This is a genomic window from Sphingomonas sp. NPDC092440, from assembly GCF_044754985.1.
In the GTDB taxonomy this organism is placed as follows: Bacteria; Pseudomonadota; Alphaproteobacteria; order Sphingomonadales; family Sphingomonadaceae; genus Sphingomonas.
This window is the reverse complement of record NZ_JBIVQA010000012.1, coordinates 1,225-110,683: the sequence shown is the minus strand read 5'-3', so window position 1 is coordinate 110,683 and position 109,459 is coordinate 1,225. Positions and strand designations below refer to the sequence as shown.

The 109,459-nt window shown below is 63.7% G+C and carries 118 protein-coding genes and 4 pseudogenes (1 of these 122 cut by a window edge); 57 read left to right on the top strand and 65 right to left on the bottom strand.

What is annotated here, in order from left to right; all coding sequences use genetic code 11:
• The 10 genes from ACIQCS_RS18770 to ACIQCS_RS18725 all read left to right on the top strand — a co-directional run.
• Nucleotides 1-189, top strand: the final stretch of a protein-coding gene (locus tag ACIQCS_RS18770; protein ID WP_070936336.1) for a PRTRC system protein E. 246 nt of this gene lie to the left of the window's left edge; the window shows 189 of its 435 coding nt (coding positions 247-435); its start codon lies beyond the left edge, outside the window; the stop codon is at nt 187-189.
• Nucleotides 190-234: 45 nt separating this feature from the next.
• Nucleotides 235-441, top strand: coding sequence for a PRTRC system protein C (locus ACIQCS_RS18765; protein ID WP_030090566.1), 207 nt, complete (start codon nt 235-237; stop codon nt 439-441).
• 266 nt (nt 442-707) lie between these two features.
• The gene (locus ACIQCS_RS18760) at nt 708-1,604 is read left to right on the top strand and encodes a hypothetical protein (RefSeq protein ID WP_237241404.1); all 897 of its coding nucleotides are present in this window, start codon (nt 708-710) and stop codon (nt 1,602-1,604) included.
• 10 nt (nt 1,605-1,614) lie between these two features.
• Nucleotides 1,615-2,445: a PRTRC system protein B gene (locus ACIQCS_RS18755; protein WP_070936332.1), complete on the top strand. Its 831-nt coding sequence runs from the start codon at nt 1,615-1,617 to the stop codon at nt 2,443-2,445.
• Nucleotides 2,442-3,101 carry a PRTRC system protein A gene (locus ACIQCS_RS18750; RefSeq protein ID WP_070936330.1) on the top strand — a complete coding sequence of 220 codons (660 nt, stop codon included), beginning with the start codon at nt 2,442-2,444 and terminating at the stop codon, nt 3,099-3,101. The genes ACIQCS_RS18755 and ACIQCS_RS18750 overlap by 4 nt, the downstream gene beginning before the upstream one ends.
• A complete protein-coding gene (locus tag ACIQCS_RS18745; RefSeq protein WP_070936328.1) occupies nt 3,091-3,849 on the top strand; it encodes a PRTRC system ThiF family protein in 759 nt (252 codons plus the stop codon). Before ACIQCS_RS18750 ends, ACIQCS_RS18745 begins: the two co-directional genes overlap by 11 nt.
• Nucleotides 3,850-3,941: 92 nt before the next feature.
• Nucleotides 3,942-4,586 carry a hypothetical protein gene (locus tag ACIQCS_RS18740; RefSeq protein ID WP_070936326.1) on the top strand — a complete coding sequence of 215 codons (645 nt, stop codon included), beginning with the start codon at nt 3,942-3,944 and terminating at the stop codon, nt 4,584-4,586.
• A 20-nt stretch (nt 4,587-4,606) separates the two neighbouring features.
• The gene (locus tag ACIQCS_RS18735) at nt 4,607-5,890 is read left to right on the top strand and encodes a hypothetical protein (protein ID WP_280280053.1); all 1,284 of its coding nucleotides are present in this window, start codon (nt 4,607-4,609) and stop codon (nt 5,888-5,890) included.
• Nucleotides 5,891-6,031: 141 nt separating this feature from the next.
• Nucleotides 6,032-6,484: a hypothetical protein gene (locus ACIQCS_RS18730; RefSeq protein WP_070936322.1), complete on the top strand. Its 453-nt coding sequence runs from the start codon at nt 6,032-6,034 to the stop codon at nt 6,482-6,484.
• Nucleotides 6,485-6,664: 180 nt separating this feature from the next.
• Complete coding sequence (locus ACIQCS_RS18725) at nt 6,665-6,904, top strand: hypothetical protein (protein ID WP_070936319.1); 240 nt, start codon at nt 6,665-6,667, stop codon at nt 6,902-6,904.
• Between the two features lie 231 nt (nt 6,905-7,135).
• Here ACIQCS_RS18725 and ACIQCS_RS18720 read toward each other — a convergent pair whose 3' ends face one another.
• The 5 genes from ACIQCS_RS18720 to ACIQCS_RS18700 form a co-directional block, all read right to left on the bottom strand.
• A complete protein-coding gene (locus ACIQCS_RS18720) occupies nt 7,136-10,369 on the bottom strand; it encodes an efflux RND transporter permease subunit (RefSeq protein WP_070936317.1) in 3,234 nt (1,077 codons plus the stop codon).
• Complete coding sequence (locus ACIQCS_RS18715; RefSeq protein ID WP_070936315.1) at nt 10,366-11,526, bottom strand: efflux RND transporter periplasmic adaptor subunit; 1,161 nt, start codon at nt 11,524-11,526, stop codon at nt 10,366-10,368. The genes ACIQCS_RS18720 and ACIQCS_RS18715 overlap by 4 nt, the downstream gene beginning before the upstream one ends.
• Entirely contained in the window at nt 11,523-12,791 is a 1,269-nt protein-coding gene (locus ACIQCS_RS18710) for a TolC family protein (RefSeq protein ID WP_070936313.1), read from the bottom strand. The genes ACIQCS_RS18715 and ACIQCS_RS18710 overlap by 4 nt, the downstream gene beginning before the upstream one ends.
• A 54-nt stretch (nt 12,792-12,845) precedes the next feature.
• Nucleotides 12,846-13,148: a hypothetical protein gene (locus ACIQCS_RS18705; RefSeq protein ID WP_137864399.1), complete on the bottom strand. Its 303-nt coding sequence runs from the start codon at nt 13,146-13,148 to the stop codon at nt 12,846-12,848.
• Between the two features lie 110 nt (nt 13,149-13,258).
• Nucleotides 13,259-14,596, bottom strand: coding sequence for an MFS transporter (locus ACIQCS_RS18700; protein WP_070936309.1), 1,338 nt, complete (start codon nt 14,594-14,596; stop codon nt 13,259-13,261).
• 98 nt (nt 14,597-14,694) lie between these two features.
• On the opposite strand from ACIQCS_RS18700, the gene ACIQCS_RS18695 reads away from it, so the two are divergent.
• The 4 genes and pseudogenes from ACIQCS_RS18695 to ACIQCS_RS18680 all read left to right on the top strand — a co-directional run bounded on the left by ACIQCS_RS18695 (nt 14,695) and on the right by ACIQCS_RS18680 (nt 16,902).
• The gene (locus ACIQCS_RS18695) at nt 14,695-14,964 is read left to right on the top strand and encodes a metal-sensing transcriptional repressor (protein WP_070936307.1); all 270 of its coding nucleotides are present in this window, start codon (nt 14,695-14,697) and stop codon (nt 14,962-14,964) included.
• A 222-nt stretch (nt 14,965-15,186) separates the two neighbouring features.
• Nucleotides 15,187-15,561 (top strand): annotated as a pseudogene (locus ACIQCS_RS18690) (hypothetical protein); the annotation flags it as partial.
• 239 nt (nt 15,562-15,800) lie between these two features.
• Nucleotides 15,801-16,298 (top strand): TIR domain-containing protein, encoded by a 498-nt coding sequence (locus ACIQCS_RS18685; RefSeq protein ID WP_048939410.1) that lies wholly within the window; start codon nt 15,801-15,803, stop codon nt 16,296-16,298.
• Nucleotides 16,299-16,347: 49 nt separating this feature from the next.
• Nucleotides 16,348-16,902 (top strand): toll/interleukin-1 receptor domain-containing protein, encoded by a 555-nt coding sequence (locus ACIQCS_RS18680; RefSeq protein ID WP_048939385.1) that lies wholly within the window; start codon nt 16,348-16,350, stop codon nt 16,900-16,902.
• Nucleotides 16,903-16,918: 16 nt separating this feature from the next.
• Here the strand turns inward: ACIQCS_RS18680 and ACIQCS_RS18675 are convergent, their stop codons facing one another.
• The 3 genes from ACIQCS_RS18675 to ACIQCS_RS18665 are packed head-to-tail and all read right to left on the bottom strand — an operon-like array spanning nt 16,919 to nt 19,232.
• Entirely contained in the window at nt 16,919-17,575 is a 657-nt protein-coding gene (locus ACIQCS_RS18675; protein ID WP_048939386.1) for a hypothetical protein, read from the bottom strand.
• Between the two features lie 2 nt (nt 17,576-17,577).
• Nucleotides 17,578-18,738, bottom strand: a complete 1,161-nt coding sequence (locus tag ACIQCS_RS18670) for a toll/interleukin-1 receptor domain-containing protein (protein WP_048939387.1) — start codon at nt 18,736-18,738, stop codon at nt 17,578-17,580.
• A gap of 5 nt (nt 18,739-18,743) precedes the next feature.
• Nucleotides 18,744-19,232 (bottom strand): TIR domain-containing protein, encoded by a 489-nt coding sequence (locus ACIQCS_RS18665; RefSeq protein WP_020819452.1) that lies wholly within the window; start codon nt 19,230-19,232, stop codon nt 18,744-18,746.
• Between the two features lie 203 nt (nt 19,233-19,435).
• Here ACIQCS_RS18665 and ACIQCS_RS18660 point away from each other — a divergent pair, with 203 nt between their 5' ends.
• From ACIQCS_RS18660 to ACIQCS_RS18595, 14 genes and pseudogenes are all read left to right on the top strand, one after another.
• On the top strand, nt 19,436-20,578 hold the full coding sequence (locus tag ACIQCS_RS18660; protein WP_048939388.1) for a tyrosine-type recombinase/integrase: 1,143 nt from the start codon (nt 19,436-19,438) through the stop codon (nt 20,576-20,578).
• Nucleotides 20,571-22,388, top strand: a complete 1,818-nt coding sequence (locus ACIQCS_RS18655; RefSeq protein ID WP_048939389.1) for a site-specific integrase — start codon at nt 20,571-20,573, stop codon at nt 22,386-22,388. Before ACIQCS_RS18660 ends, ACIQCS_RS18655 begins: the two co-directional genes overlap by 8 nt.
• A 4-nt stretch (nt 22,389-22,392) precedes the next feature.
• Nucleotides 22,393-24,195, top strand: a complete 1,803-nt coding sequence (locus ACIQCS_RS18650) for an integrase (protein ID WP_048939390.1) — start codon at nt 22,393-22,395, stop codon at nt 24,193-24,195.
• Complete coding sequence (locus tag ACIQCS_RS18645; RefSeq protein ID WP_048939391.1) at nt 24,179-24,643, top strand: hypothetical protein; 465 nt, start codon at nt 24,179-24,181, stop codon at nt 24,641-24,643. Before ACIQCS_RS18650 ends, ACIQCS_RS18645 begins: the two co-directional genes overlap by 17 nt.
• Before the next feature lie 103 nt (nt 24,644-24,746).
• Nucleotides 24,747-25,349, top strand: a pseudogene (locus ACIQCS_RS18640) (hypothetical protein); the annotation flags it as partial.
• Nucleotides 25,346-25,696, top strand: a complete 351-nt coding sequence (locus ACIQCS_RS18635) for a DUF3768 domain-containing protein (protein ID WP_030090586.1) — start codon at nt 25,346-25,348, stop codon at nt 25,694-25,696. The pseudogene ACIQCS_RS18640 and the gene ACIQCS_RS18635, both read left to right, overlap by 4 nt.
• A gap of 45 nt (nt 25,697-25,741) precedes the next feature.
• The gene (locus ACIQCS_RS18630) at nt 25,742-25,936 is read left to right on the top strand and encodes a hypothetical protein (protein ID WP_083216155.1); all 195 of its coding nucleotides are present in this window, start codon (nt 25,742-25,744) and stop codon (nt 25,934-25,936) included.
• Nucleotides 25,933-26,262, top strand: a complete 330-nt coding sequence (locus tag ACIQCS_RS18625; RefSeq protein WP_062787874.1) for a hypothetical protein — start codon at nt 25,933-25,935, stop codon at nt 26,260-26,262. The genes ACIQCS_RS18630 and ACIQCS_RS18625 overlap by 4 nt, the downstream gene beginning before the upstream one ends.
• Before the next feature lie 73 nt (nt 26,263-26,335).
• Entirely contained in the window at nt 26,336-26,656 is a 321-nt protein-coding gene (locus ACIQCS_RS18620) for a hypothetical protein (RefSeq protein WP_030090587.1), read from the top strand.
• A 163-nt stretch (nt 26,657-26,819) separates the two neighbouring features.
• On the top strand, nt 26,820-27,332 hold the full coding sequence (locus ACIQCS_RS18615; protein ID WP_062787872.1) for a DUF736 domain-containing protein: 513 nt from the start codon (nt 26,820-26,822) through the stop codon (nt 27,330-27,332).
• 190 nt (nt 27,333-27,522) lie between these two features.
• Nucleotides 27,523-27,783 (top strand): type II toxin-antitoxin system Phd/YefM family antitoxin, encoded by a 261-nt coding sequence (locus ACIQCS_RS18610; RefSeq protein WP_037505398.1) that lies wholly within the window; start codon nt 27,523-27,525, stop codon nt 27,781-27,783.
• Nucleotides 27,784-27,786: 3 nt separating this feature from the next.
• Entirely contained in the window at nt 27,787-28,224 is a 438-nt protein-coding gene (locus tag ACIQCS_RS18605; RefSeq protein ID WP_030090590.1) for a hypothetical protein, read from the top strand.
• A 65-nt stretch (nt 28,225-28,289) separates the two neighbouring features.
• Complete coding sequence (locus ACIQCS_RS18600; RefSeq protein ID WP_062787870.1) at nt 28,290-28,481, top strand: hypothetical protein; 192 nt, start codon at nt 28,290-28,292, stop codon at nt 28,479-28,481.
• A gap of 399 nt (nt 28,482-28,880) precedes the next feature.
• Nucleotides 28,881-29,201, top strand: a complete 321-nt coding sequence (locus tag ACIQCS_RS18595) for a single-stranded DNA-binding protein (RefSeq protein WP_062787869.1) — start codon at nt 28,881-28,883, stop codon at nt 29,199-29,201.
• A 32-nt stretch (nt 29,202-29,233) separates the two neighbouring features.
• On the opposite strand, the gene ACIQCS_RS18590 is transcribed toward ACIQCS_RS18595, so the two are convergent.
• Nucleotides 29,234-29,590, bottom strand: coding sequence for a hypothetical protein (locus ACIQCS_RS18590; RefSeq protein ID WP_066703409.1), 357 nt, complete (start codon nt 29,588-29,590; stop codon nt 29,234-29,236).
• 512 nt (nt 29,591-30,102) lie between these two features.
• Between ACIQCS_RS18590 and ACIQCS_RS18585 the strand changes: the two genes are divergently transcribed.
• A complete protein-coding gene (locus ACIQCS_RS18585) occupies nt 30,103-31,077 on the top strand; it encodes a DUF2493 domain-containing protein (RefSeq protein WP_030090592.1) in 975 nt (324 codons plus the stop codon).
• A gap of 184 nt (nt 31,078-31,261) precedes the next feature.
• Nucleotides 31,262-31,867, top strand: coding sequence for a hypothetical protein (locus ACIQCS_RS18580; RefSeq protein WP_349290417.1), 606 nt, complete (start codon nt 31,262-31,264; stop codon nt 31,865-31,867).
• Nucleotides 31,868-31,939: 72 nt separating this feature from the next.
• On the opposite strand, the gene ACIQCS_RS18575 is transcribed toward ACIQCS_RS18580, so the two are convergent.
• Entirely contained in the window at nt 31,940-32,104 is a 165-nt protein-coding gene (locus tag ACIQCS_RS18575; RefSeq protein ID WP_157077779.1) for a hypothetical protein, read from the bottom strand.
• Between the two features lie 731 nt (nt 32,105-32,835).
• Here ACIQCS_RS18575 and ACIQCS_RS18570 point away from each other — a divergent pair.
• Nucleotides 32,836-33,063 (top strand): hypothetical protein, encoded by a 228-nt coding sequence (locus tag ACIQCS_RS18570; protein WP_062787863.1) that lies wholly within the window; start codon nt 32,836-32,838, stop codon nt 33,061-33,063.
• 113 nt (nt 33,064-33,176) lie between these two features.
• On the opposite strand, the gene ACIQCS_RS18565 is transcribed toward ACIQCS_RS18570, so the two are convergent.
• Nucleotides 33,177-33,395 (bottom strand): hypothetical protein, encoded by a 219-nt coding sequence (locus ACIQCS_RS18565; protein ID WP_030090596.1) that lies wholly within the window; start codon nt 33,393-33,395, stop codon nt 33,177-33,179.
• Nucleotides 33,396-34,053: 658 nt separating this feature from the next.
• On the opposite strand from ACIQCS_RS18565, the gene ACIQCS_RS18560 reads away from it, so the two are divergent.
• The 8 genes from ACIQCS_RS18560 (at nt 34,054) to ACIQCS_RS18525 (ending at nt 44,820) form a co-directional block, all read left to right on the top strand.
• Entirely contained in the window at nt 34,054-34,344 is a 291-nt protein-coding gene (locus ACIQCS_RS18560; protein WP_030090597.1) for a hypothetical protein, read from the top strand.
• Nucleotides 34,334-36,628, top strand: coding sequence for a type IV secretion system DNA-binding domain-containing protein (locus ACIQCS_RS18555; protein ID WP_345846417.1), 2,295 nt, complete (start codon nt 34,334-34,336; stop codon nt 36,626-36,628). Before ACIQCS_RS18560 ends, ACIQCS_RS18555 begins: the two co-directional genes overlap by 11 nt.
• Nucleotides 36,629-36,631: 3 nt before the next feature.
• Nucleotides 36,632-39,691 carry a MobF family relaxase gene (gene mobF, locus ACIQCS_RS18550; RefSeq protein WP_030090599.1) on the top strand — a complete coding sequence of 1,020 codons (3,060 nt, stop codon included), beginning with the start codon at nt 36,632-36,634 and terminating at the stop codon, nt 39,689-39,691.
• A 46-nt stretch (nt 39,692-39,737) separates the two neighbouring features.
• Nucleotides 39,738-39,938: a hypothetical protein gene (locus ACIQCS_RS18545; RefSeq protein WP_030090600.1), complete on the top strand. Its 201-nt coding sequence runs from the start codon at nt 39,738-39,740 to the stop codon at nt 39,936-39,938.
• 45 nt (nt 39,939-39,983) lie between these two features.
• Entirely contained in the window at nt 39,984-40,622 is a 639-nt protein-coding gene (locus ACIQCS_RS18540) for a hypothetical protein (protein ID WP_280280052.1), read from the top strand.
• Nucleotides 40,623-40,670: 48 nt separating this feature from the next.
• On the top strand, nt 40,671-41,351 hold the full coding sequence (locus ACIQCS_RS18535) for a sigma factor-like helix-turn-helix DNA-binding protein (RefSeq protein ID WP_280280051.1): 681 nt from the start codon (nt 40,671-40,673) through the stop codon (nt 41,349-41,351).
• 174 nt (nt 41,352-41,525) lie between these two features.
• Entirely contained in the window at nt 41,526-43,184 is a 1,659-nt protein-coding gene (locus tag ACIQCS_RS18530) for a hypothetical protein (protein WP_345846420.1), read from the top strand.
• Between the two features lie 13 nt (nt 43,185-43,197).
• Nucleotides 43,198-44,820 (top strand): hypothetical protein, encoded by a 1,623-nt coding sequence (locus ACIQCS_RS18525; protein WP_280280049.1) that lies wholly within the window; start codon nt 43,198-43,200, stop codon nt 44,818-44,820.
• A gap of 62 nt (nt 44,821-44,882) precedes the next feature.
• Here the strand turns inward: ACIQCS_RS18525 and ACIQCS_RS18520 are convergent, their stop codons facing one another.
• The gene (locus ACIQCS_RS18520) at nt 44,883-45,659 is read right to left on the bottom strand and encodes a hypothetical protein (protein ID WP_245652746.1); all 777 of its coding nucleotides are present in this window, start codon (nt 45,657-45,659) and stop codon (nt 44,883-44,885) included.
• A gap of 52 nt (nt 45,660-45,711) precedes the next feature.
• Nucleotides 45,712-46,626 carry a hypothetical protein gene (locus tag ACIQCS_RS18515; RefSeq protein WP_062787847.1) on the bottom strand — a complete coding sequence of 305 codons (915 nt, stop codon included), beginning with the start codon at nt 46,624-46,626 and terminating at the stop codon, nt 45,712-45,714.
• Between the two features lie 127 nt (nt 46,627-46,753).
• Between ACIQCS_RS18515 and ACIQCS_RS18510 the strand changes: the two genes are divergently transcribed.
• Together ACIQCS_RS18510 and ACIQCS_RS18505 are read left to right on the top strand one after the other, a co-directional pair.
• Nucleotides 46,754-47,290 (top strand): hypothetical protein, encoded by a 537-nt coding sequence (locus ACIQCS_RS18510; protein ID WP_062787845.1) that lies wholly within the window; start codon nt 46,754-46,756, stop codon nt 47,288-47,290.
• The gene (locus tag ACIQCS_RS18505; protein WP_280280048.1) at nt 47,287-48,690 is read left to right on the top strand and encodes a HEPN domain-containing protein; all 1,404 of its coding nucleotides are present in this window, start codon (nt 47,287-47,289) and stop codon (nt 48,688-48,690) included. The genes ACIQCS_RS18510 and ACIQCS_RS18505 overlap by 4 nt, the downstream gene beginning before the upstream one ends.
• Nucleotides 48,691-48,736: 46 nt before the next feature.
• On the opposite strand, the gene ACIQCS_RS18500 is transcribed toward ACIQCS_RS18505, so the two are convergent.
• Nucleotides 48,737-49,834 carry a DUF4238 domain-containing protein gene (locus tag ACIQCS_RS18500; protein WP_062787841.1) on the bottom strand — a complete coding sequence of 366 codons (1,098 nt, stop codon included), beginning with the start codon at nt 49,832-49,834 and terminating at the stop codon, nt 48,737-48,739.
• Nucleotides 49,835-49,950: 116 nt separating this feature from the next.
• Here ACIQCS_RS18500 and ACIQCS_RS18495 point away from each other — a divergent pair, with 116 nt between their 5' ends.
• Complete coding sequence (locus ACIQCS_RS18495) at nt 49,951-50,484, top strand: hypothetical protein (protein ID WP_062787839.1); 534 nt, start codon at nt 49,951-49,953, stop codon at nt 50,482-50,484.
• Between the two features lie 230 nt (nt 50,485-50,714).
• Here the strand turns inward: ACIQCS_RS18495 and ACIQCS_RS18490 are convergent.
• The 4 genes and pseudogenes from ACIQCS_RS18490 to ACIQCS_RS18475 form a co-directional block, all read right to left on the bottom strand.
• Nucleotides 50,715-50,987: pseudogene (locus tag ACIQCS_RS18490) on the bottom strand (HU family DNA-binding protein); the annotation flags it as partial.
• 84 nt (nt 50,988-51,071) lie between these two features.
• The gene (locus ACIQCS_RS18485; protein ID WP_245652744.1) at nt 51,072-51,932 is read right to left on the bottom strand and encodes a restriction endonuclease; all 861 of its coding nucleotides are present in this window, start codon (nt 51,930-51,932) and stop codon (nt 51,072-51,074) included.
• The gene (locus ACIQCS_RS18480) at nt 51,929-52,318 is read right to left on the bottom strand and encodes a type II toxin-antitoxin system VapC family toxin (RefSeq protein ID WP_062787837.1); all 390 of its coding nucleotides are present in this window, start codon (nt 52,316-52,318) and stop codon (nt 51,929-51,931) included. The genes ACIQCS_RS18485 and ACIQCS_RS18480 overlap by 4 nt, the downstream gene beginning before the upstream one ends.
• The gene (locus ACIQCS_RS18475) at nt 52,315-52,560 is read right to left on the bottom strand and encodes an AbrB/MazE/SpoVT family DNA-binding domain-containing protein (protein ID WP_062787835.1); all 246 of its coding nucleotides are present in this window, start codon (nt 52,558-52,560) and stop codon (nt 52,315-52,317) included. The genes ACIQCS_RS18480 and ACIQCS_RS18475 overlap by 4 nt, the downstream gene beginning before the upstream one ends.
• A gap of 156 nt (nt 52,561-52,716) precedes the next feature.
• Here ACIQCS_RS18475 and ACIQCS_RS18470 point away from each other — a divergent pair, with 156 nt between their 5' ends.
• The 3 genes from ACIQCS_RS18470 (at nt 52,717) to tnpA (ending at nt 54,985) form a co-directional block, all read left to right on the top strand.
• On the top strand, nt 52,717-53,718 hold the full coding sequence (locus tag ACIQCS_RS18470; protein ID WP_280280047.1) for a site-specific integrase: 1,002 nt from the start codon (nt 52,717-52,719) through the stop codon (nt 53,716-53,718).
• The gene (locus tag ACIQCS_RS18465; protein WP_245652742.1) at nt 53,715-54,398 is read left to right on the top strand and encodes a Fic family protein; all 684 of its coding nucleotides are present in this window, start codon (nt 53,715-53,717) and stop codon (nt 54,396-54,398) included. Before ACIQCS_RS18470 ends, ACIQCS_RS18465 begins: the two co-directional genes overlap by 4 nt.
• A 134-nt stretch (nt 54,399-54,532) precedes the next feature.
• Nucleotides 54,533-54,985 carry an IS200/IS605 family transposase gene (gene tnpA / locus ACIQCS_RS18460; protein ID WP_401531466.1) on the top strand — a complete coding sequence of 151 codons (453 nt, stop codon included), beginning with the start codon at nt 54,533-54,535 and terminating at the stop codon, nt 54,983-54,985.
• A gap of 27 nt (nt 54,986-55,012) precedes the next feature.
• Here tnpA and ACIQCS_RS18455 read toward each other — a convergent pair whose 3' ends face one another.
• The 6 genes from ACIQCS_RS18455 to ACIQCS_RS18430 form a co-directional block, all read right to left on the bottom strand.
• Nucleotides 55,013-55,576, bottom strand: a complete 564-nt coding sequence (locus tag ACIQCS_RS18455; protein ID WP_245652749.1) for an RES family NAD+ phosphorylase — start codon at nt 55,574-55,576, stop codon at nt 55,013-55,015.
• A 30-nt stretch (nt 55,577-55,606) separates the two neighbouring features.
• The gene (locus ACIQCS_RS18450) at nt 55,607-56,188 is read right to left on the bottom strand and encodes a hypothetical protein (protein WP_062787906.1); all 582 of its coding nucleotides are present in this window, start codon (nt 56,186-56,188) and stop codon (nt 55,607-55,609) included.
• A gap of 132 nt (nt 56,189-56,320) precedes the next feature.
• The gene (locus tag ACIQCS_RS18445; protein ID WP_062787908.1) at nt 56,321-57,247 is read right to left on the bottom strand and encodes a nucleotidyl transferase AbiEii/AbiGii toxin family protein; all 927 of its coding nucleotides are present in this window, start codon (nt 57,245-57,247) and stop codon (nt 56,321-56,323) included.
• Nucleotides 57,237-58,010 carry a type IV toxin-antitoxin system AbiEi family antitoxin gene (locus ACIQCS_RS18440; protein ID WP_062787909.1) on the bottom strand — a complete coding sequence of 258 codons (774 nt, stop codon included), beginning with the start codon at nt 58,008-58,010 and terminating at the stop codon, nt 57,237-57,239. Before ACIQCS_RS18440 ends, ACIQCS_RS18445 begins: the two co-directional genes overlap by 11 nt.
• 200 nt (nt 58,011-58,210) lie before the next feature.
• The gene (locus ACIQCS_RS18435; protein ID WP_062787910.1) at nt 58,211-58,612 is read right to left on the bottom strand and encodes a type II TA system antitoxin MqsA family protein; all 402 of its coding nucleotides are present in this window, start codon (nt 58,610-58,612) and stop codon (nt 58,211-58,213) included.
• Nucleotides 58,605-58,928, bottom strand: coding sequence for a type II toxin-antitoxin system MqsR family toxin (locus tag ACIQCS_RS18430; RefSeq protein WP_062787912.1), 324 nt, complete (start codon nt 58,926-58,928; stop codon nt 58,605-58,607). Before ACIQCS_RS18430 ends, ACIQCS_RS18435 begins: the two co-directional genes overlap by 8 nt.
• Nucleotides 58,929-59,088: 160 nt before the next feature.
• On the opposite strand from ACIQCS_RS18430, the gene ACIQCS_RS18425 reads away from it, so the two are divergent.
• Complete coding sequence (locus ACIQCS_RS18425) at nt 59,089-59,298, top strand: hypothetical protein (RefSeq protein WP_062787913.1); 210 nt, start codon at nt 59,089-59,091, stop codon at nt 59,296-59,298.
• A gap of 1 nt (nt 59,299) precedes the next feature.
• Here ACIQCS_RS18425 and ACIQCS_RS18420 read toward each other — a convergent pair whose 3' ends face one another.
• The 19 genes from ACIQCS_RS18420 to ACIQCS_RS18330 form a co-directional block, all read right to left on the bottom strand.
• A complete protein-coding gene (locus ACIQCS_RS18420; RefSeq protein ID WP_280280046.1) occupies nt 59,300-62,110 on the bottom strand; it encodes a conjugal transfer protein TraG N-terminal domain-containing protein in 2,811 nt (936 codons plus the stop codon).
• Between the two features lie 18 nt (nt 62,111-62,128).
• Nucleotides 62,129-63,529, bottom strand: coding sequence for a conjugal transfer protein TraH (locus ACIQCS_RS18415; protein ID WP_401531486.1), 1,401 nt, complete (start codon nt 63,527-63,529; stop codon nt 62,129-62,131).
• 53 nt (nt 63,530-63,582) lie between these two features.
• A complete protein-coding gene (locus ACIQCS_RS18410; RefSeq protein WP_280280044.1) occupies nt 63,583-64,413 on the bottom strand; it encodes a conjugal transfer protein TraF in 831 nt (276 codons plus the stop codon).
• A gap of 287 nt (nt 64,414-64,700) precedes the next feature.
• Entirely contained in the window at nt 64,701-66,536 is a 1,836-nt protein-coding gene (locus tag ACIQCS_RS18405) for a conjugal transfer protein TraN (protein ID WP_062787917.1), read from the bottom strand.
• Nucleotides 66,533-67,276 carry a type-F conjugative transfer system pilin assembly protein TrbC gene (trbC, locus tag ACIQCS_RS18400; RefSeq protein WP_280280043.1) on the bottom strand — a complete coding sequence of 248 codons (744 nt, stop codon included), beginning with the start codon at nt 67,274-67,276 and terminating at the stop codon, nt 66,533-66,535. Before trbC ends, ACIQCS_RS18405 begins: the two co-directional genes overlap by 4 nt.
• 10 nt (nt 67,277-67,286) lie before the next feature.
• Nucleotides 67,287-68,306 carry a conjugal transfer pilus assembly protein TraU gene (gene traU / locus ACIQCS_RS18395; RefSeq protein ID WP_062787920.1) on the bottom strand — a complete coding sequence of 340 codons (1,020 nt, stop codon included), beginning with the start codon at nt 68,304-68,306 and terminating at the stop codon, nt 67,287-67,289.
• A complete protein-coding gene (locus ACIQCS_RS18390; RefSeq protein ID WP_062787922.1) occupies nt 68,303-68,572 on the bottom strand; it encodes a hypothetical protein in 270 nt (89 codons plus the stop codon). The genes traU and ACIQCS_RS18390 overlap by 4 nt, the downstream gene beginning before the upstream one ends.
• Entirely contained in the window at nt 68,572-69,228 is a 657-nt protein-coding gene (traW, locus tag ACIQCS_RS18385; protein ID WP_280280042.1) for a type-F conjugative transfer system protein TraW, read from the bottom strand. The genes ACIQCS_RS18390 and traW overlap by 1 nt, the downstream gene beginning before the upstream one ends.
• On the bottom strand, nt 69,225-69,761 hold the full coding sequence (locus ACIQCS_RS18380) for a S26 family signal peptidase (RefSeq protein ID WP_062787926.1): 537 nt from the start codon (nt 69,759-69,761) through the stop codon (nt 69,225-69,227). Before ACIQCS_RS18380 ends, traW begins: the two co-directional genes overlap by 4 nt.
• On the bottom strand, nt 69,742-70,419 hold the full coding sequence (locus tag ACIQCS_RS18375; protein WP_280280041.1) for a type-F conjugative transfer system protein TrbI: 678 nt from the start codon (nt 70,417-70,419) through the stop codon (nt 69,742-69,744). The genes ACIQCS_RS18380 and ACIQCS_RS18375 overlap by 20 nt, the downstream gene beginning before the upstream one ends.
• The gene (locus ACIQCS_RS18370; protein ID WP_062787930.1) at nt 70,412-70,771 is read right to left on the bottom strand and encodes a hypothetical protein; all 360 of its coding nucleotides are present in this window, start codon (nt 70,769-70,771) and stop codon (nt 70,412-70,414) included. The genes ACIQCS_RS18375 and ACIQCS_RS18370 overlap by 8 nt, the downstream gene beginning before the upstream one ends.
• A gap of 5 nt (nt 70,772-70,776) precedes the next feature.
• Complete coding sequence (traC, locus tag ACIQCS_RS18365; RefSeq protein ID WP_062787932.1) at nt 70,777-73,368, bottom strand: type IV secretion system protein TraC; 2,592 nt, start codon at nt 73,366-73,368, stop codon at nt 70,777-70,779.
• A 1-nt stretch (nt 73,369) separates the two neighbouring features.
• Nucleotides 73,370-74,371, bottom strand: a complete 1,002-nt coding sequence (locus tag ACIQCS_RS18360) for a TraV family lipoprotein (RefSeq protein ID WP_245652755.1) — start codon at nt 74,369-74,371, stop codon at nt 73,370-73,372.
• Nucleotides 74,368-75,246 carry a DsbC family protein gene (locus tag ACIQCS_RS18355; RefSeq protein ID WP_237364600.1) on the bottom strand — a complete coding sequence of 293 codons (879 nt, stop codon included), beginning with the start codon at nt 75,244-75,246 and terminating at the stop codon, nt 74,368-74,370. The genes ACIQCS_RS18360 and ACIQCS_RS18355 overlap by 4 nt, the downstream gene beginning before the upstream one ends.
• On the bottom strand, nt 75,233-76,573 hold the full coding sequence (locus tag ACIQCS_RS18350; RefSeq protein ID WP_062787937.1) for a TrbI/VirB10 family protein: 1,341 nt from the start codon (nt 76,571-76,573) through the stop codon (nt 75,233-75,235). The genes ACIQCS_RS18355 and ACIQCS_RS18350 overlap by 14 nt, the downstream gene beginning before the upstream one ends.
• A 1-nt stretch (nt 76,574) precedes the next feature.
• Nucleotides 76,575-77,384 carry a type-F conjugative transfer system secretin TraK gene (locus tag ACIQCS_RS18345; RefSeq protein ID WP_062787939.1) on the bottom strand — a complete coding sequence of 270 codons (810 nt, stop codon included), beginning with the start codon at nt 77,382-77,384 and terminating at the stop codon, nt 76,575-76,577.
• Nucleotides 77,384-77,950, bottom strand: a complete 567-nt coding sequence (locus ACIQCS_RS18340; protein WP_062787940.1) for a type IV conjugative transfer system protein TraE — start codon at nt 77,948-77,950, stop codon at nt 77,384-77,386. The genes ACIQCS_RS18345 and ACIQCS_RS18340 overlap by 1 nt, the downstream gene beginning before the upstream one ends.
• 1 nt (nt 77,951) lies before the next feature.
• Nucleotides 77,952-78,242 (bottom strand): type IV conjugative transfer system protein TraL, encoded by a 291-nt coding sequence (traL, locus tag ACIQCS_RS18335; protein WP_062787941.1) that lies wholly within the window; start codon nt 78,240-78,242, stop codon nt 77,952-77,954.
• Between the two features lie 59 nt (nt 78,243-78,301).
• Entirely contained in the window at nt 78,302-78,622 is a 321-nt protein-coding gene (locus ACIQCS_RS18330) for a TrbC/VirB2 family protein (protein ID WP_062787943.1), read from the bottom strand.
• 381 nt (nt 78,623-79,003) lie between these two features.
• Between ACIQCS_RS18330 and ACIQCS_RS18325 the strand changes: the two genes are divergently transcribed.
• Together ACIQCS_RS18325 and ACIQCS_RS18320 are read left to right on the top strand one after the other, a co-directional pair.
• A complete protein-coding gene (locus ACIQCS_RS18325) occupies nt 79,004-79,468 on the top strand; it encodes a hypothetical protein (protein WP_174544808.1) in 465 nt (154 codons plus the stop codon).
• Nucleotides 79,469-79,570: 102 nt separating this feature from the next.
• A complete protein-coding gene (locus ACIQCS_RS18320; RefSeq protein WP_174544809.1) occupies nt 79,571-80,158 on the top strand; it encodes an XRE family transcriptional regulator in 588 nt (195 codons plus the stop codon).
• Here ACIQCS_RS18320 and ACIQCS_RS18315 read toward each other — a convergent pair.
• The gene (locus tag ACIQCS_RS18315; protein WP_280280040.1) at nt 80,145-81,125 is read right to left on the bottom strand and encodes a lytic transglycosylase domain-containing protein; all 981 of its coding nucleotides are present in this window, start codon (nt 81,123-81,125) and stop codon (nt 80,145-80,147) included. The genes ACIQCS_RS18320 and ACIQCS_RS18315 overlap by 14 nt on opposite strands.
• A 108-nt stretch (nt 81,126-81,233) precedes the next feature.
• Between ACIQCS_RS18315 and ACIQCS_RS18310 the strand changes: the two genes are divergently transcribed.
• Complete coding sequence (locus ACIQCS_RS18310) at nt 81,234-82,529, top strand: hypothetical protein (protein WP_062787946.1); 1,296 nt, start codon at nt 81,234-81,236, stop codon at nt 82,527-82,529.
• An 11-nt stretch (nt 82,530-82,540) separates the two neighbouring features.
• Here ACIQCS_RS18310 and ACIQCS_RS18305 read toward each other — a convergent pair whose 3' ends face one another.
• Nucleotides 82,541-82,879, bottom strand: a complete 339-nt coding sequence (locus tag ACIQCS_RS18305) for a hypothetical protein (protein ID WP_024270007.1) — start codon at nt 82,877-82,879, stop codon at nt 82,541-82,543.
• Nucleotides 82,880-83,382: 503 nt separating this feature from the next.
• On the opposite strand from ACIQCS_RS18305, the gene ACIQCS_RS18300 reads away from it, so the two are divergent.
• Nucleotides 83,383-83,793, top strand: coding sequence for a hypothetical protein (locus tag ACIQCS_RS18300; RefSeq protein WP_062787950.1), 411 nt, complete (start codon nt 83,383-83,385; stop codon nt 83,791-83,793).
• Nucleotides 83,794-83,860: 67 nt separating this feature from the next.
• Here the strand turns inward: ACIQCS_RS18300 and ACIQCS_RS18295 are convergent, their stop codons facing one another.
• From ACIQCS_RS18295 to ACIQCS_RS18285, 3 genes are all read right to left on the bottom strand, one after another.
• The gene (locus ACIQCS_RS18295; RefSeq protein WP_401531457.1) at nt 83,861-84,208 is read right to left on the bottom strand and encodes a helix-turn-helix domain-containing protein; all 348 of its coding nucleotides are present in this window, start codon (nt 84,206-84,208) and stop codon (nt 83,861-83,863) included.
• Between the two features lie 401 nt (nt 84,209-84,609).
• Nucleotides 84,610-85,353, bottom strand: a complete 744-nt coding sequence (locus tag ACIQCS_RS18290; RefSeq protein WP_084391110.1) for an isoprenylcysteine carboxylmethyltransferase family protein — start codon at nt 85,351-85,353, stop codon at nt 84,610-84,612.
• Nucleotides 85,350-85,613, bottom strand: a complete 264-nt coding sequence (locus ACIQCS_RS18285; protein WP_013039078.1) for a DUF2933 domain-containing protein — start codon at nt 85,611-85,613, stop codon at nt 85,350-85,352. The genes ACIQCS_RS18290 and ACIQCS_RS18285 overlap by 4 nt, the downstream gene beginning before the upstream one ends.
• Nucleotides 85,614-85,865: 252 nt before the next feature.
• On the opposite strand from ACIQCS_RS18285, the gene ACIQCS_RS18280 reads away from it, so the two are divergent.
• The 6 genes and pseudogenes from ACIQCS_RS18280 to ACIQCS_RS18255 all read left to right on the top strand — a co-directional run bounded on the left by ACIQCS_RS18280 (nt 85,866) and on the right by ACIQCS_RS18255 (nt 91,321).
• A complete protein-coding gene (locus ACIQCS_RS18280) occupies nt 85,866-87,326 on the top strand; it encodes an MBL fold metallo-hydrolase RNA specificity domain-containing protein (RefSeq protein ID WP_021245239.1) in 1,461 nt (486 codons plus the stop codon).
• Nucleotides 87,323-88,861, top strand: coding sequence for a thymidine phosphorylase family protein (locus ACIQCS_RS18275; protein ID WP_021245238.1), 1,539 nt, complete (start codon nt 87,323-87,325; stop codon nt 88,859-88,861). Before ACIQCS_RS18280 ends, ACIQCS_RS18275 begins: the two co-directional genes overlap by 4 nt.
• Entirely contained in the window at nt 88,858-89,742 is an 885-nt protein-coding gene (locus ACIQCS_RS18270) for a ribose-phosphate pyrophosphokinase (protein ID WP_021245237.1), read from the top strand. Before ACIQCS_RS18275 ends, ACIQCS_RS18270 begins: the two co-directional genes overlap by 4 nt.
• A 169-nt stretch (nt 89,743-89,911) precedes the next feature.
• Nucleotides 89,912-90,107, top strand: a pseudogene (locus tag ACIQCS_RS18265) (hypothetical protein); the annotation flags it as partial.
• A complete protein-coding gene (locus tag ACIQCS_RS18260) occupies nt 90,081-90,356 on the top strand; it encodes a hypothetical protein (RefSeq protein WP_140159542.1) in 276 nt (91 codons plus the stop codon). The pseudogene ACIQCS_RS18265 and the gene ACIQCS_RS18260, both read left to right, overlap by 27 nt.
• Nucleotides 90,357-90,700: 344 nt before the next feature.
• Complete coding sequence (locus ACIQCS_RS18255) at nt 90,701-91,321, top strand: response regulator transcription factor (RefSeq protein ID WP_021245235.1); 621 nt, start codon at nt 90,701-90,703, stop codon at nt 91,319-91,321.
• A gap of 143 nt (nt 91,322-91,464) precedes the next feature.
• On the opposite strand, the gene ACIQCS_RS18250 is transcribed toward ACIQCS_RS18255, so the two are convergent.
• The 10 genes from ACIQCS_RS18250 to atpD form a co-directional block, all read right to left on the bottom strand.
• Nucleotides 91,465-93,231, bottom strand: a complete 1,767-nt coding sequence (locus ACIQCS_RS18250) for an oleate hydratase (RefSeq protein WP_021245234.1) — start codon at nt 93,229-93,231, stop codon at nt 91,465-91,467.
• A 79-nt stretch (nt 93,232-93,310) separates the two neighbouring features.
• Nucleotides 93,311-94,159: a F0F1 ATP synthase subunit gamma gene (locus tag ACIQCS_RS18245; protein ID WP_021245233.1), complete on the bottom strand. Its 849-nt coding sequence runs from the start codon at nt 94,157-94,159 to the stop codon at nt 93,311-93,313.
• Complete coding sequence (locus tag ACIQCS_RS18240) at nt 94,156-95,676, bottom strand: F0F1 ATP synthase subunit alpha (RefSeq protein ID WP_047169222.1); 1,521 nt, start codon at nt 95,674-95,676, stop codon at nt 94,156-94,158. The genes ACIQCS_RS18245 and ACIQCS_RS18240 overlap by 4 nt, the downstream gene beginning before the upstream one ends.
• The gene (locus ACIQCS_RS18235; protein ID WP_047169223.1) at nt 95,660-96,409 is read right to left on the bottom strand and encodes a hypothetical protein; all 750 of its coding nucleotides are present in this window, start codon (nt 96,407-96,409) and stop codon (nt 95,660-95,662) included. The genes ACIQCS_RS18240 and ACIQCS_RS18235 overlap by 17 nt, the downstream gene beginning before the upstream one ends.
• A 1-nt stretch (nt 96,410) precedes the next feature.
• Nucleotides 96,411-96,653, bottom strand: coding sequence for a F0F1 ATP synthase subunit C (locus ACIQCS_RS18230; RefSeq protein ID WP_017501321.1), 243 nt, complete (start codon nt 96,651-96,653; stop codon nt 96,411-96,413).
• The gene (locus ACIQCS_RS18225) at nt 96,650-97,351 is read right to left on the bottom strand and encodes a F0F1 ATP synthase subunit A (RefSeq protein ID WP_047169224.1); all 702 of its coding nucleotides are present in this window, start codon (nt 97,349-97,351) and stop codon (nt 96,650-96,652) included. Before ACIQCS_RS18225 ends, ACIQCS_RS18230 begins: the two co-directional genes overlap by 4 nt.
• Complete coding sequence (locus ACIQCS_RS18220) at nt 97,348-97,614, bottom strand: ATP synthase subunit I (RefSeq protein ID WP_017501319.1); 267 nt, start codon at nt 97,612-97,614, stop codon at nt 97,348-97,350. The genes ACIQCS_RS18225 and ACIQCS_RS18220 overlap by 4 nt, the downstream gene beginning before the upstream one ends.
• A complete protein-coding gene (locus ACIQCS_RS18215) occupies nt 97,611-97,886 on the bottom strand; it encodes an AtpZ/AtpI family protein (RefSeq protein WP_021245229.1) in 276 nt (91 codons plus the stop codon). Before ACIQCS_RS18215 ends, ACIQCS_RS18220 begins: the two co-directional genes overlap by 4 nt.
• The gene (locus tag ACIQCS_RS18210; protein ID WP_017501317.1) at nt 97,883-98,293 is read right to left on the bottom strand and encodes a F0F1 ATP synthase subunit epsilon; all 411 of its coding nucleotides are present in this window, start codon (nt 98,291-98,293) and stop codon (nt 97,883-97,885) included. The genes ACIQCS_RS18215 and ACIQCS_RS18210 overlap by 4 nt, the downstream gene beginning before the upstream one ends.
• Complete coding sequence (gene atpD / locus ACIQCS_RS18205; protein ID WP_185706815.1) at nt 98,290-99,702, bottom strand: F0F1 ATP synthase subunit beta; 1,413 nt, start codon at nt 99,700-99,702, stop codon at nt 98,290-98,292. The genes ACIQCS_RS18210 and atpD overlap by 4 nt, the downstream gene beginning before the upstream one ends.
• A 329-nt stretch (nt 99,703-100,031) precedes the next feature.
• Between atpD and ACIQCS_RS18200 the strand changes: the two genes are divergently transcribed.
• Nucleotides 100,032-100,397 carry a hypothetical protein gene (locus ACIQCS_RS18200; RefSeq protein WP_125964309.1) on the top strand — a complete coding sequence of 122 codons (366 nt, stop codon included), beginning with the start codon at nt 100,032-100,034 and terminating at the stop codon, nt 100,395-100,397.
• Nucleotides 100,398-100,424: 27 nt separating this feature from the next.
• Here the strand turns inward: ACIQCS_RS18200 and fabI are convergent, their stop codons facing one another.
• The 7 genes from fabI to ACIQCS_RS18165 form a co-directional block, all read right to left on the bottom strand.
• The gene (gene fabI / locus ACIQCS_RS18195; protein WP_280280039.1) at nt 100,425-101,198 is read right to left on the bottom strand and encodes an enoyl-ACP reductase FabI; all 774 of its coding nucleotides are present in this window, start codon (nt 101,196-101,198) and stop codon (nt 100,425-100,427) included.
• A complete protein-coding gene (locus ACIQCS_RS18190) occupies nt 101,195-102,385 on the bottom strand; it encodes an acetate/propionate family kinase (RefSeq protein WP_125964307.1) in 1,191 nt (396 codons plus the stop codon). The genes fabI and ACIQCS_RS18190 overlap by 4 nt, the downstream gene beginning before the upstream one ends.
• Complete coding sequence (locus ACIQCS_RS18185) at nt 102,378-103,805, bottom strand: bifunctional enoyl-CoA hydratase/phosphate acetyltransferase (protein ID WP_125964306.1); 1,428 nt, start codon at nt 103,803-103,805, stop codon at nt 102,378-102,380. Before ACIQCS_RS18185 ends, ACIQCS_RS18190 begins: the two co-directional genes overlap by 8 nt.
• A gap of 3 nt (nt 103,806-103,808) precedes the next feature.
• Complete coding sequence (locus tag ACIQCS_RS18180) at nt 103,809-105,530, bottom strand: alpha/beta hydrolase (RefSeq protein WP_047169229.1); 1,722 nt, start codon at nt 105,528-105,530, stop codon at nt 103,809-103,811.
• 362 nt (nt 105,531-105,892) lie between these two features.
• Nucleotides 105,893-106,291 carry a Cu(I)-responsive transcriptional regulator gene (gene cueR, locus ACIQCS_RS18175; protein ID WP_047169230.1) on the bottom strand — a complete coding sequence of 133 codons (399 nt, stop codon included), beginning with the start codon at nt 106,289-106,291 and terminating at the stop codon, nt 105,893-105,895.
• Nucleotides 106,288-108,645 (bottom strand): heavy metal translocating P-type ATPase, encoded by a 2,358-nt coding sequence (locus tag ACIQCS_RS18170; RefSeq protein WP_047169231.1) that lies wholly within the window; start codon nt 108,643-108,645, stop codon nt 106,288-106,290. The genes cueR and ACIQCS_RS18170 overlap by 4 nt, the downstream gene beginning before the upstream one ends.
• Nucleotides 108,646-108,752: 107 nt before the next feature.
• Nucleotides 108,753-109,459: class I SAM-dependent methyltransferase (locus ACIQCS_RS18165; protein WP_401531448.1), on the bottom strand; the 707-nt coding region annotated here is incomplete at its 5' end.

Here is a 109,459-nt window from a genome sequence, read left to right as displayed (position 1 = left end):
GCTGACCAGATCGCCACCCAGCGGGGCGCGGCCGAGGCCGCCCGCGCAGCGTCCGCCGAGGCGGCGAAGGCAAAGGCGGCATCGACGCCTCCCAAGTCGGCAGGCCCCACGACCATCGCGCCGGCTGCGCCAGCACCGGGCGCCCTTCCGGCCGATGCCAAATCGGAGGAACCCGCCAGTCTTTGGTGACGGGATGAACCGGCGCCCCTTTGCCATTCCAACGAGGACATTACGATGCAGATCGATCACCTTGCCCGGGTCTACCGCTATGACGGTATCGACCTCCCGCAGCCGCCGCACCTTGCCAACGACCCGCAAGGGCTGCGCGCCTATCACGCCACCCTCTACCCGGCGATCCTCAATGCCGACCTGGTGGATGCCGGGGTTACCGGCGGTGTCCATGTCACCGAATATCGCCGCGCGGTCGGCACGAAGGGCTGAGGTGGCACGCCCGCGAACAGCGGCCATCCCCGCAGCACCGCGCAACACGCTCCTCGAATGGATCGAGAACGACCATGGCGACACTTCCGGACTTTCCCGGCCAACCTGCAGCAAACAGGCCCAAGCCCTCCATGCGCAGATCGTCCTTTGCGCGGGCACGCAAGAGGACGGTCCCGCCGATCCCATCGCTCCACCCATCGGCCTGCCCCTCCCACCGCTCGGCTGACCTCGCCGGACGGTCCGTCCGCTTCTCGCCCGATATTCCCGTGATCTTCGATCGCTCGCTCGTAGCCCATCACAAGCTGGTGGGCAGCTGGGTGGTGTCGAAGGAGGGGGCGACAGCGCGTCTGACGCGCCCCGAGGCACGGCGGCGCATCGAGCAGGTCTTCACGGCGAAGGTCCTGGACATCCTGCGAAGCTGTACGATCGCGGACTTGCGCGTCGTCCTCCTCAACGGGGAATCCTGCGGCGCGCCGGCGATCGCCATCGTCTGCGATAGCGTCGGACAGTTGGATCTTGGATGGATCGAGGACAGCAATCGGCCGATCCCGTGGCGCGCGGCGGCCTACCGGGCGCTCGAGCGCACGCTCGGAAGCGCTCTCCCGGTGTTCTGCTATGACGATCTCTTCGACAATATCTCGATGTACTATTGGGATGGCGAGACCGAAGATGGGGCCGCCCGCGAAGCCCTGATCGCCTACCACGGGGCTGATCCCAGCGAAATCGACGCCCAAATCATGCCGTCCGCCATGAATGCCAAGCGGCCGGAATGGATGTTCGCAGCAAAGGCGGCGCCTCAGTCGAAGCTACCGATTGTCCTTCGCCGGGCCTTGCGCGAATTACGCGATGCTCACGCGGCACTCACCGATCTGCCCGACGAGCATCATGCCTGGCGCGTAGAGATGGACGTTCTCTACGAATATGTCCCCGGCATCGAGGAATGCTCGCCACTGCCGCCGCTGACCCTCGTTCCCGTCGAGCAGTTCGCGGTCGAGGTCGACGATGTCGGGCGCCACGGCATGGAGTATGGCTTCATGGACGTGACGGGTCTCTGCCCGATGACACAAATCGCAGCAATCGATGCATGGCTTGCCTCGCTCGCGGTTGGCGCCCGGCTTCTGCGCGCTGCCAGACACCTAATCGAACTCTATCCCCCCGAATAGCGAGGCCGACATGACCGACCATTGCGTGCAGTTCGAGCGAACTGCCGGCGGATTGGTGCTGACCAACGCCATCCTGCTTTACAGAAGCAACGGGGCCCGCGGCCTCGGTTCCCATCTTACCCCCGACGAGGATGCCGACGCTTTCGCCAGCATCCACCAGATCGACCATGACGCCGCCGGCGCACCGACTATCGCCGCCGGGACGCCTTTGACACGAGCACATTTGCGGCATTGGTCGCAGGCGCTCGGCCGCGTCGCCGCGCCCCAAATTCTCCCCGAGACGGTGCTCGTTGCGCATCCCGATCTGCTCGTCTGGTGGGTGCCCGCGCAGGTGCGGCCAGCATATTTCAACCTGTCGACCCCGCCGGCGGGCCTTCGTGCGCTTGCTGGCCGTACCGTTGTCCCGGTCGCATATCCCGCGCACGTCCTTGTCGCCACTCGGCGTAGGCTTGGTGTCTATGCCCTTGGCCGCAGCGAGCGGCCCACGGCCGAGACCATCCTGCTTCATTCGCCCATCCTCAACGTCTTCCTCAATGGCTCGCTGTGTTGGGGCAACATTCCGAGGCCGACATCGCTGGAGGTGGCGGCCATTCCCGAATTCGAACGTGCGCTTTTTGACTCCTGGTCGACGCACCCCAATCCGGGCCAGGAGCTGACCGTCACGGGAAAGGGCGGTCTCGTGCGGCTCTGGGACAATCTCGCGGCGACCCGCGCGACACGCTTCCCGGTCAAACGCCTGAAGGCGTTCGTTGGCGATCGTCGTCAAGCCGTCCCACGAGGGGGCACCAAGGCCGAGCCGATGACGCTTGGTGACTTGATCTACGGAAAGTCCCGCCGATGATAGCCCTTGCCGAAGACCCGACCTCCGCTGCCGTCCTGGCGGCCGCGCCATGTTATCCGGTGCCGCCCAGTGGGCAATCCCCTGCCATCGACGCGGTTCGCGAAGCCCGTGTCGGTCAATGCCTCGTCGTCGGCCGCGACGGTGTCTGCTTGATCCTGCGCCGGGCCTGGCTCGCTCTGGACCTGCCCGTCACACCGCCTATTCCAGCTTATCTCCCGTATGGAAGCATTGGCGCCGGGCGCGCGGATCTGCGCTGCGGACTGATACCGGCAGAGCTGTTGGCACAAGTCCTCAAGCACTTTCGGGCCGCTCTGCCGAACGAGGCCGCGGCGTTCATCGTCTGGGATGAGAACGATCGGCAATTCACGCTCGATCTCCCCCAGATCGACCACGCGACGCCGTCGCACCTCACCTACCGTCCACCCGTGCAGCCGCCGCACCGGCATATCGTCTGTGACATCCACAGCCATGGCCATGCTCCCGCCTTCTTCAGCGCAACCGACGACGCCGACGACGCACACGCGACCAAGATTTCCATGGTGGTCGGACGTCTCGGTCACGCGGATGGCCCGACAATCGCCTCCCGGCTGTGCGCCGGCGGGATGTTCCTGCCGCTTCCGCGCAGCCCATTTTCTGGAGACTATCATGAGCTCTGATCCGCCTGCCCGCCACTATCTGCCCGCGGCCCTTGGCAGCGGGGCGATCAAGGTCGTGCTCGTGGGTTGCGGCGGCAACGGAGCGCAGATGCTGATGGGCCTCGCCTCGCTGGACACCGCACTGCGCGCCATTTCCTCTCGCTCGCTCGACGTGACCGTCGTCGACGATGACATCGTCAGCGAAGCCAATCTCGGCCGACAGCCCTTCTATCGATGCGACATCGGCAACTCCAAGGCCCGGACCCTGACCGAGCGGGTCAATCTCGCTCACGGCCTTGCCTGGACGGCGGTACACGGACGGGCGCCCGAGGCCGCCAAGCTCGACGGCGCTGATATTCTCATCACCTGCGTCGATACCGCCTCCGCGCGCCGGGCCATAGGAGCAGCACTGGTGGCCGGGCGGAGCCCGCCGACCTACTGGATGGACCTCGGCAATCGCGCGGGCGATGGACAATTCATTCTCGGCTGCCCGAACCACGAGGCCGAGGCCGACCATCAACTACCTCCCACGGTCCTCGAATATTTTCCGGAGATCGCGGACGAGACCCTACCGGATGACGATGCGCCGTCATGCTCGATGGCCGAGGCCCTGGAGCGTCAATCGCTCTTCGTGAACAGAGTCGTGGCGAGCCATGCCCTGGCGCTGCTCTTTGACCTCATTGGTCGAGGATCGATCGGGCATGCGGGGGCCTTCATCAACATTGCCACGGGGCAGAGCGTTCCCATTCCGCTGCCGATCGCCGCCTGAGAGTCAGCGCTCCCCGAGGCCGCCCACGGGAGAAAGGGGAGGGGGAGAGGGCCGTTTGAGCGGATTTTCGCTCAAGACCGGAGGGCCTCCCCATGACTTACGACGTCGCCATGCGCCATCAGCAAGCGCTCGATCCCAGCTCGCTGATCACGGTCTTCACCACCCTCCACGCCATCGGCGCCGCAATCAAGGATTGCCGCAACGCCGGCAAGGATGCGGAAACCGATCCTGCCGTGATCCTGCTCGTCCGCCATCTGAGCGCAGTGTGCGAGGATCGGCCGTCCAGCCTGGAGCTTCGGCGCACCTGCATGGACCAGATTGCCGAAATCCGCCGCACCCCGGTGCTGCGAAATCTGGCCTATCGCGGCGTCAGCTATGACGAGGCCGCCAAGCGGCTCTTCCATTCCGAGGGCCGCTCCGCGATGCGGCGCCTGGCCGACGCCCTCGGCCTCTGCGACGGGACCTACGACATTCGCTCCAACAAGGGCGGCCCCGCGGTCTCCGGCGAAATCACGCTCCATGGCGAGGAGGCGTGGGTGCAGCTCTCGCTCGGCTGTTCGGGCCCGGGCCGGGAAGTCCTCTATCGCCGCGTTCGCGGCCGTGACGACCACTGCGGCGATCGCAATCACTGGGCATCGGTCAACGACCTCATGGCGCCCGACCGTTTCGCCGCCCGCCTGCAGCGCGACCTGCGCCTGCCCCCGCCGGTCGCACAGCCCATGCGCCTCTTTGCCTGATGTCGACGGAGGCCGAGCACATGACACGTGCCGAGAATATCCCGCCCTTCGATCCCTGCTCGGCCGCCACCTGGCTTGCCCGAGGCCGCGCACCGGATCAAGCCGAGGCGATTGCGAAAGCCTGGCGCGACTATCCCGACCTGCCGCCAACATCGACGGCGGCAGACCGCATGGCGCGTACCCGCGAACGTGTCGTCGCGATGAAGCCGGTCAACGACGCCATCGCCGCAGCTGCCGAGGCCGAGCGCCAGGCACGCAATTTCAGCTTCACCGAGGACCGAGCCGCCTCGGTACGCGGCGACGAGCGCGATGCGGCGATCCTGCGCGGCAGAGAGCGCTACGGCTATGACTGGAATCAGGCGATCCGCTATGCCGATGGCTGGTATGCGGCCCACGTTGGTTGGAATCACCGTCCACCGTCCAAAACCGCAGAACGCTCGGCCTATGATCGCGGGTTTGCCGATGGTGGCGGTGACGTCGATGATCTCTTCGATACGGCCCGCCGCGCCAATCTTGCCGCGGCAAGAACAGGCGCGCCGTCGCGACCGTTCGTCGCGGCACGATGTCTGCCCTCGGATTGGTTGAAGCCGAGCGATCGACCACGGCCGACACCGTGGCCACGGCGGGTCATCATCCTCGGTGATCACCCAGCAGCCGCACTCGGCCGCGGCGACATCTTCGAGCGCTTTCAGGAGACGGGCGGTCGCTGCGGCGGTCGCGCCATCGTCCTCACGGCCGCCAGGGGCTTCGCTTCGTCAGCGTCGGCATTGTCTGAGGCCGAGGAATTGACGGCGGCTCGCGCCGATGAACTCATTGCCAGTCCCGAGCAGGGAGACCGCCTTCGCGCCCTCCTGGCGGACAGCGATGTTGAGGACATTCTTGTCGCATTGCATGGCGACTATTTGCGGGTTCTCGACGCCCATTCGGCAGCCCTGCCGACCTGTCGAAATCGTGAGCGCACGCGCAACACGCCGCCGCAGGTCAAAGCGCACCTGAAGCTCTGGATGGACCGAGGCCGCGAGGCCGGAAGCAATGTCGGCGCCGGCCACATCCGTTGGTCCAAGGCGACCAAAGGCCTCACCGCCAAGCTGGGCGAGCTGACGGCCCGCTATCAGGGGCCCGGCCCCGACAGGGGGCATATGGTTTCGATCGAGCAGGGCGGTGCGCCCGCGTATGGCTTCATCGATCCTGACGGCGAACTCCTCGATCCCACGGTTGTCGTCGGTAGCAAGGCCCGGCTGCGCGAGGAGATGGCACGGGCGCTTCGCCTGTTCGGCGGGGCGACGAGATTCGGCGCTCGCTAATCCCTGGGGTGAAATACCCGCAGCCAGCGCTGGCGCGGACGCCGTTGCTCTGTGGACCGCGATCTCACGGTCATCGATCCCGCCGCCTAGGCCTTCGAGGTCATCGAACACCCGCACCGCAGCCCATCGCAGGAGACCACCATGTCCCGCACCGATGGACGCGCCTATGCGCGTCACCTGATCGACGCGGCCCAACATTTCCTGCAGTCAGCAGTTGCCGACTATGCGCCCATGACCACCGAGCACCGCTACTACTGGACCGCCATCTCGATCGAACTGGCGCTCAAAGCGTGGCTTAGCCTTGTCGGCTTCACCGACGACCAAATGCGCCGCACCGTTGGGCATGACCTCGCTATCGCGCGTAGCCTGGCGGAAATCGAGGGGCTTTCGTTCCCCGACGCCGCCGAACCGGTGCTGACGCTGGTCCATCCCTTCTACATGCAAGGCGGTTTTCGGCGACCTAACGATGTTGAATGGCCTGCGGCGCTTCTTGCCCAGACCCTGCCGTTCCTCACGGCCTTCTACGCCGCGATCTCCGATACGATCGCCGCGGTGCCACCCGAATCCGTTTCAGCGCCCGCCACGCCAACCTGACGGCGGCCGTCGCCGAAATCCTCGCTTCGCGCATCGCCGTACCATCGCGGTGACCTTACATGCCACTCGGCGGCGTGTCCGGTGCAGGGGAAGGCTTCGCAGGCCCGACTGTGTCACCCTCGATGCCGGGATCGAGATCTGTTGGGCGTATTTCGCAACTCCCGATCAGGAGCCCCCGTCATGTTGAACCAGTTCCAACGCGCCTGCGCGGATGTCTATGGCGGGAGCGACTTCGCCCATGTCGAAAGCCTGAGCGACGCCCGTGAGGCCGGAGACACGCTCTTCACCTTCCTGATGATCGAGCTCTCCTCGAGCGAGGGCTGCGACGGTCGCGATGAAGCGGTGCGAAGGCTCGATATGGCAGTCGCCGAAATCCAGGGTGTCGCCGAGGCCGTCCAGCGCGGCGGGCCCGCGCGCTGACGGAGCAGGGGGGCTGGCGGGGTGGTGATCTGAGACCATTCACGCTCGACGCCTCCCGATGTCATCCCGCCAAGCATCGGCCTTGGGCGGCACCGCAGCAGCTCTTTGGTCTACCCGCTGTCGACCTCTTGTTGGCAGGCGCTCTCCTTGATCGAGCAGGCCTGGTGACACGCCAATCCTAATAGCTTGTGCCCCGGCCTGCTCGATCATTTCCTCGCCGTTCGGTAGTGGTCAGCTAGCAGCAGACGGGGCGATAGCTTGCCCCGCCTGCCTTCGCCGCGAGCGACGACCCACAAACACGGTGATTGCCGGTAACACCAGCAGCGTCAACGCGGTCGAAGTGATCAGCCCGCCAATGACGACGGTCGCCAGTGGCCGCTGGACCTCGGCGCCAGTACCGGTCGCGAGCGCCATCGGCACGAACCCGAGGCTGGCCACCAGCGCGGTCATCAGTACGGGACGTACACGCTCCATCGCTCCGCCGATGATCGCCTCGTCCTCGGTCACACCATCCTCACGGCGCTTGCGTATCGCGCTCATCATCACGAGGCCGTTGAGCACCGCCACGCCGGATAAGGCGATGAACCCGACCGCGGCCGTGATCGAGAACGGGATACCGCGCAGCAGTAGCGCGAACACGCCGCCCGCCAGCGCCATGGGCACCGCGCTGAACACGATCGCTGCCGGCACCAGGCCCCCGAGCGCCATGTAGAGCAGCGCGTAGATCGCCAAGAAGCAGATCGGCACGACGATCAGCAGTCGTAGCCGCGCCGATTGCAGGCTCTCGAATGTGCCGCCCCACGCCGTGTACATTCCGGCCGGGAGTTGGAGTTGGCCGATCTTCGCCTGCGCCTCCTCAACGAATCCGCCGAGGTCGCGCCCGCGCACATTGACCTGAACGACCACCATGCGCTTGCCGTTCTCGCGGCTTATCTGGTTCAGCCCCTGGGTGTAGCTGAACCGGGCCACCTCCCGGAGCGGGATCGACCGCGCGACCTGTCCCTCGGCCGCCGGCAGCATGACCGGGATAGCGCCGAGCGTTTCCAGATCGTCGCGCTGGGCGTCGGGCAGCCGAACGACTACGGCGAAACGCCGGTCGCCCTCGAACAGGAGCCCGGCTTCCCGTCCGCCAAGTGCTGCGGCGACGGTGTTCGCCACCTCTTCGACCGACAGGCCGTAGCGTCCCGCTGCCTGGCGATCGATCTTTACGTCGAAAGTTGGGGCGCCGTCCGTCTGCTCGACGCTGACATCGCCTGCGCCGGGAATCGCGCGGAGGATGCCGGCAATGCGCTGGGCTTGCTGGCTCATCTGATCCAGATCGTCGCCGTAGAGCTTGACTGCAACGTCGGCGCGGACGCCCGCGATCAGCTCGTTGAAGCGCATCTGGATCGGCTGCTGGATCTCGGTCCGGTTGCCGATCAGCGGCTTCATCTTCTCCTCGATGCGGCGCAGGATATCCTCCTTGGACTTCACCTCTGCCGGCCATTCCTTCTCCGGCTTGGGGATGAAATAGGTGTCCGAGGCGTTGGGCGGCATCGGGTCAGTACCGAGATCGGCATTGCCGTTCTTCGAGAAGACCAGCGCCGCTTCTGGCAGCGACTTCAGCGCATTTTCGATCTGGAGCTGCATCTGCGTCGATTGGTCGATCGAGGCCGAGGGCACGCGGAAGTTCGTAACGGTGATGTCCTTCTCGTCGAGCTGCGGCATGAATTCCTCGCCGAGCAGGCCGAAGCAGAGGATCGCCGCCGCAAAGATGCCGACGCCGCCTGCAATGAACGGCAGCGGTCGGGCGACTGCTTGTCGCAGCATGGGTGCATATTTCTCCTTGAACCAGCGGATTGCTTTCACTTCGGTCTCGCTGACCTTTCCCTTGATAAGGATTGCGAGCATCGCCGGCACGAAAGTCAGCGACAGCACGAAAGCGCTGGCGAGCGCCACCATCAGCGTGATCGCCATCGGCGAGAAGGTCTTGCCCTCGACGCCCTGGAAGGTGAGCAAGGGCACGAACACGAGGAAGATGATGAGCTGGCCATAGACGGTCGGCCGCACCATCTCCTGCGATGCCTCGATCGTTTCGCCCAGGCGTTCGCGCAGGGTCAGCAGCCTCCCCTCATGCTCCTGGCGTTGGGCGAGGCGCCGCAGCGCATTCTCGACGATGATGACCGCGCCATCGACAATGAGACCGAAATCGAGCGCGCCCAGGCTCATCAGATTGCCCGAGACGCCGAGCCCATTCATGCCCGCTGCCGTCATCAGCATGGTGATCGGGATCACCGCGGCGGTGATGAGCGCCGCGCGAATATTGCCGAGTAGCAGGAACAAGACGACGATGACGAGCAGCGCGCCTTCGACCAGATTCTTCTCGACCGTCGCGATGGTCGCATTGACCAGCTTGGAGCGGTTATAGACCGGCTCGGCGAACACGTCGGGCGGCAGCGCCTTGTTGACCTGGTCGAGTTTCTCGGCCGCACTGTTTGCGACAATGCGGCTGTTTTGGCCAACCAGCATCAGCACGGTCGAGATCACCGCCTCCGAGCCCATACGGCTGCCCGATCCGGTACGGACTGCACCGCCGATCACGACCTGGCCGACATCCTTCACCCGCACGGGCACGCCGGCGCGGGTGGCGACCACAGCTTCCTGAATGTCTTCGATCGACTTGAGCCGTGCATCGGCACGGACAAGGAAGCTTTCCCCTGCACGCCGGACATAGTTGGAGCCCGCCGACAGGTTTGCGCGCTCCAGCGCGTCTGCAAGCTCGGTGATCGACAGACCATAGCTGGCAAGCGCGTTCAGATTGGGCTCGATCAGATATTGCTTCACATAGCCGCCGTTGGAATCGACCCCGGCGACACCCTGCACGTTGCGCATTTGCGGCCGGATGATCCAGTCCTGCACGGTGCGCAGGTAGGCGGCCTTGGCCAATTCGGTCGTCAGCCGCTCGCCTTCGGGGGTGAGATAGCTGCCGTCGGACTGCCAGCCCGGCTTGCCGTCCACGACCTTGACGCCCTTGCCGTCGGGATGCCGGAACGCGACAGAATAGAAGAAAATCTCGCCGAGGCCGGTGCTGAGCGGCGCGAGGTTGGGTTGGATGCCGGCGGGCAAGCTGTCCTTGGCCTGAGTGAGCCGCTCCGTGACCTGCTGGCGCGCGAAATAGATATTAGTGTCGTCGGTGAAAACCGCCGTCACCTGGCTGAACCCGTTGCGCGAGAAGGAGCGCGTCATCTCCAGGCCGGGAATACCTGCGAGTGCCGTCTCCACCGGGAAGGTGACTTGCTTCTCGATGTCGACCGGACCCAACGTCGGGGCAAAGGTGCTGATCTGCACCTGGCGGTTGGTGACGTCCGGCACCGCGTCGATCGGCAGTTTGGTGATCTGCCAGGCACCGAAGCCGACTACGATGAGCGTCAGGAACGCGACGAGCCATCGCATCCTGACGGAGAGCGCGAGGATACCGGCGATCATTCCTCACCTCCTTCATTCTTCTCGATCTCAGCCTTCAGGAGAAAGGCATTGGAGGTCGCGATCGGGATACCGGCGACGAGGCCGGAGATGATCGCGACCAGCCCGCCGGAGCGGCTCCCGACCTGCACGTTCGTGGCCTTGAAGCCGGTCGCGGTGCGAACGAAGACGACGGTGCGGTCGCCGAGTGTCTGCACGGCATCTTGCGGTACACTCACGCCGCCCTTGGCCGCGCCTCCGCTTGCGAAGATACGCGCCTGGACGAGCTGGCCAGGGACAAGCGTGCTGCCGCCCGAACTCGGCACGATGATGACGGTCGCGGCGCGCGTCGTCGGATCGACCACGCCGGTCTCGGAGCGGACCTGCCCCTCGATCCTGCGCCCGTCAGTGGTGGTCAATTCTACGTGATCGCCGGCCCGCACGCGGGGCGCATCGGCCGGCGGCAGACTTGCCGCGATTTGCAGGCGTGTCGGATCGGCGACGCGGAACAGCTCCGTCTCGGCCGACACGAAGGTGCCGAGGGTTCCGGTTGCCGAGGTGATGCGCCCGGTGATCGGGCTGACCACCGCCACCGAGCGGCCATCAGACGCCACCCGTGCAGCACCGGCGGCGGCGGCGGCGCGACGGGCATCGGCCTGCGCCACGGCAAGATTAGCCTGCGCGGTCTCATAGTCGGCGCGCGGGCTCACGCCTTGATCGAGCAGCGATTTCTCACGGGCAAGCTGTCGCTCTGCGAGCGTGACGCGCGCGGCCGCGGCGCCGCGGTCGGCGGCGATTGCCGAGGCGTCGCGACTTTCGAGCAAAGCGATCGTTTCTCCGGCACGCACCGGATCGCCGATCCGCTTGAAGATGCGCGTGACCGTCCCCGCCGCGCGCGCCGTCAGCACCGCTTCGGCGTCGGGCGTCGAATCAACGGTGGCGCTTGCGCTGATCGCCGCATCCAGTCCGCCTGCGGCGGCCGGCGCAATGCCGATCTTCGAGATGCGGATGCCTTCGGCGGTGATGACGACACTATCCTTCGGTGTGTCGGCCTTGGCGGAAGCGGCCTCGGGAGCGGGCAGAACGGGTTGGGTTAGGCGAGCGATGCCGAATCCGATTCCGGCTGCAATGGCAAGCGCAATAGCGGCTCCGGCATAGAGCCGGTTCTTCTCGGAGGTCATTGGATCGGGTCTCCGGTGATGGTGCGGCCCTGAAGGCGGGCCAGGATGGCGTAAGTGGTGAAACGGCCGGCCTGGGCGTCGAGCACGACGCCTCGGGCCAGCCCAAGGTTGCGGCGCGCGGTCAGCAGTTCGATCAGCGGCGCCTTGCCGCCTTCGTAGGCGATGCGGGCAAGGCGATAGCCTTCCTGCGCGGTCGCGAGCGACGCTTGCGCGGCTCTAACACGCGCTTCGGATGCCTCTGCCTGCGCGATGGCGCCACGAAGCTCTGCTTCCGCTTCGGTCCGGGCGACTTCTGCGCGTGCCTCGGCGCCGGCTACTTCGGCGCGCGCAGCGGCGATATTCCCCCGGTTGCTGTCGAACAGCGGCAGCGGCACCGAGACGCCGACGACAAGCGCGTTCGCCCCCTCGCGTTCGAGCCGCCGGACGCCGAGCGAGCCGGTGACGTCGGGTATCGCACGCTTGCGCTCATAAGCGAGCCGCTGGTTTGCCGCCTCCCGTTCGGCGAGGGCGGTTCGATAGATCGTCGAACGGCCCGGATCGACAGGACCGACCGCCGGAGACGTATCGAAAAGCGCCAGCACGGACCCGGAAACGCCGGTATAGGGCTGCGCAACGCCAGAGAGCGCTGACAGGCGGGCAAGGGCTCCAGTGTAGTTGGCCCTCGCGAGGTCCAGATCGGCCCGCAACGCCTGCAAAACGGTTTCCGCCTGAAGGCTGCGCAGCCGTGCTTCCTTGCCAGCGCCGACCTGGGCATTGGCGACTCTCAGGTCGGCCTCGGCGTTCCCAACTTCATCCTGGGCAAGCTCGATCCGGCGCTGCGCGATCTCCGCGGCGGCATAGCCGGTCGCAAGATCATAGGCATAGGCGACCCGCGCATTGAGCCCACGCGCCTTTGCCGCACCCACACCTGCCTCACCAGCAGCGATGCGGGCAAAACGTTTGCCACCCAGCTCGAAAGGCTGGTTGATCTGAAGCGTCGTCTCCGCCGCGTCGAATCTGCTATAAGGTGCACTGCCGGCAATGTTTTCGGCCTGCACGCTCACGCTCGGATTGGGCCTTGCGCGCGCTTGTTCGGCGAGTCCCTCCGCCTGCGCGACATCGGCGGCGATAGCGGCTGCACGAGGTGCCCCTTCGCTTTGCTTGAGCAATGTGGGGAACGGCGGCGCCTCCTGGGCATAGGCCGTCCTTCCCAAGGCCGCGCCCCATAGCACGACCGTCATGCCGACCATCGCGCAACGCGCCAGCCGGCGTTTTACGCCATTCATGATTATTCCCTTCGAGCTGACTGGTTCCCGCTGCGACGATGCCGCGTCGGACCGTCAGTCCCGTGGGGGGCGCAGGATCGATATCGGCGGGAGAGAATCGACCGCGGCTGGCCCCGCCATCGTCCACACGACCGCGAGAGCGGGCGCGGTTGCGATGACTGCCGGCTCGGCCGGAATGGCGAGCCCTTGCAGGACGACATGCGCTGCGAGGTGCAGCGGATCGCTTGGCTGCGGCAGGTCGCCGGGATGATGATCGCTAAGCTCGATCACATGCTCGGCACTCGCGATGTCATGAACGTGGGGTTTCGAATCGTGCCAGCTCGCAATGCCGACCATCCCCACCAGGGCGAGCAGCATCAGGAGCAACGCCAAAGGGCGGCCCCGAACAAGCTTGGTGCGGAAAGGTGTCGCGATCACCGCTCTTTGGTAACGCGAGAGTAATCGCCCTGGCAATGCGCGAGTGTTGCTCATGTCGTCGGCCAACGCGGGTGGAGGTCATCGATCACGAAGGCGTGCTTGGCATCGCCGTCGGCGTGAGCGTCACGCTGATGGGGATGATCGGCCGGAAGATCATCGTGACGGTGCGACACCGAGTCCGGGTCGTTCGCCGGCCACAGCAGCAGCGCCGCGACCGCACCAACCGCCGCCAGCGCGGCCATACCGCCGAATGCGGCGGTCATGCTCACCCGCGCGCCAAGCTGGCCGACCAGCGGATAGGCGATCAGCCAGCAGACATGGCTGAGTGCGAACTGCGCCGCGAACAATGCAGGCCGGTCTTCCGAACTGGCTGAACGCCGCAGCAGCCGGCCGCCCGGCGTGACGCTCATCGAATAAGCGACGCCGAGTAGTAGCCAGCCACCGAGCAGAATGTGCCAATAAGCCTGCCCCGGCGGAATCATGGCGCTGATCGCAGTCAACGCGGCCAAGCCGAGGACCAGCAAGAACGAGGCGCCGATCATGATCGCGCGGTCGGCGACGCGATCGAGGATGCGGGGCAGCGCGAAAGCGGCGCACATCGAGCCGCCGCCAAAGGCGGCCAGGGTCAGCGCCACGTCCCGCTGGCCGAGCCCGAGCCCGCGCACGATCACGACGGTATTGACGATCACCATCGCGCTCGCCGCCGCCGCGGCCAGCGTCACGGCGAGCAGGCCGCGCATCCGCGGCGTCTTGAGGTAGATGCGAATGCCGCGCGTCGTCTTGTCGTAGATGCCCATCCTGCGGGTCGCTGCGGCCACCGTTTTAGCCAGGCCCGAGGTCACGACCAGCGCGGCCGAAGCGACAAAGCCGATCGCGGTGCCCGAGAACAGCCAGTGGAAGTTGATGACCGTCAGCAGTGCGGCCGCGAGCATCGGGCTGGTCAGACTCTCCATGTCATAGGCGAGCCGGGACAGCGACAGCGCGCGGGTATAATCGGCTTCCTCCGGCAGAACGTCGGGAATGGTCGCCTGAAAGGTCGGGGTAAACCCCGCCGAGGCCGATTGCAGCACGAAGATCAGCATATAGACCTGCCAGACCTCGGTGACGAACGGCAAGCAGATGGCGACGGCGGCGCGGACCAGGTCGAGCGAGACGAGCAGCGCCTTGCGCGGCACCCGGTCGGCGAAGGCGCCCGCCATCGGCGCAACGCCGATATAAGCGATCATCTTGATCGCCAGCGCCGTTCCCAGCACCGCGCCCGCATCGCCGCCGGCAATGTCATAGGCGAGCAGTCCAAGCGCGACCGTCGCCAGGCCCGTCCCGACGAGCGCGATCATCTGCGCCAGAAACAGGTGGCGATAGGTGCGGTTGGCGAGCACATGAAGCATGGTCTCTCCCTATCCCCCTGGGGGGATGTGTGCAACATCCCCTTGGGGGGGATGTATGAATTCCTCGACAAGCGTTTTGGGTGGTGAAAGATAGACCGATGAGCAACCACAAGCACGCCAGCCACCCGGCGATCATCAAGCGGCTCAATCGCGCCACGGGGCATCTCCGCAGCATCGTCACCATGATCGAGGAGGGGCGGACCTGCGTCGACGTCGCGCAGCAGCTCGATGCGGTCGAGAAGGCCGTGGCGAGCGCGAAGCGCGCCCTCATCAACGATCATATCGACCATTGCCTAAGCCATGCCGCGGACGAAGGCGGCGCGGCCAGGGCGATTGAGGATTTCAAGGCGATCTCGCGCTACCTGTAACTCTCTGTCTCGGTACTGGCTCAAAGGTGAAGGCCGCGCTGCAGGAGGCCCTCTCCAAGCAATAGGCGCCGCCGCCCAGGCCGCATGAGCGGATCATCCGCGTAATGACCATCGTGCTTCCGTCCGATTGCGGATCGGACGATGCCTGCTCCGATTCCAGCAGAGAGGGGAGGGGGGCCGGGCGGGGCGGCAATTTTGCCGCCCTCAAGGACTCGAAGCCCCATGCTTCCACATCCAACTGTCGAGTCCGCTGGGGCTCGCGCGCCGGTCGACTACATCCTTGTTGCCGCGCCCCCGCCGGTCGTTCTTGCTTATGGGATCGGCGTCGATTCAACCGCTCTCCTCGTCGAACTCGAATCGCGCGGCGAGCCGCCCGACCTGGTCCTGACGGCCGATCCCGGTGCCGAAAAGCCGGAAACCTACGAGTATCAGAGAGTGATCTCGCTCTGGATGGCGGCGCGCGGCATTCCCTACGAGGTGGTCCGCTATGTGCCCACGCGTTTCAAGCATTGGCCGCCTTACTATTCGATCCTCGCCAATGTCCTCACGAACGCGACACTGCCGAGCATCAGCCTTGGACGGCACAGCTGCAGCTTAGGTCTACCCATTGAAACTGTCTCCTTTGCGCGCGATGAGGGACGGGCCGACTGCCGCGCTAACCCAAAGAGCTGGCGGTGGTCGGCCCGTCCCTCGCGTCGCGCAGCGACGCTTAAGCGTCGCATGAGGCGCCGCACAAAAATGCCGCGCTTGTTATTCAAGCCATTCGTTTCCGAATCGATTTCTCTAGCGGAACGATGGCCGCCTCTGTAGAAGGTCGGAGAACAAAAGGGGGCCTTATGGCGCGGCGCGTTTTCTTCAGTTTTCACTTCGCGAACGATTTTTGGCGTACTCAGCAGGTGCGTAACATCGGAGCCCTCGAAGGGCAGACTCTTTGCACTGCGAATGCTTGGGAGGAGGTCAAGCGGAAGGGCAAAGCCTCCATCGAAAAATGGATCGATGACAACATGTACGGCAAGAGTTGCGTGGTGGTGCTCGTCGGTTCGGAAACAGCGAACCGGCCATGGGTGATCCGCGAGATCGTCAAAGGTTGGGACGCAGGCAAAGGCGTGGTGGGTATCCGGATAAACAAACTTCTTGGTCACGATGGGAACTCGTGCGTGGCAGGCAGCAATCCATTTGATGAAATAGGCTACGCCAATACAGGGAAGAAGCTTTCGTCCATAGTGAAGCTCGTCTCTCCTTCCGGAGCAGATAGCAAAGCCGCCTATGACTCGATTAAGAATGGGATCGAGACTTGGATTGAAGAGGCCATTGCGATCCGAGCAAATAACTGAAGTGCAGAGAATCGGAGATTTTGCGCGGAATTAAGAGCGGGCGGCAAGAATGATAGAATATATTACCAAATCCGAGCTTCGTAATTTCGCTGGCAAATTGAACATCAACGAGCAGGTAAACCTCAGGAAATCTGCTTCTTCTCGGGCGCTGTCGGGTGCTACATTTCTTTCGCACTCAAGCAAGGACGATGATCTCGTCGTTGGCGCCATTCGTGTATTAGAAGGGCACGGCGCCAAGGTTTATGTCGATGAAATCGACCCGGAAATGCCCCCATACACGACGGAGGAAACGGCAGGGCTGTTAAAGAGCCGTATTCGTCAGACCAAGCGCTTTGTCCTTCTTGCAAGCAAGAACAGCAAGGACAGTCGTTGGGTGCCCTGGGAGTTGGGCGTCGCGGATGGGTATAAAGGGTTGACGAAGATCGCGCTGTTCCCGGCATCCGACAGCGCGCATGAGCAGGCATGGGCGTCGTGGGAGTATCTGGGATTATACCGCCGCATCGTCTGGGGGGATCTACAGGGTCATCAAAAGCGCGTCTGGATGGTCCTCGACGAGAAAAGGAACACAGCTACCGAGCTTAGCGAGTGGCTGGCTGGTGAATAACGAGTTCCCGTCCCGTTTAAGCAGTGGCAGGGGGTTGCCAAAATCGCTTCTCAACGACATCCGGTTGGAGAGTTGGACTTTCGAAGCGCTCCTCTCGGACGGAAACGTCAAGGTGGCGGTGAAATAACGCAACATAGTCCCGGTCTTCCGCTAGGTCGGGCGATAGAGATTCAACCTGCGCCCCAACTTCAAGCGTCGCGCCGCCCGTGGAGACTACTGGAATCACTGCAGCGTCCGGTTGCAGGCGTCGAAACATTTCATATTCCTGTACAATCCCGCCCATACCCCCAATGAAAACTGCCGCTTTGAACTTGTGTTCGGAAAACATACGCTCGCGCATGGCCAGCAAGCTCTTCTCCCGATCCTTCTCAATCTCGTCCGTATAAACCACGTTGTTGAACCGCTCATTATCCTCGGGATACTCGTCCTTGAAATGGCGAGACTGGTAGAGCCGGACCCAGTGTCCGTAATTTATTCCTATGTCTTGCGAGACCACCCAGATCATTGGTGTTATTGCGGGTTGACCACCCCAAACAAGCAGCCTGCGTCCTAGCGTGACGTGCACCAAAGCGGAGACTGCGGCTGTAATCGCGACACTGTCAGCGGTCGCCGCATATTGTGGGCCTCGCTTCGGATCCGGCACGCCTGCCGAAAGAAAAATGGCCTCAGTCATGGTCAGTTCTCCCATGCCGCAAGAGCCCATCCGGCTTCGGAAACTTTAATCGTGCGGACCGCGCGAATATGCTCCCCAAGCCATCGGAGATGAGCATTCCATGCATCACGGATGCCGATATGATCGTAGACCAGTACCGGTATCTCCTGCTGTTCCGCTCGTCGCGCCTTATCGGCCACATCGTTCAAAATTTCAGCCGTGGGGATTCCGACGATCGGATATGCCCAGATCTTTTCGCCGTCCAGCAACCGCACGGCGACGGCCCGATGTGCGCCGACGCCTTCCACTGACGCACCAATTTTCTCGACGTCAGCGCGGAGTTTGCCGGTAATCGACATATATCGAGATGCGATGCTCCGGCTTCGTAGCCGCTCGACCTCCAGGACGATTGTATCCGCCGTTTTGGCTACTATTGGGCCATCTGGCCCCTCGAGTTCCTCTGGATCAAGATATATAGTCTCTGCAAGATCGGTCAGCTTGTTTGGCGTATGCTCAGGCCAAATTACACGAAGGACCTGGATCTCTTTCGCGCGCGCCCTTCCTATTTCCTGTCGAGTCCAGCGGCTATCGAAATAGGTAGGCGTGTCGAGCATAACCATAACATCAGAATCGACGAGCCTATGCCAAAGCACATCTTGGAACGGATCGCCGGGCCTAATGTCGTGCGTGTCCAAGAATACGTCGAATCCGCGGGACGCAAGGAGATCGTGAAGTTGCAACGCTGCTGCTCGGGATTCCACGCGCCGATAGCTCACAAAAACCCGTCGCTGTCGACGAAGTAAGCCCACGCATTCCAGCATTGCTGACGCGAGTTCAGTCATATTTGGATCGTCAGCGCGCCGCGTTAGCCCATTGATGGGCTGGAGAAGCGGGGGGATGTGAGCATTGAAGTCTGCGCCAGCGGCAATCGTTGGAATGATGGGCGCACTGGCCCGGATCAGGTCTTGGGCCGCTTCGAGATCTTGCTGGGCATTTCCTCCAAAATACGCACACGCGAATGCTGCTGGCTTGTGCCGCTCACCCAGCGTTGCCGCATTATGCACAACTACATCGTCCCCCAACGTCAATCCGAAGTCGGAAACGATATCCGTGAGCGTCGCTGTCAGTGTTGCACGCTCCTCTGGCGTTGCCGCACCAAGTATGGCCAGTTCATAGATACTCATTGGTGTCAGCGACCGGCCGCTTTTGCCGCAGTTTCGATCCAAGCCGGCATGTTGGCATAGCCGTTATCCCGGACCCAATCATATGTCCCGTATAGGTTCGACAGCGGAATATCTCGGCCATTCTGCTTTATTGTAAAATAACTGAGAGGGTTGGTCCCCTGTCGATCAGTTCCAAGTTGCGGATCTTTTACGCTATGGATGTCGATGGCCAATAGGCCTTTCCCAAGCTCGTAACTTCTCTTGATCTCGTGCCGGACCCATTCGCGATCATACGTCTCTGCGCCGAACAGCACCACAGTCACGGACGTGCCTTTGAGCTGCTCTTCGATCCATTTTTCTATGCCGCCCGCGCGTCTTTTTGCCTCTTCGAACTCTGCCTTGTCATAGAAAGGCTGCGCTTCGCCACCTGGACGAACCACCCAGGAATTGCGGACTTGCACGACCCGTCGAACGTCACGGTCATAGTGAAAGCTAAAGAATACCCGACGCGCCACCGCTTCCCCCCTCGATCATCGTCCACTCATATCAAGGCGGACGCCAGGTGTCAGCAGGCGCGGTGAGTGCTTGGGGTAGGCTGGTCGAAGCGACACCCTTCGGCATGGCGAGGAAAGCGCCCATTCCATCGAAATGCGTCGGCCAAATCGAGCATGTTGCGCTACTTTCGAAATCGCACCTGTGCGGGCGAGGGAGATGGCCCGTGGTATCAGTGATTCGGGCTGCCTCTGGCGTGCCCAATGTCCCCGCTGGCTTCCCGATTCTGTTCGACGCCGACATGGCGATCATCGAGCCGGCCTTCGTCTGGCTCATGGAGCATGCAGAGCTAAGCGGCCGTGCCCACGCCTCCGAAACCGTGCGGACCTACGGCGAGCATCTCCACGACTGGTTCGACTCGCTCGAACAATCGGGGATCGAATGGCGCGAAGCCGACGAACGCGTCATCGCCGCCTATCGCAACCGGATGCTGGAGAATCCCAGCACGCATACCGGGCGGCCCTATGCCCGGACCACGATCAATGCGCGTGTCTCGACCGTCTGCCGCTTCTATGGCTGGGCGCTCGATAAGGGGCTGATCGACCACTGCCCGTTCCGGTTGACCGAGAAGATGACGCTGATGCTCGACGGCGCCTATCGCCCAGGCTTGCAGCGGCGCCAGGTCAATGAGCTGATCGTCTCACGCCCGGAAAAACTGCCGCGACCGCTGCGTGCCGACGAACTGGCACGGCTGTTCGCGCATCTGAGGCCTACCGCCCGACTTGCCGCGCAATGGGCGCTTGGGGCGGGTCTGCGTCGCAAGGAGCTTTGCGCGCTCGCCCTCGACCAGATCCCGGATAGCTGGCCACTCTACCTCGACAGCGATCCACTTGTCGGCGTGCCGCTCCATATCACCAAGGGCGACCGGCCAAGGACGGTCTATCCGCCGCTTCGGCTGCTTGATCATACACACTGGTATGCGGGCGAGGATCGCGCCCGGATCGTCCGCGGTATCCGCCGTTCCGACCGGGGCTATCGCGCGCCGCCTAATCTCCTGCTGAACGAGCATGGCCGCGCCATGACGCGAAAACTCCTGACGGCGCAGCTCGCGGAAGCGTTCGCGGCCGCGGGACTTCAGGGCACGCTGCACTGGCTGCGGCACACCTTCGCGATGGCGATGCTGGCCCGCCTTCAGATCCAGGCCCGCACCAATCCCGATCTCAACCCGCTCAAGGTCGTGCAGGTGCTGCTCGGCCATGCTTCGATCACAACCACCGCGATTTATCTGCGCTGCGTCGAGCTGCACGAGCGCGACCTGAGCGAAAGCCTCGCCTATCTTTATGGCGAGCTGATCCCCGCCGATGGCTAGGGGCCGCCTCGATCGCACGCTGAGACTCGATCCGGCACCGGCGAACCATCCGGCGGAGGTCGTCGAGATCCAGTTCCGCGACGAATGGGGCAAGATCGTCCAACGCTTCGACCCGGCGCTGTTCGGGTTGCCGGACGATATCAGCGCCGCCATCGCCCGGGCTTTCCGCGATCATGATATGGCATCCAGCGTCGCGACCCGCACCGCGCGCTGGTTCGCGATGCGCGTGTTCGGTAGGTTCCTGCGCGAAGACGCGCGTGTCAGGCGCGCGGCAGACCTCGACACGGCAACGATCCGCCGGTTCATCACCTGGCTGGCGATGCCCACTGACGGGCGCAGGCGTGGCGTCCGCTCACAATCCGGTCAGTTCGGTATGATCCGGCCCGTCCTCAAGCGCGCGATCGCGGACAATCCAGGCTTGTTCGCACCGGGCTTCGCCGTTCCCAACAATCCGATCCCGCTCGCCGGCGTCCAGCGGTTACCGCAAGACCGGCTGACACCAGCCGCAATGCGCGCCCTGCTGGCAGTCTGCTATGCCGAGATCGACACGGCATGGGCCAAGTTCCAGCACGGGCAAACCATCGTCAATCTTCCGAACGTGCCGCTCCATAGTGGGCGGACCGCCGAACGGGATCGCTGGATCTGGAAGCTCCATCGCCGCGGCCACGGCATCATGCCGATCGACCGAGGCTTGGACCTTAACAAGCCCGATCGGCAGAGGATCGCCGAGGTAGGCGGGTTCCGCGAGCTCGAGGGTTATCTCCACCTCACGACCGACACGCTGGTTGCGTTCTATATCGTGCTGCTGATCCAGACGGCGGCCAACGCCGGTCCGCTGCGCCAGATCAAGCGGGACTGCCTCGTGCCGCATCCGCTCGAGCGGCATCGCGTCATGGTCGAGTGGGTGAAACCTCGTGCCGGCGGCAAGGTGAAGCGCATGCAACGGCGCTCGTTCGACAATCGCCGACCCTATGCGGCGCCGCGCCTGATCGAAAAGCTCCTTGCGATGACGGCGCCCCTATTACCGCATGTGGAGCCGTCCAAACGCGACCGGCTGTTCCTCCACCGCTTCCTCATGACGACAGGACGCCTCGAGCGCGAGCATCACGCCGGTCATATCGTGCAGGCCACGTTGCGATCGGCAATGTTGCGCTTCTACGAACGGCATAATGGCGCGATCGCCTCCTGGAACGATGCGCATCCGGGCAAGTCCCGTTCCTTGCTTCCCGACTTCTCGCCCAAGCTGTTCCGCAGCAGCATGGCAAGCGCCCACTACACAGCGTCGCAGGGCGATATCATGGCGGCCAAGGCGGTCCTCAATCATGCGAATGTCGCCACCACCGACATCTATGTCGATGGCGAGGCCGTCCGCCGCCTCGAACGCGATACGATCGCTCGGCTCCAGTCGCTGATGATCACATGGGTCACCGGCGAGACGCCCGCCCATGACTCGCAACATCAAGGGCCGGATACCAGCGCGCGGGTGACGGCGCTGTTCGGCCACGACTGCCTTCGACCGGTCGACGGCGGGCAGGCACAGCCTGGCCGCGTGTGCCCGAAACTGGGAGGCTGCCTTGCCTGTCCAGGCCTAATCGTCCCGATCGACCCGGGTCATCTGGCGCGCATTGTCCAGGCCACCATGCATCTTGAAGCGGCGCGGGAACGCATCGACCCGATCCGGTTCAGCCTCTTCTATGCCCCCAGCCTTCGGGCGCTGACACAAGACCTGCTGCCGGCGTTCCCGCCCGAAATGATGCCGGACGCGGAACGGCACATACCCGCCTTGCCGCCGCTGCCGGACCTGGAATAGCCTCATGGCCTCCGTCCCGACATCCACGCCTACCCAACTTCCGGCGCCATTGCTCGGAAACGAAGGCGTCCCCGCCGCCACGACGTTCAACTGGGGCTTCGAAATGCCGGACGGGAGCCGGTTCACGGACGATCAGTGGACGCCGCTCCGGCACGCCGCCGAACTGTTCCTGTTCTCGCTGCGGGCCGATCCGCCCGAAGGGCGGATGCCACTTCGCAAGGAAACGGTCGATGGTCACTTCAGCCACATCCGCTTCCTCGTTCGATGGATGGCAGCCGAGAACGTCCGATGCTTCAAGGATCTCGATCAAGACGCCGTCGACCGGTTCGTGGCCATGTTGCGCGCCCGTCCCGGCAGGAACGCTTCACGGCTCTCCCTCAGCACCGCCGAAGGCTATCTCGGCACGATCCGCACGTTCCACATGCAGCGCGACAAGCTGGACGACGCGCCGCTGATGGCGCCGCCTCGCGCCGGTTCGGTTGGGAAGCGGCACTGGAAACCTTATGGCGGCCATCCCTATACGCCCGACGAGATCGCCGTGCCTCTCATCAGCGGCGCTATGGAACTGCTCGGTGACCCAGCGGACCAGATACTCGCGCTGCGCGATCGCCTCGAAGATCTGTATGAGAAGTTTCGACAACAGCATCAGGGGCGAAGGCTCCACTGGCATATCAGACGCGCCATGTTGGCTGAGCCATGCCCCCACGCGGATCTGTATCCGAATCCGGAATGGCCGCTGCGCCGCCTGACGTTCATGCTCGATCGCCTTGGCGACGCCTGCTTCGTCGTCATCGCCTATCTCGTTGGCGCGAGAGCCTCCGAAATACTCAGGCTTGAGGAGGGTTGCCTCGAACGGCGCGCGGCCGACGGAGACGGCGAGGAACACGTCTATCTGGTCGGCACGATCACGAAGACGTCGCTGACGGAACATGGGGACGTCCATCGCTGGCTCGCGCCCGAGCCGGTCCAGCGGGCGATCCACATCCTCGAACGTCTCTCCGCTCCGCTTCGCGAACTTAGCGGGAAGAGGAACCTCTGGCTCCACCAGCTCGGCCGGGGACGCTCGCCGCTTCCGACGATGATGCCCGTCGCTCGACTGCGATCACCCATGGTCAATATCCGCTTGAACGAACGACTTGCGCCGTTCCTTGCCTTGCCGGAACACCAAGGCGGAACCTGGCACCTGACCACCTATCAGGGTCGCAAGACGTTCTCACGGTTCATCGGGCGGCGCGACCGCACCGGCCTGACGGCGCTGCAACGCCATCTCGGCCATGTCCACCGCGCGATGACCGACCGGGCCTATGTGGGCACCGACTTCGAGCTTGCCCAGCTGATCGACGACCAAGCCGCCGAAGAAACCCGCAAGGCGCTGGAAGACCTGCTCCTGGCGCCGAACGTCGCCGGGAAGGCGGGCGTCATGCTCTCCGAGCGATCGCCGTTCCGCGGGCGCACGCTATCGAGCGACGTCGATGGATATATCACCGAGATCCTCGCCGGCACGGATATGCGCCTCGGCGTATGCGACTGGGGCTACTGCCTCTACCGCCGGGAGACCTCCGCTTGCCTCGGCGGCGAGCGCGAGCCGAACCCGGTGCTTCGCACACAAAGCACCTGCTCGACTTGCGCCAACTTCGCCGTGACCGACCGGCATAGGCCGGTCTGGGAAGCGCGGCTTGAACGAAACACCGCATTGATCCAGCGCGATGACCTCGATCGCGAGAGCCGAGCACTTGCCGAAGCCCGCATCCAGGAATCTCGCCGTATCCTCGACCAGCTCGACGAAGGAAATGCCGGTGACGTCTGAATCTGACCTATCCACCCCGCAGGCCCGTCGCCGGGCGAACACCAATGCACGTCTGCGCGAAGCCCTTGGCGTCCTTGCCAAAGACCCGTCCGCCGCGCCAACGGTCGCCGCTCTTGCACGAGCAGCCGGGGTCGGCCGCAACATCATCTATACGCACCATGCCGACGTTCTTGACGCCCTGCGCGAGCTTCAATCGCAACGTGAGGGCGCCACTGAAATGGCCGCCGGCGATGCCGATCGCACACGCTCTGCTCTTCGGCACGTGGAAGCCAAGAACATCGCCCTCGCAACACATAATGCCAGCCTGCTGAAGCGCGCCCTCGAGGCCGAACAGCGCGCGGAGCGCCTTGAACGCCGCAACGCGCAACTCGTGCAGGAACTCGATCGGATACGCCTGCCCGTCCCTATCCGCATCAACGCCGAAGCGCCCGATCCCTCCACTGCCTGAAGGCGGTCACGCCCTAATCGGGCGTCTTGGAAGGGGAGGAGGACTGGGGATGTCGGAAATGCGGGCTTTGCGCAGCCAATACGACAGGTCGATGCAGACCTAATGCAGCCTCAAATGGAAGGTGGCGCCGCAAGACGCTTTCCTGAAGCAATGGGCACCGGCTCGCGCCGCATGGGCGAATGGGCAGAAGGTCGAGCGGCTGATCGGCTACGACACGTCGCCCTCCGATTCCCGGCGTCATGCCCATGCTGCCGGGCTGGACGATCCGCTGTTCCAGTGCCGCTATCCGCTGCGCGAATGGAACTGGACGCGCGATCGCTGCATCGCCCGGATCGAGGCCGCCGGTCTCCCGGTGCCGCCCAAGTCGAGCTGCTTCTTCTGCGGCGCCATCCGGCCCGATGAAGTACGCGCCCTGCCGGCGTGGTGCCTTCGCTTGATTGTCCTGATTGAGGCCCGCGCCGAACCGCGCCTGCGCACCGTCGAGGGATTGTGGCGCCGATCGACCAGGACCCGGCCCGGCAGGATCACCGATTTCATCCGCGCCGAGCGGCTGCTCCCCGAGGCCGAGATCGACGCGATCCGTCGCGATGCGCCGACCGATCTCATCCGTTTCCAGGACGCCGCCAGCATCGTGCCGATCGCCGAGCGGCCGACGATGGAAGAATGGATCGCGAGTTTCAACGCCGGCTTGATGGAGGCAGCATGACCAGCACCATATCCCGGATCGCCGAGCTCAATGACCGCGTGCGGCTCGGCCTCGATCGAAACGCGCGGATCGTGATGACGGCGACCTGTCTCGCCACATTGGCAGGCGGCGACCGCATCGTCAGCGAAGCCGTCGCCCAGGCCGCGGTACTCGCGGCCGTCCGGCGCTACGAATTCAAGCCTGATGACGGCCCGGAACGCAACTACGGGCAGTTCGAGCTCGAGGGTCACATCGTCTGCTTTCGCATCGATTATTACGATCCCTCGCTCGAATGGGGCTCGGAAGATCCTGCCGACGCCGCGGTGACCGTCCGTGTCCTGACGATCATGCTCCCCTGCGACGATTGAGCCGATCAGTCGCCTCGCCAATTTCCAACCAAAATGGAGGTAATCTTGCGCCGCATCACACCCGCGACGTCCGAGGACGGACAAGCCATTGCGATTGCCGTTGAACGCCTGCGCGAAGCCCGTAACCTGCTGCGCAGGGCGGGCGCGCGCCGCGCGGCATCGGCAGCAGGTCAGGCCATCAACAGCGCCGAAGGCGCCGCGCGGCACGTCGCGCACAGAATGCGGAGGACACACGCATGAGCAGGCACATTCTCCCGCCCAAGGCCGGCCATCCCGACGTCATCTGCGCGGCGGTAGGCTGGGACCGACCGCTCCAGACCTATTATGCTCAGGTGTGCTTTCGCACCGATGATGAGCCCGATGAAGGGGAAGCGCTGATCTGGCGGGGCACGGAACCGGGCGAGCTTCCCACGCCCGAGGCCGCGATCGCCGTTATCACGCCCTATGCGGAAATCCCGCCGAGGCTTGCCGAACAGCTCCTCGCCGACATGACCGCGACGATCGGCGAGAAGGATGGCCGGCACCAGGCCGAGGTCAAGCGGCGGCTGTTCGGCTCGATTCATTAGGATCGGGCCGTTCGAGGCAGAAACGCTTGCGCCCGGGTGTCGCCTCGATACCCTCTGCGCGCGGAGAAAACCGATGACGTCCGTACCGACAGATTATGATTCCGCCCGTGCGGCGCTGACACGGCTTATCCCGCTCGCCATGGGCGACACCGGGCAGGCGCGCCGCGTCGCGAACTTTCTGATGGCCTGGTGGAATGGCCCGGAGCTTGGTCATTTCGAGATCGCCGACATGTTCGGCCTCGACATCGACGTGGCAAACGACATCACGAGCGTGATCGGCTTTCTCGGCCAGAACGACCGCGGCGCCGTCTATATCGACGGTCTCGGTTTCGCCGAAGAGATGCAGGATGTCATTGCCCTGTGGCGGCCATCGGCAAGCGCTCCCCAGACTTGACACGCATCGCGTGATTGCGAGGCCCTGAAGTACCCGACGGCGCCGAAGTGGCGCGTCGGAGCGGCGCTGGCGCGCCTTACTCGGCCGAACGGCCGAGGAGAGGAGCGGGTGAGAGAAGGTGTTCGGACAAGGGGTTCGAGCGCACTTTCTCAGGAGACTTCCCATGAACATCGGCACCATCACCCAGAACGCCAGCGGCACCTACACCGGCAAAATCTCGACGCTCACGGTCGCGATCGTCATCGCCCTTCGCACCGTCCATTCCGCCAATCCGCGTGCGCCCAAGTTCGAGATCCTCGCGCTCTCGGCGGCACGCCAGTGGGTCCAGGTCGGCTCACTGTTCGAGCTGGCGTCCAATGCGACCGGCGAAATGTTCCTCAACGGCAAGATCGAGGATCCCAGCCTCGACAAGCCGCTCTACATCTCGGCGTTCCGTCAGGACGACGGCTCGTACAACATCGTCTGGTCGCGTCCCAACCGCCGCCGCGATGCGCCGACCGACACCGCCCCGGCCGACGACAGCCTGCCGCCGCTGCCCGGTGCGGACGAGCCGGCCAAGCCGAACGGCCTCGCCGGTACGGATGGCCTGGGTGAATCCTCGGCCGAGGGCGCGTTCGGCGGCGAGCCCGCGCAGGGCAATGGCCGCCGTCGCCGCACGCCCGAGATGGCCGACTGACGATCCTCTCTCCCTGCCGCGCGCGTCCCTCCGGCGCGCGGCAACCCCGCAGGGCTCGTTTGCCTCACGGCAAGCGGGCCCTGCCTTCGTTTCCCTGTGACCGTGTCCTCAGCTATCGTCCTCGCGCGCGCGACAGAGAGGACTTGAAATTTATCCGGAAACTCCGTACTTTCCGGACAGGAGAATCACCATGCCCCAGACTGTCAGTTCCGTTGAGGCGTCAAAGGCCTTCGGCCGCATCAGCCGCCAGGCGCTGGTTGCGCCCCTTACCATCACGCATCATGGCCACGATAGCCTCGTGTTGATGTCGGCCGCCGAATATCAGCGGCTCAAGCGGCGCGATCGCGAGGTCTTCACGTTGACTGACGTGCCGGAGGAAATCGTGGAGGGGGTTCGAGCGGCGCGAGCGCCGGCAGAAGCCGCTGCCTTCGATCACGAGGTCGAGTCCTGACGAGTGCAAATTCCCGATCCAGTTCCCGGCCTCGTAATTCGCTACTCGTATCTCTGGAGCCATGAAGCAAAGGCAGGTCACGAAGAAGGCAGCAAAGACCGTCCCTGCGCCGTGCTGCTCGCGACGACAAATAAGGCAGGCGCCAAGATGGTCACCATCCTGCCAGTGACCCATACGCCGCCGTCCGACACGAGCCTTGCCGTTGAAATTCCGCACGCGACGAAGGTTCGTCTCGGGCTCGATGATGATCGCTCGTGGGTCGTCCTCACGGAGCTCAACTATTTTCAATGGCCCGGGCCCGATCTTCGGACGGTGCCCGGCGATCCATTGGGCGAGGTTGCATACGGTCAGCTTCCAACCGCCTTCTACGAAACCATCCGCACCCGCTGGCTCGCCGCCTACGACGCCGGCAAGGTCACGCAGGTCAAGCGTACCTCCTGACCAGTATCGGCCGCGCCCGCATTTGCCACGCGGCGCGGATCATCGCGACTTCGGAGTGAGAACACATGGGAACGAACCAGCGGCACGGCAATCGGGCGGTGAGCACGGCCGAGACCTTGAGCGACAAGCAGCGGGCCGATCTCGCGGGCGCGCGACCTACGGACGAAGAGATCGCCGCCGACCGATGGGCTGATGAGCATGATACCGCGCGCGAAAGGTCCCGCCGCGCGAAACTCCGTCTGCCATTTCGCGCCTGAGGCCGCCGAGGCCGAGCAATACGAGGCTCTGCCCTCAATCCCGATCGCTGCGTCTAGCGGGCCTCGCCGAACGGGCTTGCCCGTGACCGATTGCTGAGCACGAACTCCTGAGGGCGCTCCGCCGCCGGCGCCGGGGTCAAGAGCAGCGCGCCGCGCGATCGTCCATCGGGTAGAGCCCCGCCGCGGCCAGCAGCCTTCTTTCGCCTGTTCCTGACACCTGCGGCGAGACGAAGACGTCCCGCAACCCCATCCGGTCGCCCGTGTTGCCGCTTCGCGGCTGCCCGCGCCAACTCCCTCCAGGGGTTCCCCTCCGCTGACGCTACGGTGCGGACCCTCTCCGCACGCCGCTCTTCGGTGTCACCGGCGGGAAGGCCGCTGGACCCAACGAGGAGCACTACCATGAACAACGTCAATCTCGCCGGCCGCGTCGCCAAGGACCCCGAGACCCGCGGCGCCGTCACCACCCTCATTGTCGCGACCGATCGCGTGAAGCTCAGGGACGGCAAGACCTATGTCGACGACGCCACCGGCTACACCGCCAAAGAGACAGAGTTCCACAAGGTCACCTGCTTCAACGGCCTCGGCAAGGCCGGCGCCTCGCGCAAGAAGGGCGATGTCGTCGCCATCACCGGCCGGCTGCACTATTCGAGTTGGGAGGATCGCGACGGAGTCACCCGGTACGGCTGCGAGATCATCGCCGACAAGATCGACTTCTTCTGACCCGGTAGAGCGGCGCCTGCGGGCGCCGCCCTTCAGCTCAACTGGCCCGGGAAGTTCGCGCGTCGCCCCGTCTCGAGGTTGTGGACCATGTTCTCGACGCCGATCGCGTAGAACTCGCCGACATGGAAGCTCGCCCCATCCCGGAGCTTCCACTCCTGATCGGTGACGACCTTGATCACGCTGTTCACCAGCGCGATCACGTCCTGCTCCGCCAGCGGATAGAGGATCGGCTCGATCTGCCACAGGCGGTCGCCATGAATATCACGTTGCCGCAGGAGCTGCTGATAGACGGCGAGTTTCGCCACCAGCCCCGGTGGCTCATTGCCATGCAACAGTGCAGCATATCGCGATAGACGCTCCTCATAGTTCGCCTGAATCTGGGCCTTCACTCTTCATTCCTTCAACATTGCCTGCGGCGTCGGTGCTCGATCATTTGGCGCATCCCGGCCCTTCGACAGGCTCAGGCCGGGACCGGCGCTCTACTCGCCTGCGGCTCCCGGAGCCACGGCCTTGCCGCGTCTCCGCCCTGCCGGGTTACGATCACCTTGCGGGGGTGATGGGGAGGGGGTTTCTCCTGGGACAGTATGGAGCGATTTGCTGTTAACCCGGCCGCCGCGCGGCCGGGGCAAATCCAATTCTCTCTCTAACATCTCGGTATCAGACAAGCTTCATCGCCGTAGTGTGATGTGCCTTGGGGGGCTTTCTCAAGGATGCGCGGTCCCCCCAATTTTCCCGGGACCGTCGCTGCGCTCTGGCCCCAAGAAAATCGGTTCCCCCACGCCCCGCCGAGGCGGCGCGGGGACTTGTCCCCGCGTCCCTGACAAAGCCCCGTCGGCCCATCCGATGAGATTTCATCTTTCATCCAATCCCGGATGAGAGATCGACTTGTTCGGAGGCTTTTATGACTTCTTTCAACAATTTCGCCGACCTTGCCAGCTTCGTCGCCGCGTCGCGTGAAAATGACGGACTGACCCAGACCTACGAGGGCGCGTTCATCGAACATAGCGAGATGGCCAAGCTCAGCATCGTCGAAGCGCCCGAAGCACTTGACATGCCCGATCCCGAGCAGGTGCGGGCCGCCACCGAGATGATGATGCAGACCATGTTCGACGTGCTGCGCGACACCCGCATGGAGCCGTTTGCGGCCGATCTGGCGTGGGGTTTCGCCAACAGCTTCCATGTCGTGGCGAAGCGTATCGAGGGCCGCGAGGATGACGCCGCCAAGAAGCTCGGCGATCTCGCACGCAGCTATGATCCGTCCGAGATCTACGCGACCGAACTCGAAGACACCCAGCTCCTCTGCCAGACCCTCCAGGGTTGCCGCGAGGCGATGGAATGCATGCGCGACCATGCCGCCGAGGTCTATCGGGTCGAAACCGGCAAGCCCTTCTCGCCGGTGCGGGGAAGCCGGGTTTCCAGCGCGCTTACCGCATCGATGATCGAGGCCCGCGACTATCTTGCCTCGAAAGCCCGGGAGCGCCGCGAGCAGTTCGCCCCCGAAGGCCCGGTCGTGGCGTTCTCCGGTGGTCAGGTGTGGGAGGACGTGGACCTGCTCTGGAACGGTCTCGACAGCATCAAGGCACGCATCCCGGAGATGATCCTCGCGACCACCGCGCAAGCGAAGGGCTGCGATGCCGTGGCGCACGCATGGGCGGCATCGCGCGGCGTCAAGGTCATCCAGTTCCGCCTCGATCGCAGTCAGGGCAACCGCGCCGCCTTCGTCCGCAATGACCGCATTCTCGGTCTCAAGCCGGTGGAAGCCGTCATCTGCGAAGGCTCGGGCATCCAGCAGAACCTCGCCCAGAAGCTGCGGCAGGCGGGGGTGCCGCTGCACATCGTCCGCCTCGCGCACCAGCGCACCCAGCGCAGCGCGTGAGTGCTCGCTTGGAGGGGCTCCGGCTTCGGCCGGGGCCTCTCCATCTTTTTCTGCGTGGACATGCGGCGCTCAGGGGCATCGAGCCCCTTCGCGCCGCGGGGGACTGAGCGCTGGCGCGCTCGCGCAATGGCCACCATTCGCACCGACTTCGCCCCGCCAGGCGGCCAGAGGGGAGAAGGGACGGGTGCTGCGTTCAGCAAGGGAGGACGAGATGTCCATTGTGTTTCGCATCACCACATCGGCCGACCATCAGGAACGCCAGACCGCCGTCATCAACGCCCGCCAGCTCGCCGCCTTCCGGGAATTTCTGCGCGGCCAAGGCGAGCGTCTCGACATGACCCTGCTGGATCCGGATTTCGCGGAGGACGACTATCTCTCCTATCGGTTCGAGGCGCGTGTCTGCCCGCTGGCGCTCGCCAGCATCGCACGCATCTTCGACTATCAGACCGATGTCATCACGGTGCTGGATGAGGCCCAGTTTCGCGGCCGCCGGGTCAGCGTCTATCGCGAGGGCGACACTGGCCCGATCACCCTGTCGGTCGGGCTGACCTCCGATCTCGGCCTCGAACTCGATCTGGCCTATCAGAATGCGTTCGCGCTGCTCGAAGGGCTTGGACTGCGACCGGAGAGCGTCGGCGAAATCCCGGTCGACAATGTCCGTGCCCGCCTCGCTGATCCCGCGATCCGGCGCAGCGTCGAAGCGCAGGGTGCAGCCCCATACCTGTCCCGGCTCGACCGCCTGATCGCGACCGGAGATCTTGACGACAGTTCCCGTCTGGAATGGGCATAGCCTCCGCCCGGACCAGACGTCGCGAAGGGGCGCGTCGCCGCGCGCGGCGCGCCCCGCAATGCCGCTGCGAGCCTATGCCGCGACCGGCGTTCGCGGTGTCAGCAGGGTATCGATCGCGCGCTGCAATTGGTCGGCGGCATCGACATCGTTTGTCGCCGCCAGATACTCTTTGGCCTGCCGCATCAATGCCAGCGCAAGCGCCCGTGTCACCGTCGGGTCCGTCTCCGAGAGGTCCATATCGCTACCTCGAGCGCGGTCCATCCTCGCGAGCTTCCGGGCCGTCGCTCCTCCCCGGAGAGCTCCCGCGCCGTGCGCGGGAGCCGGGGCTGGTAACACGTCGAGACATGCGCCTACGCTTTTAGTGCCAAGGCACCTGGACATGTGCGCAGGCACCCCGGCGTGAGATCACACCGAGCTGCCTTTCTCGACGGGATTACCAGTCCCGGCGCCGCAGCCTTCGCAGCGCAATCCGGCGCCTAACACAGACCTCCTGTGACACCAAGGCGAAGTCGTTTCGGCCCTGTCCAGCACCCTCCCGGATCAGTGGATTGTCCATCCGCTCCGCCCGCTGGCCGAGATCGGTGAAGGGTCCGTGCACGCCGTTCTCATAATTCGCAAAAGCCATGATGGGGCGGCGTTTCATCGTGACGACACCGGCTCGCTCGCGTGCCGCACGGACCCGTCGGTCCGCGCGCCGCTACGCCTTGCCGGAGGCGCTTCCCCGAGAGGAAAAATCTCTCACAGTCTTCCCATTCTGTCGGGCGGACGAGACCGTCTCAAGCCCGGCGGGGCCCCACCATTTTCTTCGGCGGATCGGGCGCTGCGCATCAATCTCGAACGACGGTGGCCGCCGAAGAAAATCGTGACCCCCACCGCCGCTTTGCGGTCGCCGGCAAGCCGGCGAGGCCTGACACGGTCCCGCCCGCCCGACGCCATTCCCCTGTCATTCAAGACGACAGGAGACGAACATGCAGACGATCACGAACATCGCCGCCGCCGATCAGCACGCCGCCTACTTCGCCGCCGTCGCCAATGCCGAGCGCCGCGCGATGCACAGCTACTTCGACCAGCATGTGGTCGAGGACGATGAGCTGGGGTTCCTCGCCATTGACGAGGGCGACTACGGCGCGCTCGGACAGGCGATGATCGACCGGATCGTCTACACCGCGCCGGGCGGCATCATCGACGAATTCTGAACGATAGGGGAGGGGCTGCGGCCTCTCCCCTTTTTTTGCTGGGAGAGGAACGGTCACGGGGGGCATCGAGCCCCCCATGACCGTGCCGCGGCGTTGCCGCGGCGGGGGATGATTCAGGCCTTGAGCCGCTTTTCGACTTCCTCGAAACCCAGTGTCTTGATGCGGGCCGTCAGATCGGCGAGCCGCTTAGGTTCAAGCTTCAGCAGTCCGGATTTCTCGATCGTCGCGATCGCCTGCTCGCGCTCTTTCTCTTCGAGCTTCCTGCGCCGCTCTTCCAGCCGGCGCTGATCCTCTTCGAGAGCCTGTCTCTCCTGTTCCAGTGTCTTTGCCATAGGTGCCTCTTGTGAAGGCTAATCGGGCTATGAACTGGCTGAACATAGCGCTGGTTGGTGAGGGCAGGAAGAAGAAGATTCATGGGGCTGGGCGCATCGGGCCTGCGCCCGACGACGGCTCTATTCGCTAGGGCTCCCGATGCCCTTCAGGCAACGAGAGCCCAACCTCACGGAGCCAAGGCATGCGCCTTGTCTCCGCCCTTCGGGTCACGATCCTCGCCTTTCCAACGCGGCCCTTTGGCCGACGTTGATGCTGCGCATCGGGGCTTTTCGCGCCCTGATCGGATCGGTGACACCGGCCTCGCGCGTTCCGCCTCACGGCGGCGCGTACCTCGCCGGTCCCGGCAACCGGCTCCTCTCCGACGACATCGTAACAGGCCCAGGGACAGGGGATCGGGCTCTTGGGATTAGCACACCCTACGCACCTGAAGGTGCATGAGTTCCGTTGTTTCACAACGGGTTAGCGCGGAAGGAAAGGAGACTACGTTGTAGTACGAGCTGGTGGGCGGGCAAAAACGGCGGAAATCAGCCATTCGCGCGTGGTCTGTGAGACTACGGCCTGCTGGTCCATGACGATCAACTTGCCGGAACCGGGCCGCTCGGCTATAAATAGAGCCATTCTTCAGTCCCCACCAGCCTCCCTGCTAGGAGGTTGGTCTTGGCTACCAGTTACCGGCATTACAACGTCCGCCTGGAGCGCGCCCAATGGGACCGCCTCAGCGTGATCGCCGCCGAACAGAAATTGAGCGTCGCCGACGTCATCCGGTCGGCCCTCAATGTCTTCCTTTCATCCTCCGACGTGCTGACCGCGAGCCAGCGCCGCCTGGCCCGGATCAGCGAGTTCCAGCAGCTCGTGCTCGACGTCATTCTGCGCGAGCAATATCCTGAGCTTCGCGACCGCCTCGTTGCCGAAACCGACAAGCGCCTGGTGCAATATCATGGCGCGTGAGGACATCCGCTCGAACGGGAAAAACATCCCGCTGACCCACCACTCTGCGCGCGGCCGCGTGCAGCGAAACTCGGGCAATTTCACCCGCGGCTCACAGCTTCTCACCCACGAGATGCTGATGTGGTTTTCGGGCGCGCGGCTGCCCATCATGGTCTGGTTCTTCGCCTTCCTCGCGGCCTGGTTCGTCATCCTCTCGATCCGCCTCCACGAGCACGGATTCCAGCTCGTCTGCATGAAGATCTATTCGGCGCTCTGGAACTGGGTCGACCTCAATCCCAACAAGCGCGTCAACGTCACCCTGCCCAATGGCGAGATCTACAAAACGGTCATGCCCGTGGTGCCCTATATCCCGGCCGTGCAGCAGGCCTGGGAGACCACCATCCGGGCGCTGATCGGCTCGATCCTCGTCTCGGTTTTCGTGGTCGCGCCACTCACCATCTGGTTCGTCGACATCTCGCGCAGGCGTGGGCGTTCGATCCTTCAGGAACGCCATGAGCGCGGCGCCATGCTGGTCGATCGCGCCGTGCTGGTCTCCGAAATCGCGCAGCACAATGCGGAAAAATTCGCGGAGGACGCGCGCGAGTTCTTCCCCGGCCGCTCGTCCGCCGCCGTGCTCAAATTGCCGTTCGCGACACGGAAGGCGGGCGGCATCCACCATCCCTATACGCTCGCCGGCATCCCCTATCCGCACCGCCTCGAGCAGTCCCATTCCATGCTGATCGGCACCACCGGCGCGGGCAAGACCACCGAGCTCAGGAGTCTGGTCAGCCAGATGCGCCAGCGCCAGGACAGCGCCGTGATCTTCGATCTCACCGGCGCCTATGTCGAAGCCTTCTACGATCCCATGCGCGACACGATCCTGAACCCGATGGACCAGCGCTGCCCGGCCTGGTCGATCTTCAACGACTGCTCGACCTACAGCCATTTCACGTCGGCCGCCGCGGCGCTCATTCCCTCCGATGGCGGCTCGTCCGAGCCCTTCTGGGCGCTCGCGGCCCGCACCCTGTTCATCGAGATGTGCGTCCGGCTTCAGGAGCGCGGCCAGACCACCAACCTGGCGCTCGCCGAGAACCTGATGACCGCCGATTTGAAGCGGGTGCATCGCTTCCTCGCGAACACCATCGCCGACCCGCTGACCGCCCCGGAAGCGGCCCGCATGGCGGAATCGATCCGCGCCGTCTTCAACACCAATGCGCAGGTCCTGCGTTTCCTGCCCGACGAAGGAGAGCCGTTCTCGATCCGGCACTGGATGACCACCGAGCGCGCGCCCGGATCGATCCTGTTCGTCACCTCCGACTACGACGATCTGGAGATGAACCGGCCGCTGCTGACGCTCTGGATGAACATCGCCATCACCAGCCTCATGACGCTGCCGCGCACGCGCAGCTTGCGGACCTGGTTCATGTTCGATGAGGTCGGCGCGCTGCACCGCCTGCCTGCGATCGAGAAGGGCCTGCAGACCGCGCGGAACTTCGGCGGCGCAATGATCCTGGGGCTCCACAGCTTCCAGAAGCTGGTCGAGGTCTATGGCGAGGAAGGCGCGCGAAATCTCGCCTCGCTCGCCCGCTCCAAGCTCATCCTCGCGACCAGCGAGTTCAAGACCGCCGAGGAGTGCTCGCAGTACATCGGCAACCGCGAAGTGCGGCAGATGGATGAGGCCTATAGCTACGGCTACAACAACAATCGCGACGCCTCGACCCTGACTCCGCGCAAGCAGGTCGAGCCCCTCGTGATCCCCGACGACATCACCAACCTGCCCTCGATGCACGGGTTCGTGAAATTCCCCGACGGTTTCCCGGCCGCGCGCATCCTTCTCGAATGGAAGAACTACCCCATCGTGGCGCCGGGCTTCCTGAAGCGTCCCGTGATGCAGCCCGTCCGGTCCAAGCGCGGGGAGGAGATTTTCGACGAGGAGGGCGGTGAGGCCGGCGGCAGGGACGGCGCCGTCCAGATCGTGGATGAGGTGGTCGAGCCAACCAATCTTGCGAAGGAAATGGCGGCGCGGATCCTGCAGTCGCCGAGCGAGGACCAGGCCGCCGAAACCCATCGTACCGCCCCGCGTAGCGATGACCGGCCGGTGCCCCCGCAGGCGAAGGGAGCGGGCGGCGGCAAGGAGGACGGCGCGCGCGGCAGGGACGCCCAGCAGGAGACCGGCCAGCGGCCCGCCGACGACCGGCGCGGACCGTCACCGCAGGCGCCGCAAGTCGAGGATCAGACCCTCATCGAACTGCGTCAGGGCTTCGCCGCGGGCCGTGACCAGGACGATCTCGACATGGGGATCTGATCCATGCTCTCGGTCGCCGCCGTCCGTTCCGCATCAGGCGCCGCGAACTATTTCGCGAAGGACGACTTCAAGGACAATTACTACACGGCCGATGGCTCCTCCGAGGTCAGTGCCTGGGGCGGGGCAGGGGCCGAAGCCCTCGCGCTTGAAGGCGAAGTCAGCCGCGAAAGCTTCGAGCAGATTCTGAGCGGCGTCCTGCCGAGCGGAGAGGGCGTCGCCCAGGTCGAAAACCGGCGCAACGGTGTCGACCTCACCTTCTCCGCGCCCAAGTCCGTGTCGGTCATGGCCTATGTCGCCGGCGACAAGCGGGTGCTCGCCGCCAACATGGTCGCGGTCCAGAAAACCATGGCCTGGGTCGAGAAGAATCTCGCCGAAGGGCGCAAGGACGTCGAGGGTCGCAAGGTGCCGGTGCCGACCGGCAAGCTCGTCTATGCGCTGTTCCAGCACGACACCAGTCGCGCGCTCGATCCGCAGGCCCATGTCCACTCCGTCATCGCCAATCTGACCCAGATGCCCGACGGCAAATGGCAGGCGCTGCACGCCGACAAGATCTGGTCGAATAACGCGGTCGTCGGGGCGATCTACCACGCCTACCTGCGCGCCGGGCTGGAGAAGCTCGGCTACCAGGTCGAGCTCAAGGGCAAGCACGGCACGTTCGAGATCATGGGCGTGCCCAAGGCGATCATCGATGCCTTCAGCCAACGGCGCGAGGCGATCCTCGAGAAGGCGGCCGAGCTCGGCATCGTCTCGGCCAAGGGGCGCGACGGCGTGACCACCACCACCCGCGATCCCAAGCTCAATGTCGAGGACCGCGACGGGCTCCTCAAAGGATGGATCGACAAGGCGGCGGAGCTCGGGTTCGACGGCAAAGGACTGCTCGCCTCGGCGCTGGCCCGGGCAGGGCAGGGCGCCGCCGACAACAAGCTGGAGCGGGGCTTCCGGGCGGTCACCGACGCGATCGCCGGCGCGCGCGATCTCATCGGCGGCTTCCTTCGCTCGCCCGATCCGCTGATCGACAGCGGCCTTGCCCGCGCCACCAAATCGCCGGCCGTCGCCCGGACGCAATTGGCGGTAGCCTCGGCCGTCCGCATCCTCGCCGAACGCGAGGCGGCGTTCGACGTCAACAAGCTCTCCAAGACCGCGCTGGACCTCGGCCTGAAGGGCGTCACCATCGAGACGGTCGAGCACCGGATCGAGCAGCTCTACGACAACCGCCAGCTAATCCCCGGTGTCGCCCGCGCCGGCGACAAGGGCGTCCGGATGGTGACCACCCAGGAGGCGCTGCGCACCGAGGAAGCCGTTCTCAAGGCGGTCGATGCGGGCGTGGGCAAGGCGGTGCCGATACTCCCCGCGCAGGATGGGCCCGCCCGCCTGCAGGAGGTCGCCGATCGCCCGCTCAATGCGGGGCAGCTCGCAGCCGCGACCCTGATCCTCTCCTCCGAAGATCGGACCGTGACTGTCCAGGGCGTCGCCGGCGCCGGGAAGTCGACCATGCTGCAGGCGGTTGCCCGGATCGCGGAAGGCGAAGGCAAGGATGTGCTGGGCCTGGCCTTCCAGAACAAGATGGTCGCCGACCTCGCCGAAGGGGCCGGGATCAAGAGCCAGACGATCGCCTCGTTCGTGCTCGCCAACGAGCGCTACCTGACCGAGCGCGATACGCCGCGCTACGAGGAGGCGCGCGAGCGGCTCGGCGGCGCGATGCTGGTCGTGGACGAGACCTCGATGGTCTCCAGCGCCGACATGCTGAAGCTTCACAGCATCGTCGAGGCGCTCGGCATCGACAAGCTCGTGCTGGTTGGCGATCGCCAGCAGCTCTCCTCGATCGACGCCGGCAAGTCCTTCGCGATGATCCAGGCCGCCGGCGGCACGATGGCCCGAATGGACGAGAATATCCGTCAGCGGACCGACACGCTGCGCACCGTCGCCGCGCTCGCCAATGTCGGTAAGGCGGGCGAGGCGATGAAGGTGCTGGGCGATAACGTCCACGAAAGCGCGAACCCGCCCGAAGAGGCCGCCGACAGGTGGCTCGCGCTGGGGGCGGACGACCGTGCCGCGACCCAGGTGTTTGCGTCTGGCCGGGAGTCCCGCGCCATCATCAACCAGCGCATCCAGGACGGCCTTGCCGCCGAGGGCACCGTGCGGGGCGAGGGCATCCATCTCATCGTCTATGACCGCGTGAACCTGACCCGCGAGGAGCTTCGCTACGCCGCCAGCTATCGGCCCGGCCTCACCCTCGATGTCGGCCGCGGCGGCGCGCAGGACGTCGGGCTCGCGCAGGGACGCTATGACGTCTCCAGGGTGCTGCCCTCGGGCAAGGTCGAACTGGTCGATGGGCGCCGCAAGATTCGCTTCGACCCGCAGCGCCTCTCGCCCACCGAAAAGCGGGACCGGCTCGAACTCACCGAGAAGAAGGATCTGCATGTCCGCGAGGGGGATCGCATCCGCTGGACCGCGAACGACAAGCCGCGCGACCTGCACAACGCGGCGCTCGCCCGGATCATCTCGGCCGATGCCTCGGGCATCACCGTCGAGACGGCGGGCAATCAGACCCTGACATTGGCGCCGGGCGATCCGATGCTCTCGCGTTTGGACCTCGCCTACGCGCTCAACATGCACATGGCGCAGGGCATCACCACCGACAAGGCGATCACGGTCATGGACAGCCATGAGCGCAACCTGTCGAACCAGCGCCTGTTCAATGTGGGCGTGACGCGGGTGCGCGACGAACTCACCATGATCGTGGACGATAAGGAAAAGCTCGAACGCCAGCTCGACCACAATGCCGGCAACAAGACCTCGGCCCTAGAGACGGTCGGCCGCCTCGATATCGACGGCAAGAAGGGCGGCGCCAAGCCGGTGAAGTTCGATCCCGGCCCGATCGACGGGATCAACCTCGCGGATCAGCCGGACATCCTCGCCGATCTTCCCCCCATTCCGGACGGGCCGCTTGAGCCCGCAGCACCGATCAAGGGCGACGGCCTCAAGGCGCCCCCGGATCTCAAGCCCGAAAAGGCAGACCTGCTGCCGCCGCTGCCCGAGCGCAGCCTGGGCCTTGATCTTTGATGACGAACGGTCGGCGCGGTGCCGGCTGAAAGCAAGGAGAGTGACGATGGCATGGGATTTTGACGAAGGCGGCAAGTTCGGCAGCGAGAAGGCCGCCGAGGACTATGCCCGGCGCAACGGCCTCAGCAATGCGGACTTCCGCACCCGGCGCAAGGGTGATGAGGTCGAGCTGGAGATCCGCCGCTCCGCCATCGACGGCCGAAACCTTCGCGACACGGGCGAAGGCCGCAAGGACGGTTGGTTTTGACCGAGACGTCAGCGGCCCGGACATTCGGCAGGAGGCGACTGCTCAATGGGCATTGATGATCGCGACTATATGCGCGAGCGCTACAGACAGCGCGCTAACCGGACGAGATGGAATGAGGGAAGGGGGCGGATCGAGGCGGCCTGGCTTGATCCGAGCCACCAGCGATATCGCCGGCAACCGTCGGCGGCGGCGATCGCTGTTCGTTTCGCCCTGCCGGTGCTCAGCCTGCTGCTGATCCTAATCCCATTTTATGGGGACGCGCAGCGTCATGGCTGGATTCCTGATCTTGAGCCGGCGCAGCCGTTTCCGGAAAGCGGATCGGTAACGGTCGCGGGCAATGTGATAGGTCTGGTCGCGCGAAGCCATCTCACGATCGCGGCCGCTGATGCCAACGCTGTGGAGCAATTGGTGGACCCGGATACGAACACCCATGCACTGTCGATCTATGTTGCCGCCAATGACCGGGTGTCCCTGCCGGTGCCTGCGGGCACGTACCGGGTCCGCCTGATCGAGGGGCGGAAGTGGCACGGCGCGAAGCGCTATTTCGGGCCAAACACATCCTATGAGACGGTGGCCGGGTTGATGGACTTCACGCCGGCGGCAGGCCGTATCATCGATCTGCACCGTCGGCCGGGCGGAAATCTGAAGACGCAGCCGATGGTGTCACGGCTGGCACCGCTTTGATCGCTCGGCTGGACGGTGGCCGCCTGCTGGCGGAAGGAGGAGCAGCGAATGGACATTCTCGGGAGCGCCGCCGAAATGGGACAGCAGGCGATCGAAGCGCTCGAGGCGGCGAACCGGGCCGGACACGGCTCAGCGATCGACACGATACTGTCGCTTCTGACATCGCAGGAGGAAGACGTCATTCGCCATCGTCATGGGCTTGGAAGGGGCCGGCTCCGAACGCTCCGCGAGATCGGCGATGTCATGGGTCTTTCCGGCCAGCGTGTTTCGCAGATCGAACACAAGGCGCGGCGCAGATTGAGCTGGTTCGTTCGCATGGTCGGGCCGGTGGGCAGCCCGGCGGTCCGGCGCTACGCGCTCGAGAAGCGCGAGGAGCGGGCGGCCGCGCAGCGCGCTAGGTGCGAGCAGGTCGAGAATGCGGCGGCGGCGAGAGCGCAACGCATTGCCGCGAAGGCTGAGCGCGATGACATACGCCGTGCCAAGGCGCGGACGAGGGCGTGGCAGCGCAAGATCGATACTGCCCTCGCCGATCGTGACCGGTGCGCCAGTGCGATCGAATCGCTGACCGGTCGCATCTCTCATATTGACCGGCGTGGCTGGCTTGCCCGGCATTTCTTGCCGCACGATTTCGTCCTGATGCGATTGCGGGCGGCGCTGGTCGGTCTCGAGACGGAAATGGACGAAGTGGATGCATTGATCGAGCGTCTTCGGGCGCCGCCGCCGACCTGAACGGGACTGGACGGTGATTTGCCGATAGATGTCGCCAATGACACTCTACCAAGCACTAACAGGTAAAGTGTCATTGATGACAATCATTCCACGAGGGAAGTGCGTCGCTAATGCCTGGACCAGGCAGGCATGTTAGCGAGGACGTCCGCAATAACGACGAGAATCGCCACCTGAATGCCGCACCATATCTTCTATTCCTGGCAAAGCGACACGGAGAACCGGGTCGGTCGCGGATTTATCCAGTGGGCGCTCGACCGCGCCATACGAGCCGTCAATGCAGACGCGGACGTCGACCCTGCCGATCGTGAGCTTCGCGCCGATCGTGACACCGTGGATGTGCCGGGGATGCCACCGCTCGCGGACACCATCTTCGGCAAGATCGACAGAGCAGTCGCCTTCCTGTCCGACCTCACGCACGTTGCCACGCGCGCCAAGGGCCAGCTCTCGCCCAACCCCAACGTCCTGCTCGAACATGGCTGGGCGCTGAAATCGCGCGGGTGGGGCAGGATGATCGGCGTCATGAACACGGCCATGGGCCATCCTGACGAGCATCCCCTTCCGTTCGACCTTACCCACTTCAAACGGCCGATCCTCTTTCACTGCCCGGCCGATGCGACCGACGAGGAGCGTCAGGCGGCCCGGGCTGGGCTTCAAAAGGATCTGGAAAGCACCCTTCGCCTGATCCTGGACGACGAGGTCCTTCGGGCGACTGCGCCGCCGGCCGAGCCGCATCCCCACGACGTCGAACTGTTGCAGCGTTACCGCCTGCAGATCCCGGAGCTGCTGCGCCAGTTCCTGCGCGAGCACAATTTCGGAACGCCCTATCCGCGCAAGGCGCTGGACCCGCTAGACGATATGGCAGCCACCTGGACTGGTGCAGCCTTCGATTTCGAGGACGCGGCCCTGCAGGAGGCTGCGATGGCGCTGCGCGCGGCGAACACGTCCCTCATGGAGCTGGTCTATGAGCGCATTCATGTGATGGGCCGCAACCCCAACATGGCCTGGCCGAAGACCGACTATGATGTGCGGCACGGCATGCAGCAGAGTACTTTGGACGCGATCCGGGAACTCAATACACGCGCCGGAACCCTGATCGGCGCGATCGATGCGTTCGAGAAGGTGGGGCGCTCCCGGATTCGTGTGGCGCCGCCGGCCCCTGCGGCGCCGCAGGTCGATCACCGCTGGGAAGCGGCGCGTACCGCGATTTCGGAATTGGAGATGGATCGCATGCGCGGCGGGCTTCCCGAGATCGTCGCCATGCCCAGCATGACGCTGCGCATCGTGCCGCTGGCCGCGATGGACCGGCCGACCCTCGATCCCAAGACCGCCCTTGCAGCGGCGCTGCGCTTTCCCCCTGACAGCCAGGCCCGGGTACAGTCGAATTCGGATGAGCGTCAGTGGTGGAGCTATGGGCTGCCGCTCATCCAGACCGAAAATAACCCGGAGACCCGGTGGCGTACCCGCCTGGTCCGCCCCGGGTTGATCGAATTCGAGGCGATGATCGGGGCCCGGATCGATGATGATCCCCAAATCCTCGTGGATGGCCGCGAGCTGGAAGCATCGATTGCTATGCATCTCGACCGGCTTGCCAGCGTGCTCGCGGACGTAGGGCTAACCGGTCCGGCCGTCGCCGGCATCGCATTCCGCGGGGTGGAGGATGTCGAGTTGACGCGCGCCCGCGGCGGCGGCCGCAGGATCCGCAAGCCGGAGCTCTTCCTGCCTGAGCTTCAGGTCGCCGATCTCGCCGCGCCGATGCAGCCGCAATTGCAGGAGCAGTTCAACATCCTGTGGCAGGCGTCCGGCTGGGCCGACGGCTCGCCGTCATTCGGCTGACGAGGCGAGAGGCGTGGTGCTGAAGCCCCCGTCACCGGAAGAGGGAGATGCCGGTCTTCAGGCGTTCCGTGAGGCGGCGAAGCTCCACGAGGACACGTTGCGCAGCCGGATGTCCCGCGAATTCTACCGCAAGGATCTGGCAAAGTGGCAGAAGCTCTACACGACGCTCGCTGGCAAACGCGACGCAGGCTCGCCGACGGCCGTCCATTTCGCGCGGCTATCGGCGCTCTGCGGTGAGCTGCTGACGGAATATGGTCCAGAGGCGCCGCCCAAGAAGCGCGTGCCCAAGGCGGTGACGCCGGTCCCCCTGACCTATCCCGACTTCCCTGACGAGATCACCCACCGGATTCACTTCCTCGAAGGGCCGGGAATTCGGCGGCAGCGCGCCATCGAGCTTTCGGCCCACGCTCCGGGCCTGTCCCGACAGACGTCGGCGCGCGGGCGCGTCCTGCTTTCGATCGGAGTTCGGCAAGATCAGGTCTGCCTGTTTGAGCGCATCGTCGAAGCAATCGGCGATCTTGCCATGGCTGATTACGCGGCCGCGGGCTTCGACATCGGCTATGTGATGCGTCCGGAAGGGATCGCCCAAGGCCAATCCTGGGAGCCCAATCCTCTCGATCCGGCCCTGCCGATTGCTCGTGTCTGGGAGGATAACCAGCGCGCCCGGGGCTACGGTTTGCAGGCGCGCCTGCTCGGCGAGAAATGGCGCGGCGCTGACGGCACCGGTCTCCCGGACGATCTCCCCGATCTCTACGGCAGACCCTGGGACCCTGATCCGCATTGGCAGCGCGTTCTGGAACTCACCGAAGCTGACCGGCTCGAGGAGGCACTGGCGCTGGTCGATGCGGTGCCAGGCCGCGATCGTGAGCCGCTTTTCGACGAGGTCATCTATCTCAGGTTCCTGACTGGATCGCCCCTGCGCGCGCAGGACATCCGTATACTGGCGCGCAGACATGCGGAATCCTCGCTCATCGTCGGGCGGCTGCTGGAGGAGTTCGAGGCGTTCCTCGCTCATCTCGATGCGCAATTCACGCTGGAGCCGCCAGTCCTGGAGGAGATGATCAGGCTTCGACCGGATTTCGGGTCGACTATGATACCGCCCATGCCGCCCGCTTCCGACTGGGCGGCCTATCGGCGTCATATGGCGCAGTTCACGAACCATGGTGCCCGGCGTGGCCGGATCTTCTCGATCAACATCGGCGCCGCCGACACGGGGGCATCGGCGTTTTTTGCGACCGCTATGGTCGCGGCCGAAGAGGCGTTCCGCCGTGAGCGGTCGATTCCTGAGATCGGACTGGGCTGGGTTTCCGAAGTCGCCCTCCTGGACCTCGTTCGCACCCTATGGCCCTCGGCGGTTCACCAATGGCGGCCGGCCTTCCTCGGCATGCAGTCCGTCGATATCCATGTGCCGGAGCTGGGCCTTGCAATCGAGTATCAGGGACAGCAGCACTACGCGCCCGTGGCGCTCTTTGGCGGCGAGGAAGGGCTCAAGCTCACCCAATTGCGCGATGAGAAAAAGCGGGGGCTCCTGGCCCGTCACGGTGTGCGGCTGCTTGAATGGCGGTTCAATGTACCAATCACCAGGGCGGAGCTGGTAGCTCAGCTCGCAGCGATGGAAATCCTGGTCCCGGACTAGCTCGCGAGCGTCTTCTGCCGTGGGCCGTTCATCTCATCGACATCGCAGGCGCACTCGTGATCTTAAAGAGTCGGCGGTTCGACATCCGGTGGATTCATGTAGGCCCTAAAGCCCTCAAGATCCTCGTCGCTCGGGTTCTCCAACTCCGGGATATATCGGATGGTCTCTGCGACCTCCCTGCGCGAAACATAGTCGATGATGGCGCCACCGTTGCTCAGCTCATACTGCATCGCGCCGCAGTGGCGGTCGACTGTGGCCCGCCCGGGCGCGAAGGCGATGGGCTTCTTGTTCCCCTTCTTGCTCACCTCATGCTTGGCGAGCGCGACGCGCAGGAACTCGAGCCTGGTGAAGCCCATTTCCGTTCGGCGGAGGTCGATCCGCATCTGATCGACGAGCTCTGGTCGCTCCTGCGCGTCGCGAAGCTGCTGGGCCCGAAGTTCCCGGTCGTAGTGCCGGTAGCCGAGTTCCCGTGCGAGGTTCGTCGCCTTCAGGCTGATCCCTCCATTTTCCGCGAGCTTGATCACCTCTTCGCACCGCTGGCGCCATGTGCGCAGCAGTTCATAGGCGGCATAGATCCACATTGGCGTCAGCGCGGAGAGCTGCGCCATCCGGCCGCGCGGCGGTTCATCATCGAGCTGGCGTTCCAGAATCTCCTGCTCAACGCGGTTGAGCATGTTGTCGACCAGGCACAGCTGGCTCGCCTGCATGGCCAGAAATGGGTTCTCGCCAAACCCGGCGAGTGTCATCAGGGCCTCGTAGAGCTCGGCGTGGCCGATGTCCGCTACTGGACGATAGCGAGGCTCGTCCTCCATCTCATCGGGATAAGGTTCGTAGTCCACGCTCAGTCCTTTCGCGCAGGCCGCGCTAGCGACAGTGCAGATATGTGGAGCCTCACGAGACCTTCTCCCGGAGCCACGACGACAATCCTGCATCGAGGATCATCCGCGCGAGTCGCTGCGGCCCGAGCAGGATCACGCCTTCCGGCCCCCCGTTCTCCGGGATGTTGCCGGTATGCCAGACGAAAAACATCCGGTCATACGCGTCAGCTTCGGCGAGCCGACCGACATAATCGTCGAGCGACGCCCGCGTGGCCTGGGATTTCACCTGCACGAAGGCCCGTTCGGCGGTGCTCGGAAGCACCAGTTCGAGATCGATCGTCTTCTGGGTTCGGCCAACCTGGCTGAGCCGGCGCCACCCGCTGCTCGAAAAGACGAGATCGACCAGCAATTCAAAATCCTGCCAGGTCAACAATCGCATCAGGGGAATGATCGCCGCGGTGAGGGCGCGTTCCGCCTCTTCGGCTGCCGCCACCTCTGGAGATAATTCATCGCTCAGTCGGCGCAGCAGATAGTCGGCCGCGCCCACGTCGCAGATCGTCCCGCGAAACATCTGGACCTTGAGCAATCGCCCGGAGAGCCGATCGGTCGTCAGCAGGCTCCCGCCGATCGATGTGCTGTGCCAGCCATCGAGCGTCGCGCGGCGGTGGCTATTGTCCGACAGGATCTCAATGTCGCCAGCCGGCCGGCACCAGTAGAGCAGGCCGCCGACAAAGGTGATGAAGATGGTATCCTCGGCGCTCTCGTAGAATGCCCGAATCTGCTTCACATCGCGGGTCGCCGCGCCAGCGTCCCCCCGGCGCTCCTTCATCGCTTCCCAGACGCCCGACCAGTCGCCCGCTACGCAAAGATCGTGCGGCGCCTCGCGATAGCCAAAGCGCAGCACGCCGTCGCGGATGCTCTCGGCCTCCCAATCGCCGCCCCGGCCGAGCTTGATGTAATAGACGTTCGTCGCCGCGACTGCGGTCATTCAATCCCCCTGTTTGGCGCCGGGCTTTTCCGATCAACCTGCCCGAGCATCGCACGCTATACCTTCGCTGTAGAAAAGATATTGAAGAGATTGTCCGGTTCAGAGTGCGGCAAAATTGGGGGGGCAGATGACCAAGGCAAACGGTAACGCGCATCGCAAGAAATCGTCGAAGCCCTACAATGAGCGCACCGATCTCGAAAAATTGCAGTCACAGTGGACCAAGTTATCCGGACTACACCTTCGAGAAGAGCCATCTGCGGCGATTGTCCGTTGCGCGACGGCAGCGGAGATCGCGGCCAACTACGCCATTCGGACGGAATGGGCTCGCAAGACCGAATTTGATGACACGATCGTCGACATGTTCCTGCGCTGGGCGAACGGCCTGCCGCTCAAGGTAACCCGGCTCTTCGTGCCGGTCTATTTCGCGACCCCGGACGAGAGCCCGATCGGCAAGGTGCTCAAGGCATCGGCCGAGAAGATCAACGCGGTGCGCAATGCGGTGGTACATCAAGGTGCCTTCAGCAATCCCGAAGAGGCGGAGGCCGTGATTGCCGAGGCGAAGACCTTCATCAACACGATCGTGGGTCTGTCGATCGAGAATTTCGACATCGAGGTGGCAGCACAGCAATGGCAGGCGTCCCGCAAGAGCGAGGGCGGCGAATGACCGCGACGCTCGGCGGCCTGACTGTCACGCTCGGCAAGAAGCTCAAACAGTCCGACGATTTCCTGAAGGCCAAGCACAACCTGCTCAGCCAGTTCGACAGCATCGACGATCTCGTCACGGACGAGAAGAAGCTGTCGGCCAAGGATCGCCAGGCGATCGAGCATCATATCCTGCAGCTCCGCGCGGCGATCGCGCGCACATTGTGGTCCAATGAGTTCTACATCGGGCGCTCGCTGCTCGACGATTATATCCTCCATATCGCCAAGAATGGGAGCGGTGATGTACCCGCATGCGTCATCGCCGGACTCGCCGCCGCTGGCGCCGACAGGCCGGGCTTCGTCCTCTATCCCCTGACCGGCTTCGGCATGGAAATGCCGGGGATTTTCGCGAAAGACAGTAAGCTCCGCTCCGAAGCAGTCTTCAAGAAGGCGGGCTTTGCGGTCAGCACCCAGAGCAATTCGTTCGATGCGGCGGTCGCCAGCATCGAGCGGATGGCAAGGGGTCTCGGCGTGAAGCAGCGCATCGACAAATCGGATTTCCGGCACTTTGCCTACACGGCGAAATGGTTCGGGAAGAACCCGCTGATGCTGGTCCGCGTCACGTCCTTCACTGGCGACATGTACGAGAACCAGTTCATCTATTCGCTCAAGATCAGGGTGGCGGCGGCAAACCTGCTGATGTTGCATTGCCTGTCGCAGGAGGCAGTCGGACCGCTCGATCGGCACCACAACTCGTCCTTCGTCAACAATTTCGAGACGCTCGACATCGCCCATTATCTGATCGGTGAGGCGATCCGCGGCCGCCCGATGTCCACCCGCCGTGTGCCCATGAATGTCTCCCAGCTCGAATTGGCGAAACTATCGGATGTAGCTGCGACGCTCTCCACCAGTGCACTGGCGACGTCCCGCATGAGGCGGCTTGCGCCGAAGGTGACTCAGGCGTTGAACACGGTGGAGCGGGGGTACTTCCGCCACGTCAATCTCGCGACGCACTCGAAGCCGGAGAACCGCCTCTATCGCCGCCTGCTCACCGCCCTGGACTGGTTCCGACAGTCGTTTAGTGCCCGCGCGAACGAGGCGGAGGCGATCGTCGCGCTAGCGGTCGCGTTCGAGACGCTGCTCACCGACCAATATGCCCCCGCGATTGCCGAGCGCCTGCGACGCCGGATCGGGATCTGCATGAAGGGTGTGCCAGGGCTGGCGAGCTATCAGGCCAGCGTCTTAGCCATCTATTACGCCCGCAGTTCCATCGTCCATACTGGCGAACCTGACCACGCGATTGACATTCATCGCGGTCAGGTCGCCTTCACGCGCTGCTTTTGTGCGATTGCCGAACGGCTGACGACTTGGACACCGGCCGCGAACAACGTCATGGGCGATCTGCTGGGCGATGTCGCGTGAGATCGCCGGTGATGCCACTCGTCACATCGATCGGCGCATCGTCATGCTAGACCGAGATCTTTCGATAGCAGCTTCCTTGCACGAATCCTTGCTCAAGACACCACCGTCGGGTCAAGCCAGCGCCGGTGTCATTTGAGTAGGCGTGCGCGTTCGATCGGAAGCGCAGAAACGCGGGCCAGGTCGAAGGGGCCGGGTGGTTGGTCGCGACACGGACGAGCACCTTCTCGCCGCTCCTGATGTCAGTAGGCTTCCTGACGGCGTAATATTCGCCCCAATCGCTTGTCGTTTCGAGGACGGCTTGGGTGACCGTTTGGCGCGTGGCAGGTCTCCCGGTCTTCGCAGCTTCCACTTGCGTCGCGATTTTGTCGCGATCATCCCACTCCCGGAAATACACGTTGGCACAGCAGCCAAGAATCTGATGGGCGTTGAGCGCCTCAATGTCCCCCTGCCGATCGATTTCGATCCAATGCGCGCTATGACCAGAGCTATAGACGGCACCGTCGTACAGGATTGCGCAGAGCGACGGTGAGAGCGGCAGGAAAAAGATGGCACCAGCAGTCTTTACCCCGAAGCTCGGTCGGCCCTTGCGCGGCCGCTGGATATGCAGGCGGTTGGTCAGAACGGCGGGATCGTCGGAGGTGAAGAAGGGGAGGCCTGTCCGGTTCCGCACGATGCAAAGCGTCAGATCGTCGACGATCCGCATCGTGTCCTTGTAGCTCAGCATGGCCGCCTGGACGGCTTCCTTCGATGCCTCTTTGATCGTGGGGACGGGAAGGTCGGACCCAGGAACGTCTTGCAGTGCCAGCGCCATTTCGCTCGCTTTCAGCGAGGCGGCTTCCGTCCGCAGATATTGGAGATAGATGAAGCGCTTCATGACGATCTTGACCGCGGATCCGACCGTGCCGCCCTCGGACAGGTGGCGGACGATCGGTCCGTATGGGTCCTCGATGAAATTGATCGCGTTTTCGAGAAGCTTATTTTGCCCGTAAAAATAGTCGCCTGAACATTGATTCCTGACGGGCGCGTTGGGAATGGCCTTCATGCGGTCGAGATTGAACAGATTGATCGCCAATCCATCGCCGTTGACCGTGAACGGTCGAAGATGGATCCGAGGGACGAAGTGCTGATTCTTGTTGTCGGCCATCTACTTGGCTGTCTGCTGCATGTTGGATTGGCCTTCTATCTGCTTTCCGTGAGAAAAATGCTGTCGGTCGTCATTGTGGGATTCACATCCGTGCAAAGGCAGCGTAGATTCATGCTATGTTCCATCAGGCCGATCTGTTCGAGACAACCGCTAACCCTGCACGAGCGATGGACACGCCATCGCTGATGGCCGCTATCGCTGCCGCCTCACAGCGTCCGAAATTCTCTTACATGCTCCTCCAGCTTCTCGCGGAGGTTGCTGACGAGAAGGGCAGCGCCGGGCCGAGTGTTGTTGTAAACGGTGACGCCGTACCGGTGCGTGACTGGCTATGCGACGCACTGGTTCCCATCGCGCAGCGCTCACCATGGCGTCGTTCTACGATCGAAACGGTGCGAGTTGCACTCGAAAAGGCTGATGAACTCCCGACCGATCCGGCCCAGGCAGAGCGTCTGGTCGAGGAAAAGGTGCGCGAGCGCGTTCGCCGGTCGGGTCGTTGCAATGTCAGCCGTGCGGTGTCCGATCTATGCCGCGGCGGCCTCCTGCGACGACACTATCAGGGCTATAGAGTCAATCATCAGAACCGTGGCGCCCAGCGGGAGGCGGTTTATACGATCATGCCGGATGCCTTGGCGGCGCTACGTCGCCGGTGATCCTCCGATCGTCGAGCCATCAGGTTCGGTTGCTGTTGCTCGCGCCATTCGATCCGGCATCTGCAATAGTTTTCCGGTCGCTGTCTTGATCGCATTGGCTCAGGCGACCTCATCGATCCACCGTCAAGCAACGCAATCTAGGTCGAGCTTTTTGATAGGGTTATGAGGACTGGCCGGCCAGCGGTTCCTACCGACAGAACGGGTGGCCCTGACGCTGACCGGCACAAGGATCAGCCGTTGAGTCGGTCCTTGATCGCTTTCGCCGGCGTAAAGGTGAGTTTCTTCGACGCGGCGATGGTGATGGTCTGCCCCGTGGCGGGGTTACGGCCCTCGCGCGCCGGACTGGCCTTCACCTTGAATTTGCCGAAGCCATTGAGCGCGATTTCCTCGCCCTTGGCGGCGGCGTCCGCGATCGCCGTGAACAGGCCATCGACTAGTTTGCGAGCGTCTGCTTTGCTGGTGCCTGCCTTTTCAGCGAGATAGTCGGCAAGATCGCTGTTATTCTCGGGGAGCCTTTCCTAGTTTACCGATCAGCTTCATAGCCTCGGCGCTCATCGCGCGCCATCGCGCTCGTATTTTTGCCAGCCTTAGAAAAGATCGCGGACCCGGACATAAGGATTGCCCGTCTCCGCGAAGCGGCGCGCCTTGCGACTCAGCACCTCATCAATTGGCAACAGCTTTTCGAACATGGCATCGAAATCCTCGCCGCTCATGCAGATGATCCGCTTGCCGCGCCCGAAGGCGTGCAGCCCGTCTTCGCTGAAGCCAATGTAGCTCACAAACAGGCCGCGGGACCAAGCAGCCTTCTCGCCGAGCTTGCCCTCGAAAACGTGGAGATCGGCCGCTGGTGTCGGCTTGGCCTCCCATTTTGCTTCAAGCAGATAGGTGTGGCCGGCGAGATCGAAGCTGCCGTCGATCTGCTCTCCACGCAGGCGAAAACTGTCCCGGGGCTTGAGGCCGAAGAGCCGGAACGTATCGCGCAGGAAACGTTCAAAGGCAAAGCCGCGCTGCTGGGGCGCAAGATCCCAAATCGCGAGAAGAGCTTTACGGGCTTCGGCGATCTGTGGTCCTTTGAAAGCGGGTGTCGGGGCGGTCTCGGGTGCCGCTGGCTTGCCCTCGAGACGGCCGATCAGCTCGAGCAACCGGCCTTCGCCATTGGCGACGCTGTCGGTCGCGCGCCGGCGGGCATTGATGGCCTGACGGTAATCCCAAAGAGCACGCAGCGTTCGGACAACCGTTGGGGAATCGACGATGGTGAGGAAAGTGCGCAGGCGCTTCGCCTTCGAGGTTCCGTTGCGCGCATAACAGGGATCGTCGATGTCGACGTTCAGTTCCTGCGCGAAGAATTCACGCATCGTCCGGTCGGAGAAGTCCAGGACATAGCCGCCGCCCATCTCGAAGAGCTCGTCGAGCAAGATCATGTCGATGGGGCGCACGCCGCTCGTCATCGGATCACCACGACCTTGACGCTGGCTCGATCGGCGATCGTCCGCCAAGCCTTGTCGGCGGTCCAGGCGGGTAGGCCGTCGCGTACCGCGAGCGCGAGACAGCAGCGATCACCAAGGGACAGGCCGGCATCGGCTGTAATCGCGCGCAGACGCCCGGCGATCTGGGCGGTTCCCTTGTCAAGGCTGACCAGTTCGAGCGGCAGCGGGTCGAGCATGGCATCCACATCGCGCTCCGGCATGCCGAGATGGACGAAATGACTGACGACTTCGGCGTAGTTGACCATACTCATCCGCGCAGATGCGATCGACCCGGCGACCTTCGTGCCGCCCGGCTCTTCCTTCAGCATCGCAACGAGCGCGGAGGCATCCAGAATGACCTCGCTCATTCGCCGCTTTCTGCCACCCGATTGGCCAGGAAAGCATCAACCGTGGCGTCCGCATTTCCTTCAGTGAAGCGACGGGCGATCGCTTGCGCGTGCGCGACCGCCTGCGCTGCGGTTCTCAGGACGATGCCATCCTCGGTCTCCTCGAGAAACACCGCGCCACCCTCGGACAGGCCCAAGCGCTTGCGCAGGTCGGCTGGCAGACTCATCCGACCATTCGGCGTGATATTGACCTGTATCGTCATCCGAGCTTCACTAGAAAAGCTGAATACCAGAAGCCATTCTATGCCATAATGCCACCTTTATGTCACGAGACACTCCATCGGACTTTTATGTCCGATAAATGCGATTCTCGGACATAAGAATTGGCATCGGGAGGGGGCTCGGCTAGGCTCCTCCCGATGGCGCGCGACCTGCTTCCGATCTCGACCAACCTGCCCGCCGACCTGCTCGCCGAGATTGACGGCGCGCGCGACACGCTCGCCGCCTCGAAGGCGGGTTCGACCCAGAGGGCCTATGCCTCGGACTGGGAGCGGTTCTGCGATTTTTGTGACGCGCGCAACGTCGAAGCGCTGCCGGCACACCCCGACATCGTCGCGCTGTTCGCGCATGTCGAGGCCGAAGCCGGCATCGCGCCAGTCACGATCGGCCGCCGCGTCGCTGCGATCAATCACCATCACAAGGAAGCAGGTCTCGCCTCGCCGAGCGCGCGCGACGCCGCCGGCGTCATCGCCCAGATGATGGCGGGCGTACGCCGCAAATATGCGCGCAAGAAGGACCAGAAGGCGCCGGCGGCCGCCGACGTGCTCAGCGCCATGCTCGCGACGATCGCCGGCACCGGCCTGCGCGCGAGGCGCGACCGCGCGATCCTCGCGATCGGCATGGCGGGCGCGTTTCGCCGTTCGGAGATCGCCGCGATGCTCCTGCCCGATCTCGCCTTCAAGGCCTCCGGCGTGCGGATCACGATCCCGCGTTCGAAAGGCGATCAGGTGGCCGAAGGCCAGCAGATTGCGATCCCCGAGGGCCGCCACATCCGGCCCGTGGCACTTCTCACCGACTGGCTTCAGGCTGCCGATCTGCAGGGTCTGGATCCCTCGACCAGTAAGCCGCGGACTGGCCCCGTGTTCCGTCGGCTGACACGGGGTGACGCGCTCACAGTCGATCCGATCACCGACAAGACCGTGGCCAGGCTGGTCAAAGCCTGCGCATCGGCGGCTGGGCTCGACCCGGGCCTGTTTTCCGGACATTCGCTGCGCGCGGGGTTCCTGACCGAGGCGGCCGCCAAGCGTGCGAACCTGTTCAAGATGAAGGACCATTCGCGGCACAAGTCGCTCGACACAGTCGCGGGCTATGTCCGCGATGCGGCGATCTTCGACGATCATGCCGGCGAGGAGTTCTTATGACGCCGAGCGGCGTGGCGCCAGAATGGCAGGCCTACGCCATGCCGGACTATGATGCGGCAATGACGCGGGCCTGCGCCGAGCTTCAGCAGCGTATCCTCGCCGACCCTACCTATCGGATGTCCATTCTGACCGACCCGCGTGACCTGCATCGAGCCTTGTTTGCCGAGTTCACGCCGTCCGGTTACCCCGAATATGCTGGCACCTATCGGGGCACGGTCGGCACCTCGCTCGAGGGACGGCGCATGGGCGCCCCGCAAATTTTCGATCTCAAGAAGAGCTTCGCATTCGAGGAACCTCAGAAGGTCACTGCCGCGCTCGATTTCATGCTTTCCGAGGTTCGGCGCGAGCTGGTCCCGGCTCGGTCCGCCACACCTTTTGTCCAGCTCCTGACCTTGACCCACCTCTTCTGCTGGTTTGGGAAGATCCACCCCTTTCTCGACGGCAACGGCCACATCCAGCGCGCCCTCTTCGCCGCGGCGGCGGCCGAGCTGGAAGTTCCGCTCGCCTCGCGATTCGCTATCCATCCGCGCCCATTCGACCGGCTTCTGGCTTGGCCGCTGGAGAGGTTCACGATCGCCAAGCCTGATCAGCGCGAGCATTTTCTCGCGATGGTCGCCGAATATCTGAGCTCCTGGTTGGCTGGACCATTTGACCGGCCTGCGAGCGGCATCGCGCCGTAAGCGGCCCGGGCAGCTTCGAAGTTTTAGAGTCCTCTAGCAAGGAGGAACCCCTCCGACTTCAGTCGGATACTGGCTTCAGCCACAGACTCGCGTGCTAGCCTGTAACCTCGGGAAAAGCGGAAGCCGCCGAAGGCGTGAAGCTTCCGCTTTTCCCGAGGTTACAGGCTATGGCGTATCGGTCCGGTTGTCACACCACATTCCATCATCGCTACCATCTCGTTTGGGCGCCGAAGTATCGGTACAAGGTGCTGATCGGCGATGTTCGGCTACGGGTGCGCGAGATCATCCGTCAGGTCTGTGCCGAGATGGGCGTGAAGATCATCAACGGCGCGCTGTCGAAGGACCACGTACACATGTTCGTCGAAATCCCGCCGCACGTCTCGGTCAGCGACTTCGTGCGCCGGGCCAAGGGGCGCTCATCCCGCAAGATCCAACAGAAATTCGAGCACATCCGCAAACGATATTGGGGCCAACGCTTCTGGCAGCGCGGCTACTTCTCGACCACATCCGGCAACATCACCGATGACATCATCATGCGTTACCTCGACCGACATACCCACAAGGACGGCTTCAGCCCCACCGCTTGATCCTACCGGCGTCAGCCGGTCAGTGATTCAGAGTTCGATCAGCGTATAGCCGCGATCGCCGAGCACGGTCCGGGTCCAGTCCTTGGCGATGACGACACCCTCCGTGTCCAAGGAGATTGCAGCGTCAGCCCGATCGAACAGCGCGATGCAAAGCTCATCGCTGTCGAACCGCGATCGGTACTGGATACCATCGAGGCTGGTGGTGCTGTAGATTTCCGCTGAGATCCGCTGGGGCACCGCATACGCGCCAGGATTGTCTACCGGATCGAAGTCGGCCGAGACTCCGGCGGTGGTCGTTCTGAACCAGCCGAGACCCGGTCCGTGGACCTTCGCCAGCCGGATCGGTCGCGTTGCGGAGAATCTTGCAGCGCGTCTCCTGGCGACCTGATCCCAAAGGACATCCCGGTCCGTCGGCCTCCTCAGCAAGGTCTCGGCAAAGGGGCCGACGAGCGTCTTGCCCAAATACAGCACACCGAATTTGCCGTCCGGATCGTCCCAACGCCAGGTCGCGTCCTTGCGGCCATACCATTTGGCCGCGACCGTCGCGGCGTGCACGCGATGAAGCACTCGCCCCGTCGCGATCGTCGCCACGGGTATCCCGCCTTTCGCTCCCATATTGCGTCAATCTTCGAGCGTACGGGCGAAACGCACTAGGCGCTCAACTTCCGCATCGCTGCCCTTCAGCAACGCGATCGGGCTCACTCCATCAAGACCTTCATCGCCGCTGACGAGGAACTGCAGGACGGCCCAGCCCGTCGTTTCCGGCGCGGCGCTAAGGACCTTCGCAACGCCGGGAAGAATTGCATTCCCATCAAACTGAAAGACCGGGAAGAGCTTCGTCCCGTTGTCTTCGACCATCAGCAGTCGGCGATCCTTGACCGCCTTGTAGACGGCCTGGATCGTCTTGTGCCCAAGCAACGTGCGAACCTTCTCCGCGGTCAGAGCTCCGCCTGCAGCATCGATCAGCCGCCGTTTGAAGGCGATGGCGTTCGTAATTCTTTCCGCGGCTTCCGGATTATCCGTTTCGACCGCCGGGATGCCAAGCGCGAGATGGAAGACAAGGCTCGGCACGTCGACGCTGCTTATCGCCGCCGCCTTTGCCGCCGCCGGCATCATCTTGATGATGCGGTCGGTGCTCGCCACAATCCGGTCGTGGAGGACGCGATCCGCATCAACGAAACCGATATTTGCTGGGCGAACCATTCGATCATTCCTGTTGAGTCAGTTTCATATACTCCGAAACCAACACGATTTCAACTCGTGGATGAATTCGAATCTCTCAGCCCGGACCCACGAAGCAATCGGGCGCTCTCCTGCGATGCGCATTACCGCGTGCTATTTCTCGAAAGCTGCTTCCAGCGCGATGAGACCCGCTGCGTGCCGTTCCGGCTGTGCCTTTCGAAATTTGCGGATGTTTACCAACTTGAATTGAGGAGCGGGCAGCTCGCGAAGCGCTGGCAATGGGAAGGCGTCCCACTCCGGGTCTCCGGCCTCAAAACTCTCTAAGAACCTCCGATCATCAGCGCCGAGGGACCTATGGATCGCCGCCACGAGGCGACCGAACGTATGAACATGATCCTCATAGGTGAACGGCTCGAAGGGCATGCCTTCGAATTGGGCCTTGAACGTTCCGCTCTGGTCCTTTCGGCTCGGGCTGATCAGTTCAGCGATCGGGCGCCCGTGGCTTACAAGCGCCGCGACGAAACCGTGACGAACCTCATCGACGACGCCCTCTACGTCCAGCAGACGCTTCACGTCGAACAGATCGCGCGGATGTTGCCGGTCCAGCGCGGCACAAATCTTGCCGCCAAAGAGCTCGCCGTGCGAGAGACAGCGCGCTTCGACGAAAGCCTCAAATCTCTCCTGCACACGGTCGGAGCAGGGAAGATCGCGGAGAGGAAGGAGATGGCCGCGCAGGGTGGGATTCACCTCGACCTTGATCTGGGTCTTGCCGCGCTGACAGTTGAGCTTGACCTCCATACCTTCCTGGCCCTGGCGTGTCTGGGTCACGCGGGTTGGCGGGAGGCGGCGTTCGATTTCTACCTTGATCCGGGCAAGCGCCTCGCCGATCGCCTGCAGAGAGGCCGCCCGGTCTTGGAGGGGAAGGTAGGTTAGATCGATATCGACCGAGAGCCGCGGGAGATCCCACTCGAACAGGTTGATCGCCGTGCCGCCTTTCAATGCGAAGGCCGGCTCCGCCATGACCAAAGGCAGGACGTCCAACAGCAGGCGAACCTGGTCACGATATTGGTCAGTTGCCACTCGACACAAGCTCCCTGGGGAGGAGCAGTCTGTATTTCGGGACGTACCGCCCCATTTTCGCAAGGCTGCGATCGCCGGAGCCCAGATCTATCTGCTCCACCTTCACGTGCCGCATGACCGGGAGGTCCGCCCGTTCCGCAAGGTAGAGGAACAGCCGCCGGACCTTCACCGATGTGCAGGCCTCGAGCAGGGACTGCATGAGCTTGGGGCGAAGCGACGTCATGCCCTCCACGATCTGGCAGGCCTCGACGAGATCGAATTCCTTTGGCGCGAGATGCAGCAGCTCCAGTATCGCCCGCTCGGGCGTAGCGGCTGTCAATGGATAGCCTTCCGGGGTTCGGTGCTCGGTGAGCCCGATATCGTTCGGCAGGAGCTTGGTTTGCATATGACGGACCTCCCCCCCCCAATGTTTCTGAAACCATGCCGGCAGAACCACGTGCAGCGGCGAGAAGAGGTAGGCCCTGCTCTCTCCGAAGCGCACATAGTGGCTATTTCCCGTCATCTCGATCGCCGTGAGCGCGCCCACGTGGACCGGCAGCTTCAGCTGGGACTGAACGCTGTAAAGCGCTCCCTGCCAGGTCACTGTTTCCATCGGGCGCTTGAATGCGCCACGACCCAACGAGACGAGCCACTGCGAGGATCTATAGTTCTGCAGGTCCTGTGCTGTCAGACCGAGCGCCTTGAGATGCGGGCTGGTCGCCACCGTGTGTGGCTCCCACGCATCGAGCAACGACCTCAATTTATCAGTTCGACCTACCTTCATGGCATATCTATCGCATAAATTCCAAGGTCGATCAATGCCTCGGAATTTTCCATGCTAATATGCCAACGGTATAGCTATCGCCTATAATTCAATGTTAAAGGCGGACCCGACATATTCCTGCGGCATAGCCCGGCGCATCCCGTCTTGCGAGAACGATGAACGGGGCCGAACCCCGTAAGATACATACTTTGGTTCATGCTCTATGCTGCTGACCGAATGGACTTCAGAAACTCGACCTCCTCGGGATGCCGATGGAGAAGCTCGATCAGGCCCACAGCCGCATCGCTCGGCGACATGGCCCCGCTTTCATATTTCTGGAAGGCCCGGCGACCACCGCCGATCAGATATCCGGCTTCTTCCTGTGTCAGCTTCAAGCGCTTGCGGACTTCGCGGACATGAGCCGCATAGGCCTTCTTCAGCTCCCGAAACACGCGATCGGATTCGGCGAGATCGGCCCCGGAATGAATCGCGTCGCCGTCATCGTCGGGATACCAACCGGGTACCTCGACGGTGCGCGTCATCGAGCCGAACTTCACAGTCTGCGGACGCACGCTGCGTCGCAGGAGCGTGCCGGTCTCGGGATGGATGCGCGTCTCAGTCATTGCCGACCTCTTTGAACGATGTGAGCGCGACGTCGACCAACGTTTCGCCTGCGAATTTCAGATACAGCCACCGCTGGTCCCACGGCATGTTGTAGGTGTCGTGCCATACCTTCGAGTTGGGCGGATTGTGCGCTGTCTCCGACTTAATGAAGTCGCCGGCTTCAAGTGCTTGCACCACCTCAACGATGTCTCCCAGCGAATAGCCCAAAGCGCGGGCGCCCTGGACGGCGGTGCGCGTGATCTCCAAGGTCCCAACCTGCGCGAACTTCGCCTGGACCGCAGCCAGATTATGATGCGGCTTCCGCTTGATCGCCATCCCGATATACACCTTGAAGGTTAATTCATCAAGACTGGTCCAGTTCGCGAAATCGCTCCTCTAGCGTGGGCATTTCGCGCGCTAACGCAGCTGAGCCGTATAACGTAAGCAGTTGCGAACAAACCTCGAACGCACTATGGTGGAGGCGCGGAGAAAGCCGATGCGTTTCGCCAAATTCGACCTCAACACCTACAATCTGACTAAGGACCTTCCTGGCGGTCCGACACTTGCTGTCGTCGAGGAAGAAATCCCGGAAATCGAGATGATCACCGACCAGGAGGGCAATCCGACGCGTGGCGGAATGATCGGCTATGCCTTGGCCTATGCTCTGATGGTCAGCTTTGTCGGAGCTATTTTCTACCTGATCTGACCTATTCGCGAAGCTTGGGGTCTTGGAAGAAGCCGCGATCATGATCGCGGTTCACTTCCTGCTCCAGATCGACGGCACCCAGCACGCGCTGCCCTCGCATCGTCTGAGCCGCTGCTCGATCGTTATTCAACTCGCCCTTGCCGGCCTCGATGATTGCGGCGGCGGCCACATCGCCAGCACCGGCAGGGCCGCTGGCCAATCGCCCGGGTCCGTGTGGACGGTAAGATGTCTTGACGTCTGCTGCGCTCGAGACGCTCGGCCGGCTCACGTCAACGAGGTCCGGGTCGTGCAGGCGGCCCGCAATCTCGGCTCGAATGCCATCCTGTTTGTCGTGCATCCAGCGCGTGATCATTTCCTGGCGCACGAGACGCTGCTGGTCGGTCAGATCGGTTGCCCAAAGCTCAGGCGCTTCAAGACCCGGGTTCTCGACCTGCTGGTGCCGATACCATTGCGCAAGATCCTGGCTCAGATTTTCGCTGAGCTGCATGCCATGCGTTTCCGCATAGCTTGCATCGCGCGAGAGCTGTTGGGAAAGCTCCTCGAGCCGGCGGGCCGTTTCCGAATAGGACTTCGCTCGCGCGAGTGAATCCTCCGTGCTCGACGACGCGGACGATGTCGCAGAAGCCCGGCTGAAGCTGCCGCTGCGTGAGTAAGTCCCATCGGACATCGTCGCGCCGCTGCCGCTGGCATGTTCGTCCCGCACCCCACTCGACGATGTGTTGGCGCTGTCACTGCCACGAGTCTCGTCCGTCCCATAACGCAAGCCGTCGAGTTGGCTGCCTGTTTTGGAAACGCTTCCTCCGATGGAGGGTAGTCGACCTAGCACTCCTCCGCGATCACCAGCCCCACGTCCCGCTTGCCGACCACCCGTTCCAGCCGAAATAGTCCCCGATATCTGGTCGTTGGTCTGTGCTTGGCGGTCATGCCCTTGTGTAATGCGCTGGCCCTGAGAGATCGTATCGCGTTCCTCCAGGCCCTGTGAACTGCTTGCGGTCCGCCTGTCGAACGCCTCCACAGAACTATTCGCCTGACGCCCGCTGCTCGACTCCCAGCCCGACGAGCGTTCGGTGGAGGTACCGAAGGCACTGCGGTTCGCGTGGGTCGCCGTCAGGATGTCGGCTGCGGCATTCTCATAGGCCTGCGCCTGGCGGTGCGCCTCGTTCGCCATCTCGCGCCATTCTGCCACCGAACCCGTGCTCATCGTGGGTGTAAAGCCCAATCGCGAAATCGCGCCGCTCGTATCGAACACCTCCTGGCCGTTGCCGAAACCCGACACGACCGCGCCGTTGTCCTGTCGCCACCCGACGCTGGTGGCACCGCCCATGAAGCTCGGCGCCGTCGACCACTGGTCGCTTTGGCGCATATTCGATGTCGCGTTCGCCCAGCTCACATTGCCGTAGGAGTAGTTGCCAGTGGTCTGCTCGAGGGCTGCGGCTTCGGCCGCATTCTGCGCCGGCGCGAGCATCGAGGTCGCCTGGCCGGCGATCGACATCGCACCGCGCGCGAGGCCCGCGGCGAGGAACGGGATGCTCATCAGCATGAAGCCGGCAATCGTCGCCGTCTCCCCATTCACCGCGCCAATTCCGGCGTAGGTGCCGAGCGTCACCCCGCCGGCGGCGACACCAGCGGAGGCTGCCTCGGCCCGCGTCATGCAGATCATATGGAGGATGACGTAAAGCGGCCCCCAGGCAGCCAGGTAGAAGAACCCCATCGCATAGCCCTTGAGCGACGCCAGCCCCGTTTGTGGCATCAGAAAAAGCGGGAAGATCACCGGGAACATCGCAAAAAATACGACGGTCAGCACGATGTTGAGGATCGGCACCCACGCCATCGCCTGCTGCGCGATCGAATTGTAGGTATTGCGGGCTTGGATGTCGGCACGGGTCTGTGCGAAGGTATCGATCGTCGCCGCGCCCGTTCCTCCCGCCATGCTATTTCGCGCCTGCATGAACGCATTGATCGCCGTGTTCTGCCGCATGGAATCGCTATAACTGCTGCCCGAGCCGGTGAACGCGGCGTTCGCGATCGGCAGATCATGTTTGAGCTTGTCGGCAGCCAGCGAGTTGCTCAGCTTCGGATAGAGTTGTTTCCCCCAGATCGGAGTGTTCGCCTCGATCATCGGTGCCCACTGTGCATCGAGCATCCCATAGGCCTGCCGGCACGTGACGATCGCGCTGGTGACGGTCCCGTCCCCCTGACGCTCCAGCCATTGCTGCGAGCGCGCCTCCGATCCGGGCCCGATGTCGGCCCATAGGTCTTTCGATTGCGCGAGGAGCGTCAGCGACTTTTGGTAGAGCATCACATCGCCGAAAAGGCACTTCTTGAAGTGCTCCTCAAGGTTCGTTGAAAACTCGGCATCGCGAATGATGAAATTGCGGGTCGCGTCGAAAAGCCGCGCTCCGTAGACCATGCCGTTCGTCGAGTAGTTGAGCTCGCTTGGCATTACGAAGACAGTCTCTGCCGTTCGCGTCAGCCAGTCTCCGATCTGCGTCGTGAAGCTCGCCAGGACACCGAGCCCCAACGGGACGTTGGCGACTGTAGCCGGCGCGAGCGATGGATTGATCCGATCGGTGACCTTCACATCGATCGTAGGCACCATGAGGCAGAGGTAGATGGCCGTTGATTGGAGAAACCAGTTCATCCACACGCGAAAGTTCATGGTGAAGGCGACCACGAGCAGCGAGTAGATGAGGCCCATCACCATCACGACCCGCAGAAGTGATCGGTACCCGCCGCCGCCCGACCAAGCGGCGACCGCGTTGAAAGTGTTGACGAGATACTCCCCGCCCCCGACCGTGAAGACTTCGAGCATCGTCCCGGCTCCCCCGCCCTACATCAGGCCCTGTGCGTTCAGGCCACGTGAGAAGTTCAGCGCGGATGACATGCCCGGCGTCATTGAGTTTTGAAGTGTGGACTCGAGCATGATGCTGCGGTCGATGATCTGCATCGTCACCTGCAGCTTGTTAGAGAGCTTTACATCGCGCTGCGCAAATTTCTGCCGTGTGGCCGCGATCTGCTGCTTCCACTGAGTCGCGGTCGCCTGGTCGAATGTCTGATAATGCGTCTGCGCCTGCTCGACCCGATCGAGCATATTGTCGAGCATCGCCGCCAGCAGGTCGACCGCAACGATTTCGGACAGGGTCTCGATCTCGCCATCGGTGAGGGCGTAATGCGCATAAGCCTGAACGGAGAGAATCTTGTAGAGCGGAACCGTGGCGAGGTTCAGGAGCTGCTTCTCCGACGCATCGAGGGCGGTGTCCGTGCGAATCTTGCTGCTCATCGAGCGGATCATTCCCGCGATCCGCGGCCGCAACGCCGACGATGCCGGCACCGTCAGGGTCTGCTCACCGACATCGTAGCAGTCGGTGTCGTTGCACTTGAGCATCTTCACGGCCGGCGCATCGGCTGTGCCGTCAAGCAAGGCCGTTACCACCGCCTCCTCCGCCGGTCCGAACATGACGACTTTCCCGCCCACGCTCGGATCGGTCGACGGCGTCGTCACGACGGTCCCGACCAGCGTCATGATATATTCGGAGAACGATTGGTCGAATGCTCCGAATTTGGCCGACTTCTTCAGGGCTTCCCAGGTGTAATTGTGCGGCTCCCCGACGAGCTGGTCCTTCATATTGGCGTCGGTATTGCCCGCGATCGTGCTGTCGCGCCGGTTCCCGTTGTTGCAACCTTGCCGGGACGCAGCCCAGTCCGAAAACACACCTTGGCTGTTGCCGACGGCCTCGCAAATCGTGGAGCGTGTGGTCTCCATCTGTGGCCAGATCCCGCCTACGAGCGCCTGCGCGGTCTCGCAACTCGAGATATTCATCTGGTTGAGAAGCTGTGCCTTCTGGCTGAACTCGTCCATCACCTTGCCGATCTCCGGCGAAACGGAATCGATCGCGAGCTTGAACGCGAAACCCAGAGCGTTATTCGCGGTCGCCTTCAGCATGGCCACGATCTCCGAGGCATTGATGAAGGAGAAGCTGCCAGCGAAAAGGTCGATGCCGCCGCATCCCGCTCGCGCGCTCGGCAGCTGAAGGTTGAAAGGCGAAACGCTCTTCTGTGGAAAGCGCGTCCAGACATTGCCCAGCGAGTAATAGCCGGCCGACTGGCCTTGGAACGCCGTCGGCCCGGTGACATTCGCGGCGCCGCCAGCGTCGTTGAAAAAGCCGTTCATCTGCGAGGCGACATCGGCGCGCGCGACGCCGACCAATGCGAAATGCGAAGCGGCGACCAGCGCGAGACCGGTGCCCAGCCTACGGCGCAGCGCGCCCTTTTGCCCGCGCGCCATCAGTAATCGCTCCCCACCTTGGTGTTGGTCAGCATGAAGATGCGATCCATGATCTCATCAGCGCTCAGCACGCCGTAACCGACCGGGATCGTCCGCTTGGTCTGGGTGTCGAAGAGGACCAGCGCTGGCGTCTCGTTGCCTGGAATCCCCATCCGTGCGCGCTGGCCGGAATCGACGACGTAGTTCGGGAACTCGCGGTTTGGCCCGCCATCCATCGAGACGGCCATCACCGTCATGCGGTGGCTGTCGGTGACCGATCGCAGGATCGGCGCGAAAACCTCGCAGGCACCGCAGCTCTGAGCATAGAAATAGAAGAGACCGTAGCGCTGGCCGAGGTTCGTGAGGACCGCATCCCGGTCCGCCTGGCGGTTGTCCAGCCAGAGCCGTTTGCCCACGGTCGAGACGGGCCGCTGCAGCGTGTAGTCGAGGTCCGGGTTCTGCCAGAGCGCGCGCTGCCAGGTGTCGGAGAAGGTCGACGCGCGATCGAGCTGCTCGCGCTGGAAGCGCACATAGTTGATCACGTTGGTTTCGGTCGGATCCAGGATCGCTTTCGCCTTCAGCTCATCCAGTTGCTTGGCGATGGCCGCGATGCGATCGACCGCGCTCTCCTCCCGGACCTGCGCCGTCGACCCGGTCTCCTCCGCTGGCTTGGGCTTCGCGCAATAGAACCATTGGCCGAGCCGCCGTTCGCGACAATAGAAGTCGTCGGAGCGATCCTGTTCAATTGTATCGCCCTGTGGCGGCGGTGCTTCCTGCGCGAGGACCTGCGGCCCCCAGATCGCGGCTGACAGCGCGGCGGTCAGGATGAACGTCTTACCGAAGATCAACATGGCTCGCTTTCCTTTCGTCATCGCTGGAGCTGGCGCGGAGGGATGTGAGGAGGATCTGGTCTGCAGGCCGATCCCACCCCGAGACGTGGACGCAGCAGTCCGCCACCGTCGTGCGGTGCTGGCCAGCGCACGGTGTCGGCACCGGCGTGGGAGGCGTGCTGCTGGAGGGCTGTAGGACGAACGCTGACACGATGACCGGAAGCTCGAGAAGCGACAGTGTCATGAACTTTCTCCTGATGTTGAGCCGCACGGCGGCCTCTCTCAGCGCGGGCTTCATCGGGACCACGTCATTTGCCGTGGAGATCGTAGTAGGACTGAATTTTTGCTTGGATGTCCGACATTGTCTGCACCTCGTCGGGCAGCTTCGCGGCATCCATGAAGTCCGAATAGACGTCCGTGAAATCCATCACCGACAGATCGAGCCGGGCGAATTCGTCGACCGTGAATCCCTGGCACTGTTCCTTTTTCGCGCTACCCCAAGGCTTGCCGAGCTGGGGGCGGCCCTGCTCCTGCAGGATGCGCGAGAGCTTGCTTTCGAAACAGCAATAGGCAGTGCGCTTGGTCGAGCAGATGCCGAGAAAACTCGATGAGCAGTACGTGCCGAGATTGTGGCAAAGCCCCATCCGATCTTTGATGTCGAGTTTCATCTCGTCCTGACTGCACGCGAACAGGACGAGAAATGGGGTGGCGAACGCGGCGATCGCCGCCGGCCCGCCAGCCAGCGCCGCGGCGCCTGCCGCCACGGGGACGGCACCCGACACTTTGCCGGCGCAGCAATTGATCAGGCCGAAAACCGGCTTGTGGCAGGTTTCGCGAGTACCCGTGAACACGCGGAAGTTATTCTCGTCGAATTCCTTGCCCGCTTGATCAAGCGCATGCAGGCCGACAAGCGCATCGCGAAATTCGGTGGAGGCTTCGCGAACGATCGGCTCGCAGTCGCCATTGACGCAGTAGACGTCGTCTCCGCAGATATATTGCTTGTCGGTCGGCACTTTGCTTGCCGGTGTTGGGCAGCGATAGACCTTCTCCGTGACTTTGCACGGCCCGTCCTGGGGATCGTCCAGACAATCGTCCCGGACATAGGTGCAGGCCGAGTTCGCCTCCAAATCGCCGCAGTCGTTTCCTGCCGTCATGACTTTGCACGAGAAATCCCGCTTCCATGCCCAACAAGGCTGCGTCACAGGCACGCCCTCGATGATCCGGGTCTCCAACCCTTCCGTGCAAACCTCGCCAGCCGGATCGGCGGAGCACATGGTGTCGCCTGCAAGCCCTGTGCAGCCGTCAACGCGCTTGACGGTGACCTTCGCCTCGGTCGTCTTGGCATGCCATCCTTGGCCGGTGATGGGGCTCGGAAGCAGCGATAGATCTGTCAGGTTCTCCGAGCAGACATATTCGGTCGCATAATAATCGTCGCAGAACTTGTTGGTGGAAACGCCGTAGATGACATGGGCGGCGCACGCCTGCATTACTATGCCTGTGGGCTTGCAGGTGCCCGCGGCGAGATGCGGGGCCATTGCATCGTAGCGCGCAAACGGTGTGCCATAGGCACCATTCGGAACGACGAAGAACTTGTAAGCGTCGGTCGTGGTCGTCTCGGGAACCATGGTAATCGCACAGGATCGCGGCTGATCCTCGATCTTGGTGCCCTGGTTGCAGGTCGCCTCATAATATCCCGTGCCGCTTGTCGGCGGAGGCAAGGGAGTGCAGGCGCCCGAGCCGCTCGAGATCGCCACGTCGTCGAGATAGGTCGTCGGGTCATTCTCCACGGTTGTCGCACGATTAGTGGTCGCCAGAATGTCTGCGTTGCTGAAGGTCGGCCGGATATGATCGGCATCGGTCGAAAGGCGATAGCTTTCGTTTCCCGATTTCATGGCCTGAGCGTCGGAGACAAGCCGATCGGGATCGTCGAAATAGGTGCTCTGAGGCTGGTCCGTTCCCGAATAGCCCGGAACCGCTTTCGCCTGGGCATCGGTCGACGGCACGATCGAGGAATCGTTCCTCTTCTCCAGAGCCATCGCTTTGCCTTCTTCGCGAGCCTGTTCTACCGTCATGGTTTGCGCACTCACCGGCTCGGCGACCAGGAGCAGTACGCAAAGCGTGCTCACAAGGCGCCGCGCAATCACGGGTTGGTCCGCTTCATGTTCGACAGCGCCACCGCAGCCACTCGTGCGCCGGGGCCGTTGCCCTCGGCGAAGGTACTGAGGGCATATTCGACCGTCACATTGCCGATCATGCGATCATATGGCGGAACCTTCGTCGTGCAGGAAAAGCCCGCACAGAGATCGAAGTCCGAGGAAACGCTCACATAGGTTGGGACGGCCTGGACCTGGAAGGCGCGGAAGAGCCGCGGATCGACGCCAATGCTTGCGAACTGCCCTTTATTGACCACCCTGCTCAGTCGCGCCACGAACTCCTTGGCAGAATTGTTCGGGAAGCCGCGAAAGACGACCACGCCACCAGCAGCGGCAGTGTCGCGGATGAGTTGCTTCAAAGCTTCGTCTGGCATCGACAGGCTGGCGAACGCGATGAACTGCGGTGCCTCCCCACCATTGGTTTGCGTATTGCTGGCCGCCCCTTGCACGATTTCATCAAAATCGACCGGACCCGCTGGACCTTTCGGAAGACGTTGTGCGGCGACGCGGCGCATATTCTCGGTTCCCCCGTCGCGCGTCGTCGCGGCCTCTTCCCGGAACCGATCCCCTCGATCCTTTATCTGATCGACAAAGGCCTGCGCCTCGGCTGCGAGGTCAGCCGAGCGTTTCTTTACCGCTTGGACATCAACTCCATCGATGTTTTGGGCAAGCAGCGCTGACACTGCTGCCATTCCAAGAAGGGCCAAGATACCCAAGGGAAGAAGGCGCATCTTGGATCTCCTAAAACACACAGCAGTTGCGCTTGCGCCACACGAGGTAGCCCATGTCCTCGCCGCCGGCGGGATAGGCGCGGCCAGCGTCGGGCGGCATCGTGGATGCGCCGATCGCCGAGCAGGCGAAGCGGCCACTGACCGTGGGGATCGGGTTGACCATCTGGAAGCGATATTGTTGCTTCCGCATGATCGGCATGAGGTACTTTCCGCAGAGCCCCTTCGAACCCATCGTGCCCCAGGCCAGCGCTTCGCGGTGCATCTTGTAGGCAAACCGTGAAACCGCGAGCCGGGATGACTGCACATGCCCGATCGAGGATGGGATATTGCCATTCAGCGGGTACATCGATCCCTGGCAGCCTGCACACCAGAAGAGGGGGTCGAGAGGAAGGTTGACGGTGCCGGCGATGCAGTCGCCCGCACAGGCTGCTTGCGCGATCGGATTGGCGAAAACGATCGCCTCAGGGTTGATCAGCGCGGCAAGCGAGTCGTCCTGCCAGAGCGGATCGATTTCGGTGATGTATGCGATGTCGAACGAGGCTTGCTCGAAGCAGACGAAGTCGGTCAGGATCTCCATCCAGTAAAGCAGCGGATAGACGTACCAATGGACATGCCACTTGGCCGTGCTTTGGGATCGGCCGCCTACCATCGACGGACCCGCCAGATATCCCTGGCCGATGTCGAACCCGGGAGCGATTCGGATGCCTCCAAGGTTCGGAAAGCACCACGGCTTCATCGTAACATCTGCGAGCCGGGCGGGCTCCCAAAAGCCAACCGAAATGCCGATGCGTGGAAGCGGGTCAGCGCAGGCGCAAATCGGCGAGGCCGGATTGCCAGGATCTGGTCGACTGCTCGGCCAGATCTTCAGTGCGCCGACGGAAAGCGGGAAAAGGCATGACCAGCAGACATCCGTGATAGGGTTGACAAACTTGCCATTGCAGGTCGGCGCGGCCTCGGCTCGAGGCGCGAAAGCCCCGATGGCCAAAACGAGCGCAAGTGCGGTCACGATAGAGCGGAGCCAGCGCATCATTCCTTATTCCCCAAGGTGTCGAGGTAGGCGCTGTCCGCGCTATGCTTCCTGATGAAGTAGAACGCGGTCCAAAGGACGCAGACAGACAGGAGGATCGCCATCCCGCCTGATGCGCCGCGGCCGACCGCGCGGTGAATCGGGCCGAAAAATGCAGCACCGGCCGCGGTCGAGAAACAGAGGCTCTGCCAGACGAGGCGCATCCGTTTGAGCGTTGCGGTTTCGGGCGCGGCCATAGGTGTGCGCAGAAGGTCGAGCCATAAGGGCATCAGCCTGGCCTCCCTTTACGCAACACGTGCTCAGAAACGCGCATGACGCGGCCAGTCTGGTGAACGACGGCGGGTGTATGCTCGATCTTGAATCGCGCGCTGAGCTTGCCCTCCTGATCGAAGTAGAAGCGCCGTTTTCGGCTTGTCATCGCTGCAATCGGCGATCCGCTCACGAAAATGATCTTGGCGTTGAGGTCAGTGTACCGGGCCGTCGCCCAAGCAATCTGAGCGACGTCATCCCCGTCGATGAATACGAGGTCCTGTCGGATCGCAACGAAATCGAGTGGATTGATCCGGTGTCCGGCCGCCGCGATGAGGTTGCCCTTCTGGTCGCGAACATCATGTTCGACCTGGACGGTGGGATCGAAATCCCATTCCCGCGCCTCGCGCGCTGGTGTGATCCCGCCGACAGGCGTCGGCCGCCGCACCTTGGCTTCGGCACGCTTGACGAACATCTCGTTGGTTCGCGCGAGCTCGCCGCTCGCTTCCGCGCGCTTCAGCCTGGTCTCGATCGTCGCCAGCAGGTCCGGCTCGATCACAGGAAAGGCCTGACCGGTCTGGCCATAGTCACGCGCCTCGGTGCGGACCGGAATGCCGAAAGCGACCCCCGTGATAAGGATGGCGGCCGCCGCCACACCAGCAAGAATCTGCTTCATAGGATAGCCTTCCCAATGCCAATGATCTGGCGCGCGCAGACGAAGCCAATGTCGGCGTACCGGCTGTCGAAGCCATCGGGGTGGGGCGAGCCGACATAATAGCAACCCGCAGGGATAGCGCCGACGGCGCCTACCGTGAGCGGCTCGCCATCCCTGGTCTGCGGCTTCATGCGACCGACGGGTTTGCCGTTGATCGTCACGACCGAACCGTTGTGTGCGACGACGTCGCCCGGCATGCCATAGACGATTTTACCGAACATCTGCGGCTTGGCACCGAAATGCCGGCGCACGAGATTGGTGTGGGGCGGATCGAAGAAGACGAACTGTCCCCGCGCCGGGACCTGCTTGCGGTGGATGAGAAACGCCCAGTTCGGCAGCGAGTCCGTTACATTTACGAGAAGGACGTGGTCGTCGCGCCATCCGCTGATCGCACCAAACACGACGGTGCCGATTACAGCTGCCGCCAGCGCCCCCCATAAACGCTTCCGCGGCCGCCAGCGCAGGGGCTCGATTTCATTGGCCGCCGTTGCCATCGGGACCTCCGAAGGTCGAGACCGATGCGCCGGACACTTGCGCGGGAACCCGCTGCGACGGTGCATTGGGCGCCACCGGTGCCAGCGGCCCGATGCCCGCTACACCAGCCATGGGATCGACAGCGGCGCCCGGCGTCGCCAGTGGTGCTGCTCGCGATGCTGCCACTGCGGACTGCGCTGCTGCCAGCTCCTGCATCCGCTGCAACTCTTCGACCGAAAGGCGTTTGGGCTCGGGCACTCCGGCAGCGAAGACGGCCTTCTTCAGGCTATCGGTGATATCCGGCACGTTCTTGGTGAGCACCGCTTCACCAACAAGGACAATCTGACCGCTTTGGCTACGACGCTGCAGCTCGGTGTCGAGCGATGACATGAACGCCTGCATCTCGGCCCGCACGCGATCGGGCGGCGAACCCGAGTAGCGCTGGGCTTCGACATAGTCGCCCACCAGCGACGAAAGTCGCGCTGAGACGATATGTTCCTGTTTCGACTGGGTTAGTGCGCGGGTCACCCACATCCCCCAGACGATGGTCGCAACCAGCACCAGCCCGAGAAAGATCTGGCCGCGAGTGAACCCGCCGAACCCGATCTTGCGCTTCGCTTCACGAACGTCAGGCGCAGAGGGTGGAACGGGAAAGTCGAGTTGAGGTTGTTCAGCCATGACGCGAGGCTCCCTCTTCATCGCGCGGAGGCAGGATGCGATCGGCGCGAAAGGCGATGACGGCGGTGGACAGGATCATGTGCGCAATCGCGAACATGTTAAGGAAAGCGCCGGTCCGAGCCGGATCGGCGGCGACGTAGCGCGTCGTGAAATTGTTCAGCTGGTGGACGAAGCCATCGAACGAGAAGCCGCCGATCGCGAGGAAGAAGAGGCAGAACAGCCCCCAGGTGATCAGCAACGTGGAAGCCAGGAACCCGAGACCATGCAGCAGGAAATAGAGCGTGCTCTGCCATTCGCGCCGGGTGAAGCCAACGATCCGTCGATGTGTTCCGCTGTCCGGGCGTGCTGCCATCGTCGCTACTCCGCCGCGATGGCAGCCTCGTCCGCCGGGACGAGGCTGCTCACCCATTTTTCAGGATTGTCGGGGAAGGCGATCCGCTCGATCGCCTCATCGATGCTCAAACCTTCCGCGATGAGCGCGTCGATCGCGGCGAAGGTTTTGGGGCTCGAAGAGAAGAGGGTCGCCGAATAAGGATCCAGCACCAGACGGCCAACAGCCAAGGTATCAGGCCCTTTGATCATGATGTCGGAATATTCGAAGCCGTTACGCTTCAGTGAACGAAGCAGGGCGTCCGTATAATCGTCCATTTCGAAACGATCGTGCTTCTTGAAGTCCGCGATTGTCTCCGGTTTCTGCTGAAGGATCACGAACCAGTCGGAGTTTTCGAGCGCGGCTATCGAACCGGCCGATTTGTAGTAGTCGTTCAGCGACTGCGTCGCCGTGACGAGGGAGGCGCCATATTTCCGGCATGTGCGCGCATAGGTCTCGATGAAATCGGCCATCGCACCCCCACGGAGCATTTGCCACGCTTCATCGAGAAGCAGCGCCTTTGGAATCGAGCGATCGAGCTTGCGCATCATCTGCTGCGACATGAACATGATCGCCGTGAGGACAACGCTGCGCAGTTCCTCACGCGCGGACAGGTCGGATAATTCGAAGACGGTGAGCTGAGATTTAAGCTCGAACGAAACCTCTCCCTGGAAAAAGCGGCCATAAGTTCCGCCGGATGAGAAGGGTCGCATCGCGATCGCGAGATTGACCGCGAGCCCGTTCCCTGTCGCCTCGAGCGCCTCGATTACCAGATCGATCGAGCCACGGCTTCCGTGCGCTTCCCAGACCTGATTCACCGCTCCGTCGATCAGGCCACGTTCCGTATCGTCGAGTAGATTTATATGCCGCGACATCTGGTTGATGATCGCTTTCAGCATCGCCATGCAGTCGAGAAGATAATCCTCGTCTTCGACAGCCTGCGTTTCGTCGATCATTGAAAACGGATTCAGGCAGAAGCCCGAGCTCATGGTGAACTCGACAAAAGCGCCGCCTTGCAACTTCGCCGAATGCTCGAACGACCGTCCGTCGTCGATCACTACCACGCGCGCCCCGGCGCCGCACAATGAGCCGCAAAGCTCCTGCAACGCCACCGACTTGCCGGATCCCGACTTGCCGAACACCGCGACGTTGTGGTTGCCCGCGCTGTTTTCGAATGGGCTCCAGAAGAAGGGCTGGCCGCGGCGGCCGATGAGTAGCAAATGCGGTATGGTTCCGCCGAGATACTCGCCCTGCAGCGGCGCAAGATTGGCGGCCGTCGTCGTGAGCAGGGTGCGCATCCGCTTCATGCGTTCAAGATCTTTCGACAGACCATTCGCCATCGTCATCGGCATCGCGCAAAGCAGACCCATGACTTGGAGATATCGATCATCGAGCAGGTCCCAGCCTGCGGCTCGGTAGATCGATTTCAGGACGCGCTCGTTGCTGTCGCCCTGCCCTTTGGGCGAGAATGACGTGGCGCTGAAGAATACGCGCACGAGCTTGCGGCCTTGTCGAATTTCCTCGTTGACGTAGCGCCATTCCTGCGACTGTTCGCGGAGTTGAGGCAGAAATCGCGACGACTTGGAATCGGCCAGGCTGGTGGTGCGCATGAACTTGTAGCTGGCCTTGTTGGTTGAGGCCTGCTGGTCGGGAAACTCGATGCAAAGATTGGTCGCGACCGGACAGGGCATGCGCAGCTTGTCGGTGAACATGTCGCCGATCAGCCGCGTCACATCCCACGGCGCCCAACGGCTCGGGAGATTGCGCACCGAGAAGGAGCGCACGTCGAACACGTCCGGATAAATCTCACCGATCTCCGGCGCGCCCTTCAACGTCTTGCCCGTCGGCCGAAAGCGCTCGGTCCGCAGCAGCATCCGGTCCGGCTCGATATGCAGTTCGATGTCTCGGCGGATTGCCTGATCGGCGATGGGATCGAGGGGGTTGTAGCTGACGGCGTCCTCGCCGGCCGCTGTCGTTGGAGAAGTAATGTCGTCGATCCACCCGATAAGGGCTACGGGATCCATCCTGCGCGCCGCGACGTTCACCGACTGGAGCGCGGAAATCAGCCCGTCCATCAGCGAGACGATCTGTTCGACCGTTATGGAGGATGATTCCGGGGTTGAATAGGAGATCGCGACGCGGTGATTGCGCAGGCAGAAGGGTGCATCGGCCGAGAGCGATTCCCAGACGCCATCCGTGAGAAAATCGACCCGATGCTTTGCCATCCGTTCATAGACGCCGCGCGCCGAGTAGCGCGGGACATACCACTTGGACAGGCGCTCTCCTATGCGCGGCGACATCCATTGATGGATTTGAAGACATCCAGGCGCCGGGACGCCTTCGGACATAAATTGCGACAGGATCTCGCCGGTGCGCTCGTCGGCTCCCACGAGTGGCGCGGCTTCGATGACGAAACCCCGTGACGCGCTGTTATAGAAGATTCCCGTCTTGGGATCATAGCTGCGATAAGGCAGCCAGTGCGCCAGCATCGGGATTGAGAGGTCCGGACGCTGCACGTCGGGCCGCTTGGTGTCTCCGAAGATGCCCGACAACAGCTCATCCAGAAAGCCGCGTGCCATTTCATTTATCCTCCGGCACCACGGCAGGGAAACCCGCCGCGCCGATTGTCGGCTGCGCCTTGACGTTCGTTGCAGGAACGCCGCCGGTTTGACCGGCAGCTCGCGCGTCGCTCTCCGCTTGGGCAGCCCGTTCGTGGAATGCCGGAGAGGCCTTGATCCGGGACAGCGCTTCAGCGCCGACCGTCGTCTTCGGAGCGGATACAGGTACGGCGGCGGCGTCGGATACAGGCGGCGTCGACGAACCGTCGACTTTCAGCTTAGAGGCTGGGATCGCTTGCGCCGCTCCATCGACACTTCGGGTCTCCGCTTGCCTCTTGCCGATCTCCCTTGGGATGGGCGTTGGTGTGCGGCCCGCCTTGGGGGCTAGGCGGGCCGCAACGTCGTTCTGGATCGCTTTGACCGGGTCGATGCGCCGAGCGCGCGCCGCGGCGACGACCGCAGGATCGGGAAGATTGGGATCCATGCCCCCGGCCTCGATCGTCGCGAGGTCTGCGCGATCTACGGCATCGGCGAGCGATTCCGGTTGCGGGCCAGCCGCGATGGCGTTGCGATCCGGGATCGATGTCGCGTCGGCCAGCACCTGCTGCTGCCACTCTCCGCTCTGGACCACCGCATGGATCGCGCTCGCCTCATGGAGCCGACCACGCTCATCGATATAGGGTTGGAAAATGATGCGCAGCACGCGCTCTTGCGTGCGGCGAGCATCGAGTGGCGAGACCGGAATTACGTGACTGGACGACGCTGTGCGGGACGGCTTTGACGAGAGGCGGCGGGGCGGCCCGCTCGCTGGCGAGGGGTCGCCAACTGCACCCTGCTCCGCGATCATGGCCAGCGCCCGGTCGTCGATCGAAGCTGACGGTGCGCAGATACCGTCCGGCGCGGCGCACGAGAAGCTCCCCTTCACATTGCTGCCGAAGGTCGCACATCCTCCTAGAAGGCTGAGCGCCGCTAGTGCTGTCGAGCCGCGAAGCAACGGTGCCCGATCGAGCCGCACCGCCTTCACGACTGGCCTCCCCGCAGCCAGGCTTCGAGGAATTCCTTTGGCCGATACCCCTCAAGCACGGCACCATCGCCTCGAACGATGATCGGCGTCGCGTTGAGTCCATGCTCGCGTGCGAACCGTTCATTGGCGTCGAGTCCCTTGGTGTCACACGCCGTCGGCCCCTTGAACGGCTCACCGGCATAGGCGGCGTGCAGCGCCTGCTCCTGATTCTTCGAGCAATAGACACGATCCGCGATATCCCGGCTGCCAAGAACGGAGATCGGCCGCTCGACGACCTTCACATCCATGCCGCGCAACACGTTCGTCAGCGCCCTGCAATAGCCGCAGCGAAAATCGGTGAAGATCGTGACGCTTTGCTTCGCGGTGCGATTGCCCCAGACGATCGCGCCATCAGACGGAAGACCCGACAGGTTCAGAACAACCGGCCGCACCGGCGCGGTCACTTTCCCTGGTTTACCGACAGGCGTCGTCGCCCCGTCGGCTTCTCCCCCTTCGGCGGCCACGGCGTTCGCCTTGGCGGCCCCTCCCACAAGCATATCCGGGTTGATTTCCAGCAGCCGGGCCGCTGTCAGGTCCTGGCGCGTCTCCATATCGTAGACACGGCCGATGATCAGATATCGCGCACCATGATTGACGTAGAAGAGATTTGCGCCGGCCGTTACCTCGCACAGGCCGTCGATCTTCTCGCAGTCAACCTTCGTAAGCGGGGTCTTGGGAAGCCTCGTTTTGAGGAGAAGGCTGACCTTGGCTTCGTCCTTGCCGGCCACGTCAGCTGCAAGGGCAATTCCGGCGATGCAGAGTGCGCCTATCGCCGCCACGACTGGGGCTGGACGCGCGAGCGCGCGGAGCTTTCGCAAACGATCAGTTGCGGACATAGACACCCTCCAAGAAGACAATTTCCACGTCGATGCCGGTCGGCATCTCGATGACGGGTTGATATTGCTCAGCGCGCTCGATCAGATATTTCGAGACGTCCTTGCCGGACTCAGCGGCGCCGCCGCCGAGCGCGCGCAAACCCACGCTGCCGAAGTTCGGCGTGCGATTGAGGCCCCCTTCTCCGTCGGTGCTGATACTTGCGAGCGGCTGATTGAAGGCAGTGTTGAGCGCATTGCCGCCGCCACTGACCAGACCGGCCAGGAAGGCTTGCATCGCCAGTGATCCTTCGCGGCTCACTACCCGGCCGCGCACGCCGGTCTTGCCTCCGAACGCGATGAAGCCTTTCACCTCCGAGACCGCGTAGCGCCCACCAGGCTGGGGGCAGGTCATTTTTTGCAGCTTGACGTAGACCTTCTCGCTCGAAAGTTCGCCGCGCGCGGCGCCGTTGACGAGACAGCCTTCGATCTTCGTCGTGAGGAGCCGACCGTTCTGATAGACTGAGCGCGCCGGGCCAGTGACGCGCAGCACCACCGGCAGCGGATCGGTCTGGCTGTTCACCCCCGCGCTTGCATCGACCCCAACGATCACCTTGGCGCTCGCGAAGCTGTTCGGCGGCAAATAGTTGATGCTGTCGCTGAACGTCGTCGTTCCCTTTGCCACACGGGTCGCATTGCCTGTGTCGGCCGTCTGGAAGCTCACCAACTTTACCTCCGCGCTGGCCGCCATCGGCATCGCGCGACCGGCACCAGGGGCGCCTGGGCTATCCGGACGTTGATAGGCCTGCGTTCCGCCTGGTCCGTACATCGCGCTGGGCCCGGGCGCGGGAGGCGGCGCAGTGCGAGCGGCGGCAACTTCCCGACGCAGCGCTTCATTCTCTTGCTGGTAGGCAGAAAGAACGCGGGAGCCATCCGCGCGCATAGCTTGGTTTTCGCCCTTCAACAGCTCGATCTGCTGCGAGAGCTGATCCATACGCTGCTGCTGGCCGTTGACTGATTTCAGCTGGTTCTCGACCGATTGCATCTGGTTCTCAGAGAGCGCCATCCACTCCTGCTGGTTGAGGTTCTTGTTGACCATGTCCTTGGTTGACACCTGGACCTTGGCCGTCTCGTCGCTGTCGGCGCTGTTCGATTTGTCGTCGTCCCCGAAGATCCAGAAGGATGATGCAACGAGCCCGACCCCGGCTACGCCGGCGAGAAGCATCCGCTGTTTCTTCCGCACGCTTTCGTTCGCAGAGAGATCGGCCGCGATCGGCGAAACCCCCTCCGGATTCTCATCACCACCATCGAGGGGCTCGCGCTTGCGCTTGAGGAAATCGGTCCAGGCCATGTCACTGCCTCCCGGTTTGTGAGACGAGATAGGCCGTCGTGACCTTCCCAGGATCGAGCTTCGGCTCGGCGATCGAGACGGCGAGCGCACTGGTCGGCGCGACCGTCGCCTCGCTCAACGTGATGGGTTCAGGGCCGCGGTTCTCGATGCGCAGCACCCGCCCGGTCAGAGCCGACCCCCGATATTCAGCGATCATTTGGACCTTGAGGTTGCCAACGTAGACCGGCCGCAGCGTGCGCTGGCGCATTTGGTAGCCGTCGGCGACACTGTTCGAATACATGGCCTGGACGAGCTCGACGGCGGCCTCCTGCGGGTTGGCGGCGACCGCCACCTCTGGCGTGCCATTCTCGTCGGACTTCGCTTTGGCGATCGCGGGGTTCGAGATGAACAGCTGCACCGCCTGATCGCCAGCTATCCGGCAGACGATCTTGTAGACATAGCCGCGCTTGCTCGTGGCGAAGAAGGAGAGCGCCGGACGGGTGAAGCCATCGGGCACAGACAGGTAGATATCTCCGCGCACGGGCTCGTTCACGACCGAGAAGTCGTCCTGCGGGTTGCCTGTCGAAATTTTCGAGACCGATGCGAATTCGTCTTCGACAAGGCTGATCCTGGTGAGATCCTTCGCCGAGGCGGCACAGTCCACCTGGCTGCCATCCGCCGCCATGACGGTCTGATCCGCCCATGCCGGCGAGGCGAGCAGGACGAAGCTCAACGCCACCAGCCCGGCGCCCAAGCAACGGCTCAACACGCAGTAGACGCGGGAGAGGAAGACAACGCCGACTGCGGCGCTGCCGATCGCATAGACCGACATCACTGATCCTTTTCCTTGCCGGTCGTCACCATTCCGAAGCCGACAAGCTTCAGCGACAGGCCGGAGTATTGCCAATCGAAGCGGAAGGTTCGACGTTCGTTGGCGACGACCTTGTTGCCGACGATCGTGTGGAGATCGCCCGTAACGGTCGACCACAGGTTCTTCGGGTCGATTTCCATCTGCTGGATGGTGAAGAACTGCGCGATCGATGATCCGCGCTGTTCGTTCACGATCTTCATGAGGTCGGCGCGGATCTTCCCCTGCGCGCTAGGCGCGGTGATATCGAGGACCGATTTCATCCAGTATTCGAGATTCGCCGGGCTGCGGTCGAGCGTCAGCACGGCCGTGTCGCGCGTCACCAGTTCAAGATATTCTCGGCTCACGCCGGCGCTGTTCACGACCAGCGGGGATCCAAGAATTGGCTGAAGGACCACCTCACGGTCGCGAGTAGCTGTGATGAGCGCCAAGATCGCGCAAAGGGCACCCAGGATGCCGGCAATGACCACCAGCATATTGCGCTGTTTGAGGATTCGCTGGCTTTGGGCGTGGGTGTAGGAAATCTCCATCTCAACCCGCCATCAACCGGAGATAGGAGGGTGGCGTGGCCTTCATGCCGGTGAAGCCGGCCGGAAGATGCCAATAGGCCATGTGCAGCAGCCAGGAGGTCGCCCGCCCTGCCTTAGCCTTCTTCAGTCCCCACCAGCCAGCGCCCGCAAGCAACATGCCGATAAGGATATGCTGAGACAGGATACCCCAGACGAATGGAATCACCATCGCCAGGAACTCATCCAGCGTCCACAGCCCGATTAGCTCAGGATCATCCAGATGAGACGGAATGACGTACTTGTCCGCGGCCATAACACCACCCTCCCCCGCAGGCCGACCGAATCTGCTATTCCGGCCGCCCCTTGGACTGTTCAGATCGTTGCGGTGACGGTGGAAGTGACGATCGGAATGCCGGTCCCGGCGCCCACACCGACGCCGACCGGAATTGCGATCTGGCCCATCGAGAAGCGGCCCGATGCCAGCGCGACGATGCCGCCGGCGAGCGACAGGACGGTAATGATCTTGCCGCCCGACCCTTCGAGGAAGTCGGTGAACTTCGTCAGGGCGGTATCGAACGTGGTGTCGGCACCGGCGAAGGCCGGTCCGGCAAGAAGAAGCAGCGCGATCACCAGTGCGATGAGGGCGAGAACCGCCAGCTCCGCACGACCGCTGTACTTGAGGACAGTCTGCATGAGAGTTTCCCTTCAAACGGAACGCGACTGATCCGCGCCCAATCAAAAGGTGGTCAGGTCAAACGGCGGGCGGCAACGAACTTCCCCCCAACCATGTTCGACTCGCGAAAGAATCTTGAACGGTTCAAGGAGGCGCCCCGCCTTGCGGGGCGGCATGCCCCTGCCTGCGGGGCACAATGCCCCAGACGTCGGGGCAAGCCGCCCCCTTTTCCGGGGCAGGCCACTTCCCGAGTCGGCATATGCGCTGATAATTGCCGTCATCGATGGCTCAGGTTAGATTCGCTAACCGGAGTCGGTGAATTCCCGTCGGCCGGGCAGAATTCTTGTCGACGATATGAGCACTCAAGACATGCTGATGAAGGACAGCCTGGTGCAGGTTCGATGACGGGAGATCAGTGCACGCTCGCGCTCAACATTTCGGAGCACCTGTTCAATCTGACGACGGAGAGCCTGCGCCTCCGCTCGAACGAGACCCGATGCTACCAGACCCTTGAGAGCCTGTTGGCGGCGCGTGTCCACTTACCTTGTGCGCTGGAGTCCCACGATCCGAGGACAATTCGCGATCATCTGTCGGCAATACCCACTACCGGTGATATCCGCATCGATCTCACAATCACGAAGTCGAGCGCAGACAGCCTCGATGCAGCAAAACGTCTTATTTCGGAGGGCTTAGGCTCTGAGATCAGCTTGGGCGACACCCTCTCGATCATGCTGTTTCTTTACATTGTCGATCAGAAGGCGGCGAAAATACTTCAGAGAATTGGGCTGGATAGTTCCGCTTGCGTCTCCTCCTCACAGCCCGCCGGCGACGACGATCCGCCAGATAACGTGGTCCCATTCAGATAGTTAACGGCCACGCTGATCGTAACCGCACATCCATGCCGAGGGTTGATTAGTAGCTGCCCCTGTGTTTCGTTTCATACCGAACGTGCAACAGGAGACGGTAATTTGTCATCCTTTGCCCATATCGAGGCCTCGGACGAAGGCTGTTGTTCAGCCGGCGCCGATCAGCGGGACTTCATCCCGCTGATCCTTGAAGCGATGTCGGAGCATGGCATCGGACAGCGTAAGCTGGCGCTCAAGACAGGTATCAGCAAGACCCGCTTAGGACTGTTGCTTCATCATGATCCCGCCAAACGGGCAGCCATGTATCTATTTGAATTCCAGCAGATCCTCGACGCGCTGGACATCAATATCATCCAAGCCATCATCGCCGTAGAGACCTATCGCAATCCAAAGCTCTTCCTTGACGAGCGTTTCCAGACATCAATCGCGATGCTCGCGGAACTCTTCGAGGGTCTGCCGTCGATGCTGGTGGCTGCGCTCGACGAGATAGAGGGCATGGACGGGACCGAAGTGCGCAAGGAATGGGCTGGCCCGCTGCGGCAGGCCGTTGTGGAGAAACTGGTCAAAGAGGTGGGTGCCGTCATGGCGAGACGCGCTCATCTTGCCCACATATCAACGCTGAGCCTTCTGCTCTGGATGTCGGCAATGGCGACGGACTTGTTTGAGCCGCTGCTCCCTAATATGACGTGACCGTCGCCGCTCGGGCTATCGTCGGCCTTTGCAAGACCGACAAAGCCCTCACGTCCTGGGACAAATTCGGTGGCGTGAATCCCAGCAAGCGGCGCCAGTTAAGCAGGACGTTTTCGACGTAGGCCTGTGTCTCGGCGATCCTGGGCAAGGCTCCGTTCCTGATCCGCCCCGGACCGGCGTTATAGGCCGCCAGCGCCAGATGCACCTGTCCGAACCTGTCGAGTTGCTGACGCAGATAGAGAGCGCCACCGCGGAGATTTTGCTCGACATCATAGCGATTCACGCCAAGCCCCGCCGCAGTGTCGGGCATGAGCTGTGTCAGCCCAAATGCCCTTTTTGGGGAAAAGACGCCCGCGTCGTACCGGCTTTCTCTGATGATCATCGCGTCGAACAGGCCGACCGGTATTCCATATTCACAGGCGATGCTGCTCATCATCCCATAGTAGCCGGACCGTCTCAGCTCGGTGCCTGCATCGAGAAACCCGGCAGGTTGATAGCCGTACGCGGGACAGCGAGCCGAAATGCGTCGGGGGGCGGTCGCAAATGCCGCCCCCCCGTTCATCCATTGTGGGATGGCAATCGGAGCCGCCGACAAGCCGGAATCGGTTGGGATCGTGGCGACGCCGACATGCGCGAATGGATCTAAATCCCTTGTCTCGGTTGCGACCGGCAAAGCGGATGCAGCAAAGCTGCTGGCCATTTCAAAGGCTACCCAGCGCCGGCTCAGATCATGCGTTTTAAACGCGGGAGGAAGCGGTGCCGAAGCCAGCGTCTGGACGAGCTCGCCGCCATCCGGATCTGTCCCGGTCGTCAGCGGGATCCCGCCTTGGCGCTTGGTAGGCGCCGCCGCCGTCGACATCACGATGACTTGGGCCGTTCTCGAGGATTTTTCGCTTGGACGCGCACCCGCTTCCGTCGCGCACGATCCGCTGATCAGGGCAGCGCTTATTAGCAGTATCGCTCTCATAACGACCTCCGATTGACCAATCACCGAAGTGGAGATCGAACCGTTTCTTGTTGTCAACCGAGCCGAGCTGGGAAAGCATTTATCGACTATGCTTCGATTGGCAGCCTCATGTGGTTGATTGACCGACACAGCAGCGGGCTCGGTGGCGCCCGTATTCCCTTGCCCCCAACGCTTCAATCCGCGCTGATCCGCTGGTATGTCGGCGAAGGCTCACGCCAAGATGAGGATGCTGGAATCACCTTGGTGCAGCAGGCGCGCATCGGCGGCAAATGGCTTGCCTGCGACTGTCTCGGTGTCGATTGCACTCCGCCTGTTCTTACGCCGGCATTTCTATCGGAGGCCGAGACCTATTATCTGCGTCGCCTCACCAGCGCCAAACGACCGGAGCACGTCGCCACTTGCCCCTTCTTCCGCGACCAAGTCACCAACCGCATCACCCAGACCCGCAACCCGCTGACGCCGGCCGATCCCCCGGTCGGCTATTTTGAGGTGCTCCGCCCTGCGCCGGAGAAGCTGGCACAGCGCCCCGATAACGACGCGAGTGACGATCGCACGCGCAACGCGTCCATACCGCGGCTGGCAAGACTGCTCTGGCGCTTGATGAACAATGCTAGCCTGCACTTGGTGGCGCCATATTCGGAGGATACCGCCGAGCGGACGATCGGCGAGGAATTCAGGGCGCTTACGCGCGCGGCGGCAAAGATTGAGGTGGCGCCAGGCATCGAGCTGGGACGAGTGCTCTGGACACATGGGGACGCCCTGCACAGCAGAAGGGCCCTTGCCGGCATTCGCGAACTCGGCCGTCGATGGCCACGCGGACACGCTCCGCAAGGGTTTCTGGCCCTCTTTGCCAAGGCATTTCAGGGCTCGACAATCTTCCCGGCCGGTTCGGAGCCGATCGACGTCGCGAATCGCGTCCAGTCGCCCTCGGTGCGCGACAATTCGATCCAGGGGCCGTATCTCGTCATTGTTGTAATAGGACAGTATCCAGAAGCTCACGGCTATGCGCCCCTGCGTGCCTATGCCCAACCAATCTATTCGGGCGTGCGGTTCATACCGGTCGAGAGCAATTTCGAGCGGGCAGTGCTGCAAGCGCTTCTCCGCTCAAGGCGCGTTCTCGCACGCGAAGGCGTCGATCTGGCTCTCGAGAAGCCGATCTTTGATCGTCTGACCCCGCTCGGGGCCTGTCGGCCGGATTTTCTTGTAGAAGCGCGCTCGCAGGCGACGGGCGAAATCCGACAGCTTGTGATCCAGGCAATGCCTCGTAACGCTGGCATCGGATCGACGCCGGCTACGCAGCGGGCACTCGAGCAGATCGCCCCCGCCCTTCCGATCACCCCGAGGGATGTTGAGGATGATCAGGTCGCGCGGCTCATCGCCGAAGCGCTGCACCGACTTAACTAGACTGCATGGCGCTAAGTCCAGGCCAATGTCGTGGCGAAGGCGCCCACAATTCCAAGCGTTACCGGGGTCGAAAGCAGGTAGAGCTTCTGCCATCGCCACCAGGTATTAGGGATGAAAAGGAGAAGGCCGCGCCCTGTAGTGAGCGTTGCCCACGCCTGCTCGCGGTAAAGTTGGACGAGAATGAGCCCCAGGGACATGATCATCCCGAGCGCGCAGCAGACCCCTGCCGCCGCATAGAGCGCGATCCAGTTGTGAAGTTCCACGGCCGAAAGATGTGCCACGATCCACAAATCTCCATCCGCTTTGCTTGTAACATTCGACGGAATGGTCTCGTTCCCGCCATCTTCCATGGCTCACAAACACCCTTCCCTTCACGAGGGGAAGCGACCGATAATGCAGCATCGCTCCAAATCGGAGACGATTTTCGGCGATCTCGGCCTGTACTCGGCCTACCACGGTCAGGAGCCTGAGGACCGTGCCAAGCCATCGACCATACACATCAACCGTTAAGGTATCATGCAGGTATCAGTGCTTGTTATCCTATTTCGTGGACGGGAACGCATCACGATTCACGACGACGGTATCAAGGCCTGGTCTGAGCTTGTTCAGTTTGTCGACGCTTCCTGGAGTGACAGTCATTCTACGGCGCCAATCTGCCCGCCCACCGCAGAGGAAGAGCGCGTACAACTATTCTTTTCCGAAACGGGCGCCTCCTACATTCTTGGGGAAGCCGATATTTCAGCGCTTGCAGCGCGCGTTCTGCCCATGAAAGACTAAGAGGTGCTGGCTCACTTGCACGGTCGATGACGGGCGAGGCGGGTGGCCCTGAAACCTGTCTTTATTAGGATGTTCGATGTTCGCGTGCCTTATCATTGGCGACAGCATCGGTGTCGGAATGTCACGGGCGATCGGTGACCGATATGCCGGGCAATGTGATAAGCTGGTCGAGGAGCGGGCGACGGTCAGCCAGATATTGTCCTGGCGAACCCCGAACAAGTTCTACGGGACCACGCTGCTCGCTGTCGGGTCGAATGATGAGCCGAGCCGGCTGCTGGCACTCAAACTTACCAGACTTCGCCAAAATATTCCCACCCAGCGAGCGATCTGGATCCTGCCATATTCACGGACGCGCGCCTATCTCATAAACTCGATCGCGGTGACGTTTGGCGATGAAACCCTGGATCTTGCGCGCTTTCAATCAAAAGACCGCATCCACCCTGTCGATTATCGCGAGGTTGCGGCGGTCCTTCTCCCCGAGCATTGAGTGACGGGCGGCGAGCATTCCGCAGGCGCGGCAATCGACTCCGATCCACGATGGAATCATCGGAGCTCTAGGTCTTGCCGAATACACCGAGCTGTATCCTCCATTGCTCCAGATGTTGCAGCGCCGGTCGCAACCCATGTGCCAACGGCCCCAGTCCGTAAAGTTGATAGGAATCCGGTGGCGGCGAAGTCGTCCTCGAGACCAGACATGCCGCTTCCAGTTCCCTCAGGCGGACCGTAAGCACATTGGCGCTGATGCTCGGTATCTCTCGGCGAAGGCACGTGAAGCGGAGATCGTCTTTGCTCAGCGCTACCAGGATGTGCAACACCCAACGTGCGCTCAGGGTTTGAAATATCGCGTCGGCTGCAGCGGGGTCTATTGATCGATGAACTTGGCTCTGTGTCTCGATACCCATCCAATTACTCTCTTAACATCAAGGAGGCGGCGGGACTGCGCCAGATCTTCCGCAGCACCCGATCCTGGTGCGGCAGAGGGGCTGGTTATCCGCTACGGAAAAAGTGTTGAGACGAGAGTGCGAGCCGCGAGAGCGTTAGTTCCAAGCGGAGGTTAAGGGCGCCTCGGCATGTGTTCATCCGGCTGACGGCAGACTGTTTCGGGGCGCGGGTGCACCTTTCGACGGCCGGCGCAATCCGAGTTTTGATGAACAACGTCGCATCGAAAGGCATAACAGATTTCCCTCCGTGCGATCCGCCGAAACGAGCGTGGGCCGCATCTCAAATCAACGTGCCGTGATGCGATGGCGATCGGCGTAAGCTCCATCGCTCGAATGTAATACGCACCCCGACGCCCAACCCCTCAGCCTCGGCGCGGCCAATCGTGCTTTTTGGCTAAAGCCTGTTCCGCCCCCGATCGAGCCGCGCCTTGCCTCTCCAAGGGCGTGGATGAACGGACAGGACGCGCGGGCCGAGGCGTTAGCCGGGGAACGAAGGCTGGCACTCGTGCCATATAGTCGCGATACTCATTCCCGAATTCTGCGAGCGCCGCCTTCTCTTCATGCCGGGCTAGCCGGATGTACATCACGACCAGCACGGGGAACATGGCGAGCGTAAGTAACGTCGGCCATTGCACCAGGAAACCGAGCATCACGAGGATGAACCCGATATATTGCGGATGGCGGACCCTGGCATAGATTCCCGTCGTCGCGAGCTTGTGAACGCGCTGGGCTGCGTGAAGCGGCGCCCATCCGGCCGAGATCAGCCAGAAGCCCGTGCCGATCAGCACGAAGCTGGCAAGATGGAACGGGCCAAAATGCGGGTTGACCCTCCAGCCGAACATCATCTCCAGGAGGTGGCCGGCATCGTGGCTCCACCAGTCGACGCCGGGGAAATGCGACTGGAGCCACCCCGACAGCAGGAAGATGGTGAGCGGGAAGCCATACATTTCGGCGAAGAGCGCGACGATGAACGCACTGAACGCGCCGAAGCTGCGCCAGTCGCGCCGCGTTGCCGGCTTGAAGAAGCTGAACGCAAAGAGGATGAAAACGGCGGCATTGACCAGCGCGAGCCCCCACAGACCATAGCCATAGTCGGCGTGCGTCATCGCGACTCTCCTTCGATGCGGCCGTTGGGATTGGCCGGCAAGCCGGCGGGTGCCTGGCCGGGCTCATGGCCATGCTGATGCCCACCTTGGCCGTGGTGCATGAACAGGTGCATGAGCGGGCAGGCGAGCAGGATGAGATAGGGCAGCACACCCAGGAAGTGCGCGGTATGCTCGGTAATGAGGAAGAAGCTGGCGACGAGCAGGAAGCCGATCAGAACGATCTTGCCGCGCTTGCGCATGCGATGGTCATGTTCGCCCATATGCCGTTCTCTTCTAGTCAACGTCCAGCCTGCATAGGCTCGAGTCCAAGGAGCAAGGTATAAGTAGAGACCGAAGTCCGCCGGACATCGCGCAAGCATGGGTAAGGTGATCGATCGGATCGGCCACCGGCGTTCGCGCGACGCAGCTGCCGGGGAGCAGCAGTCGTGCTGCGGCTTTTGCGTATAGGCGTGCGGCGTCCGCGAACCAATGCTGCGCTCACGAACATAATCGTGAGAGGCAGGCCCGCGTCCATGCACAAGAGAAAGAAACGGCACCATTCCCGCAACCAGTCCGGCGTGACCGTCCTTGAGCGCGAAGCAAGGATCGATCTGGCCAAGCGCCCGGCCGATGGTCTCGGCGTCGCCTTTCTCGGCGCATCGGGAACGGTCACAGGGTCGCGTTATCTGGTGGACGATGGTGAAACTCAGATCGTTGTCGATTCCGGCCTGTTTCAAGGACCCAGGGATCTGCGCCGCCTTAATTGGGCGCCAATTCCACCCGAAGTCGCCGATGTCGGCCAAGTCCTGCTGACCCACGCTCATCTCGATCACTCGGGCGCGCTACCGCGCATGGCGCGCCTGGGCTGGGACGGTACCGTCCTTGCCACCCGGGCGACCGCGGCCCTGTGCGAGCTCCTTCTTCCCGACAGCGGTCATCTGCAGGAAAAGGATGCGGAGTTCGCCAACCGGCACGGCTTCTCCAGGCACCAGCCGGCGCTGCCGCTCTACACCCAGGCTGACGCGCGTCTGGCATTGCAGCTCTTCCGGCCGATCGAGTTCGGAGCGTGGCATGCAGTCACGGACGGCATCAGGGTGCGCTATCATCGCGCCGGCCACATCCTCGGCGCGGCGTCGATCGAGATCGACTGGAAGGGGCGGACAATCCTCTTCTCAGGCGACATCGGCCGTTACGGCGATTCGGTGATGAAAGATCCCGAGCCGCCCGCGCGCGCCGACTATGTCCTGGTGGAATCGACCTATGGCGATCGGCGCCACGAGCAGGTCGATCCGACAAAGACGCTTGGAGATCATGTCGAACGATGCGTCGAGAGAGGAGGGACGGTGGTGATCCCGGCCTTCGCCGTGGGACGGGTCCAGTCGCTTCTCTATCATTTCTCGCGTCTGCGCGCGCAGGGACGCCTCCGCGACATCCCGATCTTCCTCGACAGCCCGATGGCGATCAACGCGAGCGGGCTGATGTGCGATTTCATGGACGAGCATCGCCTGGCCCGCGCCGAGTGCGAAGCGGCGTGCAGCGTCGCGCACTATGTGCGCGAAGTGGAGGAATCCAAGGAACTCACCGCCAACCCCGCCCCAAAGGTCATCATCTCGGCCAGCGGAATGGCAACGGGCGGCCGCGTGCTCCACCATCTCAAGCGCTTCGCGCCGGATGGGAAGAACCTCATCCTCTTCTCGGGCTTCCAGGCGGCGGGCACCCGCGGCGCCGCCATGATCGGCGGCGCCCGGACGATCAAGATCCACGGCGAGTATATCCCGGTCGAAGCCGAGGTCGCCAACCTGACGATGCTCTCGGCGCATGCCGACAGCGACGAGCTCATGCGCTGGCTCGGCTCGCTGCACGAGGCCCCGCGCCACGTCTATGTCACCCATGGCGAGCCGACCGGCGCCCACGTCCTGGCGAAGCGTGTCTCGGAGGAACTGGGCTGGGCATGCAGCGTACCGGCGCTGGGTAGCTGGGGCATGCTCGCGTGAAGCCCGGGATCATCGAGAACGCCGAAGCAGAGTCTGTCGCGACGACGCTGCGGGCACGCCGCATCGGCCTGTCGGGTGCCGGTAGCGATCTGATCGCGGTCATGCGCCACGACTGTCCCGTCTGCCGCTCGGAAGGTCTTGCGTCCCGCGCGCAGGTCGCGCTGCGCGCCGGCGGGCGGGAAATCGTCGTCTCGCTGCTGCACAGTTCCGCGGAGACTCCAGCGCCCGGCGAGATCGGCCTCTCGGAATCCGCATGGCAGCGGCTCGGCGTCAGCGAGGGCGATCCGGTCGAGATCGCGCACGCCCAGCCTCTCGCCTCGCTCGCCGAAGTGCGTCGGCGTATCTATGGCAATCGTCTCAGTGACGGGGCTTTTTCAGCGATCATCACCGACATCGCCGAGCGACGCTATAGCGATGTCCATCTCTCGGCATTCGTCACGGCCTGCTCAGCGGTCCCGCTCGATACGGACGAAACGATCAGCCTGACCAGGGCGATGGTCGATGTCGGCGAGCGATTGCAGTGGCCCGGAACGGTCATCGTCGACAAGCATAGCGTCGGTGGATTGCCGGGCAATCGCACCACGCCGATCATCGTCTCGATCATGGCCGCGGAGGGCCTGATCATGCCCAAGACATCGTCGCGGGCGATCACCTCGCCGGCCGGCACGGCGGACACGATGGAGGTGCTGGCACCTGTCGACCTCGACGTTTCCGCAATCCGCAAGGTGGTCGAGCGCGAAGGCGGCTGCATCGCCTGGGGCGGCGCCGTCAACCTCAGCCCTGCCGACGATGTGATCATCGGCGTGGAACGGGTGCTCGATATCGATGCCGTCGGGCAGATGGTCGCCTCGGTGCTGTCCAAGAAAATCGCGGCCGGTGCGACCCATCTGGTCATCGACATCCCGGTCGGGCCGACCGCCAAGGTACGCGGAGCCGATGCCGCCGACACGCTCGAGCGGGCGCTGAGCTCTGTCGCCCAAGCCTTCGGGCTTCGCACGCGCGTGATGCGCGGCCCCGGCGCCGAGCCGATCGGACGGGGCATCGGTCCGGCGCTCGAGGCGCAGGATATCCTTGCCGTGCTCCAGGGGCAGCCGGGCGCCGAGGATCTCGCCCACCGGGCCTGCGAGCTGGCGGGAGGACTGCTTGAGCTCGCGGACGCAGCCCCGGCCGGCGAAGGCTATGCGCGTGCGCGGGCGTGCCTCGAAAGCGGCCGGGCCTGGGCCAAGTTCCAACGTATCTGCGAAGCGCAGGGCGGCATGCGGGCTCCACCGGTCGCCCGGTTCCAACAGGATATGATCGCTCCCTATAGCGGCCGCCTGGTGAGTATCGACAATCGCAAGCTCGCGACGGTCGCGAAGCTTGCCGGCGCGCCGATGGCCAAGGCCGCCGGCGTCGCGCTGCAGTGTCGGCTGAACCAGATGGTGGATGCCGGGGCTCCCTTGTGCACCATTCATGCCGAGAGCCCGGGCGAGCTCGATTATGCGGCGGCCTATGCGGTGAGCGACGGGCCGATCTTCGGGATTGAAGCGCTATGAACCGTCCCGTGCTGTTCGCGCTGCCTGGCAGCGAGGCCCTGGCACAGCCGCTATCCGCCGCGCTCGATGCAGAGGTCGGCACGATCGAGCATCGTCAGTTTCCTGACGGGGAAACCTATCTCAGGGTCGTAAGCGACGTCAGCGACCGCGAGGTCATCCTGCTGTCGAGTCTCGATCATCCGGACGCCAAGCTGTTGCCGCTGCTGTTCGCAGCCGACACCGCGCGCGATCTGGGCGCTCGCAGGATCGGGCTCGTCGCCCCCTACCTCGCTTACATGCGCCAGGACATACGCTTCCATGCCGGCGAGGCGGTGACGTCGCGAACCTTTGCCGCGATTCTGTCCCGCCATCTCGACTGGCTGGTGACGGTCGATCCGCATCTCCATCGCTATCATGCGTTGTCGGAAATCTACCGCATCCCGACCCAGGTTGTTCATGCCGCGCCACTTCTGGCCTCGTGGATCAAGCGCAATGTCGCTCGTCCGCTGATCATCGGTCCGGACCTGGAAAGCGAACAGTGGGTCTCGCAGGTGGCGGCCGATGCCGATGCTCCGTTTCTCGTGTGCGAGAAAATCCGGTCCGGCGACCGTGACGTCACCATCTCGATTCCGAATGCCCCAGCGTTTCTCGATCGCCAGCCGGTGCTGGTCGACGATATCGCCTCATCCGGCCGGACCCTCGCCGAGGCGGCGCGCCAGCTGGTCGGCATGGGGTTCGCGCGACCGGATTGCGTGGTCGTGCATCCGCTTTTCGCCGGCGATGCAGCGCAAGTCCTGGGTGGGCTCGTCGAGAGGATCGTCAGCACGAACGCTGTTGCGCATACCTCTAATGATATCGACGTGATGCCGGCGATTGCGGAGGCCGTTCGTCACGGAATTTGAACGGTGCGCTGCGCGTCAGTTCTTCAGTACTCAATGCTCAATGCACGATGAAAACGAACGCCCGGCAAACGCCGGGCGCATTCCCATCCATTGACCCTACACGAGCCCGAACCAATCTTCCGGGAACTTCGCTTTCGGAGAAAGTCGCGGCAGGAAAGGAGGATATGTCATGTCGCACACACGCTCTTTCCTTGATCCCTTCATCGTTGCTCGGACCCGCAGCTTGAGCCCGAAGTGAAGCCCGCCATCCTTGCATCCTGGGCGTCCGATCGCTCCGCCGTCGAGGGCCAACCGGCCCTCCGTCGCCCGCCAGCATCCCGGTGCCGGTCGACGATGTGATGGCAGCGCTGCGCTGGCTCGATCGCGCTGAGCGCGGCGCGGGCCTGGCATCCTTGGTTCGTCAGGAACAACCCGGTATCGGTGCCATCCTCGCCGGGAATATCGAAACTGCGACACGGAAGGCGGGCGATCTCTGCGATGATCAGCCTTCGATCTCAAAACCCTATGATCACCGGTTCGTGCTGAATCGGATTCGCCGTGCCGTAGCGGCGCGCGAGCGGAGCTGCGATCCGCCCCGGACATCGGCGTTACGGCGCGCTGCTGACACAGAATAGCGATTATCAGCTTCTTGCCATGACAACATGACGCGTCGAGCTTAGGAGCAACCAGCGCGCTCATCCCCCAAGAGGCGTGCCCACTCCCGGCGGCAGCGTCTTGCGGCGCCTTGCCGCCGGGAGACCAGAGGGAGCGCCGCCCCGTTCGCAAGAGCGGTCATCTCGCAAAGTTCGGCACATGATGCCGGGTCGCTTACCCCCCTCTCGCCGAGCACCTGCCTTGCCTGTTGTGATGCGGCGGTATTTCGGCCTTGACCTTGGACCATGGTCCTACCCGTAGAAGGTCTCCCCTTTGAAGCTGTGCCCGCTGGGGTGCGCAGCAATGCCAACACGTCCGGGGGGCCATGGAGAGCAAGCGCGTCGTTCATGTCATTGATGACGAAGAAACAATCAGGAAAGCTGTAGGATTCACATTAAGGACAGCGGGATTTGCCGTCGAGACCTATGGCTCGGGAGTCGACTTTCTGAAAATTGCAGATGAAGCTGAAAGAGGTAGCATCGTTCTCGACATGCACATGCCGGACATGAACGGTCTACAGGTTCAGGCAGCGCTGACGCAGATGGATATAAGCATGCCAGTCGTGATGCTGACCGGCAACGGAGACATTGCGCTTGCTGTCCAAGCGATGAAGGCGGGTGCTGTCGATTTCCTGGCCAAACCTATCGAACGGCCGCTGCTGCTCGATGCGATAGACCGAGCGTTCGCGCGCATCGACACGGCCGAGGGGCGCGCTCTCGAAGAAGCCGAGGCATGCCGACAGGTCGATCTACTGACACCGCGCGAACGGGATGTTCTCGAAGGCCTTGCGCAAGGCCTTCCGAACAAGACCATCGCCTATGATCTGGGCATTTCTTCACGGACGGTCGAAGTCCATCGCGCGAGCATCATGTCCAAGCTTGGAGTCCGTACCCTTGCCGAAACCTTGCGGATCGCCTTTGCGGCTGGAATGGGAAGGCCGCTGTAGGTAAAGGCGGCCAGGGCTGCTGCGGTTGAATCTCTGCGTGTCACCTGATGGCGCGGACATAGTGCCTGCTGGGATGCATCGACGGTGTTCATCAGCTTTTGGCGGAATTTTCGTGAGCCCAGGCGAAGGGTCGCGCTTGATTGCTATCGCGAAAGGAGATGAAACTCTTCCAACAGCTGGGCGATCTCTGTGCCTTCAAGCTTCGTCATCAACAGCTTGCGCAGGAAGGACGGGCCGGGAATGTCGATCCCTTTGCCATCCCTGAGCGGCCCGATTGCGGCCAGAAGCGTGCGGATATCATAGGTTGAGTTGAACACTTCGGGCACGCCGCGTTCGACCTTCATCAGCGTGTAGACGGCCTCCATCGGCGTGCGCACCGAATATTCCGTCGTGAAGATACAATCACGCTGCTTCGACTCGGCAAACTGGCCGACAAAGGCGAAGTTGACCGCGCCCTCGGGCACCACGTCCGGCCGGTCGCCGGCCTGGCGCGGCATGAAGAAGGCGGTGATGTAGGGCATCATCACCGGCACGGTCTTCGCCCCCGTCGCGGCGAGGCCGGGGATGTCCTCGACCGGCACGCCGAGATGATAAAGCCATTCCTGCGTGATCTCCTCGCCCGTACAGTCCTGCATCGGCTTCTTCACATAGTCGCCGGGTCGGTCGACGAACAAGGCATAGAACCAGGCGACGATCTGGTCCTTCGGCTGTTTCCTGAAGTGGGGTTGCCGGCTCACCGTCCAGCTCAGCAGCCAGCTCGAGTCCTTGACCGTGATGATGCCGCCGGTCACCACCGTGCCGCTGAACGGATCGCGCTTGGCAATCTTGCGAATGTACGCCGGAATGCGCGCGTCGAGCGTGGTGATGGTCGCCGACGCCCATTTGGTTTCCGGGATATGGGATCCAAACACGTCGGGACGACCAAAGGCCGGGTCCTTGGCCGCGATCCGGCGCCACAGGTCCCAGGCCGGCGCCGGCCCCTCATTCAGCCTGGCCGGTGTATGATGATCGCCATTGTCGGAATTTTCGGTCAGCGATCCGATAGTGATGAAGACGAGATCATCGGCGCCGAGATCGACGCCGCCTTCGACGCCGTTTTCGATCCAGGCAATCCGGGTCGCCTGCTTGCGGCCGGGCTGGATGTCGAAATCGACGTCGGTGACCTCGACGCCGTAGCGAAATCTCACACCGCGATCCTGCAACCATTTGACCAACGGCAGGACCATCGATTCATATTGGTTGTAGCGGTTGAACTTGAGCGAGGAAAAATCCGCCAGACTGCCGATATGGTGGATGAAGCGATGCAGATAGAGCTTCATCTCGAGCGCGGAATGCCATTCCTCGAAGGCGAACATGGTGCGCCAGTAGAGCCAGAAGTTGCTCCTGAGGAAATCATCGCCGAAGACTTCGTTGATCCGCTTGTTCTCCATCTCCTCCCGCGTCGCGAGGAAGACGGAGATCAGATCTCTTCGCGCGCGATCGCCGAGTGTCAGCAAAGCCTTGTCGGGCACATCCTGGCCCTGGTTCTGCGTGACGCGCTGCAGCGAGAAATTCGGATCGTCCTTGTTGAGCCGGTAGAATTCGTCGAGCACACTCGCATCCTCGATCTCCAGCGACGGGATCGAGCGATAGAGATCCCAGAGGCATTCGAAATGCTCCTCCATCTCGCGCCCTCCGCGGATGACGAACCCCTTTTCGGGGACGTCGAGGCCGTCGAGCGCGCCGCCGGGAATATGCAACTCCTCAAGGATGGTAATATGCTCGCCGGCGACGCCGCCGTCGCGGATCAGGAACGCCGCGCCTGCCAGTCCCGCAAGACCCGAGCCGACGAACCAGGCCGTCTTCCTGTCAGCGCCCTCAGGTTTGCGGGGCCGCACGAAAGCTTCGTAGTTCCCGCTACTATAGTGCATGCTCAACTCCATCCTTGATCCCGACGACAATGGCGGTTCTGCGGTTTCTTGCTGAACAGCAGAAATGCCTGCCCTGCATTCATTCTCGCCGATGTCGCCCGCCGCTCAGTTCGACGACTTCACTGGTGATCTGATCCTGACGCGTGAGGCGCTCCTCGAGGCGCAGGGCCTCGCCCTTGCGATCGATGTGGCTGCGGGCGGTCGCCATGGTGCGCAGCCGTGCCTCATTCTCGGCGACGAACGTCTCGACCGCAGCCGCGCAGATGTGGGCGAAGACATATTCCGCGGTCAGGTCGCCGATAAGGTCCGCCGCGTTGATATTGACGAGCGGCGGCAAATCCGCCGTGGACGCGGGGAAAGTGTCGAGGTCGAGCGGCAGGAGGCTCGCGCGCACGATCGAGACGCCCTTGCCGCTGCTCCAGACCGGATAAGCCATGGTGATGGGCACCGCGCCGACCTCGTCCAGATAGTCGTACAGCGCGTCGATGATGCTTGTCGCGAGTGCGGGCAGCGCATCGGCCTTGCTCGGCATGCTCGCGCTCCATGCGATGCGCAGACCGCGCTCGGCCGCAAGCGTGGCCGTGCGCGCGCCAATCAGAAGAATATGCCTGTCCTGCATGTCGGCCGCGGCGCCGTCGAGCAGCTGCTCCGGAAAGGCCCCGGCAAAGCCTTGCTCCGCACCGAACAGGATAAGGCCGCCTCTCGCACCACCGACCGCCCGCGCCGGAAAACGCGCCAGTGGCTCGTCAAGGCGGCGCGCCTGGCCAATGGCGGTGCGGGCGGTCTCCGCATAGCGTCGCACCGCAGGCAGCAGCGCGCGCGCCTGATGCGCCCGCTGCGCGGCGATGCCCTGCATGGCGTTGACCACCGCACCGAGCTGGCGGACGGTCTCGATCCGCTGGCCGATCTCGGCGAGGCGATCGCTCATGATGCAGAACCGGCCGGCTGGCTTTCGATCAGCGCTTTCACCGTCGTCATCAGAGCGGACCGCTGCGCGGTGTCGATCTGTCCAGTCCGCTCGATCTGCGCGCATAGATCGGGGACGTGATCGTCGATCCAGGCGGGCAGCCGCGTGCGGAGCGACGATATCTCCGAGACCGCCATGCCATCGAGCAACCCTTCGCCGAGCGCCACGACCAGCGCCACCTGGTCGACGACCCGTAGTGGACTCGACAGCGGTTGCACGAGCAAGGCGCGCAAGCGCTTGCCGCGTTCGATCTGGGCGCGGACACGCGGCTCGGGCTGCTCGCCGAAGCGGGTGAACATCTCGAGCTCGAGGAACTGCGCATAGTCGAGGCGCATGGTCCCGCTCGCGTCGCGCAGGACGCGAAGCTGCGTCTTGCCGCCGACCCGGCTCACGCTCGTGCCCACATCGATGGCGGGCTTGTGCCCCTGCGCGAACAGCTTCGCGTCGAGAATAATCTGACCGTCGGTGATCGAGATCAGATTGGTCGGGATATAGGCGCTGACGTTGCCGGCATCGGTCTCCGCGATCGGCAGAGCCGTGAGCGAACCGCCCCCCTTCTCCGTCGAGAGACGCGCCGCACGTTCGAGCAGGCGGGAATGGAGGAAAAAGACGTCGCCGGGATAGGCCTCGCGCCCGGGCGGCTGTCCGGTCAGCAGGGCGATCTCGCGATGGGTCGCGGCATGCTTGGTGAGATCGTCGAGCACCACCACCGCATGGCCGCCACCATCCCGAAAATACTCGGCCATCGTGAAGCCCGCGAACGGCGCGATCCATTGCAGCCCCGGCGCCGCGGCGGGGCTCGCCACGACGAAGATGGTGCGGTCCGGCGCGCCATGCCGCCGCACCTGGTCGACCACGCGCGCGACCGCCGAGCTTTTCTGGCCGATCGCGACATAGACGCAGATCATGTCGCTGGTGCGCTGGTTGATGATCGTGTCGACCGCGAGCGCCGTCTTGCCTGTGGCGCGGTCGCCGAGAATGAGTTCGCGCTGCCCCCGGCCGATGGCGAACATCGCATCGATTGCGAGCGTGCCGGTCTGCACCGGCTGGACGACGAGGTCGCGTTCGATGATCGCCGGCGCCGGCCGTTCGACAGGATCGAAGCGCTTGGCCCGGATCGGCGCGCCCCCATCGAGCGGACGGCCGAGCGGATCCACGACGCGGCCAAGCAATGCCTCGCCAACCGGCACGCGCACCACCTCGCCCGAGCCGGTTACGGTGTCTCCGGCCTCCACCTGGGCGGCATCGTCGAGCAGCACGCAGCCGATCCGGTCCCGGTCGAGCGTGTGGACGAACCCGGTCTGGCCGCGGACAAAATGCAGCAATTCGTCGAGGCGGGCGTCCGGAAGGCCCGAGACCATGGCAACGCCGTCGCCGATCGATTCCACCCGGCCAATTGCATCGACACGCGGCCCGAGATTGGCGCGCGCGATGCAGCTCTGGGCCTGCGTCAGCCAGTCTTCAGGCGATCCGGGCATGATCGTCCTCCTTGAGGCTCTCCACCATGGCGTCGAGATCGGCGCGCCAGCTGTTCCGCACGACGGCGTGCGGCGTGCGAAGCTCCGCGCCGGCGATGAGATCTGGATCGACCGCGAAGATCGGGGTCGCGGTATCCGGCAGGATTTCGCCAAGCGCGCGCGCTACCTGCGTCTGCAGATCGGCCGTCAGCGGCGCGGGCGTCGCGACGGTGACGGGCCCGGCGGCCGCCAGGCTGCGGCGATCCGCCTCGGAAAGGTCCCCGAGCCGCGCCTTGAGCGCGTCGACCATGGCCTGCACCGTCTGCTCGGGCGGGAGACGAGCGAGCAACGTGCCTGCCATCGAGGCGGCGAGGTTCGCTGCCTTTTCCCGCCACTGCGCCGCCACCCGCCCGCGTTCGGCATCGATCGCCGCATGGCCTTGCTCGACGACGGCGTCCGCCTCGAGCCTGGCCTGCGCGAGGAGGCGCTGGCGCTCCGCTTCGGCCTCGGTCCGGATCTCGGCGCGGCGAGCCGCCGCATCCGCGACGAAGCCGTCATTCTGCGTCTTGAGCGCCTGCGCTTCGGCCTGTGCCCGGTCCTTTGCCTCCCGCGCTTCGTCGAGCAGCGCCTGGGCCGATGCCTGGCGGGCAGCGATGGCATCCATCACCGGACGGAACAGGAAGCGTCCGAGCAGCCACACGAGGATGAGGACATTGACCGCCTGCAGCGCGAGCGTCCACCAGTCGATCCGCATGTCAGGCGAACGGGTTGGCGAAGAGCAGCAGCAGCGCGATCACGAGGCAGTAGATCGCCATCGTCTCGATCATCGCGAGGCCCACGAACAGCGTGCGCGAGACGGTGTTGGCGGCTTCGGGCTGGCGCGCGATCGCGTCCATCGCGGCGGCGACGGCCCTGCCCTGCCCGAGCGCCGGGGCGATTGCGCCGATCGAGATCGCGAAAGCGGCGCCGAGGATGCTGGCGAGATGGATCCAGTTCATGCGGGGGACTCCTGTTTGGATGGCGGGCGGGCGCCGTTCTCGCTGATAGCGCTCCCGATAAAGACCATGGCGAGCGCGCCGAAAATGTAGGCCTGGACCGCGCCGGTCAGCATTTCGAGCGCCATGAGCGGGATCGGGACGAGCAGCCCGGCGAGGCTCAGCACGACGCCGATCATGAAGACGCCGCTCATGACGTTGCCGAACAGGCGCACCATCAGCGAGAAGCTGCGGGTGAAGAGCTCGACGATATTGAGCGGGGCGAGCAGGATCGAGGGGCGCGCGAAGGTCGCGAGATAGGCCCTGGGCCCGAGCGCGCGGACGCCGAACCAGAGCGTTGCGCCGAAGACGATCAGCGCAAGCGCCGCGTCGGTTTCGAGGGTCGCGGTCGGCGGCTCGACGCCGGGGATCAGCGACGACCAGTTGGCGACCAGCAGGAACAGGAACAGCGTGCCGATCAGCGGCAGATAACGCCGCGGCTCCGCCTCCATCGTCTCGCGGATCTGGCCGGCGATGGTCTCGACGACCAGCTCGAGCGCCGCTTGGGCTCGGGTTGGGCGGAACGCAAGGCGGCGGGTCAGCAACCAGCTTCCGATTGTAAGGAAGGCCATGATGCCCCAGGTCGTGGCGACCGGCTGGCTGATCGGCACCGGACCGATCGCGAACAGCACATGGCTTTCAAGTGGTGACGCGAATTTCATCGGGCGCCTCCGAGCCGGTGGAGCATGATCTGGCGCCCGCCCATGAAGCCGGTTGTAGCGGCAAGAAGCGCCGGCCACCCTTGCCGGCTGGCGATGACGAGAACCAGAATAGTGACGGCGAGACGCCCGAGCCTGAGCAGGATCGCGCGCGATGCCGGGCCGCCATGGGTGACGAGGTCGGCTTCTCTGGCGATGGCCGCGAAATGGGCGAGGCCGACCGCAAATCCGAGGGCCAGGAACAGGATGGGGGAGAGCTGGCTCATTGCCGGTGCATCCAGCGCCAGCCCGACCAGCAGCCGAGGGCGAGCCCGACGAGCAGGAGCGGCGCGGTCCAGAAGATGCCGCTATCCAGCCGGTGGTCGAGCCAGCGGCCGATCGCGAGACCGACCAGCGCGGGCAGGACGATCTGCCAGCCGAGCACGCCGATCTGGCCGAGATTGCGGGCGACGGAAGGAAGCCGCTGCGCAAGCCGCCGCCGTTCCGCGCGGGTCCGGATGGCTTCGACGATCGGCTGCTCGGGCTTGTCCGCGGTCACAGACCAAGCTCCCGGCCACCACCCTGCAGGGCCTCGACCATATGGCGGATCGCCTGCATCCTGAGCTTCGCCGACGCGGTCCGTTCGGATCGTTCGCCCTCGTCGCGCTCGCGGTAGCGCGCGAGCACGTCATGCTCGAGCGTTCCGAGGTCATCGCCGACATGGCCTTCGCGCGTCGCGACCGCGACCTCCGTGCCGTGGCTCACGGTCAGAATGCCGTTGCGCACCGCGCAATAGCCGGGAGCGCCATCGAGGCCCCGCCAGGAGACGATCGAGACGCCAAGCGCGGTCAGGAAATCGGCGTGGCCCGACAGGATGCCGAAACTGCCGCTGGCATCCTCGGCGCGAACCGACCTGACGTCCGTGTCGACGAGGATCGCGGTCGGATCGGTGATCCGCAGCTTCATGCGCCCTCCCCCACGCGAGAGCGTGCCTCTTCAATATCGCCCACCATGTAGAAGGCGCTCTCGGGCCAGTCGTCGGTCTCGCCGGCCAGGATGGCCGCGACGCCCTGCAGCGTATCGGCCAGCGCCACAGAACGGCCGGCTTGCCCGGTGAAGGCCTGGGTCACCATGAAGGGCTGGGTCAGGAAGCGCTGCAGCCGCCGCGCCCTGCCGACGATCAGCCGATCCTCGCGGCCCAACTCCTCGATACCGAGCAGCGAGATGATGTCCTGAAGCTCGCGATAATGCGCGATCGTCTCCCGGACCTGCTGGGCGAGCGCGTAATGATGATCGCCCACGACCTGCGGATCGAGCAGGATCGACGACGATCCCAGCGGATCGACCGCGGGATAGATGCCTTCGGCCGCCATGGCGCGCGAGAGCAGAATGGAACTGTCGAGATGGGCGGAGATGGCGGTGACCGCAGGGTCGGTGAAATCGTCGGCGGGCACATAGACCGCCTCGATCGCGGTCACCGCCGCCCCATGCACCGAGGCGATGCGCTCCTGCAGCGCGGCCACTTCGCTGGCCAGCGTCGGCTGGTAGCCGACGCGTGAAGGCATGCGTCCGAGCAGGCCGGAGACTTCGCTGCCGGCCTGGACGAAGCGGAACACATTATCCATGAGCAGCAGGACATTGCGCTTCTGCTCGTCGCGGAAATATTCGGCGATGGTGAGCGCGGTCAGCCCTACCCGCCAGCGCGCGCCCGGCGGCTCGTTCATCTGCCCGAAAACGAGCACGGTCTTGTCGATCACGCCCGAGCCGCGCATGTCCGTGAGCAGCTCATGGCCCTCGCGCGATCGCTCGCCGATGCCGGCAAAGACGGAAACACCTTCATAGCGCGCGACCATCGCGTTGATGAGTTCCATCACCAGCACGGTCTTCCCCACCCCCGCGCCCCCGAACATTGCCGCCTTGCCACCCTGGGCGAGCGGCGCGAGCAGATCGATGACCTTGATGCCAGTCTCGAACATCGCCGTCGCCGCGTTCTGGTCTTCGAGCGGCGGGGGGGCGCGGTGAATGGGCCTCAATGGGACATCCGGCCCAAGCGGCGCGCCGCCGTCACCCACCTGCCCGGTCGGCGTAAGGAGCCGCCCCAGAACCTTGTCTCCGACCGGGACCGCGATGGGGGCGCCCAAGGCCATCACGCCGACATTCCGAGCGAGACCGGAGGTCGGCTGAAGCGCGACGGCGCGGACGGTGCGGTCATCGATATGGCTCTGCACTTCCGCGACCAGCGGGCCTGACGACGCATCGACGCGCAGCGCTTCATTGACCGCGGGCAGCGGCCCTTCGTCGAACTCGACGTCGAGGACGGGACCGCGCAGCGCCGCAATCCGGCCGAGCCTGGCTATGGACGGTATCACGCCCATGCCGGTTGCCGGGTCAGACCATAATCATGCCCGACCGTGCCGCGATCATGACGGGACGGGTAGAAGTCGCTGCCCGCGGGCACGACATGGACGACAAGCCAAAAGTGCATTGGCTGAGCGTCGCAGGCAAGCCGCAGATTCGGCATACGTAGAGTTACCGATTCTCTCTGATTCAGCCTCGCCGAATAACGGCGGCGCGACGCGATGGGCCTCAGGCCAGGGCGCTATGCCCGATATGCCAGAGCTCAAACGCGAAGAGAAAGGTTCACCGTTTCATGCCCTATCCCGTTGATCAACTCGCCGCGCTCGCCAAAGCGAATGTCGGCCTGATGCTGAAGCTCGCCGAAGTCGCCCGGAAAGGTGGCGAAGAGTCGCTCGAGGTCGGCAACCGCGCCGCCGGCCGCTTCGCCGAAGAGGCGCGTGCCTCGATTGCGGGCGCGACGGACAAGACGTCGGACGCCGGCGCGGTCAGCCCGGCCGGACCGCGGGCACTGTTCGAGGACATGGCCACGGTCCGCGAGCATATGATTGCCGGCACAAGATCGGCGTTCGAGGAATGGCAGCAGGCCTGGCAGGCCGTCGCGAGCGCTCCGACGGCTCCCGGGGCGCTGGATGCCTTTGCTGCCATTGTCGGACCATGGTTCGGGCAGAAAAGCCCGGGCGACGGCGAGAAGCAGGCCACAAGCGACAAATAGGATAGCCCCCGATCGCGGCGAGCCGCCCTAGCAGAGCAGGTGCTGACCGCCATCGACCGGAATGATCATGCCGGTGATATGGCGGCCGGCATCGCTCACCAGAAAGGCGGCGAGCCCTCCGACATCCTCGATGGTCACGAGCTGGTGCTGCGGGACCGTCGCCGCGGCCCGTTCGAGCAGCTCGTCGAAGCGGTCGATGCCGCTGGCAGCGCGGGTCGCGATCGGGCCTGGCGAGATCGCATGGGCGCGAATGCCCTTGGGGCCAAGCTCAGCCGCGACATAGCGGGTCGCGCTTTCGAGGGCCGCTTTGACCGGCCCCATCAGGTTGTAGTGCTCGACCACCCGCTCCGACCCGTAGAAGGTGACGCACAGCAGGCAGCCGCCATCCGACATCAGCGGCTCGGCGAGACGCGCCATGCGCAGGAAGCTGTGGCACGAGACGTCCATCGCCAGCGCGAAGCCTTCGGCCGAGCTGTCGACGACGCGGCCGTGCAAATCCTCCTTCGGCGCGAAAGCGATCGAGTGAAGCAGGAAATCGAGGCCGCCCCATTCGGACTTCACCCGCTCGAACAGGGCCTCCAGTTCGCCCGGCACCCGGACATCGCACGCGGCGAGCCATTCGACTCCCAGGGTCTCCGCGACGGGCGCCACGAACGGCTCGGCCTTTCCGTTGAGATAGGTCGCCGCCAGTCTCGCGCCACAGTCGTGAAAGGCCTGGGCGCAACCCGCCGCGATGCTATGCGCGTTGGCGATACCGATCACCAGGCCGCGCTTGCCAGTAAGATCGACGAGAGGTTTCATGCTTTCGGCTCCTCACGCAGAAGATCGGCGGTGTGGATAGCGATCATCCTTTCCTCATCGGTCGGGATGACGCGGACGGCGACACGGCTGGACGGCGCGCTGATGACTGCATCTCCTCGGAGGTTCGCGTCCGCGTCGAGGTCCACGCCGAGCCAGCCGAGCCGACCGGCGACGCGGGCGCGAATTTCAGGCGAATTCTCGCCGATCCCGGCAGTGAACACGAATGTGTCGAGACCCCCGAGCGAGGACGCGAGAGCGCCGGCCTGGCGCGCGATCTGCCAGACGAAGAGCTCGATCGCTTCCCCAGCGGCGGGCGTTTCGCTGCCGAGAAGCGCGCGCATGTCGCTGGAGATGCCGGACACGCCCAAAAGGCCGGACTCGCTGTAGAGGAGATGCTCGACTTCGCGCGCCGTCATGCCCTTCTGCTGAAAAAGATAGAGCACCGCGCCCGGGTCGAGCGCGCCGCAGCGCGTGCCCATCACCAGCCCGTCGAGCGCGGTGAACCCCATCGTCGTGTCGATGCTGCGCCCCCCGGCCATCGCGCAAAGGCTGGCCCCGTTGCCGAGATGCGCGGCGATCGTGCGGCCACCGCCTGTATCGGGATCGATCGAACGCAGCTGCCGCGCGATATATTCGTAGGAGATGCCGTGAAAACCGTAGCGCCGCATGCCCTCTTCGCCAAGCGCGCGCGGCAGCGCGAGGCGCGTCGCGATCGGGGGCTGGCCATGATGGAAGCCGGTGTCGAAGCAGGCGACTTGCAGCACAGCGGGGCGCAGCCTGGAGACGGCGCGGACCGCGGCGAGATTATGGGGCTGATGCAATGGCGCCAGTGGGCAAAGCGCCTCGAGCGCGGCGAGGAGTGGCGCGTCGACCCGCGCCGGCGCTGAATAGTCGGTGCCGCCATGAACGATCCGATGGCCGACCGCGATCAGATCGTCGCCGACCGAGGCTTCGATCTCCCGCAGCAAATCCTCGAGCAGCGTCTCGTGCGTGATCGTGCCGTCTTTCGTCCAGCGCCGCTCGGCAAGGACATCCCCCTTCGCATCGCGCGCGATCAGGTGCGGCTCAAGGCCGATATTCTCGATCTTGCCGCTCGCCAGCAAAGAGGGCTCATCAGTGCCCGGCTCGGCGTAGAGCGCGAACTTAAGGCTCGACGAACCGGCGTTGAGGCACAGGATTTCAGCCATCGCGGCGCTGTCCCGCAACGCCGGGAGCCGCCTTGGTCGCAGCCCGCGCCAGCAGCACCGCGAGCGCGCAGGAGGCGAGGCGCGTGCGCACGCTGTCTGCCCGGCTGGTGAGGATGATCGGAACGCGCGCGCCGAGCACCACGCCTGCGGCATCGGCGCCGCCCAGGAAGGTCAGCTGCTTTGCGAGCATGTTGCCGGCCTCCAGATCGGGCACCAGCAGGATGTCCGCCTGGCCGGCGACCGGCGAGACGATACTTTTCTCGCGCACGGCCGCCTCGCTGATCGCATTATCGAGGGCGAGCGGGCCATCGAGCAGCGCGCCTTCGATCTGGCCCCGGTCCGCCATCTTGCAGAGCGCCGCGGCATCCAATGTGGTGCGCATTTTCGGATTGACCGTTTCGACGGCGGCGAGGATCGCGACCCTGGGCTGTTCGATCCTGATCACATGGGCAAGGTCGATCGCGTTGCGCGCGATGTCGGCCTTATCCTCAAGCGTCGGCTCGATGTTGATCGCGGCGTCGGTGATGATGAGCGGGCGCGGATAGCCGGGCACGTCCATCACATAGGCGTGGCTGATCCTGCGTTCGGTCCGAAGGCCCGTGTCGGACGATACGACCGCGCCCATGAGCTCGTCAGTATGAAGCGAGCCCTTCATCAGCAGCGCGGCTTCGCCGGCCCGCACGCGCGCGACGGCTTCGGCGGCGGCGGCGTGGCTGTGCGGGACGTCGATCACCCGGAAGGCCGCAATATCGACACCGGCGTCCTTCGCCGCATTCGTCATACGCGCCGCAGGGCCGATGAGAATCGGAACGACGATGCCGGCGTCGGCGGCCTCAGCCACTGCGCGCATGGCGTCGGCGCTGCACGGATGGACCACGGCCGTGACGCACGCAGATCCGTCCTTGGCGCGCGCCATCAACTGGCGGAAGCGGTCGTGGCTGGCGATCCGCACGTCGGGAAGCGGCATGCGGGGCCGGCTGACTTTCTCGGTGGGCGCCTTGACCTCGGCCTGGCCGCTGATGACGGTCTCGCCCTTCTGGTTCACGCAGGTGCAGTCGAGAACGATGACATGATGCTCGGCGCGCTTCTGCGCGACGGTGACGCAGGCCGTGATGGTGTCGCCGACGCCCACCGGGCGGGTGAAGCGAAGCGATTGGCCGAGATAGATCGCACCGGGCCCTGGCAGCTCGGTTCCCAGGATCGCCGAGATGAGCCCCGCGCCCCACATGCCATGAGCGATGACCCTGTGGAACATGTCCGTTTCGGCATAGACAGGGTCGAGATGCGCCGGATTCACGTCGCCTGACACCGCCGCGAAGAGCTGGATGTCGTCGGCGGTCAGCGTGCGGGTGAGGCTGGCCGTGTCGCCGACGGCGATCTCGTCGAACGTGCGGTTCTCGATGAGGTTGGCGGCGGCCATGGCTCAGCGCTCCAGCACGTAGCGCCCGGGGGCATCACCGAGCGGCGGATAGTTCCGTTCGGGCGCGCCCATCGCCGGTGGGGCCGCCGCCTCGCCCGAGTGCGATCCAAGCCATGAACTCCATTCCGGCCACCACGACCCTTCGCGCAGCTCGGCCCGCTCCAGCCAGGCATCGGGACCTGGCGCCGGGCCATCCTGCATCCGTGTCGCGATGCGATAATGGCGATGAGGATGCCCGGGCTCGGAGACGATCCCGGCATTGTGGCCACCGCTCGTCAGCACGAAGCGGATCTCCGCGCCCGTCAGCATGTGGAGCTTGTGGGTCGAGCGCCACGGCGCGACATGGTCGGTTTCCGTGCCCACCATGAAGATCGGCATGCGCAGCCCCGAGAGCGAGACCGGGTGGCCGCCGGCCTCGTAGCGCCCTTCGGACAGGTCATTGTCGAGGAACAGGCGCCGAAGATATTGCGCGTGCATGGCATAGGGCATGCGGGTGCCGTCGGCGTTCCATGCCATGAGGTCGGTCATCGGCTCGCGCTCGCCCATGAGATAGGTCGAGAGGATGCGCGACCAGAGCAGATCGTTGGACCGCAGCATCTGGAAGGCGCCGCCCATCTGGCTGCTGTCGAGAAAGCCGCGCGCCCACATCATCGCATCGATCAGGTTGATCTCCGCCTCGTCGATGAACAGACCAAGTTCGCCCGGCTCGCTGAACTCGGTCTGGGCGGCGAACAGCGTCACGCTCGCCAGACGCTCATCTTCATCGCGCGCCATCGCGGCCGCGGTGATGGCGAGCAGCGTGCCGCCGATACAATAGCCGGCCGCGTGGATCTTCTCGGTGCCGGTAATCACCTGGATGACATCCACGGCGGCCATCGGCCCAAGCAGGCGATAATCCTCCATGTCGAGATCGCGGTCGGCGCTGTCGGGATTGTGCCAGGAGATGCAGAACACGGTGTAGCCCTGCCCGACCAGCCAGCGGATGAGCGAATTTTCCGGCGACAGGTCGAGGATGTAATATTTCATGATCCATGCCGGCACGATCAGTATCGGCTCCGGACGCACCGTCTCGGTTGCGGGCGCATATTGGATCAGTTCCATGACCCTGTTGCGAAACACGACCTTGCCAGCCGTGGCTGCGACCTTCTCGCCGACCCGATAGGCCTCCGTGCCCGCTGCGGGCTCCCCGCGTACCAGGCGTTCCAGGTCGTCGCAAAAAAATCGCGCACCCTCGACAAGGCATTGTCCTCCGGTTTCGAGGATGCGCTGCTGGAGCACGGGGTTGGTCGGGATGAAATTGGTCGGTGAGACCATGTCGAGCATCTGGCGGGTCGCGAACTCGACGATCGCCTCGTGGTGGCTCGTCACGCCGCTCACGCCGGTGGTGGCGGCATGCCACCATTGCTGCTGGAGCAGGAAGGCTTGTTCGATCAGGTCGAACGGGTGGCGCTTCCAGGCGGCGTCGGCGAAGCGCCGATCCTGGGGCAGCGGATCGATCGCGGGCTCCGGATCGCTCCCGGATGCGCTGCGCATGGCATAGTCGGCAAGCCGCATCAGCTTGCGCCCGCTCTTGGCGGCAAGCTGGAGCTGCTTGCCCGGCGAGCAGAGCATATGTGCCCACCAGTCGGAATAGGATTGTGCCAGCGTGGCGGGCGACTGGCCGGACGTCAGCTGCGCGATGGCGGCGAAGCTCGATCGATCCAGCGTCGTGGCCAGACCGTCCAACGGGTCAGGGATATTGCTTCGACTCTGCACACTCTCGCTCCTGCTGCGGGGCAACAAGCCCTGAAGCGCGGGAAGCCTCTGCGCACTCCGTAGTCCTACGGAGGGATTGCCTCCCATATGCCAGCCCAAGAAGGCAGAGGGCAGTGAGTGCCAGCGCGAAGAAGCCGACGACAGCCCACAAGAAGTCGGAACTCAGCACGACATTGCTGTATAGAAAGCGGCCAAATACGACCAGGAGGCTCAGTGCGATCGCCCTGGCGGGCGGACTGCGAGGAAATATGTCGCGAGCCCCATCGTGAGAATGCCGAGTGCGACCAACACCGCGGCCGCCAGAACGGGTCTGGCCGGAGAGGCGGCCGGCCTTAACATTTTCTGTCGAGACTCAACTCAGTGATGATGGGACAATCCGGTCGTTCGTCGCCATGACAGCGCTCGGCGAGATCGACCAGGGTCTCGCGCAGGGTCGTCAGGGCCTCCGCCTTGCGCTGCAATTCCTCCGCCCGCGCCAACGCGACCCGCTTTACATCCGCGCTGCTGCGGCCCGTGTCGGCCCACAGGCCGAGCAGGGTCCGGATCTCCTCGATCGGGAAACCCAGATCTCGCGCATTGGCGATGAACCGAAGGCGATGGAGGTCACTCTCGCCATAGTCGCGATAGCCTGCACCCCGGCGCGGCGGCGCCGGGATGAGGCCAATCTTCTCATAATGGCGGATCATCCGCTCCGAGACCCCGCTTTGCTTCGACGCCTCCCCGATGTTCACAGCGCTTTCCGGTTGAGGCGCAGCGCGTTGGTGACCACGCTGACCGAGGAGAGCGCCATGGCGGCGGCCGCGATGATCGGCGAGAGGAGGATGCCGAACAGCGGATAGAGTGCGCCCGCCGCGACCGGCACGCCCGCGACATTGTAGATGAAAGCGAAGACGAGGTTCTGGCGGATGTTCGACATGGTCGCCTGGCTGAGCCGTCGCGCCCGGACGATGCCGGTAAGGTCGCCCTTGAGCAGGGTGACGCCTGCGCTCTCGATCGCGACGTCGGTGCCCGAGCCCATGGCGATGCCGACATCGGCGGCGGCTAGCGCGGGGGCGTCGTTGACACCATCGCCGGCCATGGCGACCACCCGTCCCTCGCGCTTGAACTTCGCGACCACGGCGCTCTTCTGATCGGGCAGCACCTCGGCCTCGACCTCGTCGATGCCCAGGCGCCGGGCGACCGCTTCCGCCGTGGTGCGGTTGTCGCCGGTCAGCATGACCACGCGAATGCCCTCCGCCTTGAGCGCGGCGAGCGCTTCGGGCGTCGTGGCCTTCACCGGATCGGCGATCGCGAAGGCGCCGCCGACCGTGCCGTCGACGCCGATGAAGATCGCGGTGGCGCCATCCCGGCGCAGTGCGTCGGCCTGGCTGGCGAGCGCCTCAGTCGCAACCCCTTCGTCGGCAAGGAACCGCGCATTGCCGAGGACGATGCGCCGCCCTTCGACCGTGCCGAGCGCGCCGCGCCCAGTCGGCGAGTCGAAGTCGATGACGTCGCTCGTGGCGATGCCGCGATCCTTCGCGGCCTCGACGATTGCCAACGCGAGCGGATGCTCGGAGGCCCGCTCGACCGAGGCGGCAAGCCGCAGCAGTTCGGCTTCGTCGAAGCCGGGCGCCGGCACGATCTGGGTGACGGCAGGCCGGCCTTCGGTGAGCGTGCCTGTCTTGTCGACGACGAGCGTGTCGACCTTTTCCATATGCTCGAGCGCTTCGGCGTTCTTGATAAGGACGCCGAGCCCGGCGCCGCGGCCGACGCCGACCATGATCGACATCGGCGTTGCGAGACCCAACGCGCAAGGACAAGCGATGATCAGCACGGCGACCGCCGCCACCAGCCCGTAGGCGAAGCGCGGCTCTGGGCCCCAGATACCCCAGGCGATGAACGCGACCACCGCGACCGCGATGACCACCGGCACGAACCAGCCCGACACCTGATCGGCCATGCGCTGGATCGGCGCGCGCGAGCGCTGCGCCTCGGCGACCATCTGGACGATCCGCGCGAGCATGGTGTCGCGTCCGACCTTGTCGGCGACGATCACCAGCGCTCCGGTCTGGTTGAGCGTGCCGCCGATCACCGTGTCGGCCTTGGCCTTGGTGACGGGCATGGACTCACCGGTGACCATCGACTCGTCGAGCGAGGAGCGGCCGTCCTCGACCACGCCGTCGACCGGCACCTTCTCGCCGGGCCGCACGCGCAGGCGGTCGCCGACCGCGACCAGATCGAGGCTGATTTCCTCTTCGTTGCCATCGGAACCGATGCGGCGCGCGGTCTTGGGCGCGAGATTGAGCAGCGCCTTGATCGCGCCCGAGGTTCGCTCACGCGCGCGCAGTTCGAGCACCTGGCCGAGCAGCACGAGGACAGTGATCACCGCCGCCGCCTCGAAATAGACCGCGACCATGCCGTCTTCACCGCGGAAGGCCGGCGGGAACACCTGAGGCGCGAGCGTCGCGACGACGCTGTAGATCCACGCGACTCCGGTGCCCATCGCGATCAGGGTGAACATGTTGAGGTTGCGGGTCTTGAGCGAGGCCCAGCCACGCTCGAAGAAGGGCCAGCCCGCCCAGAGCACGACGGGTGTCGCCAACACGAACTGGATCCATACCGAGATCGACATCGGTACGAGGCGATGGATCACGGGAAAGAGATGCGCGCCCATCTCGAGGATCAGCACCGGCAGGGCCAGCACCAGGCCGACCCAGAAGCGGCGCGTGAAATCGACCAGTTCGTGGCTGGGGCCGCTGTCGGCGGTTACTGTCGCGGGCTCGAGCGCCATGCCGCAGATCGGACAGGACCCGGGATGGTCCTGCCGGATCTCGGGATGCATAGGGCAGGTCCAGATCGTGCCTTCTGGCACCGCGACCGGCGGTGCCGGCGGGCCGAGATAGCGCTCGGGATCGGCGATGAATTTTGCCCGGCAGCCCGCGCTGCAGAAATGATAGCGTTCACCGCCATGCTCGGCTTGCTGCGCCGTGGTCGCCGGGTCGACGGTCATGCCGCAGACCGGGTCCTTGACGCCGGTCGCCGCTTTCGCGGCGCTGTGGCCGCCGCAGCAACCGCCGCCATGCGCCGCTCCATGTGTCTCGTTCATCGCCTTGCTCCTTTCGACGCCTGACGATCTAGGGTCTGACACCGTGTCAGGGTCAATACGTAATCGCCTAAGCGGACAAATCGGCGGGCCCGTTCGCCTGGCCGCCATCAGCCAAGGTCATTGGCAACCGTAAGGCCGTGGTCCTGCGCCGGTCGATGCGCCGTAAACAAGTCGATCGCGCCGGTGATGGTCAAAAGCCGAAACGTCTCGGCCACATGCCTGAAGCCGGCCGCCGCGATCAGGCCGGGGAGCACGCCGTCGGCATTGGGCCGGGTATCATCGATGCCATCGAGCCGCTGCACGGTCAGGCGGAAGGCAAGCCGCATGAAACCCTGCTGGCGGCCATAATCGGCGATCACCAGGCGCCCACCCGGGCGCAGCATGGCGAACATGGCGCGCAGGGTTGCCGCCTTCTCCCTGACCGGCATCTGATGCAGCACGAGACTCGACACGACAGCGTCGGCGGCACCCGGCGCCACGTCCCTGGCAAATCCCTGACGCCAGTCGATATCGGCCCGCCGCACAGCGGCCTTGTGCCGCGCGATGTCGAGCGCCTCGGCATCGGGATCGAGACCGATCACCTGCGTCCTGGGCTCGGCTTGCTTGAGCATCAGCGCGAAGCTGCCGGTGCCACAGCCGACGTCGACGACCGTCTCACCGGCTTTGGGCGCCAGGGCGGCAAGCATGGCGGCACGCCACCGCTTCTCCCGCGCCCACAGGCGGATCGCGCGATCATAGTCTTTCGTCGATCCAGTCCCGCGCGGCGGGGTGTACGATTGCATTGGCTTCTCCCAACGCGAGGCGTTCGAAACGA

What these genes read in the sequence shown, in the direction of transcription:
- ACIQCS_RS18765 (WP_030090566.1), top strand. Translation starts at nt 235, where the DNA reads ATGCAGATCGATCACCTTGCCCGGGTCTACCGCTATGACGGTATCGAC.
- ACIQCS_RS18755 (WP_070936332.1), top strand. Translation starts at nt 1,615, where the DNA reads ATGACCGACCATTGCGTGCAGTTCGAGCGAACTGCCGGCGGATTGGTG.
- ACIQCS_RS18750 (WP_070936330.1), top strand. Translation starts at nt 2,442, where the DNA reads ATGATAGCCCTTGCCGAAGACCCGACCTCCGCTGCCGTCCTGGCGGCC.
- ACIQCS_RS18745 (WP_070936328.1), top strand. Translation starts at nt 3,091, where the DNA reads ATGAGCTCTGATCCGCCTGCCCGCCACTATCTGCCCGCGGCCCTTGGC.
- ACIQCS_RS18740 (WP_070936326.1), top strand. Translation starts at nt 3,942, where the DNA reads ATGACTTACGACGTCGCCATGCGCCATCAGCAAGCGCTCGATCCCAGC.
- ACIQCS_RS18735 (WP_280280053.1), top strand. Translation starts at nt 4,607, where the DNA reads ATGACACGTGCCGAGAATATCCCGCCCTTCGATCCCTGCTCGGCCGCC.
- ACIQCS_RS18730 (WP_070936322.1), top strand. Translation starts at nt 6,032, where the DNA reads ATGTCCCGCACCGATGGACGCGCCTATGCGCGTCACCTGATCGACGCG.
- ACIQCS_RS18725 (WP_070936319.1), top strand. Translation starts at nt 6,665, where the DNA reads ATGTTGAACCAGTTCCAACGCGCCTGCGCGGATGTCTATGGCGGGAGC.
- ACIQCS_RS18720 (WP_070936317.1), bottom strand. Translation starts at nt 10,369, where the DNA reads ATGATCGCCGGTATCCTCGCGCTCTCCGTCAGGATGCGATGGCTCGTC.
- ACIQCS_RS18715 (WP_070936315.1), bottom strand. Translation starts at nt 11,526, where the DNA reads ATGACCTCCGAGAAGAACCGGCTCTATGCCGGAGCCGCTATTGCGCTT.
- ACIQCS_RS18710 (WP_070936313.1), bottom strand. Translation starts at nt 12,791, where the DNA reads ATGAATGGCGTAAAACGCCGGCTGGCGCGTTGCGCGATGGTCGGCATG.
- ACIQCS_RS18705 (WP_137864399.1), bottom strand. Translation starts at nt 13,148, where the DNA reads ATGCTGCTCGCCCTGGTGGGGATGGTCGGCATTGCGAGCTGGCACGAT.
- ACIQCS_RS18700 (WP_070936309.1), bottom strand. Translation starts at nt 14,596, where the DNA reads ATGCTTCATGTGCTCGCCAACCGCACCTATCGCCACCTGTTTCTGGCG.
- ACIQCS_RS18695 (WP_070936307.1), top strand. Translation starts at nt 14,695, where the DNA reads ATGAGCAACCACAAGCACGCCAGCCACCCGGCGATCATCAAGCGGCTC.
- ACIQCS_RS18685 (WP_048939410.1), top strand. Translation starts at nt 15,801, where the DNA reads ATGGCGCGGCGCGTTTTCTTCAGTTTTCACTTCGCGAACGATTTTTGG.
- ACIQCS_RS18680 (WP_048939385.1), top strand. Translation starts at nt 16,348, where the DNA reads ATGATAGAATATATTACCAAATCCGAGCTTCGTAATTTCGCTGGCAAA.
- ACIQCS_RS18675 (WP_048939386.1), bottom strand. Translation starts at nt 17,575, where the DNA reads ATGACTGAGGCCATTTTTCTTTCGGCAGGCGTGCCGGATCCGAAGCGA.
- ACIQCS_RS18670 (WP_048939387.1), bottom strand. Translation starts at nt 18,738, where the DNA reads ATGAGTATCTATGAACTGGCCATACTTGGTGCGGCAACGCCAGAGGAG.
- ACIQCS_RS18655 (WP_048939389.1), top strand. Translation starts at nt 20,571, where the DNA reads ATGGCTAGGGGCCGCCTCGATCGCACGCTGAGACTCGATCCGGCACCG.
- ACIQCS_RS18650 (WP_048939390.1), top strand. Translation starts at nt 22,393, where the DNA reads ATGGCCTCCGTCCCGACATCCACGCCTACCCAACTTCCGGCGCCATTG.
- ACIQCS_RS18645 (WP_048939391.1), top strand. Translation starts at nt 24,179, where the DNA reads ATGCCGGTGACGTCTGAATCTGACCTATCCACCCCGCAGGCCCGTCGC.
- ACIQCS_RS18635 (WP_030090586.1), top strand. Translation starts at nt 25,346, where the DNA reads ATGACCAGCACCATATCCCGGATCGCCGAGCTCAATGACCGCGTGCGG.
- ACIQCS_RS18625 (WP_062787874.1), top strand. Translation starts at nt 25,933, where the DNA reads ATGAGCAGGCACATTCTCCCGCCCAAGGCCGGCCATCCCGACGTCATC.
- ACIQCS_RS18620 (WP_030090587.1), top strand. Translation starts at nt 26,336, where the DNA reads ATGACGTCCGTACCGACAGATTATGATTCCGCCCGTGCGGCGCTGACA.
- ACIQCS_RS18615 (WP_062787872.1), top strand. Translation starts at nt 26,820, where the DNA reads ATGAACATCGGCACCATCACCCAGAACGCCAGCGGCACCTACACCGGC.
- ACIQCS_RS18610 (WP_037505398.1), top strand. Translation starts at nt 27,523, where the DNA reads ATGCCCCAGACTGTCAGTTCCGTTGAGGCGTCAAAGGCCTTCGGCCGC.
- ACIQCS_RS18600 (WP_062787870.1), top strand. Translation starts at nt 28,290, where the DNA reads ATGGGAACGAACCAGCGGCACGGCAATCGGGCGGTGAGCACGGCCGAG.
- ACIQCS_RS18595 (WP_062787869.1), top strand. Translation starts at nt 28,881, where the DNA reads ATGAACAACGTCAATCTCGCCGGCCGCGTCGCCAAGGACCCCGAGACC.
- ACIQCS_RS18585 (WP_030090592.1), top strand. Translation starts at nt 30,103, where the DNA reads ATGACTTCTTTCAACAATTTCGCCGACCTTGCCAGCTTCGTCGCCGCG.
- ACIQCS_RS18575 (WP_157077779.1), bottom strand. Translation starts at nt 32,104, where the DNA reads ATGGACCTCTCGGAGACGGACCCGACGGTGACACGGGCGCTTGCGCTG.
- ACIQCS_RS18570 (WP_062787863.1), top strand. Translation starts at nt 32,836, where the DNA reads ATGCAGACGATCACGAACATCGCCGCCGCCGATCAGCACGCCGCCTAC.
- ACIQCS_RS18565 (WP_030090596.1), bottom strand. Translation starts at nt 33,395, where the DNA reads ATGGCAAAGACACTGGAACAGGAGAGACAGGCTCTCGAAGAGGATCAG.
- ACIQCS_RS18555 (WP_345846417.1), top strand. Translation starts at nt 34,334, where the DNA reads ATGGCGCGTGAGGACATCCGCTCGAACGGGAAAAACATCCCGCTGACC.
- mobF (WP_030090599.1), top strand. Translation starts at nt 36,632, where the DNA reads ATGCTCTCGGTCGCCGCCGTCCGTTCCGCATCAGGCGCCGCGAACTAT.
- ACIQCS_RS18545 (WP_030090600.1), top strand. Translation starts at nt 39,738, where the DNA reads ATGGCATGGGATTTTGACGAAGGCGGCAAGTTCGGCAGCGAGAAGGCC.
- ACIQCS_RS18540 (WP_280280052.1), top strand. Translation starts at nt 39,984, where the DNA reads ATGGGCATTGATGATCGCGACTATATGCGCGAGCGCTACAGACAGCGC.
- ACIQCS_RS18535 (WP_280280051.1), top strand. Translation starts at nt 40,671, where the DNA reads ATGGACATTCTCGGGAGCGCCGCCGAAATGGGACAGCAGGCGATCGAA.
- ACIQCS_RS18530 (WP_345846420.1), top strand. Translation starts at nt 41,526, where the DNA reads ATGCCGCACCATATCTTCTATTCCTGGCAAAGCGACACGGAGAACCGG.
- ACIQCS_RS18515 (WP_062787847.1), bottom strand. Translation starts at nt 46,626, where the DNA reads ATGACCGCAGTCGCGGCGACGAACGTCTATTACATCAAGCTCGGCCGG.
- ACIQCS_RS18510 (WP_062787845.1), top strand. Translation starts at nt 46,754, where the DNA reads ATGACCAAGGCAAACGGTAACGCGCATCGCAAGAAATCGTCGAAGCCC.
- ACIQCS_RS18505 (WP_280280048.1), top strand. Translation starts at nt 47,287, where the DNA reads ATGACCGCGACGCTCGGCGGCCTGACTGTCACGCTCGGCAAGAAGCTC.
- ACIQCS_RS18500 (WP_062787841.1), bottom strand. Translation starts at nt 49,834, where the DNA reads ATGGCCGACAACAAGAATCAGCACTTCGTCCCTCGGATCCATCTTCGA.
- ACIQCS_RS18495 (WP_062787839.1), top strand. Translation starts at nt 49,951, where the DNA reads ATGTTCCATCAGGCCGATCTGTTCGAGACAACCGCTAACCCTGCACGA.
- ACIQCS_RS18485 (WP_245652744.1), bottom strand. Translation starts at nt 51,932, where the DNA reads ATGACGAGCGGCGTGCGCCCCATCGACATGATCTTGCTCGACGAGCTC.
- ACIQCS_RS18480 (WP_062787837.1), bottom strand. Translation starts at nt 52,318, where the DNA reads ATGAGCGAGGTCATTCTGGATGCCTCCGCGCTCGTTGCGATGCTGAAG.
- ACIQCS_RS18475 (WP_062787835.1), bottom strand. Translation starts at nt 52,560, where the DNA reads ATGACGATACAGGTCAATATCACGCCGAATGGTCGGATGAGTCTGCCA.
- ACIQCS_RS18470 (WP_280280047.1), top strand. Translation starts at nt 52,717, where the DNA reads ATGGCGCGCGACCTGCTTCCGATCTCGACCAACCTGCCCGCCGACCTG.
- ACIQCS_RS18465 (WP_245652742.1), top strand. Translation starts at nt 53,715, where the DNA reads ATGACGCCGAGCGGCGTGGCGCCAGAATGGCAGGCCTACGCCATGCCG.
- ACIQCS_RS18450 (WP_062787906.1), bottom strand. Translation starts at nt 56,188, where the DNA reads ATGGTTCGCCCAGCAAATATCGGTTTCGTTGATGCGGATCGCGTCCTC.
- ACIQCS_RS18440 (WP_062787909.1), bottom strand. Translation starts at nt 58,010, where the DNA reads ATGAAGGTAGGTCGAACTGATAAATTGAGGTCGTTGCTCGATGCGTGG.
- ACIQCS_RS18435 (WP_062787910.1), bottom strand. Translation starts at nt 58,612, where the DNA reads ATGACTGAGACGCGCATCCATCCCGAGACCGGCACGCTCCTGCGACGC.
- ACIQCS_RS18430 (WP_062787912.1), bottom strand. Translation starts at nt 58,928, where the DNA reads ATGGCGATCAAGCGGAAGCCGCATCATAATCTGGCTGCGGTCCAGGCG.
- ACIQCS_RS18425 (WP_062787913.1), top strand. Translation starts at nt 59,089, where the DNA reads ATGCGTTTCGCCAAATTCGACCTCAACACCTACAATCTGACTAAGGAC.
- ACIQCS_RS18420 (WP_280280046.1), bottom strand. Translation starts at nt 62,110, where the DNA reads ATGCTCGAAGTCTTCACGGTCGGGGGCGGGGAGTATCTCGTCAACACT.
- ACIQCS_RS18410 (WP_280280044.1), bottom strand. Translation starts at nt 64,413, where the DNA reads ATGTTGATCTTCGGTAAGACGTTCATCCTGACCGCCGCGCTGTCAGCC.
- trbC (WP_280280043.1), bottom strand. Translation starts at nt 67,276, where the DNA reads ATGCGCCTTCTTCCCTTGGGTATCTTGGCCCTTCTTGGAATGGCAGCA.
- traU (WP_062787920.1), bottom strand. Translation starts at nt 68,306, where the DNA reads ATGATGCGCTGGCTCCGCTCTATCGTGACCGCACTTGCGCTCGTTTTG.
- ACIQCS_RS18390 (WP_062787922.1), bottom strand. Translation starts at nt 68,572, where the DNA reads ATGCCCTTATGGCTCGACCTTCTGCGCACACCTATGGCCGCGCCCGAA.
- traW (WP_280280042.1), bottom strand. Translation starts at nt 69,228, where the DNA reads ATGAAGCAGATTCTTGCTGGTGTGGCGGCGGCCGCCATCCTTATCACG.
- ACIQCS_RS18380 (WP_062787926.1), bottom strand. Translation starts at nt 69,761, where the DNA reads ATGGCAACGGCGGCCAATGAAATCGAGCCCCTGCGCTGGCGGCCGCGG.
- ACIQCS_RS18375 (WP_280280041.1), bottom strand. Translation starts at nt 70,419, where the DNA reads ATGGCTGAACAACCTCAACTCGACTTTCCCGTTCCACCCTCTGCGCCT.
- ACIQCS_RS18370 (WP_062787930.1), bottom strand. Translation starts at nt 70,771, where the DNA reads ATGGCAGCACGCCCGGACAGCGGAACACATCGACGGATCGTTGGCTTC.
- traC (WP_062787932.1), bottom strand. Translation starts at nt 73,368, where the DNA reads ATGGCACGCGGCTTTCTGGATGAGCTGTTGTCGGGCATCTTCGGAGAC.
- ACIQCS_RS18355 (WP_237364600.1), bottom strand. Translation starts at nt 75,246, where the DNA reads ATGTCCGCAACTGATCGTTTGCGAAAGCTCCGCGCGCTCGCGCGTCCA.
- ACIQCS_RS18350 (WP_062787937.1), bottom strand. Translation starts at nt 76,573, where the DNA reads ATGGCCTGGACCGATTTCCTCAAGCGCAAGCGCGAGCCCCTCGATGGT.
- ACIQCS_RS18345 (WP_062787939.1), bottom strand. Translation starts at nt 77,384, where the DNA reads ATGTCGGTCTATGCGATCGGCAGCGCCGCAGTCGGCGTTGTCTTCCTC.
- ACIQCS_RS18340 (WP_062787940.1), bottom strand. Translation starts at nt 77,950, where the DNA reads ATGGAGATTTCCTACACCCACGCCCAAAGCCAGCGAATCCTCAAACAG.
- traL (WP_062787941.1), bottom strand. Translation starts at nt 78,242, where the DNA reads ATGGCCGCGGACAAGTACGTCATTCCGTCTCATCTGGATGATCCTGAG.
- ACIQCS_RS18330 (WP_062787943.1), bottom strand. Translation starts at nt 78,622, where the DNA reads ATGCAGACTGTCCTCAAGTACAGCGGTCGTGCGGAGCTGGCGGTTCTC.
- ACIQCS_RS18325 (WP_174544808.1), top strand. Translation starts at nt 79,004, where the DNA reads ATGACGGGAGATCAGTGCACGCTCGCGCTCAACATTTCGGAGCACCTG.
- ACIQCS_RS18315 (WP_280280040.1), bottom strand. Translation starts at nt 81,125, where the DNA reads ATGAGAGCGATACTGCTAATAAGCGCTGCCCTGATCAGCGGATCGTGC.
- ACIQCS_RS18310 (WP_062787946.1), top strand. Translation starts at nt 81,234, where the DNA reads ATGTGGTTGATTGACCGACACAGCAGCGGGCTCGGTGGCGCCCGTATT.
- ACIQCS_RS18305 (WP_024270007.1), bottom strand. Translation starts at nt 82,879, where the DNA reads ATGGAAGATGGCGGGAACGAGACCATTCCGTCGAATGTTACAAGCAAA.
- ACIQCS_RS18300 (WP_062787950.1), top strand. Translation starts at nt 83,383, where the DNA reads ATGTTCGCGTGCCTTATCATTGGCGACAGCATCGGTGTCGGAATGTCA.
- ACIQCS_RS18295 (WP_401531457.1), bottom strand. Translation starts at nt 84,208, where the DNA reads ATGGGTATCGAGACACAGAGCCAAGTTCATCGATCAATAGACCCCGCT.
- ACIQCS_RS18290 (WP_084391110.1), bottom strand. Translation starts at nt 85,353, where the DNA reads ATGACGCACGCCGACTATGGCTATGGTCTGTGGGGGCTCGCGCTGGTC.
- ACIQCS_RS18285 (WP_013039078.1), bottom strand. Translation starts at nt 85,613, where the DNA reads ATGGGCGAACATGACCATCGCATGCGCAAGCGCGGCAAGATCGTTCTG.
- ACIQCS_RS18280 (WP_021245239.1), top strand. Translation starts at nt 85,866, where the DNA reads ATGCACAAGAGAAAGAAACGGCACCATTCCCGCAACCAGTCCGGCGTG.
- ACIQCS_RS18270 (WP_021245237.1), top strand. Translation starts at nt 88,858, where the DNA reads ATGAACCGTCCCGTGCTGTTCGCGCTGCCTGGCAGCGAGGCCCTGGCA.
- ACIQCS_RS18260 (WP_140159542.1), top strand. Translation starts at nt 90,081, where the DNA reads ATGGCAGCGCTGCGCTGGCTCGATCGCGCTGAGCGCGGCGCGGGCCTG.
- ACIQCS_RS18255 (WP_021245235.1), top strand. Translation starts at nt 90,701, where the DNA reads ATGGAGAGCAAGCGCGTCGTTCATGTCATTGATGACGAAGAAACAATC.
- ACIQCS_RS18250 (WP_021245234.1), bottom strand. Translation starts at nt 93,231, where the DNA reads ATGCACTATAGTAGCGGGAACTACGAAGCTTTCGTGCGGCCCCGCAAA.
- ACIQCS_RS18245 (WP_021245233.1), bottom strand. Translation starts at nt 94,159, where the DNA reads ATGAGCGATCGCCTCGCCGAGATCGGCCAGCGGATCGAGACCGTCCGC.
- ACIQCS_RS18240 (WP_047169222.1), bottom strand. Translation starts at nt 95,676, where the DNA reads ATGCCCGGATCGCCTGAAGACTGGCTGACGCAGGCCCAGAGCTGCATC.
- ACIQCS_RS18235 (WP_047169223.1), bottom strand. Translation starts at nt 96,409, where the DNA reads ATGCGGATCGACTGGTGGACGCTCGCGCTGCAGGCGGTCAATGTCCTC.
- ACIQCS_RS18230 (WP_017501321.1), bottom strand. Translation starts at nt 96,653, where the DNA reads ATGAACTGGATCCATCTCGCCAGCATCCTCGGCGCCGCTTTCGCGATC.
- ACIQCS_RS18225 (WP_047169224.1), bottom strand. Translation starts at nt 97,351, where the DNA reads ATGAAATTCGCGTCACCACTTGAAAGCCATGTGCTGTTCGCGATCGGT.
- ACIQCS_RS18220 (WP_017501319.1), bottom strand. Translation starts at nt 97,614, where the DNA reads ATGAGCCAGCTCTCCCCCATCCTGTTCCTGGCCCTCGGATTTGCGGTC.
- ACIQCS_RS18210 (WP_017501317.1), bottom strand. Translation starts at nt 98,293, where the DNA reads ATGAAGCTGCGGATCACCGATCCGACCGCGATCCTCGTCGACACGGAC.
- atpD (WP_185706815.1), bottom strand. Translation starts at nt 99,702, where the DNA reads ATGGGCGTGATACCGTCCATAGCCAGGCTCGGCCGGATTGCGGCGCTG.
- ACIQCS_RS18200 (WP_125964309.1), top strand. Translation starts at nt 100,032, where the DNA reads ATGCTGAAGCTCGCCGAAGTCGCCCGGAAAGGTGGCGAAGAGTCGCTC.
- fabI (WP_280280039.1), bottom strand. Translation starts at nt 101,198, where the DNA reads ATGAAACCTCTCGTCGATCTTACTGGCAAGCGCGGCCTGGTGATCGGT.
- ACIQCS_RS18190 (WP_125964307.1), bottom strand. Translation starts at nt 102,385, where the DNA reads ATGGCTGAAATCCTGTGCCTCAACGCCGGTTCGTCGAGCCTTAAGTTC.
- ACIQCS_RS18185 (WP_125964306.1), bottom strand. Translation starts at nt 103,805, where the DNA reads ATGGCCGCCGCCAACCTCATCGAGAACCGCACGTTCGACGAGATCGCC.
- ACIQCS_RS18170 (WP_047169231.1), bottom strand. Translation starts at nt 108,645, where the DNA reads ATGAACGAGACACATGGAGCGGCGCATGGCGGCGGTTGCTGCGGCGGC.